General features: G+C 57.3%; 99 protein-coding genes, 1 tRNA gene, 1 pseudogene and 1 riboswitch (2 of these 102 running past the window's edge). Of the genes and pseudogenes, 65 read left to right on the forward strand and 36 right to left on the reverse strand.

Annotated features, from left to right (window positions below; genetic code table 11):
* Positions 1–1,181 carry the 5' portion of a DHA2 family efflux MFS transporter permease subunit gene (locus ACOBR2_RS05065; protein ID WP_420238969.1) on the reverse strand. Its footprint begins 415 nt before the window's first position, so 1,181 of the gene's 1,596 nt are visible here — the first part of the coding sequence; the start codon lies at positions 1,179–1,181; the stop codon falls past the left edge of the window.
* 52 nt (positions 1,182–1,233) lie between these two features.
* Between ACOBR2_RS05065 and ACOBR2_RS05070 the strand changes: the two genes are divergently transcribed.
* Positions 1,234–1,941 carry a TetR/AcrR family transcriptional regulator gene (locus ACOBR2_RS05070; protein WP_420238970.1) on the forward strand — a complete coding sequence of 236 codons (708 nt, stop codon included), beginning with the start codon at positions 1,234–1,236 and terminating at the stop codon, positions 1,939–1,941.
* 120 nt (positions 1,942–2,061) lie between these two features.
* Here ACOBR2_RS05070 and ACOBR2_RS05075 read toward each other — a convergent pair whose 3' ends face one another.
* Both ACOBR2_RS05075 and ACOBR2_RS05080 read right to left on the reverse strand, forming a co-directional pair.
* A complete protein-coding gene (locus ACOBR2_RS05075; RefSeq protein ID WP_420238548.1) occupies positions 2,062–3,021 on the reverse strand; it encodes an IS5 family transposase in 960 nt (319 codons plus the stop codon).
* An 86-nt stretch (positions 3,022–3,107) separates the two neighbouring features.
* On the reverse strand, positions 3,108–4,175 hold the full coding sequence (locus ACOBR2_RS05080) for a LacI family DNA-binding transcriptional regulator (RefSeq protein WP_420238971.1): 1,068 nt from the start codon (positions 4,173–4,175) through the stop codon (positions 3,108–3,110).
* A gap of 139 nt (positions 4,176–4,314) precedes the next feature.
* On the opposite strand from ACOBR2_RS05080, the gene ACOBR2_RS05085 reads away from it, so the two are divergent.
* The 6 genes from ACOBR2_RS05085 to ACOBR2_RS05110 all read left to right on the forward strand — a co-directional run bounded on the left by ACOBR2_RS05085 (position 4,315) and on the right by ACOBR2_RS05110 (position 11,776).
* A complete protein-coding gene (locus ACOBR2_RS05085; protein ID WP_420238972.1) occupies positions 4,315–5,352 on the forward strand; it encodes an aldo/keto reductase in 1,038 nt (345 codons plus the stop codon).
* A 186-nt stretch (positions 5,353–5,538) separates the two neighbouring features.
* Positions 5,539–6,603, forward strand: coding sequence for a zinc-dependent alcohol dehydrogenase family protein (locus tag ACOBR2_RS05090; RefSeq protein ID WP_420238973.1), 1,065 nt, complete (start codon positions 5,539–5,541; stop codon positions 6,601–6,603).
* Positions 6,604–6,623: 20 nt separating this feature from the next.
* On the forward strand, positions 6,624–7,133 hold the full coding sequence (locus ACOBR2_RS05095) for an RbsD/FucU domain-containing protein (protein ID WP_420238974.1): 510 nt from the start codon (positions 6,624–6,626) through the stop codon (positions 7,131–7,133).
* Between the two features lie 69 nt (positions 7,134–7,202).
* Positions 7,203–8,732 carry an alpha-L-fucosidase gene (locus ACOBR2_RS05100; RefSeq protein WP_420238975.1) on the forward strand — a complete coding sequence of 510 codons (1,530 nt, stop codon included), beginning with the start codon at positions 7,203–7,205 and terminating at the stop codon, positions 8,730–8,732.
* A gap of 123 nt (positions 8,733–8,855) precedes the next feature.
* Positions 8,856–11,144: a Tex family protein gene (locus ACOBR2_RS05105; protein WP_420239976.1), complete on the forward strand. Its 2,289-nt coding sequence runs from the start codon at positions 8,856–8,858 to the stop codon at positions 11,142–11,144.
* A 122-nt stretch (positions 11,145–11,266) separates the two neighbouring features.
* On the forward strand, positions 11,267–11,776 hold the full coding sequence (locus ACOBR2_RS05110) for a GNAT family N-acetyltransferase (RefSeq protein ID WP_420238976.1): 510 nt from the start codon (positions 11,267–11,269) through the stop codon (positions 11,774–11,776).
* 151 nt (positions 11,777–11,927) lie between these two features.
* Here the strand turns inward: ACOBR2_RS05110 and ACOBR2_RS05115 are convergent, their stop codons facing one another.
* Together ACOBR2_RS05115 and ACOBR2_RS05120 are read right to left on the reverse strand one after the other, a co-directional pair.
* Positions 11,928–12,956, reverse strand: a complete 1,029-nt coding sequence (locus ACOBR2_RS05115; protein WP_420238977.1) for an ATP-grasp domain-containing protein — start codon at positions 12,954–12,956, stop codon at positions 11,928–11,930.
* Positions 12,957–13,187: 231 nt separating this feature from the next.
* Complete coding sequence (locus ACOBR2_RS05120) at positions 13,188–13,796, reverse strand: TetR/AcrR family transcriptional regulator (protein ID WP_420238978.1); 609 nt, start codon at positions 13,794–13,796, stop codon at positions 13,188–13,190.
* A gap of 195 nt (positions 13,797–13,991) precedes the next feature.
* On the opposite strand from ACOBR2_RS05120, the gene ACOBR2_RS05125 reads away from it, so the two are divergent.
* From ACOBR2_RS05125 to lpxK, 5 genes are all read left to right on the forward strand, one after another.
* Entirely contained in the window at positions 13,992–15,152 is a 1,161-nt protein-coding gene (locus ACOBR2_RS05125) for an efflux RND transporter periplasmic adaptor subunit (protein WP_420239977.1), read from the forward strand.
* Positions 15,149–19,537 carry an efflux RND transporter permease subunit gene (locus tag ACOBR2_RS05130; protein ID WP_420238979.1) on the forward strand — a complete coding sequence of 1,463 codons (4,389 nt, stop codon included), beginning with the start codon at positions 15,149–15,151 and terminating at the stop codon, positions 19,535–19,537. Before ACOBR2_RS05125 ends, ACOBR2_RS05130 begins: the two co-directional genes overlap by 4 nt.
* Before the next feature lie 93 nt (positions 19,538–19,630).
* A complete protein-coding gene (locus ACOBR2_RS05135) occupies positions 19,631–20,266 on the forward strand; it encodes an AAA family ATPase (RefSeq protein WP_420238980.1) in 636 nt (211 codons plus the stop codon).
* 179 nt (positions 20,267–20,445) lie between these two features.
* Entirely contained in the window at positions 20,446–21,789 is a 1,344-nt protein-coding gene (locus ACOBR2_RS05140; protein ID WP_420238981.1) for a 3-deoxy-D-manno-octulosonic acid transferase, read from the forward strand.
* Complete coding sequence (gene lpxK, locus ACOBR2_RS05145; RefSeq protein ID WP_420238982.1) at positions 21,786–22,751, forward strand: tetraacyldisaccharide 4'-kinase; 966 nt, start codon at positions 21,786–21,788, stop codon at positions 22,749–22,751. Before ACOBR2_RS05140 ends, lpxK begins: the two co-directional genes overlap by 4 nt.
* A gap of 31 nt (positions 22,752–22,782) precedes the next feature.
* Here lpxK and ACOBR2_RS05150 read toward each other — a convergent pair whose 3' ends face one another.
* From ACOBR2_RS05150 to ACOBR2_RS05160, 3 genes are all read right to left on the reverse strand, one after another.
* Positions 22,783–23,949: an acyltransferase family protein gene (locus tag ACOBR2_RS05150; RefSeq protein WP_420238983.1), complete on the reverse strand. Its 1,167-nt coding sequence runs from the start codon at positions 23,947–23,949 to the stop codon at positions 22,783–22,785.
* Positions 23,950–24,100: 151 nt separating this feature from the next.
* Positions 24,101–24,865: a lysophospholipid acyltransferase family protein gene (locus ACOBR2_RS05155; protein WP_420238984.1), complete on the reverse strand. Its 765-nt coding sequence runs from the start codon at positions 24,863–24,865 to the stop codon at positions 24,101–24,103.
* Positions 24,862–25,767 (reverse strand): GNAT family N-acetyltransferase, encoded by a 906-nt coding sequence (locus ACOBR2_RS05160; RefSeq protein WP_420239978.1) that lies wholly within the window; start codon positions 25,765–25,767, stop codon positions 24,862–24,864. The genes ACOBR2_RS05155 and ACOBR2_RS05160 overlap by 4 nt, the downstream gene beginning before the upstream one ends.
* Before the next feature lie 576 nt (positions 25,768–26,343).
* Between ACOBR2_RS05160 and ftsY the strand changes: the two genes are divergently transcribed.
* Positions 26,344–27,363, forward strand: a complete 1,020-nt coding sequence (gene ftsY / locus ACOBR2_RS05165) for a signal recognition particle-docking protein FtsY (protein WP_420238985.1) — start codon at positions 26,344–26,346, stop codon at positions 27,361–27,363.
* A 105-nt stretch (positions 27,364–27,468) separates the two neighbouring features.
* On the opposite strand, the gene ACOBR2_RS05170 is transcribed toward ftsY, so the two are convergent.
* Both ACOBR2_RS05170 and ACOBR2_RS05175 read right to left on the reverse strand, forming a co-directional pair.
* Positions 27,469–29,121 (reverse strand): methyl-accepting chemotaxis protein, encoded by a 1,653-nt coding sequence (locus ACOBR2_RS05170; RefSeq protein ID WP_420238986.1) that lies wholly within the window; start codon positions 29,119–29,121, stop codon positions 27,469–27,471.
* Between the two features lie 403 nt (positions 29,122–29,524).
* The gene (locus ACOBR2_RS05175; protein ID WP_420238987.1) at positions 29,525–29,776 is read right to left on the reverse strand and encodes a hypothetical protein; all 252 of its coding nucleotides are present in this window, start codon (positions 29,774–29,776) and stop codon (positions 29,525–29,527) included.
* A 93-nt stretch (positions 29,777–29,869) separates the two neighbouring features.
* Between ACOBR2_RS05175 and ACOBR2_RS05180 the strand changes: the two genes are divergently transcribed.
* Positions 29,870–32,896 (forward strand): diguanylate cyclase, encoded by a 3,027-nt coding sequence (locus ACOBR2_RS05180; RefSeq protein WP_420238988.1) that lies wholly within the window; start codon positions 29,870–29,872, stop codon positions 32,894–32,896.
* Positions 32,897–33,216: 320 nt separating this feature from the next.
* Here the strand turns inward: ACOBR2_RS05180 and ACOBR2_RS05185 are convergent, their stop codons facing one another.
* The 3 genes from ACOBR2_RS05185 to ACOBR2_RS05195 are packed head-to-tail and all read right to left on the reverse strand — an operon-like array spanning position 33,217 to position 35,363.
* Complete coding sequence (locus ACOBR2_RS05185; protein WP_420238989.1) at positions 33,217–34,251, reverse strand: IS630 family transposase; 1,035 nt, start codon at positions 34,249–34,251, stop codon at positions 33,217–33,219.
* 50 nt (positions 34,252–34,301) lie between these two features.
* Positions 34,302–34,463, reverse strand: a complete 162-nt coding sequence (locus ACOBR2_RS05190) for a hypothetical protein (RefSeq protein ID WP_420238990.1) — start codon at positions 34,461–34,463, stop codon at positions 34,302–34,304.
* Positions 34,464–34,469: 6 nt separating this feature from the next.
* Positions 34,470–35,363 carry an SDR family oxidoreductase gene (locus ACOBR2_RS05195; RefSeq protein WP_420238991.1) on the reverse strand — a complete coding sequence of 298 codons (894 nt, stop codon included), beginning with the start codon at positions 35,361–35,363 and terminating at the stop codon, positions 34,470–34,472.
* Between the two features lie 123 nt (positions 35,364–35,486).
* On the opposite strand from ACOBR2_RS05195, the gene ACOBR2_RS05200 reads away from it, so the two are divergent.
* Positions 35,487–36,419, forward strand: a complete 933-nt coding sequence (locus tag ACOBR2_RS05200) for an AraC family transcriptional regulator (RefSeq protein WP_420238992.1) — start codon at positions 35,487–35,489, stop codon at positions 36,417–36,419.
* On the opposite strand, the gene ACOBR2_RS05205 is transcribed toward ACOBR2_RS05200, so the two are convergent.
* Together ACOBR2_RS05205 and ACOBR2_RS05210 are read right to left on the reverse strand one after the other, a co-directional pair.
* Positions 36,416–37,672 carry an MFS transporter gene (locus tag ACOBR2_RS05205; RefSeq protein ID WP_420238993.1) on the reverse strand — a complete coding sequence of 419 codons (1,257 nt, stop codon included), beginning with the start codon at positions 37,670–37,672 and terminating at the stop codon, positions 36,416–36,418. The genes ACOBR2_RS05200 and ACOBR2_RS05205 overlap by 4 nt on opposite strands.
* A 34-nt stretch (positions 37,673–37,706) precedes the next feature.
* The gene (locus tag ACOBR2_RS05210; protein WP_420238994.1) at positions 37,707–38,792 is read right to left on the reverse strand and encodes an alkene reductase; all 1,086 of its coding nucleotides are present in this window, start codon (positions 38,790–38,792) and stop codon (positions 37,707–37,709) included.
* 167 nt (positions 38,793–38,959) lie between these two features.
* On the opposite strand from ACOBR2_RS05210, the gene ACOBR2_RS05215 reads away from it, so the two are divergent.
* Positions 38,960–39,886, forward strand: a complete 927-nt coding sequence (locus tag ACOBR2_RS05215; RefSeq protein WP_420238995.1) for a LysR family transcriptional regulator — start codon at positions 38,960–38,962, stop codon at positions 39,884–39,886.
* A 131-nt stretch (positions 39,887–40,017) separates the two neighbouring features.
* Here the strand turns inward: ACOBR2_RS05215 and ACOBR2_RS05220 are convergent, their stop codons facing one another.
* Positions 40,018–41,415, reverse strand: a complete 1,398-nt coding sequence (locus ACOBR2_RS05220; RefSeq protein WP_420236173.1) for an IS1182 family transposase — start codon at positions 41,413–41,415, stop codon at positions 40,018–40,020.
* 616 nt (positions 41,416–42,031) lie between these two features.
* Between ACOBR2_RS05220 and ACOBR2_RS05225 the strand changes: the two genes are divergently transcribed.
* From ACOBR2_RS05225 to ACOBR2_RS05270, 10 genes are all read left to right on the forward strand, one after another.
* Positions 42,032–42,277 (forward strand): hypothetical protein, encoded by a 246-nt coding sequence (locus ACOBR2_RS05225; protein WP_420238996.1) that lies wholly within the window; start codon positions 42,032–42,034, stop codon positions 42,275–42,277.
* A 387-nt stretch (positions 42,278–42,664) separates the two neighbouring features.
* Positions 42,665–42,976: a c-type cytochrome gene (locus ACOBR2_RS05230; protein WP_420238997.1), complete on the forward strand. Its 312-nt coding sequence runs from the start codon at positions 42,665–42,667 to the stop codon at positions 42,974–42,976.
* Positions 42,977–43,150: 174 nt separating this feature from the next.
* Positions 43,151–44,434 carry a NapC/NirT family cytochrome c gene (locus ACOBR2_RS05235; RefSeq protein ID WP_420238998.1) on the forward strand — a complete coding sequence of 428 codons (1,284 nt, stop codon included), beginning with the start codon at positions 43,151–43,153 and terminating at the stop codon, positions 44,432–44,434.
* A 234-nt stretch (positions 44,435–44,668) separates the two neighbouring features.
* On the forward strand, positions 44,669–45,796 hold the full coding sequence (locus ACOBR2_RS05240; RefSeq protein WP_420238999.1) for a hydrogenase small subunit: 1,128 nt from the start codon (positions 44,669–44,671) through the stop codon (positions 45,794–45,796).
* 3 nt (positions 45,797–45,799) lie between these two features.
* Positions 45,800–46,771, forward strand: a complete 972-nt coding sequence (gene hybA, locus ACOBR2_RS05245) for a hydrogenase 2 operon protein HybA (RefSeq protein ID WP_420239000.1) — start codon at positions 45,800–45,802, stop codon at positions 46,769–46,771.
* A 3-nt stretch (positions 46,772–46,774) separates the two neighbouring features.
* Entirely contained in the window at positions 46,775–47,968 is a 1,194-nt protein-coding gene (gene nrfD, locus ACOBR2_RS05250; RefSeq protein ID WP_420239001.1) for an NrfD/PsrC family molybdoenzyme membrane anchor subunit, read from the forward strand.
* 9 nt (positions 47,969–47,977) lie between these two features.
* A complete protein-coding gene (locus ACOBR2_RS05255; protein ID WP_420239002.1) occupies positions 47,978–49,687 on the forward strand; it encodes a nickel-dependent hydrogenase large subunit in 1,710 nt (569 codons plus the stop codon).
* A gap of 50 nt (positions 49,688–49,737) precedes the next feature.
* On the forward strand, positions 49,738–50,223 hold the full coding sequence (locus tag ACOBR2_RS05260) for a HyaD/HybD family hydrogenase maturation endopeptidase (RefSeq protein ID WP_420239003.1): 486 nt from the start codon (positions 49,738–49,740) through the stop codon (positions 50,221–50,223).
* A gap of 13 nt (positions 50,224–50,236) precedes the next feature.
* Entirely contained in the window at positions 50,237–50,479 is a 243-nt protein-coding gene (locus tag ACOBR2_RS05265; RefSeq protein WP_420239004.1) for a HypC/HybG/HupF family hydrogenase formation chaperone, read from the forward strand.
* The gene (locus tag ACOBR2_RS05270) at positions 50,476–51,705 is read left to right on the forward strand and encodes a nickel-dependent hydrogenase large subunit (RefSeq protein WP_420239005.1); all 1,230 of its coding nucleotides are present in this window, start codon (positions 50,476–50,478) and stop codon (positions 51,703–51,705) included. Before ACOBR2_RS05265 ends, ACOBR2_RS05270 begins: the two co-directional genes overlap by 4 nt.
* 31 nt (positions 51,706–51,736) lie before the next feature.
* Here ACOBR2_RS05270 and ACOBR2_RS05275 read toward each other — a convergent pair whose 3' ends face one another.
* Entirely contained in the window at positions 51,737–53,863 is a 2,127-nt protein-coding gene (locus ACOBR2_RS05275; RefSeq protein WP_420239006.1) for a sigma 54-interacting transcriptional regulator, read from the reverse strand.
* Between the two features lie 108 nt (positions 53,864–53,971).
* Entirely contained in the window at positions 53,972–54,343 is a 372-nt protein-coding gene (locus ACOBR2_RS05280; RefSeq protein WP_420239007.1) for a hypothetical protein, read from the reverse strand.
* A 331-nt stretch (positions 54,344–54,674) separates the two neighbouring features.
* Here ACOBR2_RS05280 and ACOBR2_RS05285 point away from each other — a divergent pair, with 331 nt between their 5' ends.
* The 5 genes from ACOBR2_RS05285 (at position 54,675) to ACOBR2_RS05305 (ending at position 61,120) form a co-directional block, all read left to right on the forward strand.
* Complete coding sequence (locus ACOBR2_RS05285) at positions 54,675–55,886, forward strand: carbohydrate porin (RefSeq protein ID WP_420239008.1); 1,212 nt, start codon at positions 54,675–54,677, stop codon at positions 55,884–55,886.
* 61 nt (positions 55,887–55,947) lie between these two features.
* Complete coding sequence (locus ACOBR2_RS05290; protein ID WP_420239009.1) at positions 55,948–57,597, forward strand: FAD-dependent oxidoreductase; 1,650 nt, start codon at positions 55,948–55,950, stop codon at positions 57,595–57,597.
* A 136-nt stretch (positions 57,598–57,733) separates the two neighbouring features.
* Entirely contained in the window at positions 57,734–58,117 is a 384-nt protein-coding gene (locus ACOBR2_RS05295) for a cytochrome c3 family protein (protein ID WP_420239010.1), read from the forward strand.
* A gap of 298 nt (positions 58,118–58,415) precedes the next feature.
* Positions 58,416–59,828: an outer membrane beta-barrel protein gene (locus ACOBR2_RS05300; RefSeq protein ID WP_420239011.1), complete on the forward strand. Its 1,413-nt coding sequence runs from the start codon at positions 58,416–58,418 to the stop codon at positions 59,826–59,828.
* A gap of 65 nt (positions 59,829–59,893) precedes the next feature.
* Positions 59,894–61,120: an MFS transporter gene (locus ACOBR2_RS05305; RefSeq protein ID WP_420239012.1), complete on the forward strand. Its 1,227-nt coding sequence runs from the start codon at positions 59,894–59,896 to the stop codon at positions 61,118–61,120.
* A 591-nt stretch (positions 61,121–61,711) separates the two neighbouring features.
* On the opposite strand, the gene ACOBR2_RS05310 is transcribed toward ACOBR2_RS05305, so the two are convergent.
* From ACOBR2_RS05310 to ACOBR2_RS05350, 9 genes and pseudogenes are all read right to left on the reverse strand, one after another.
* The gene (locus ACOBR2_RS05310) at positions 61,712–61,837 is read right to left on the reverse strand and encodes a hypothetical protein (RefSeq protein WP_420239013.1); all 126 of its coding nucleotides are present in this window, start codon (positions 61,835–61,837) and stop codon (positions 61,712–61,714) included.
* Positions 61,838–62,103: 266 nt separating this feature from the next.
* Positions 62,104–62,202: pseudogene (locus ACOBR2_RS05315) on the reverse strand (hypothetical protein); the annotation flags it as partial.
* Between the two features lie 175 nt (positions 62,203–62,377).
* Positions 62,378–62,953 (reverse strand): YceI family protein, encoded by a 576-nt coding sequence (locus tag ACOBR2_RS05320; protein ID WP_420239014.1) that lies wholly within the window; start codon positions 62,951–62,953, stop codon positions 62,378–62,380.
* A gap of 4 nt (positions 62,954–62,957) precedes the next feature.
* Complete coding sequence (locus tag ACOBR2_RS05325) at positions 62,958–64,871, reverse strand: cbb3-type cytochrome c oxidase subunit II (RefSeq protein ID WP_420239015.1); 1,914 nt, start codon at positions 64,869–64,871, stop codon at positions 62,958–62,960.
* On the reverse strand, positions 64,858–65,268 hold the full coding sequence (locus tag ACOBR2_RS05330) for a hypothetical protein (RefSeq protein ID WP_420239016.1): 411 nt from the start codon (positions 65,266–65,268) through the stop codon (positions 64,858–64,860). Before ACOBR2_RS05330 ends, ACOBR2_RS05325 begins: the two co-directional genes overlap by 14 nt.
* The gene (locus tag ACOBR2_RS05335; protein WP_420239017.1) at positions 65,265–66,599 is read right to left on the reverse strand and encodes a hypothetical protein; all 1,335 of its coding nucleotides are present in this window, start codon (positions 66,597–66,599) and stop codon (positions 65,265–65,267) included. Before ACOBR2_RS05335 ends, ACOBR2_RS05330 begins: the two co-directional genes overlap by 4 nt.
* Positions 66,586–67,302 (reverse strand): ABC transporter ATP-binding protein, encoded by a 717-nt coding sequence (locus ACOBR2_RS05340; RefSeq protein WP_420239018.1) that lies wholly within the window; start codon positions 67,300–67,302, stop codon positions 66,586–66,588. Before ACOBR2_RS05340 ends, ACOBR2_RS05335 begins: the two co-directional genes overlap by 14 nt.
* Positions 67,299–68,408, reverse strand: a complete 1,110-nt coding sequence (locus ACOBR2_RS05345) for an ABC transporter permease (protein ID WP_420239019.1) — start codon at positions 68,406–68,408, stop codon at positions 67,299–67,301. The genes ACOBR2_RS05340 and ACOBR2_RS05345 overlap by 4 nt, the downstream gene beginning before the upstream one ends.
* On the reverse strand, positions 68,405–69,409 hold the full coding sequence (locus tag ACOBR2_RS05350) for a polyprenyl synthetase family protein (RefSeq protein ID WP_420239020.1): 1,005 nt from the start codon (positions 69,407–69,409) through the stop codon (positions 68,405–68,407). Before ACOBR2_RS05350 ends, ACOBR2_RS05345 begins: the two co-directional genes overlap by 4 nt.
* Positions 69,410–69,554: 145 nt before the next feature.
* Between ACOBR2_RS05350 and ACOBR2_RS05355 the strand changes: the two genes are divergently transcribed.
* The 3 genes from ACOBR2_RS05355 to ACOBR2_RS05365 all read left to right on the forward strand — a co-directional run bounded on the left by ACOBR2_RS05355 (position 69,555) and on the right by ACOBR2_RS05365 (position 71,940).
* The gene (locus ACOBR2_RS05355; RefSeq protein ID WP_420239021.1) at positions 69,555–70,238 is read left to right on the forward strand and encodes a winged helix-turn-helix domain-containing protein; all 684 of its coding nucleotides are present in this window, start codon (positions 69,555–69,557) and stop codon (positions 70,236–70,238) included.
* Entirely contained in the window at positions 70,219–71,649 is a 1,431-nt protein-coding gene (locus ACOBR2_RS05360; protein ID WP_420239022.1) for a HAMP domain-containing sensor histidine kinase, read from the forward strand. Before ACOBR2_RS05355 ends, ACOBR2_RS05360 begins: the two co-directional genes overlap by 20 nt.
* Positions 71,650–71,772: 123 nt before the next feature.
* On the forward strand, positions 71,773–71,940 hold the full coding sequence (locus ACOBR2_RS05365) for a DapH/DapD/GlmU-related protein (RefSeq protein WP_420239023.1): 168 nt from the start codon (positions 71,773–71,775) through the stop codon (positions 71,938–71,940).
* A 364-nt stretch (positions 71,941–72,304) separates the two neighbouring features.
* On the opposite strand, the gene ACOBR2_RS05370 is transcribed toward ACOBR2_RS05365, so the two are convergent.
* Positions 72,305–72,610 (reverse strand): hypothetical protein, encoded by a 306-nt coding sequence (locus ACOBR2_RS05370; protein ID WP_420239024.1) that lies wholly within the window; start codon positions 72,608–72,610, stop codon positions 72,305–72,307.
* A gap of 195 nt (positions 72,611–72,805) precedes the next feature.
* On the opposite strand from ACOBR2_RS05370, the gene ACOBR2_RS05375 reads away from it, so the two are divergent.
* From ACOBR2_RS05375 to ACOBR2_RS05415, 9 genes are all read left to right on the forward strand, one after another.
* Positions 72,806–73,186: a reverse transcriptase domain-containing protein gene (locus tag ACOBR2_RS05375; RefSeq protein ID WP_420239979.1), complete on the forward strand. Its 381-nt coding sequence runs from the start codon at positions 72,806–72,808 to the stop codon at positions 73,184–73,186.
* Between the two features lie 391 nt (positions 73,187–73,577).
* Complete coding sequence (locus ACOBR2_RS05380; RefSeq protein WP_420239980.1) at positions 73,578–73,877, forward strand: reverse transcriptase domain-containing protein; 300 nt, start codon at positions 73,578–73,580, stop codon at positions 73,875–73,877.
* On the forward strand, positions 73,807–74,328 hold the full coding sequence (locus ACOBR2_RS05385) for an IS630 family transposase (protein ID WP_420236105.1): 522 nt from the start codon (positions 73,807–73,809) through the stop codon (positions 74,326–74,328). The genes ACOBR2_RS05380 and ACOBR2_RS05385 overlap by 71 nt, the downstream gene beginning before the upstream one ends.
* Entirely contained in the window at positions 74,328–74,834 is a 507-nt protein-coding gene (locus ACOBR2_RS05390; protein WP_420239962.1) for an IS630 family transposase, read from the forward strand. Before ACOBR2_RS05385 ends, ACOBR2_RS05390 begins: the two co-directional genes overlap by 1 nt.
* Before the next feature lie 89 nt (positions 74,835–74,923).
* Complete coding sequence (locus ACOBR2_RS05395; RefSeq protein ID WP_420239025.1) at positions 74,924–75,412, forward strand: group II intron maturase-specific domain-containing protein; 489 nt, start codon at positions 74,924–74,926, stop codon at positions 75,410–75,412.
* 256 nt (positions 75,413–75,668) lie between these two features.
* On the forward strand, positions 75,669–76,838 hold the full coding sequence (locus tag ACOBR2_RS05400) for an IS4 family transposase (protein ID WP_420236255.1): 1,170 nt from the start codon (positions 75,669–75,671) through the stop codon (positions 76,836–76,838).
* A gap of 10 nt (positions 76,839–76,848) precedes the next feature.
* Positions 76,849–78,798: an RHS repeat-associated core domain-containing protein gene (locus ACOBR2_RS05405; protein ID WP_420239026.1), complete on the forward strand. Its 1,950-nt coding sequence runs from the start codon at positions 76,849–76,851 to the stop codon at positions 78,796–78,798.
* A gap of 43 nt (positions 78,799–78,841) precedes the next feature.
* A complete protein-coding gene (locus ACOBR2_RS05410) occupies positions 78,842–79,270 on the forward strand; it encodes a hypothetical protein (protein ID WP_420239027.1) in 429 nt (142 codons plus the stop codon).
* A 9-nt stretch (positions 79,271–79,279) separates the two neighbouring features.
* Positions 79,280–79,765, forward strand: a complete 486-nt coding sequence (locus ACOBR2_RS05415) for a hypothetical protein (protein WP_420239028.1) — start codon at positions 79,280–79,282, stop codon at positions 79,763–79,765.
* Positions 79,766–79,959: 194 nt separating this feature from the next.
* Here ACOBR2_RS05415 and tnpC read toward each other — a convergent pair whose 3' ends face one another.
* Genes tnpC through ACOBR2_RS05435 form a run of 4 tightly spaced genes read right to left on the reverse strand, consistent with a single transcriptional unit; the run spans position 79,960 to position 82,240 of the window.
* Positions 79,960–81,570 carry an IS66 family transposase gene (gene tnpC / locus ACOBR2_RS05420; RefSeq protein ID WP_420239029.1) on the reverse strand — a complete coding sequence of 537 codons (1,611 nt, stop codon included), beginning with the start codon at positions 81,568–81,570 and terminating at the stop codon, positions 79,960–79,962.
* Between the two features lie 54 nt (positions 81,571–81,624).
* Positions 81,625–81,750 (reverse strand): hypothetical protein, encoded by a 126-nt coding sequence (locus ACOBR2_RS05425; RefSeq protein ID WP_420239030.1) that lies wholly within the window; start codon positions 81,748–81,750, stop codon positions 81,625–81,627.
* On the reverse strand, positions 81,741–82,004 hold the full coding sequence (tnpB, locus tag ACOBR2_RS05430; protein WP_420239031.1) for an IS66 family insertion sequence element accessory protein TnpB: 264 nt from the start codon (positions 82,002–82,004) through the stop codon (positions 81,741–81,743). Before tnpB ends, ACOBR2_RS05425 begins: the two co-directional genes overlap by 10 nt.
* 5 nt (positions 82,005–82,009) lie before the next feature.
* Positions 82,010–82,240, reverse strand: a complete 231-nt coding sequence (locus ACOBR2_RS05435) for a hypothetical protein (protein ID WP_420239032.1) — start codon at positions 82,238–82,240, stop codon at positions 82,010–82,012.
* Between ACOBR2_RS05435 and ACOBR2_RS05440 the strand changes: the two genes are divergently transcribed.
* Positions 82,232–82,498 (forward strand): helix-turn-helix domain-containing protein, encoded by a 267-nt coding sequence (locus ACOBR2_RS05440; protein WP_420239033.1) that lies wholly within the window; start codon positions 82,232–82,234, stop codon positions 82,496–82,498. The genes ACOBR2_RS05435 and ACOBR2_RS05440 overlap by 9 nt on opposite strands.
* 142 nt (positions 82,499–82,640) lie before the next feature.
* Positions 82,641–83,798, forward strand: a complete 1,158-nt coding sequence (locus ACOBR2_RS05445) for a tyrosine-type recombinase/integrase (RefSeq protein ID WP_420239034.1) — start codon at positions 82,641–82,643, stop codon at positions 83,796–83,798.
* Positions 83,799–83,827: 29 nt separating this feature from the next.
* Here the strand turns inward: ACOBR2_RS05445 and ACOBR2_RS05450 are convergent.
* Positions 83,828–83,904, reverse strand: a tRNA-Pro gene (locus ACOBR2_RS05450).
* Between the two features lie 144 nt (positions 83,905–84,048).
* Here ACOBR2_RS05450 and purU point away from each other — a divergent pair.
* The 6 genes from purU to ACOBR2_RS05480 all read left to right on the forward strand — a co-directional run bounded on the left by purU (position 84,049) and on the right by ACOBR2_RS05480 (position 91,797).
* A complete protein-coding gene (purU, locus tag ACOBR2_RS05455) occupies positions 84,049–84,936 on the forward strand; it encodes a formyltetrahydrofolate deformylase (protein WP_420239035.1) in 888 nt (295 codons plus the stop codon).
* A gap of 86 nt (positions 84,937–85,022) precedes the next feature.
* Positions 85,023–86,687, forward strand: coding sequence for an NAD(P)H-hydrate dehydratase (locus ACOBR2_RS05460; RefSeq protein WP_420239036.1), 1,665 nt, complete (start codon positions 85,023–85,025; stop codon positions 86,685–86,687).
* Between the two features lie 51 nt (positions 86,688–86,738).
* Positions 86,739–87,212 (forward strand): tRNA (adenosine(37)-N6)-threonylcarbamoyltransferase complex ATPase subunit type 1 TsaE, encoded by a 474-nt coding sequence (gene tsaE, locus ACOBR2_RS05465; protein ID WP_420239037.1) that lies wholly within the window; start codon positions 86,739–86,741, stop codon positions 87,210–87,212.
* Between the two features lie 416 nt (positions 87,213–87,628).
* Complete coding sequence (locus ACOBR2_RS05470) at positions 87,629–88,939, forward strand: O-acetylhomoserine aminocarboxypropyltransferase/cysteine synthase family protein (RefSeq protein WP_420239038.1); 1,311 nt, start codon at positions 87,629–87,631, stop codon at positions 88,937–88,939.
* Positions 88,940–88,964: 25 nt separating this feature from the next.
* On the forward strand, positions 88,965–90,092 hold the full coding sequence (metX, locus tag ACOBR2_RS05475; RefSeq protein ID WP_420239039.1) for a homoserine O-acetyltransferase MetX: 1,128 nt from the start codon (positions 88,965–88,967) through the stop codon (positions 90,090–90,092).
* A gap of 382 nt (positions 90,093–90,474) precedes the next feature.
* Positions 90,475–91,797, forward strand: a complete 1,323-nt coding sequence (locus ACOBR2_RS05480; RefSeq protein WP_420239040.1) for a hypothetical protein — start codon at positions 90,475–90,477, stop codon at positions 91,795–91,797.
* A 377-nt stretch (positions 91,798–92,174) separates the two neighbouring features.
* Here the strand turns inward: ACOBR2_RS05480 and ACOBR2_RS05485 are convergent, their stop codons facing one another.
* A complete protein-coding gene (locus ACOBR2_RS05485; protein WP_420239041.1) occupies positions 92,175–92,972 on the reverse strand; it encodes a TIGR00282 family metallophosphoesterase in 798 nt (265 codons plus the stop codon).
* Between the two features lie 77 nt (positions 92,973–93,049).
* Positions 93,050–94,723: a lysine--tRNA ligase gene (locus ACOBR2_RS05490; RefSeq protein WP_420239042.1), complete on the reverse strand. Its 1,674-nt coding sequence runs from the start codon at positions 94,721–94,723 to the stop codon at positions 93,050–93,052.
* Between the two features lie 279 nt (positions 94,724–95,002).
* Between ACOBR2_RS05490 and ppk1 the strand changes: the two genes are divergently transcribed.
* Positions 95,003–97,174, forward strand: coding sequence for a polyphosphate kinase 1 (gene ppk1 / locus ACOBR2_RS05495; protein WP_420239043.1), 2,172 nt, complete (start codon positions 95,003–95,005; stop codon positions 97,172–97,174).
* A gap of 494 nt (positions 97,175–97,668) precedes the next feature.
* Here ppk1 and ACOBR2_RS05500 read toward each other — a convergent pair whose 3' ends face one another.
* Positions 97,669–99,249, reverse strand: coding sequence for a DHA2 family efflux MFS transporter permease subunit (locus tag ACOBR2_RS05500; RefSeq protein WP_420239044.1), 1,581 nt, complete (start codon positions 99,247–99,249; stop codon positions 97,669–97,671).
* A gap of 210 nt (positions 99,250–99,459) precedes the next feature.
* On the opposite strand from ACOBR2_RS05500, the gene dnaK reads away from it, so the two are divergent.
* The 13 genes from dnaK to uvrC form a co-directional block, all read left to right on the forward strand.
* Complete coding sequence (dnaK, locus tag ACOBR2_RS05505) at positions 99,460–101,397, forward strand: molecular chaperone DnaK (protein ID WP_420239045.1); 1,938 nt, start codon at positions 99,460–99,462, stop codon at positions 101,395–101,397.
* Positions 101,398–101,636: 239 nt separating this feature from the next.
* Positions 101,637–102,443 (forward strand): hypothetical protein, encoded by an 807-nt coding sequence (locus tag ACOBR2_RS05510; RefSeq protein WP_420239046.1) that lies wholly within the window; start codon positions 101,637–101,639, stop codon positions 102,441–102,443.
* A 43-nt stretch (positions 102,444–102,486) separates the two neighbouring features.
* Positions 102,487–102,765 carry a type II toxin-antitoxin system RelE/ParE family toxin gene (locus tag ACOBR2_RS05515; RefSeq protein ID WP_420239047.1) on the forward strand — a complete coding sequence of 93 codons (279 nt, stop codon included), beginning with the start codon at positions 102,487–102,489 and terminating at the stop codon, positions 102,763–102,765.
* Positions 102,766–102,774: 9 nt separating this feature from the next.
* Positions 102,775–103,056: a HigA family addiction module antitoxin gene (locus ACOBR2_RS05520; RefSeq protein WP_420239048.1), complete on the forward strand. Its 282-nt coding sequence runs from the start codon at positions 102,775–102,777 to the stop codon at positions 103,054–103,056.
* A gap of 136 nt (positions 103,057–103,192) precedes the next feature.
* On the forward strand, positions 103,193–104,383 hold the full coding sequence (locus ACOBR2_RS05525; RefSeq protein WP_420239049.1) for a DnaJ C-terminal domain-containing protein: 1,191 nt from the start codon (positions 103,193–103,195) through the stop codon (positions 104,381–104,383).
* A gap of 96 nt (positions 104,384–104,479) precedes the next feature.
* Positions 104,480–105,004: a MerR family transcriptional regulator gene (locus ACOBR2_RS05530; protein ID WP_420239050.1), complete on the forward strand. Its 525-nt coding sequence runs from the start codon at positions 104,480–104,482 to the stop codon at positions 105,002–105,004.
* A gap of 135 nt (positions 105,005–105,139) precedes the next feature.
* Positions 105,140–105,373, forward strand: coding sequence for a ribbon-helix-helix domain-containing protein (locus ACOBR2_RS05535; RefSeq protein ID WP_420239051.1), 234 nt, complete (start codon positions 105,140–105,142; stop codon positions 105,371–105,373).
* Entirely contained in the window at positions 105,358–105,690 is a 333-nt protein-coding gene (locus ACOBR2_RS05540; protein ID WP_420239052.1) for a type II toxin-antitoxin system PemK/MazF family toxin, read from the forward strand. The genes ACOBR2_RS05535 and ACOBR2_RS05540 overlap by 16 nt, the downstream gene beginning before the upstream one ends.
* Before the next feature lie 74 nt (positions 105,691–105,764).
* Entirely contained in the window at positions 105,765–106,943 is a 1,179-nt protein-coding gene (locus tag ACOBR2_RS05545) for a glycosyltransferase (protein ID WP_420239053.1), read from the forward strand.
* Positions 106,943–107,701: a TlyA family RNA methyltransferase gene (locus ACOBR2_RS05550; protein WP_420239054.1), complete on the forward strand. Its 759-nt coding sequence runs from the start codon at positions 106,943–106,945 to the stop codon at positions 107,699–107,701. Before ACOBR2_RS05545 ends, ACOBR2_RS05550 begins: the two co-directional genes overlap by 1 nt.
* A gap of 175 nt (positions 107,702–107,876) precedes the next feature.
* Positions 107,877–108,122: riboswitch (cobalamin riboswitch) on the forward strand.
* Between the two features lie 31 nt (positions 108,123–108,153).
* Positions 108,154–110,652: a TonB-dependent receptor plug domain-containing protein gene (locus tag ACOBR2_RS05555; protein ID WP_420239055.1), complete on the forward strand. Its 2,499-nt coding sequence runs from the start codon at positions 108,154–108,156 to the stop codon at positions 110,650–110,652.
* Positions 110,653–111,252: 600 nt separating this feature from the next.
* Positions 111,253–114,687: a TonB-dependent receptor domain-containing protein gene (locus tag ACOBR2_RS05560; protein ID WP_420239056.1), complete on the forward strand. Its 3,435-nt coding sequence runs from the start codon at positions 111,253–111,255 to the stop codon at positions 114,685–114,687.
* 185 nt (positions 114,688–114,872) lie between these two features.
* Positions 114,873–115,343, forward strand: partial view of an excinuclease ABC subunit UvrC gene (gene uvrC, locus ACOBR2_RS05565; RefSeq protein ID WP_420239057.1) — the 5' portion only. It continues 1,422 nt past the right edge of the window; only the first 471 of its 1,893 coding nucleotides appear in the window; its start codon is at positions 114,873–114,875; its stop codon lies beyond the right edge, outside the window.

Below are 115,343 nucleotides of genomic sequence, written 5' to 3' on the forward strand. Positions count from 1 at the left end.
GTGAGCGGCACAAAGATGAAGCCGCCGGCAAAGCCGTTGATGAAGTTTGGAATGGCAACGGTCCACATGGAGATGGTCAGGTTGATGTGGCTGAGCATGAGCGTGGAGCAGCCGAAACCGAAGAAGCCGAAGGCCAGCAGTAGGCGCACATCAATGTAGTTGACCAGCACGCCGACGATCATCATGGCAACCAGTGAGCCGAGGCCGCGCGGGCTGACGGCGAGGCCGCTATCGAGAGCCGGATAGCCGAGCAGCGTTTGCAGAAACAGGGGAAGCAACGCCGTGACGCCGTAGAGCGTGAAGCCGAAGACGGTGGTGATTACCGTGCTGACGGCGAAGTTGCGGTCGCGCAGCACGTGCAGCCGCACGATGGGCTCGGCACAGGTGAGTTCGCGCGCAATAAAGCCGATAAGTGCCGCAACGGAGATGGCGCTGGTCCATGCCACCCACGACGTGGAGAACCAGTCGGCCTCCTGGCCCTTGTCGAGCACGAGCTGCAAGGTGCCGAGCCACAGAGCCATCAGGCTAAAGCCCATGTAGTCGATGGCACCTTTGAAGTGCTGACGTAGATAGGGCGGATCTTCGACAAAAAGATTGGCCATGAACATAGCCAGCAGGCCAACGGGCAGATTGATGTAGAAGATCCAGTGCCAACTGTAGCTGTCAGTGATCCAGCCGCCCAGCGTGGGGCCGATGACCGGAGCAACCACGATGCCCATGCCGTAAAAGGCCATGGCCTGACCGTGCTTGTGGGGCGGAAAACTTTCCAACAGAATGGACTGCGCCAGCGGCTGCATGCCGCCGCCGCCAATGCCCTGCAGTACGCGCGCCACAATCAGCATGGGCATGTTCACGGCCAGTCCGCAGAAGAGCGAGGCAATGGTGAAGAGCAGAATGGAGAGCATCAGCAGGCGCTTGCGGCCGATGCGGCGCGCGATCCAGCCCGAGGCTGGCAGCATGATGGCGTTGGCCACGATGTAGCTGGTGAGCACCCAGGTGGATTCGTCGGTGGAGGCCGAGAGCGTGCCCGCGATGTGGGGCAGGGCGACGTTGGCCACTGAAGAATCCAGCACCACCATGAAGGTGGCTAGCATGACCGAAACGGCCACCAGCCAAGGATTTACCGACGGTTGCCATTCGGCGGGAGATGCAGAAACGGCCGTGTTTGATTCACTGACCATGAAGTCATTTTAATATACTGTTTAGTCATAAGGCGAGGAGGCCCGAAGCGGAATGAAACAATCCGAGCGAAAAAAGCCCCGCACCAAGCAGCAGGTGGTGAGTGAATTCCGTCGTGAAGAAATTCTGAATGCCGCGCGCAAGGTGTTTGCCCGCAAGGGATTCGTGCTGGGCATCATGGATGAAATCGCGCGCGAGGCTGGTATTGCCAAAGGCACTATTTATTTGTATTTTCGATCCAAAACCGAGGTCTATCAGGCGCTGCTGGCACATGACATGAAGATCTTGCAGGCCAGCACGCTCCAGCGCATCGACGCGCAGCCAACGCTGGCGGGCAAGATGCGCGCCTTCATTCTGGCTCGCATAGAGAATGCCGAGCAGCAGAAGGAAATCTTCCGCATCATGGATTCCGAGGGCGTGAATCTGACGATTACCCGGCGGCAGTATCGCGATTTTCTTGGTGCGCCAGTATTGCGTCTGGCGGAGGCTATCGAGGTCGAGAGCCGGAGTGGGCGCATTCGACAATTGGACGCTGAACGTGTGGCCTGGCTGATTGCAGATATGACGCGGGGTACGATTCAGCGCCGCTTGCTGGGGCAGAGCGAGAGCACACCGGCTGAAGAAGTAGAGTTCCTGATGGATGTGCTGAGCCACGCTCTGGTGCTAGAGCAAATTGCTCTAGGGTCTGTTGATGTTCCGCCGCCTGAGGAACGTCAACAGACCCTAGGGAGCCTCTGCACAACCCGCGATTTTGCGGTGTAATTATAATGCAATGGGTTCGGAAGCAGTTATAGCCAGAATTGCGGGTTCAGTTGCATCCAGGCGCGGGCTCTACGTGGTTGTTTTTTGTCTCTGGAGGCCGTTTTCCGGCCTCCAGAGACACTACGCCCCCAGCGCGACCAGCCGTTTGCGATTTTGGTAAAGGTTAACCAGGGCAAAGGCCGCGCAAAGCCACTCGTGGTTCTTCCTTAAGCCACGATAGCGCACCTTGGTAAATCCAAAAACGCGCTTCAGAATGCGGAAACACCACTCCACCTTCGATCTAACTCTGGCCTTGGTCGTATTTTTGCGCTTGGCTTCTTCGTCTACATAATTTTTGAACTTGGTGCGGCGGCTGGTCATATCTTGCGCCCCGGGCGCGGCCGCATGAATTGCCTCGGTTTGTCCTTGATAGTCTGCGTCTCCCCAGACTTTCTTCTCTGCGCCGTGCAGTAAGTCAGGCAGCATATGTTTGTCCGCCACGCTGGCCGCAGAGGTGCAGACTGAGTGCACAATGCCCGACTTGCTATCAACGCCAAGGTGCGCTTTCGCGCCGAAGTACCATTGCTGTCCCTTCCTGGTCTGGTGCATCTGAGGATCGCGCTTGCCGGTCGAGTTCTTCGTCGAACTCGGAGCGTTGATAATCGTTGCATCCACGATGGTTCCCGTGCCGATGCGAATGCCCCGGCTGGCTAGAAAGTGGTTCACCGTATCGAGTATCTGGCCGCATAACTCATGTTCTTCGAGCAGGTGGCGGAAGCGCAGAATGGTGCTTTCATCGGGCGCGGAGGCACGGCCCAGATCAACTCCGGCGAAGCGCCGCAACGCGGGCGAATCATAGAAAGCTTCTTCCATTCCGGGGTCTGAAAAACCAAACCACTGCTGCAAGAAGTACGTGCGGAGCATGATCGACAAGCCTGCTGGTTGGCGGCCGTTGCCAGCCTTGGGATAATGAGGCTCAACCAGCGCCAATAACTCCGCCCACGGCACCACTTGCTCCATCTGATCCAGAAAAAGCTCCCGCTTGCCCTTGCGACCATACTGCTCAAAACTCGCTTGTGACGCCAGTGTTCGTTGCCGCATCGCCCTTGCCCTCTACTTATCATTTTATCCAAGCAGAATGCAGTATTGGGACTTGTGCAGAGTCTCCCTAGCACCAGAGTGATAGCTTAATGAGGCAGGCGCTGCGATGAGGCGCGTACGATGAGGCGTGGTTTTACCCGCTCCACACGCGGTCGGTGCATGGAGTCCTCGGTGAGCAGGTCGAGGGTCATGCGCGCGGCCAACTGGCCGATCTGTACGTTGTCCTGATCGACGGAAGTGAGCGGCACGCGCAGGAAATCGGAATAGAGAAGGTTGCCGCAACCCACCACGGCAATGTCGTCGGGAATCTTCAGTCCGGCTTCCAGAATGGCGCGCATGGCGCCGAGCGCGATGGGATCGTTGAAGCAGAAGATGCCGTCGGGGCGGGGGGTGGAGTGCAAGAGTTTGCATGTGGCCTCATAGCCGCCCTGCTCGCCACGGTCGTCGGCAGAGTTTCCGATGGAAACGATGTGGCCGCGTAGTGGTGCGAGGCGGCGTGCGGAAAGAGCACTACGGTAGCCCTCCAGACGGCCCTGCGCGGTGCTGATTTCGGGGCCTCGGATGTGCGCGATACGGTTGCAGCCTTGCTCAATCAGATGCGTTGTTGCCAACTCGCCGATGGCCACGTCGTCGGCTCCTACAAAGTTGGCGGTCAGGCCGGTAAAGCTGCGATCAATGAGAATGTAGGGCGTGTGTCGTTCTTCAATGTGGCGGAAGCTTTGCACGCTCCACTGCGCGGAGGCCACCAGAATTGCATCGACGCGGCGGGCGAGCAGTTGCTCAATCTCCTGCCGCTCCAGTTCCGGATCTTCTTCCGACGAGGCCAGAATCAGGCTGTATCCGTGGGCGCGAATGCTGGCCGAGATGGATTTGGCCATCTGCGCGAAGAAGGGGTGCAGCAGATCGGGCACAACCAGGCCAATGGTCCAGGTGCGGCCGGTGATGAGGGTGCGCGCCGCCAGATTGGGCTGATAGTTCAGCTCCTTGACGCGCTTGAGCACGCGGCGGCGGGTCTCTTCGCCAATGTCGGGATGATCGCGTAGCACCTTGCTGACGGTGACGGTGCTGATGCCGAGGTCGTGCGCAATGTCTTTCATGCGCACGGGCGTGCTTGCCGGGGAGAGGCTACGGGAACTGTTTTTTGAACGCTTCATCGTGGTTGCGAACCGTCTGGAAAGATTCCTTTAGCGATAACTATAAATCCAAGCGCAGAAAAGAGTCCATTGACAGGTTTGGATGGACGTATTTATTCTGCGTGCGTTGCAGTTACCGATAACTTTAAGGCGGAAAATCATGAATCTGAATCGCCCCAACGCGCCCAACGTGTTTGCCCCGATTGATCCTGCGCGAGTGCCCGTGCGCACTCTGGCCAGCGGAGCAAAGATGCCCGCCGTGGGCCTGGGAACCTTTGGTAGCGACCACGTAAGCGCCACGGCCATTGCCGAGGCCGTGCAGGGCGCGGCACGGATCGGCTACCGGCACTTTGATTGTGCCTCGGTCTACGGCAATGAAGCCGAGATCGGTACGGCCTTTGCGGAGATCCTGCGGAGCGGCGTGCGGCGCGAGGAACTCTGGATCACTTCCAAGCTGTGGAATGACCGGCATGGCGAAGACGATGTGATTGCCGCGTGCAAAAAGTCTCTGGCCGATCTGCGGCTGGAGTATCTGGATCTGTACCTTGTGCATTGGCCGTTCCCCAACTTCCATGCGCCGGGTTGCGATGTGAGTTCGCGCTCGGCCGCAGCCCGGTCTTACATCCATGAGAACTTCATGAAGACCTGGCGCAGGATGGAAGAGTTGGTGCAGAGTGGGTTGGTGCGGCACATCGGCACATCGAATGTGACCGTGCCCAAGCTGAAGCTGATCCTGCGTGATGCGCAGATCAAACCGGCGGTGAATGAGATGGAGTTGCATCCCCACTTCCAACAGCTGGAATTGTTCGACTACGTGGTGGCCAATGGCATTGCGCCCATCGGCTATTGTCCGCTTGGCTCGCCGGGCAGGCCGGAGCGCGACCGCACATCCGAAGACACTGCGCCCACCGAAGATCCGGTGATTCGCGCGATTGCGGCGAAACACAATACGCATCCCGCAGCTATTTGTTTGAAGTGGGCGGTGCAGCGCGGGCAGACGCCAATTCCGTTTTCAGTGAATCACTACCGGGACAATCTGCTTGCGGTCACAGAGGATCCGCTGACAGAAGAAGAGATGAAGGCGATTGCGGCGCTGGATCGCAACTGCCGTCTGATAAAGGGGCAGGTGTTTTTGTGGAAGGCGAATCAGAGTTGGGAAGACCTGTGGGATGTGAACGGCGAGATTACGCCGGAGTAGAGCAAATTCAGAATTGCTGTAGAGGGAGTTGATGGATCAAAGTGTCGTTTTCCTCAAGAAAACGGCACCCTGCACACTCTTTCAGACTGCACGGTCATTCTGAATTTGCTCTAAAAGCAGCTATCAGCTATTAGCTGTCAGCTTTCAGTCTTTGTTGTAGCGCACTGTGTTTTGGAGAAGATGGAAATGAGCAAAACGATGTTGGCGGCGTTCCTGCCGGGCGATTCCACTGTAGAGATGCGCACTGTGCCGGTGCCCACGCCGGGCCACGGTGAGGTTCTGTTGCGGGTGAAGGCCTCCACTATTTGCGGCAGCGATATTCGCTGCATCTATCACGAACATCTGGGCAAGGGGCCGGAGGGCTATCAGGGCGTGATTGCAGGCCATGAGCCGTGTGGGCAGATTGTGTCGGCGGGGCCGGGCTGTCGCCGCTTCAAAGAGGGTGACCGGGTGATTGTTTACCACATTTCCGGTTGCGGCGTATGCAACGATTGCAGGCGTGGTTACATGATCAGCTGTACGAGCGAGAAGTATCGCCGCGCCTATGGATGGCAGCGCGATGGCGGCATGGCCGAGTACATGATTGCCGAAGAAAAGGATCTGATTGCGTTGCCCGACGCGCTGAGCTACGCCGATGGTGCCCAGGTGGCCTGCGGCTTTGGCACGGTTTACGAGGGGTTGATGAAGATCGGCATCGATGGCTCGCACGCTGTGTTGATCACGGGGCTTGGTCCGGTGGGACTAGCGACCGGAGCGCTCTGCCGCAAGCTGGGAGCGGAGAAGATCATCGGCATTGATGTGGTGCCGGAGCGCATGCAGATTGCCAAGGATCTTGGCTTGTGTGATGCGGTGCTGGCCTCTGGTGCTGACAATGTGGCCGAGGTGAAAGCGCTGACCGGCGGGCAGGGCGTGGAGCGGGCCGTGGATTGCTCGGCGCATCCTGCAGCGCGTGCCACTGCGATTCGCGCCACGCGCAAGTGGGGTCGTATCGTTTTCATTGGTGAGGGGGGTAAGGTCGAGATCAATCCTTCGCCTGACATGATCCACGATCAGAAGACGGTCTATGGATCGTGGGTGACGTCAACCTGGCTGATGGAAGAACTGGTGGAGAGGCTGGTACGCTGGAATCTGCATCCGGCGGAGATCATCACGCACCGCTTCCCGCTCACCAAGGCGGACGAGGCCTATGCGCTGATGGCCTCGGGCAAGTGCGGCAAGGTGGCAGTCTGCCAGGATGAAGAGCTGAAATGATTTTAGCGCGGAGAAAAGCGATGATACAGAAAGCTCCCCGCTCGTGGGAGAGAAGACTTAATGAGCTGCTTCCGCTTTATGGCCATCGCAACTGGATTGTGGTGGCCGATGCAGCGTATCCCGCGCAGTCGAAGGCAGGCATTGAGACGCTGGTGATTGAAGCCGGGCAACTGGAATCGGTTCGCATTGTCTACGACGCCATTCAGGCACAGAAGCATCTGCGCTCCAAGATCTATGTGGATGCGGAGCTGAAGCACCTGACGGAAGAGGATGCGCGCGGCGTGGCGGGCTATCGTTCGGTGTTGACAGAGCTGCTGGGGGCGGAATGCACGGAGTTGGAGCATGAGCAGATCATCTCCAAACTCGACCATGCGGCCGAGAGTTTCCGGATTCTGATTCTGAAGACCAGTCTGACCATTCCGTATACTTCTGTCTTTTTCGAACTGGATTGCGGTTACTGGAGCGCAGGAGCCGAACAAAGGTTGCGTTCGAGAATTGCCACAATCAAAAAAACAGGAGAAAATCGCTGAAACAGGCGGACGCATCGTCGCCCGCCTGTTTTTTGCGGGAAAGTTTTTTTGCTGGAAGGAGCCTTAGAGATGCCCATGAATCGGCGAGAGATGATGAAGACAGTTGGCGGAGCAGTTGCACTGAGCCGCTTGGCTGGCGCGCGGGGTTTTGCGCAACCCGCATTTACTGCAACCCGTGCGTCGCTCAAGAGCTACCAGATTCCCGACTGGTTCCGCGATGCCAAATTCGGCATCTGGGCGCACTGGGGTCCACAGTCGGCCATTGAAGCCGGCGACTGGTATGCGCGCAATATGTACATGCAGGGCAGCGACCAGTATGACTACCATGTGCAGACCTATGGCCATCCGTCGAAGGTGGGCTACAAGGATCTGGTGAACGACTGGAAGGCTGCCCGGTGGGATCCTGATCACTTGATTGGCCTGTACAAGCGGGCCGGTGCAAAGTACTTCGTCTCGATGGGTGTGCATCATGACAACTTCGATCTGTGGAACTCCAAGCACAATCGTTGGAACTCGGTGGCGATGGGGCCGAAGAAGGACGTGGTGGGAATTTGGCGCGAGGCGGCCCGCAAGCAGGGCCTGCGCTTTGGCGTGAGTGAGCATCTGTGGATCAGCTACAAGTGGTGGGCCACGAGCCATCAGTCGGATAAGAGCGGACTGTATGCGGGCGTGCCTTACGATGGCGTTGATGCGAAGTTTGCTGACCTGTATCACGATGCCGACAGCGCGCGTTTTGGCGATACGCTTGATTGGAACAGCGACGGCATTCCTGATAGTTGGCGCAAGCACTACCTGGATCGCATTACCGATCTGATTGATCAGCATGAGCCGGACCTGTTGTATACCGATGGCTATCTGCCCTTTGAGGAGTACGGCCTGCAGATGGTTTCGCATCTGTACAACGTGAGCGCGGCGCGGCATGGTGGCGTGGTGGAGGCGGTGTACAACAGCAAGTTGGACAGCGACTGCGCGGTGGGCACCTGCGCGCTGGATCATGAGCGTGGCGTGGCGGATGCAATCAGTGTTCATCCGTGGCAAACCGACACCTGCATTGGCCAGTGGCACTACAAGCGCGGGCAGAAGTACAAGACGGCCAAAAAGGTAATCGATCTGCTGACCGACATTGTGAGCAAGAACGGTAATCTGCTGCTGAGCGTGCCGCTGCCGAACTCTGGCGAACCCGATTGCCAGGAGCTTGAGGTTCTGGACGGCATTACGAAGTGGATGGCCGTGAACGGCGAGGGAATCTTTGGCTCGCGGCCGTGGAAGATTTACGGCGAGGGACCATCGACCAAGGCCGAAATCAAATCAGGCGGCTTCAACGAAGATAAGCGTGGAGATTTTACGGCCGAGGATGTGCGCTTTACCACCAAAGGCAAAACGCTCTATGCCTTTGTGCAGGGCTGGCCGCAACATCAGGCCGAGGTGAAGGCGCTGGGCCTTGAAAGCGATCAGCAGCCCGGTCGCATTGCTCAGGTGAGTCTGCTGGGGGCAGAGGGTAAGGTGCAGTGGACGCAGACCGCAGAGGCGCTCAAGGTGCAGCTGCCGAAAGAAAAAATCTCTTCGATTGGCTTGGCGCTGAAGGTGGAATTCGCCTAGATAAGAGGTGGCGAAACAGCATAAACAAGGGGCTTGCGCGCGGTGGCGTGCAGGCCCTGTTTTTTTGCACACGCGCTGCGGACAGGGGTGGGTCTGCGCATGTACTATGGACGTTGGAACCCCATGAAGGAAGCTAAAACCCTCTCTCCTGAAATTCTTCTGCACATCGCCCAAACGCTGAACCTGCCCATGCGCGGTCTGGTGGCCGTCATCGAACTGTTGGACGACGGCGGCACGGTTCCGTTCATTGCCCGCTACCGCAAAGAGGTGACCGGCAATCTGGACGAAGTGCAGATCCGCGCCATCGAAGAAAAGCTCACCTACTACCGCGATCTTGCCGACCGCCGCGAGACGATTCTGGCTTCGATTGCCGAACAGGGCAAGCTGACCGACGAGCTGAAGGCCAGGATCGAGGCTACGCTCGACAAGAGTGAGCTGGAAGATCTGTACCTGCCCTACAAGCCCAAGCGCCGCACCAAGGCGACCATTGCGCGCGAAAAGGGTCTGGAGCCGCTGGCCCAGTACCTGTGGGCGCAGCAGACCACGGAGCAGCCGCTGGAGGCTTTTGCGCCCACCTTTGTGAACGCCGAGCTGGGCGTGGCCAACGTGGACGAAGCGCTGGAAGGCGCGCGGCACATTGTGGCTGAGTGGGTCAGCGAAGCCGCTGACCTGCGCAAGGCTCTGCGTACGATGGTCTTTGACGAGGGCGTGGTGGTTAGCCGCAAGGTGACCGATGCCGTCGACGAGCAGGAAAAGTTCAAGATGTACTACGAGTACTCGGAACCGGTGAAGACGATTCCGTCGCATCGCATGCTGGCCATTCGCCGCGGCGAGAGCGAGAATGTGCTCTACTTCCTGATTGAGGTTGAGAACGAACGTGCGCTGGCTCTGATTCGCCGCCATGTGCTGCGCTTTGAGGGCGACTGGAGCAGACAGCTCAATCTGGCGATTGAGGATGCGTGGAAGCGTCTGCTGAACTCGTCGATTCAGGGCGAGATTCGTGTGGAGTTGAAGCATCGCTCCGACACGGACGCGATCCAGGTCTTCCGCGACAATCTTTACAACATTCTGCTGGCGCCACCGGCTGGACCGATCTCGGTGCTGGGCATTGACCCGGGTCTGCGTACCGGCTGCAAGGTTGCGGTGGTGGACGAGACCGGCAAGATGCTGGCCCACGATGTGTTCTATCTGCACACGTCGAAGAATGGCAACGCCGAGGCTTCGCCCAAGATGGCAGCGCTTCTGAGCCGCCACAACGTGCGCGCCATTGCCATTGGCAACGGTACGGCCTCGCGTGAGACCGACGCGTTTGTGCGCGAGTTCCTCAGCGAGTACAAGATTGATTCCATCTTTTCGGTGACGGTGAGCGAAGCCGGAGCCAGCGTCTACTCCGCCTCGGACATTGCGCGGCAGGAGTTCCCGGATCTGGATCTGACGGTGCGTGGCGCGATCTCGATTGCACGTCGTCTGCAGGATCCGCTCTCGGAACTGGTGAAGGTCGATCCGAAGTCGATTGGCGTGGGCCAGTATCAGCACGATGTGGACCAGCGCCAACTGCAGGAATCGCTGAATGCAGTGATTGAGAGCTGCGTGAACAAGGTGGGCGTGGACCTGAATACCTCGTCGTGGACGCTGCTGCGTTACGTGGCCGGCTTCACCGAGCGCACCGCGATCAACCTTGTGAACCATCGCAACGAGAAGGGCGCGTTCCGCTCCCGGCAGCAGGTGCTGGAAGTCTCCGGCATCGGCCCCAAGAGCTTTGAGCAGGCGGCTGGCTTCCTGCGGATTCGCAATGGAGAAAATCCGCTGGATATGACGGCGGTTCACCCTGAATCGTATCCGCTGGTGGAGAAGATTGCCGAGCTTGCGAATGCTACGGTGAGCGACATTATTCGCCAGCCGCAGCTACTGGAAAAGGTGGACAGCAGCAAGCTGCAGGCGGGTTCCTACACGCTCAATGACATCATGGCCGAACTGCGCAAGCCGGGCCGTGATCCGCGCGATACTTTTGTCGCTCCCAGCTTCAAGGAGGGCGTGAAGGAGATTCGCGACGTTGAGGTGGGCATGGTGCTGGAAGGCGTGGTGACCAACGTGACCCGCTTTGGCGCATTTGTTGACGTGGGTGTGCATCAGGATGGTCTGGTACACATCAGCGAGCTTTCCAACAAGTTCATCAAGGATCCTTCGGACGCAGTGAAGACCGGCCAGATTGTGAAGGTGAAGGTGACGGCGGTGGATGCGAAGAACAAGCGCATCGGTCTGTCGATCAAAGCGCTGCAGCCTCCGACGGGCCGTGGGCCGGTGCGTCCGCAGCAGCAGTCTGCCAGGCCTGCCGCCAAGCCGGTGGCCAAGCCGCAGTTGAGCATGGAAGACAAGCTGGCGTTGCTCTCGAACAAGTGGAAGACGCGGTAAAGCAGCGCAGCCCAAAACATGACCCCATTCTGGCGTGCAACACGCGTCGGGATGGGGTTTTCGTTTAGGATCGATTTTGCCCACGAAGGATTTGTGGAGATGGAATTTTCCCGAGGGTTTGAATGATGCTGATTCGCCGCGCTACCGAAGCTGATCTGGAGGTTGTTCTGCAATTGATTCGCCGTGTGGTGCCGCAGATGCAGGCCAGTGGCAATCCGCAGTGGAACGAGCAGTACCCCAACCGGCAGTTTTTTGAGCACGACGTGCGCCTGCAGCAGCTTTGGGTGGCGGAAGATTCAGGCGCGATTGCTGGCGTGGTGGCGCTGACGCTCGATCAGACGCCGGAGTACGCAAACGTGGGTTGGGATCTTCAGCAAGAGGCGATTGTGGCGCACCGTTTGGCGGTTGATCCTGAGGTGCGCGGCAAGGGCGTGGCGATGGCGCTCATGCAGCAGGCGGAGGTGATTGCCGCAGAGCGTGGCACACGCCTGCTGCGCGCCGACACCAATTCGACGAACAAGGCCATGCAGGAATTGTTCGTGAAGTTGGGCTATTTATACGCTGGTGAGACGGAATTCGCGGGCCGACCCGGGCTCAGTTTTTATTGCTATGAGAAGCAACTGGCGGAGTAGGCCGTATATTTCAATGCCAAGCCAGAGAAGTTTCCGGGCCTGAAGGCCTCGGCGTAGAGGAGGTTTCAGATTCAGGGGCATGAATGCCCCTGCTCCCTCCGTTCTGATTCTTTTCGCGTTTGCATGATTGGAACAACCAAACAAGGTACGTCTATTTTTTCTTCCTTGCCAAGCCAGCCGTTTTTTTCTTCGCGGGGTTGCTCTTCTTAGTCGTGGTCTTTTTCTTGGCCGCTGTTTTAGCCGAGGATTCCTTGGAGCCGAAGAGAGCGGCGGTGTTCAGCCTGGGTGCGTGAGACGGGGCGAGGGCGCGGGCAATGGCCAGGTCGGCTACCTGCTCGACGAACCACTGTGCGTTCTTTTGGCCCACTGAATTGGCATCGGCATCGGGAACGGGATTCATGAAGTCGATGGCGTAGGGTATGCCATTGGCCACGGCGAACTCCACGGTGTTGAACTCGTAGCCGAGCGCTTTGCAGATCTGGATGGCGTCGCGCTCCATGCGATGGATCAGCATCTTTGGCACGGGCGGAAGTTCGCTGAGGTAGCGTTCAGCATGGGGGTGGCGAGGATCGTAGCCCATCACGCGCACGCGCTTGGCTCCCACCACGTAGCAGCGGAAGTAGTGCTCGTAGTTGATGGTTTTTTGATAGACCATGCACTGGTTGCTGGTCTGGTCGTAGGCGTGGAAGAACTCGTCGCGCGAGTGGACTTCGAAGACGTCGCGCCAGCCGCCGCCATCGACTGGCTTGAGGAATCCGTGTTCGCCAATGGTGGCAAAGATGCTCTCCCAGTCGAGCGGAAATTCGAGGTTGCGCAGTGTCTGGTCGCTGACGCCAGCCGGTTTTTCCTTGTGGGGCAGCAGCATGGTGGGCGGCACGGCAATGCCCAGTTGGGCCGCCAGCGAGTAGTTCAAAAATTTATCGTCTGCCGATTGCCAGAAGGGGTTGTTGAGCACCACCGTGCCACGGAGCGCGGCCTGTTTGAGCCAGCTGCGATAGAAGGGGACAAGATGGCTGATGCGGTCGATAATGACCGCATAGGATGCATCCGCCGTGCCAGAGATTGCGCCCACACGGACGAACTCGGCTGTGACTTCGTCCACCTGCCGCAGGTTGATTTCTTCTGCAAGTGCGCCGGGAAAGCTGTTTTCAATGCCGAACAGAATGCCGATCCGCTTCATGCCGCCGTTCTCCATTTGGAAATAAGGTCGCACAAATGCCTTGCGCAATTTCTGCACCAGTGTAGCGGGAATACGTATGAACGCCGCATGAATCCTGTGCGGCAGTGCATGATGGGTAAACCGGAGAGGTGTGAATCAGGTGCAAGGTGAGGGCTGGCGATAGGGCGTAGCTTGCTTTGTAGCTTTCGCAGTTCCCCAAGGCGAGACCTGCGAAAGCTGGCTTATTTTCAGCTAGCGCTTAAGCAGGGCGCGGGTGTTGTAGTCGGCCACGTAGCGGGCTACGTCGTGTACCGGCAGGCGCTGCGCTTCAGGCTGTTCGAGCCAGCTGCACAGTGCTTCATAGACGGCTCCCACCAGACAGCGCGCGGCCACCAGTGCGTCGTAAACAAAAAAGACGTCGGGCGCGCTGGAGATGGTGTGGCGGGTCTGCTCGGCCTGAGCCTGCAGAATGGTACGGCGGATCTTTTCGAGCCGCGCACTCAGGCCTGATGACTCTACGATCACAATGCGTGCTTCGCGGGGGTTTTCGGCGAGGAAGAGGAAGAGGGATTCCACGGCCTGACTGATACGTTTGACCGGATCGGACTGCGTGGTGCGTACTTCGCGGAGCAGGTCGGAGATGCGTTCGCCCAAGCCCACCAGCACGGCGGCAAAGATGTCTTCCTTGTTCCTGAAGTGCATGTAAAAACTGCCGACAGAGCTATTGGCCTCGGCCACAATCATGGGAACTGTGGCACCATGGTATCCGTAGTCGCCGAACATGCGGGTGGCGGCGTCGAGTAAGAGTTTGCGGCGTGCGTCTTTGCGTGCTTCGGTAGCGGCAGTTTTACGATAAACCATGGTTGGAGTTCTCTCCCGAAAGATGATACTCCCCTTGCGAAATTTAGAATGAAGTGTCATTCTTGTTTTGTCAAGTTGGATAGGTGGATCATGATGGGTTTCTTGTCTGTCCTTGTTTTTTTTCGGCCGAATAGGGGTGCAGACCCTGCTTTGAGTCTGCGTGTGGCGCTGCCGTTGGCAGCGCTTTTGTCGTTTATGCTCCCGGTGGCGGGTTGCGGGCCGAAGGCGAAGAATGCTGCCGATGAGCCGGTTCCAGTGCAGGTGCGTGTGCCGCAGCAGGTGCATGAGCCTGCTGCGGTTGTGGCTAGCGGCGAAGTCGAGGCCAACGTGACCTCGCTCTGCGCTTTTCAGCAGGCAGGCCGTGTGGCGCGCGTGCTCGTGGAAGAGGGGCAGGCCGTGCGGCAGGGGCAGGTGTTGGCGGAGCTGGACGCGGCCGATTACAAGAACGCCTTTGATGCGGCCACCGGGCAGGCGCAGGCAGCGCAGGCCGTGGATCGCAAGGCGCAGGTTGGTCTGCGTGCGCAGGAGCTGGAGCAGGCACGCATTGACTACACGCAGCAGCTTGACCAATACAAGCGCATGAAGTTTCTGTACGAACATCAGAGCCTGCCGGCCAACGACTTCAACAAGGTGGAGGCTTCGTTCAAGGCTGCGGAACAGCGCTATGAAATGGCGAAGCAGGGCACGCGCGTGGAAGACAAGGAGTCGGCCACCGGGCAGGCGCGAGCTGCGACGGCGCAGGAGCATGAAGCGAAGAAGCGCCTTGCTGACACGCGGCTGCTAGCCCCCATTGCCGGCTTTGTGGGGATGAAGAAAGTTGAGGTGGGCAACACGGTGGCAGCGGGTGCGCCGGTCTTCTCGGTGCTTGATCTGGAGCCGGTGAAGGTGCAGGTGGGCATTCCCGAGTCGCAGATCGGCAAGGTGAAGCTGGGCGGCCGCGCCATCGTCACGATTCCTTCGCTCGACGGGCGGCAGTTCGAGGGCAAGGTGGAGGCGGTGGGTGTGGCGGCAGATCCGGCGGCACGCACGTATACCGTGAAGATCGCGGTGCCCAATCATGAGCATGTGTTGAAGGCGGGAATGGTGGCCGAGGCACGCATTCTGAGCGACCAGCAAGTGAATGCGCTCACGCTGCCGGGCGATGCGATTGTGCGTGATGCGCATGGTGTTTCGCTGGTCTATGTGCTCGACGCTAGCCGAGGCCGCGTCTATGGCCGTCGCGTGGAGTTGGGGTTGCCCATCGGCAATGAGGTCGAGATCAAGAGCGGATTGCAGCCACAGGAGCAGGTGGTGATTGCCGGAGAGCAGAATGTGCGCGAGGGATCGATTGCCAAAATTGTGGGAGGCGCGCGATGAATCCGGTGCGCGCATCCCTGCGCTACCCGCAGGTGACGCTGGTGCTGGCCGTCATGCTGTTTTTGGCCGGCGTCTGGGCGCTCGTCACCATGCCGCGCCGCGAAGATCCAAAGATTACGATTCACACCGGACTGGTGATTGCGGTCTATCCCGGCGCCACCGCTGAGCAGGTGGAAGACCGCGTAACCCGCAAGATTGAGGAGCGGCTCTTCAAGTTTGAGGAAGTGCGCCGCGCAAAGACATTTTCCACTTCGCGCAACGGCATCGTGGTTGTGAATGTGGAACTGAACAAGTCCGTGACAGATGCGGATGAGTTCTGGTCCAAGCTGCGGCTGGACATGGCGCAGCTCAAGCAGACCGGACTGCCAGCCGAGGTGCGTGGGCCCATGGTGGACTCCGACTTTGGCGATACGGTTGCCGTGCTGATTGCGATTCACGGCCCGGGCTATGGGCCGCGCGAGTTGACCGACTACGCGAAGACGGTGGAGGCGCGGTTGCGCACCATTGAGGCGGTGTCGAAGATCCGTCGCATTGGCGATCAGCAGGAGCGCATCGAGATTGCCACGTCCAGCGAGCGACTGGCGCAGTATGGGGTGAATCCGCAGCATGTGGTGCAGGCGCTCGCGGGGCGCAACACGATTGATTATGGCGGCGGCGTGCCGACTGGTCAGAACAAGGTCCCCATTGAATCCACCGGGCAGATGAAGACCGAGGATGAGATCCGGCAGGCGATGGTGGATGTGCCGCCGGGTGGCCAGCCGGTGCATGTGGGCGATCTGGCTACGGTGAGCCGCGTCTACGCTGACCCTACGCAGTACGCGCGCATTTCGGGCGAGCAGACGATCCTGCTTTCGGTGGAAATGCACGAGGGCAACAACATTGTCTTCTTTGGCCGCGATCTGAACAAGGTGCTCGATGAGTTGCGAACCCAACTGCCGCCGGGAGTGACGCTGGATCTGGTGGCCGATCAGCCGAAGGTGGTCAGCGAGCGGGTGCTGGACTTCTTCCGTGAGTTTGGCATCGCCATTCTTTCGGTGATTCTGGTGACTATGCTGCTGCTGCCGATGCGCGTGGCGCTGGTCTCGGCAGTGGCGATTCCGGTCACGGTATCCACCACCTTTGCACTGCTGAATGTGTGCGGCGTGGAGTTGCAGCAGGTTTCGATTGCGGCGTTGATTACGGTGCTGGGCATGGTGGTGGACGACGCCATCGTGATAGCCGACAACTACGTGGAACTGCTGGATCGCAAGCTGCCACGCGAAGAGGCCTCGTGGCGCTGCGCCACCGAGATGGCTATTCCAGTGTTGACAGCGACGCTGACCATCATTGCCAGCTTTGCACCCATGCTCATGCTCTCAGGCGCGGTGGGCGAGTTCATTCGCGCACTGCCGATTGCCGTGGCCATTGCGCTGGGCACATCCTACGTGGTGGCCATGACGCTTACGCCGCTGACGGCGCGCTTTTTCATCCGTCAGGGCCTGCTGGACCATGCCAATGGAGGCGCATCGACGCAGCCGAAATTTTCTCCGCTGGAAAAAATGCAGTTGCTTTATAACCGCGCCATCACGCACGCCATGCGCAACAAAAAAACAGTACTCGTGGGCGGCGTGGCGATCTTTGTGCTGGGCGTGTTGCTGTTGCAGCTGGTGCCGCAGCAGTTCTTTCCGCTAGCCGAGCGCAATCAGTTCGTGATGGACGTATGGCTGCCGGAGGGCGCCAAGATTGAAGCGACCGATGCGGTGGTTAAGCGCATTGAAAGCGAGTTGCGCAGCGAGCCTCTGGTGCGGGACGAGGCCAGTTTTTTGGGCTTCAGCGCGCCCCGCTTCTACTACAACGTGAACCCCCAGCCACCTGCGACAAACTATGCGCAGATCTTGGTGAATACGCGCAAGGTGAAGGGGACGCCGGAGCTGGTGGAGAGCCTGCGCCAGCGTTTGCCCGAGCTTGCCCCCGGAGCGCGCATCTTTGTGAAGGAGTTGCAGCAGGGGCAGGTAATGGAGGCTCCGGTGGAGGTGCGCATTGTGGGCGACGATGCGCAGCAACTGCGTGCGCTGGGCGATCAGGTGGAGGACACACTGCGTCACACCAAAGGCGCAACCTACATTCACACCGACTGGCATGAAGACGAGTGGCAGTTGAAAGTGAATCTGCGCGAAGAGGTGGCCAACCGCATGGGTCTGACCGATGCGGGCGTGGCGCAGCAGTTGGGCGGCATGTTTGAGGGCGCGCCCATCACGCAGCTCTGGGAAGGCGACCGCGCCGTGGATGTGGCGCTGCGCCTTGACGAACCAAACCGGCAGAGCACGCAGGATGTGGCTGACACGTATGTGATGTCGCCGGTCAGTGGTGTGCGTGTGCCGCTCTCTGCCGTGGCCACGCTTGCGCCTGGCTGGCAGCCGGGTCGCATTGTGCGGCGCAACGGCGTGCGCACGCTGACGGTGCGTGCCTTTCCCTCCGACGGAAGGCTGGCCAGCCAGATTCTTGACGACATTCGTAAACAGACCGACAAACTGCAGCTGCCACCGGGCTATCGCATTGAGTATGGCGGGGAGTATGAGAACCAAAAGGAGACCTTTGGCGAATTGCAGCAGGCGTTGCTGGTCAGTCTGGTGCTGATCTTCCTGATCCTGCTTTTCCAGTTCCGTTCGTTCATCGATCCGCTGATTGTGATGACGGCATTTCCTCTGGCACTGCCCGGCGCGGCGTTGGGACTGCTGCTTACAGGCAACAATTTTGGCTTTACGGCCTTCATCGGCATCGTAAGTTTGGGAGGTCTGGTGGTGCGCAATTCGATCATCCTGATCGACTACATTCATGTGCGCATGAACGAGGGCGTGGACATTGAGCAGGCCGCGCTGGAGGCGGGCGAGCGCCGTCTGCGGCCCATCTTTTTAACCTCGATGGCCGCGGCGGTGGGTGTAACGCCGATGATTCTGTCACGCTCCAGTTTGTGGTCGCCGCTGGCCAGTGTGATCGCCTTTGGCCTGTTGGGGTCCATGTTCTTCACGCTGGTGGTGATTCCGGTGCTGTTCGTGGAGGCGCATAAACGCTGGGGTAAAGCCAGACCGAGCGCGGCGCTGGCGGGAGTGCTGCTCTTTGCTGTGGCTGCGATGAGCGCACAGGCTGAAGCGCGCAAGCTCACGCTTGATGAAGCGCTGGAGCAGGCCGCGCAAAACAACCCCACGGTGCGCATGGCACGCTTCAAGGCCAGGGCCGCGCAGGCTGAAGTTACGCAGGCAAGGGCTAATTATTTTCCGCAACTCTCGACCATTGGTGAGGCCACCCATGCCGGACGCACCGAGTCGCTGACCATTCCCATGGGTGCGTTAGGTGTGTATTCGGGCACAGGCGCGGTGCCGGGCAAGGACATCAAGATCGACCTCGGCAACCGTAACTTCCTTCTGGATACCGCGATTCTGGCGCAACCCATCTCGCAGCTCTACAAAATTCATGCGGGAGTGGGGGTGGCCAAGGCGGACGCCGCCGAGTCACGTGCCGATGTGCGCAAGGCCGAGGACGAAGTGGGCCTGCAGGTGCGCGAACTCTACCTGAACCTGCTGGCCACCGAGAAGAAGAAGCAGGCTGCCGAACTGCACATTGCCGCCGGTGAGGCCAAGCTGGAAGAGGCGCATCATGGCGTGGAAACCGGCACGGTACTAGAGCTGAAAGAACTGGAGGGCAAGGCGCAACTGGCCGAGGCAAAGCATCAGTTGGGCGAGCTCAATGACGCGATGGCCGATCTGCAGGTGGAGTTCGACAATCTACTGGGTTTGCCGCTGGACACAACGCTGCAGCTTGAAGAACCGAAGCTGGAGACTGCGCCCGTCAGTGTGGCCGATCTGGAAACCGAGGCTGTGGAGCATAATCCTGACGTGCTGGCGGCGCGCGCGCTGTTGGACAAATCGCGCAATGCGGTGGCGGCGGCGCGGGCCGAGTTTATTCCTGACGTGAGTGCCGTGGGGCAGTACGTTTACCAGTCGGGTGTGCCGCTGCTGGCGGAAAACAATGGAACCATCGGCGTTGAGGTGAAGTGGACGCTCTCGGAGTTTGGCAAGCGCACCGGCATGGTAAAGGAGCGCGTGAATGAGCGGGCCGAGGCCGCAGTGAATCTGGATGCGGCACGCAATCGGGCGCGTGTGGACGTGCAGAAAGAGGCGCGCAAGCTGCAGCGAACCGCAACTGGACTGGAGGCCGCGCGTGAAAGCGTGGCAGCGCGTTCCGAGATGCGGCGCATCGTGGCCAATCAGGTGGCGGCGGCTACCGCCAATCCATCCGCGCTTCAGGAGGCCGAGGCGGCGCTGGCTGAAGCTCAGGCCGTGCTCTTCCAAACCGAAGTGGATCAGCTGGTGGCTGAGGCCGAATTGAACCGCACCGCGGGACGTTGAGGCATGTTGTGTGATGCAGGTAACTTGCCAGTTGTTAGGTAAACGCAGTAAGTTGAAACGTTCATCCTCGTTTGCAGGGAAGGGAGGCTTCGGATGAAGTATCGTGTGCTTACTGTCAACCGCGAGTTCGGCAGTGGAGGTGGGCGTATTGCCCAGCAGGTGGCTGAGCGGTTGGGCTGGAAGCTGCTGGATCGAGACATCATTGATGCCATCGCCTACGAGGCCCATGTAGACGCCAAAATAGTGGGCCGCTACGATGAGCATGTGGCGTCGTGGCTGAGCCGGCTGAATCAGCAGGCCATGCGTGGTGCGGCACTGGCTGCGGGTATCGAGTTGGCCGCCAATTCCGTCTTCGATGCCGAGGAGATGGTCAAGATCAGCCAGAAGATCATCGAACAGGCCTGGAAGGATGGCAACTGCGTGATTGTGGGCCGTGGTTCGCAGTGCGTGTTGCAGCACAAACCCGACGTTTTTCATGGCTTTATCTATTCGCCGCTCAAGGAGCGGATTGCACGGCTGACCGAGCGTCTGGAAAAGGGCTCGAACATTGAGCAGCGCATTCGTACCGTGGATGGTGAGCGGGCCCGCTATCTGCAGCAGTTTTACGGCAAAAACTGGTGCAATATGCACTTGTATGACCTGATGCTGTGCTCACACGACAACGAAAATGAAGCTGCACGCACTATTTTGATGGCCATGCGCAGCGATCTTGCCTGCCAGCAGTTTTGAAGCAGCTATGGTTCCCAGCTCCTAAAGCCGGAGCTGGGAACCATAGCTTCCAGCTCCAAGCTCCCAGCTTTCAGCTAGTTCTCTGACCTCTGTTCTCTCGAATCGCCAATGAGACTCACCGCCGCATCGCCCTCCCCTGTATCATCTTCTATGGGACTGGATTCATAACGCCCCACTTTATGTCAGGAATAATCCTCTTTTTTTACAATCTCGCTCTCGGCCTGGCGCTTGTGGTGAGCGCTCCCTGGTGGCTATGGAAGATGGCCACCACCCACAAATATCGCCGGGGTATGGGCGAGCGGCTGGGCTTTACTCGGGAACTTACAGGGCGCAACGGGCGGCCGCTTCTGTGGCTGCATGCGGTTTCGGTGGGTGAAGTGCTGGCTGTCAGCCGCCTCATTCGCGATCTGGAAGCCCTTTTCCCTGAGCACTTTATCGCCATTTCCACGACCACCCGCACGGGGCAGGATCTGGCTGCCAAAATGTTTGGCGCGGAGCGTGTCTTTTATTGCCCGCTGGACCTGCCGTGGGCCGTGCGGGCGTGGCTTGATCGCCTGCAGCCGAGCCTGCTGATTCTGGCTGAAACCGAGTTCTGGCCCAACCTGCTTTCGGCCTGTTTTCGCCGAGGCGTTCCCGTGGCGGTGGTGAATGCCCGCATCAGCGACCGCAGCTGGCCGCGCTATCGCAAGCTGAGCGCGTTGTGGAAGCCGTTTTTGAGCCGCCTGAGCGCGGTGCTGGCGCAAAGTCCTGTGGATGCCGAGCGTTTGTGCGCGATTGGCTGCACTGCGGAGCGGGTTATGGTCGGTGGCAATCTGAAGTTTGACGTGCGCGCTGCGAGCGAGGCAGAGGCTACCCGCCAGTTGCGGGCGCTGGCCCCACGACCGCGCTTTATTGTGGCTGGCAGCACGCTGGAGGGTGAGGAAGAGGCATTTCTAAAGGCCATGGAGCCGCTCTGCCGCGTGCACAGCCGCATGATTAAGGTGATTGCCCCCCGCCATCCGGAGCGTTTTGAGGCCGTGGCGGCCATGCTGGAGCGTTCGGGGCAGCGCTGGGTGCGGCGTTCGGCCTGGAAGGGCAAGCCGCTCGAAGAGTTGCAGACGCTGGAGGGTGGCGAGGTCGTGCTGCTGGATACGATTGGCGAACTGGCCTCGGTGTATTCACTGGCCACCATTGCCTTTGTGGGCGGCAGCTTGATTCCGGCCGGTGGTCACAATCCGCTGGAGCCTGCGCAATTTGCCGTGCCTATTGTGATGGGGCCAAATTACCAGAACTTCCGCGCCATTACCGAGGAACTGCGCTCCCATCATGCGCTGCGCATTACCACGCGGGAGGATTTTTCCTCTACCCTTACGGACCTGCTGCATCATCGCAGTTCAGCGGAGGCCATGGGCAAACGCGCCCGCGCCGTGTTTGATGCGCAGTCCGGAGCTACGGGCCGCACTATCGACGCGATTGCCACTCTGCTGCCCAAGGAGCAAACTGCTGTTGAGCCAGCCAGAGAAGCTGTGGGAGCCGCGCAGTGAGCTTCCGTCCGCTACTCTGGCCGCTGGTGCCGCTCTACCGGCTGGCGGTTAGGCTGCGCGAATTCCGTCTGCGGCGCGGATGGGAGCCGGTGCGCCAGCTTGACTGGCCGGTTGTCAGCATTGGCAATTTGTCGGCGGGCGGAGCAGGGAAGACACCGCTGGCCATTGCTCTGGTGCGCGCCCTGCAAAAGCAGGGCGTGGCCGTGGATGTGCTTTCCCGTGGCTATGGTCGCAAGAGCACGGCAGCGGTACAGGTGGACGCGCAGGGACCGGCTGAGGAGTTTGGCGACGAGCCTTTGCTGATTGCTCGCGCTACCGCAGCGCCGGTTTTTGTGGCGGGGCAGCGCTACGAGGCTGGATTGCTTGCGGAACTCGACCAGAACCAGAAAAAAATTCACCTGCTGGACGATGGCTTCCAGCACCGGCAGTTGCATCGGGCCGTGGATCTTCTTCTGGTGAGTGGGCGCGATCTGGCCGACTCGCTGCTGCCGGCCGGCAATCTGCGTGAGCCGCTTTCTGCCCTTCATCGTGCCAGTGTGCTGGTGATTCCCGTCGAGGAACCAGAGACGGCTGCGGCTCTGCGCTCTCGCGGCTGGCAGGGGCCAATCTGGCGCATTCGCCGCCGCATGCAGGTTCCGGCAATCAAAGGGCCGGTGGTGGCCTTCTGTGGCATTGCCCGTCCGGAGCAGTTTTTCTCTGGTCTGGTGCAGGCCGGTGTACAACTTGCCGTTCACCGGGCCTATGCGGATCACCATTGCTACACGGAGAGCGACGGAGCCGCCCTGGCCACGCTTGCCGCCAAGCACAAGGCCACGCTGCTGACCACGGAAAAGGACGCCGCCCGGCTGGGCGTGTTGACCGACGCTTTGCACGGACTGAAGACCGCGCCTCTTGTTACGGAGATCGAGGGCGAGGCTGCCTGCGTAGAGTGGCTAATCGCGTGCCTGGGCGTAGAGCTTTAACAGCTAACGGCAGAGAGCTGAGAGCTGCTCTTCATATCTTCCAGAAAATTTTCTTCCGGTACATCCAGCAGACAGGCAGGAAGCAGAGCAACATGGTGGAGAAGGAAAAGCTGAAGGCGTGCCAGCCGGGGTTGGTGATCCAGCCGGTCACGTGCTGGTTGTACCAGGTGTAGGTGTTGATGTCGTGGCCGGGGGTATCCATCCAGCGGGTCTCGCCCAAAATGTTCATGCCGAGTTCGCTGATGAGGTAGGCGGCAATGGCATTAGAGCCGAAGACGAGCCACGGCCAGACCAGCCAGCGCGCACGTCCTTCACGGCACAAGAGTTTGACGTCCAGCACCCAGTAGATGAGGGCGAAGATCCCGAGCGCATAGCCGGCGGCCACCAGCACATAAGAACTGGTCCAGAGTTTTTTGTTCAGTGGGAACCAGAGGGACCAGAGGTAGCCAAGGGCGAGGCAGGCGACGGAGCCAGCCAGCAGGCCCAGTGCTTTGCGGCGGGCCTCGCGCTCCGAGCGCAGCCAGAGCGCGGTCAGCAGGCCCAGCAGCGTGGTGCCGAGGGCTGGCAATGTGCTCAGCAGGCCTTCAGGATCGCGCGTGTTGTGGTCGTTCCAGCTCTCGTAAAGGTGGCCGGGCATCAACTGGCGATCCACCCAGGCAACAATATTCTGATCCTTGTCGAGCAGTTTGACGTCACGACCGGGCAGGCCCGCGCCGGGCACGGGAACCAGCGTCATCAGTGCCCAGTAGCCCAGCAGCGAGACGGCCAGGGCGATGATCTTGGTCCACAGGCGGCGATCGAAGAGGTAAAACAGGCTCACTAGCAGATAGCAGAGAGCAATGCGCTGCAGTACGCCATAAAAGCGCAGATGATCCATCTCAAAAGAGGGGAAGGTGTTTACTAGAATGCCGAAAAAAGAGAGCAGAACGGCTCGCTGCAGGGTGTGACGGGCCAGCTTGAGTGGCGCTTCGCCCCGGGCAAGTCGTGCCTGATAAGCAAAGACGATCGAGACGCCTACGACGAACAAAAAGGTGGGAAAAACAAGATCGGTTGCGGTCATGCCATTCCACACGGCATGGTGCATGGGAGCCCAGGCCTCGCTGCCGCCGTTGTTGTTCACCATGATCATGAAAGCAATCGTCAGTCCACGCAGAACATCCAGCGAGAACAGGCGGCGGGGCAGATCCGGGATTGTCATCCGTCTCTCCGTGCGGGTATTTACAGTTAAAAATTGTTGTTCTTTACCTTACGCGCCCGAGTGGCGTGCAGCCAACCCTGATTTGAAATAAAGAAGAAAGGCAGGGCTGGGTTGGTCGCCGACTCTGCTTGCAGACAATGCAAATCGATTGCTACTTGAGTTCGGCAACGCTCTCCGAGGCACTGGCGGCCCGCAAGGCCACAATTTCGTTGTGGGTGGCGTCGGCTGCTTGGCGACGGTCTTGATAAATCTGAGTGGAACCAAAGCGGACGTCGGCCCAGAAGTCAGCTACGCCCAGCACCTTCCACAGGTGGATGACGAAGGTCATATCGTCGTACCAGCAAAGCTCGATCTCGGGTGTTCCGTCGCCAATCACGTAGCGGATGGCTGCCGTGGTGATCGGCACGCCCAACACTACGGCCGGGTCAATCAGCCGCGAGTGAAAACGCAATACCTGCTTGCCGTCGCTGCTGGTGCCTTCCGGGAACATCAGTACTGGAATATCGAGGGGCAGTTGCATGCGCTCGGTCATCTGCCGGGCTACCGAGATGGCGCTTTTCAGATTTCCACGATCCACAAAAATGGTGCCGCCCATGCGTGCCGCCCGACCGAAGAAAGGCCAGCCGCCAATCTCGACCTTGGCCACAAAAAAGCAGGGCGTGGCAGCCGAGAGCACCAGAATGTCTAGATAGCTGAGGTGGTTGGCCACCACCAGACCACGCACGCCCGGTGTACCCTGCACATGGATATGAATGCCCATGCTGGAAAGAATGTGCCTGGAGGCCTGCTGCACCCAGCGGGCGCGCCACTTCAGGCTGACCGGACCAGTAAGCCGCTTCAGCCCAAAGCGAATCATGCACCAGCCGAGAGCTATCGCCAGCGCCACAGCGCGCCACAGGCGACGAAAAAAGATCACTGAGTCAATGGTGCCAGGAAGCGGTTCCGCGCCGATGGCGAAATCTGCCGCAGATCGAGCAGGGTAAGAAAGTCGATGGTGCCGAACTCGCGATCCCAGGCGGGCGGCGCTGCAATGCGCGCACCTATGGTCAGATAGGTCTTTAAAAGCTTGGGGACCTTCACTGTGCTCTGGTTTTCGTTCGCCAACGGCTGACTCTCTTCAGGACCGGCGTTCTGTGTCACCAGGTCTACGTGCTCGGTAGGACAGGCGAACTCTGTCGTGGTCTCGGTCTCGAACTCCGGAGAGCACCGGTAAACCCCCAACTGGTCGTACATGGCCAAGCCTTCAGAGGGGTTCTTGGAGTTCAGAGAAGAGCAGCCAATCAGATAGCGCAATCCCTTGTCGGTAGCATACTGTGCGATGCCCCTCCACAACAAGGTCAGTACTTCCGGGGTGCGATGCTCGCGGTCAATCGAGGCGCGGCCCAGTTCCAGCACTTCAGGGCGCAGCGGCTCGTAGGGGGTAAAGCAGAACTCGCGGGCAGAATAATAGCCGTGATTGCGGCCTGCGGTTGTGCCCGATTGCATGCGATAGGTGCCGACGGCGCGGTGGTTTTCCTTGTCTTCAACAATCAGATGCTCGCAGCAGGAGTCGAATTCGTCGGTGTCCAGGCCGGTCTGGTAGCTGCTTTCAAGCCCCTCGCCCAGTTCGATGTTGAAGACCTTGAAGCGCAGTCTGCAGACGGCTTCGCGGTCTTCCGCTGTTTCGGCCAGACGTAGCCGGTAGCGGCCCACTTCAGCATGGATGCGCGGCCTGACTGCAGGCGCAAGCAGGGAGGGCAGGTGAGAACAGGAGACTTCTGCCAGCGGCACGGCAGGGGTGGGCATCGGCGCAGGATAAGCAGGCTCTGTCTGGATCATCACCCCCGCAGTATCGTCTGGCGTTGGTGAGAGGAGTGTCAAACGAAAGTGAATACCGCGCGAAAAGTTTGCCTGGTTTTTCCCCGCTGTTGATGCAGTATTGATGGTTGGCGTCGCGCCTGTTACACGGAGGTGAAAATCACGTACGCTTCATCGGACGTTCGCAAAAAGGAGGGTGGGGGTGAAGGCCGCAGAAGAAGGGAGGCGCTCAGTGTGGCGGGCCAGAAGAAAGATCCTGGAGAAAAATCGAACGGCCGGAAGTGCAATGTCGCCGTATCTGCGCCCCGGCCGTTCGAGGAGGCCACACATGTTCTCTGATTACCTGAGCAAACTTTGCCACAGATGGAGATTATTTTCGGCAAAGAGTTTTTGGAGAGTGGGAGAGACTTCCCGGAACGAGATGGAAGGCGGGTGGCAAGACCAACTCGGTTTGAGCCTCTGAAGAATTCATCCAAGGGTGTTTCGGCTGCAACAAAGGTCAGTCTGTGGAGTGTGCAAAGCGGTGAAGCGGGAAAAGCGCGGGCGGAGCCGCATACTTTGTGCCCGGTGCAATACACTGAAGGTTGGATAGCACTCATGATCTTCTTCGGTAAGAAAAAAGACCCTGCGGCCTCTGCTGCCGCTCCGCACGAAACATCTGAAACCGTTGCTTCAACCGTACAGTCCACCGGAGAACAGCCCCGGCTCGGGCTTTTCGAGCGCATGAAGCAGGCCGTCACGCGCACCCGCGAGTCGCTCTCGGAGCGTGTTGAAACGCTGGTGGCCATGACCCGTACGGTCAGCGAGCAGGATCTGGAGGAGCTGGAAACGGCTCTGTTGACCAGCGATCTTGGCTTTCAGACCACCAACGCAATTCTGGAAGCCTTGCGCGAGCGCGCCAAACGTCAGGCCATCGAGGGCGGCGCTGAGCTGCGCACCCTTCTGCGCGAGCAGCTGCTGGCCATTCTGACCGCGCCGCAAAAGCCGCTGGTTACGCCCGACGCTCCACCCCGCGTCACTTTTCTGGTGGGTGTGAACGGCACCGGAAAAACCACCACCAGCGGCAAGCTAGCTGCCTGGCAGCGTGCTCAGGGGCGCAGCGTTCTGTTGTGCGCCGCCGATACCTTCCGGGCTGCCGCCATTGAGCAGCTTGAGGTCTGGGCCCAGCGTGCCGGGGTTGAGATGATCAAAACCAAACAGGGCGGCGACCCGGCTGCCGTGCTCTATGACGCTGTCTCCTCGGCCAAGGCCAAGCAGATCGACGAGCTTTATGTGGACACTGCTGGCCGCCTGCACACCAAAAGCGGCTTGATGGACGAGCTGGACAAGATGCGCCGCACGGCCGAGAAGCTGATTCCAGGCGCACCCCACGAGGTGTTGCTGGTGATGGACGCAACTACCGGCCAGAACGGTCTGCAGCAGGCCCGCCAGTTTACCCAGGCCGCTGGCGTCACCGGTATTGTGCTCACCAAGCTGGACGGCACCGCCAAGGGCGGCATTGCCGTGGCCATCGCCAAGGAGATGAATCTGCCGGTACGCTTTGTTGGCGTGGGTGAGCAGATGAATGATCTTTTGGAGTTTTCGCCCGAGGCCTTCGTTGACTCGCTGCTCGGCTAGAGAAAATCAGAGGAAACGTGTCCTGGCTGAGAACATTCATGTAGTCTCACCAAAGCAAACGCGGCAGCCCGAAGGCTGCCGCGTTTGCTTTGGCAGTGGAGGTTTCTACCTGCGATTCAGCTTGAACTCGCCGACAAGATGATCGAGGTTGTTGGCCAAGTCTGCCAGTTGCTTGCAGGCGCTGGCGGTCTGGTCGGAGGAGTGTGCCGTATCGTTGGCGATGCCGGCAATCGAGGAGATCGTCTGGCTGACTTCGCTGCTGGCCGAGCTCTGCTGCTGCGCAGCGGCGGCGATCATCGTCACCATGTTTTCGGTGTTTTCTGCTAGATTGACGATGGCGTCGATGGCGCTGCGCGCTTCAGACATGCGCGCAATGCCATGTTCCACGTCGGAGCGTCCTTCTTCCACCATATTGACTACATCGCTGGTTTCTTTCTGGATGCTCTCGATCATGCCGGCAATTTCGCCCGCCGAGTTGGTGGTGCGCTCGGCCAGGCGGCGTACTTCGCCGGCTACCACGGCAAATCCGCGGCCGTGTTCACCAGCGCGGGCAGCTTCAATGGCGGCGTTGAGCGCCAGCAGGTTGGTCTGTTCGCTGATTTCGCGAATGACGGTAATCACCTTGTCGATAGCGCGGGTCTGCTCACCCAGCACCATGATGCGTTCGCTGACGGCCTGATTCGACTCGGCGATCCGGTTCATCGTCAAGGCGGTTTCATCCATGACCTTGCCACCCTGCTCCGCACCCTTGAAGGCGCTGCGGCTGGCTTCGGCGGCGCGTTCTGCGTTCTGTGAAATCTCGCAGATCGTCGAACTCATCTCCTGGCTGGCAGCAGCTACGTGCTGTACCTGATTGGAGAGCTCCTGTGCGTTTTGCGAGGAGACGTTGGCATTCTGTTGCAGACCACCCGAGGCCTGGGCCAGAGAGTCGGCGTTTTCGGTCACGGTCAACAGCACGGAGTTGATGGCATGGATCGTAGTGTTTACCGAATTTGCCATCGCGCCCAGCTCGTCCTTTGAGTCCAGATCCACGTTGCGGGTCAGATCCTTTTCCGCCACGCGCGAGAGCACCTCAGAGGCTTTTCGCAACGGCACAGAGATCGCCATGGCCAGCAGGCGGCCGATGAGTGCGCAGGCACCCACAATGCAGAGAATCAAAATGACGCAGAAGTTACGTACATTGTTGTAAATGACTTCGGCTTTTTGCGTTGCTGCCGCGGCTCCGCTCTGGTGCAACAGAATGTCGGCTTCCGCCACGGCAACCAGCTTGTCAAAGGCCGGACCGCTGATGTTGCGCATCTGCAGAACAGCTTCGTCGTGCTTGCCCTCGCTTACAAGCTGCATGACCTCTTCGCTGCGTGGCATGTAGTTGGCCAGTTCCTGATCAAACTCACTGTCGAGCGCGCGACTCTCGTCGGTGCCGTATTCAGATGCAATGAGTTGATATTTGTCCCGGGCAGTGTGTAACTCATCCAGTTGCTTCTGGCGGGCATTGACAAAGCGTTGCAGGCAGACTGTATCGCTACACAAGATGGCGTTGAACTCCTGGCGGCGCGCATCGCCCAGCATGATACGTATGCGCGAAAGGTCGGCCACGGCGGGCAGCCAGTTGGAGTCGATATCGTTCGTTGTGTGATTAATCCGAGAAAGACTGGCCAGCGCTACCGCCCCTAGCACAGCGCTCAGCACACAGGCAGTACCAAAAGTCAGCACCATCTTTTGTGCCACATTCAGTCGATGAAGCAGGTTGATCGTCATATTGAGGAGATCCAGTATTTCGTTTCGTTCTCACAAACATATCGGCAGAGTTACGTTAAAAGATCAGATGTAGATGTCTATTTTTCAGTGCGTATTCTGTCCCAAATACAGCGAAGCAGATCTTTTGCTCAAGCAGGAATTTGTGTGCCAGTAATCGCTTTCCCATATCTCCAGAAAGTTGACTTTCCCCCTTGCCCCTGGGCACAGAGTATGTCGACAGTCAGAATTCTATAATAGCTTTCTGGAAAACCATTTCAATCGGCATGGAATCAATTATGTGGCTGTAAGATAAAACATTCGGCAATGTAGCTAGCTCTTAGAAGAAGGTAGAAAATAACTCTGGATAAAGTACGCCGAAAGTCCAAGAAAACGTATAAAGCATCCTTGCTCCAAGCCGTGAGACTTAATTTTCTTTTTCCGGCCAGAATTTGCTCGTACAACTTTGGTACTTACAGGTATTTAAAGAAGCACTTCCAGCAGGAATACGAGAGAGGCCTGGAGCAAAGAAGATTTTAAGCTCTGCGCGAGGGAGGTTTTTACTCCAGGATCTTTCGCGTTTTTTAGCAAGGCACAGGATCCAACGAACTTCATCTAAGCCTTGCCCGAGCGCAGGCAAAGAATCCATTTGCGGAAATCTATGTTCTCTTGATGCCATGTTTCCCCTGCAATTGCACAGGAATAGTTTTTTTCTGGCTATACTGATCGGTTCGCAGCTGCTGGCCGTTGCGCTGCATGGGGGATCTAACTCATGCGGACCAGAAGTCATCTGAAGGCGCTGGTCAGGGGCCTTGCACTGTTCTCCGTCCTATGCAGTGCACAACTTTGCGCGCAACAATACGTCTTTCGTTCGTTTCAGCAGAACGAAGGATTAGGCAATCTGGCCGTCGGGCCCATTGTCGTAGACAACAATGGGTTTCTCTGGGCAGGCACGGAGAATGGCGTTTATCGCTACAGTGAAGAGTCGTTTGAGCGACTGGGCCAGGAGCATGGACTGGCCACCGTCGCTATTGTTGACCTCTATGCCGATGCGTGGGGGCGCATATGGGTTGTTACACAGGACAATCTCTACTTCTGGGAGGGAGAAAGATTTCTTCCTGTAGCCAATCGCCCGATTCTTCCCAGCACAAAATTTCATCTGGCCAGTGAAGACCACGATCACCTTCTTGTCATCGACGGCCATCGCCTGTTGCGCATTACGCTCGATCAAAGAGGTGCGGCACAATCAGTTGTTCCGGCTTTTTCCGCAGCGCTGGAGGCCGCGCATCCAGAGTTGCTGCAGCTTTCCAGCGTGGCATTCTTTGCGGGTTCGCCGGCCAGCCTGTGGGTAGGTAGCGAACACGGATCGCGCATGTTCTCTTTTCCAGCACGGCAATTCCCCATTGCCTCCGACATTCCACTGCAGGTGTGGGATGCCGGCAAAGGGCTTGCGAAGGACTGGTGGCGACAGGCATACCGCGACCATGCGGGCACAATCTGGATGGCGGGCCTGCATCATGTAGCTGCTCTGGCTCCCGGGGCAACAAGCTTTGTGGATCGCCACATCGTGGATGACAATCCAGCCGAAATGGAAGGGCATGTGCCGATGGTTGAAGATGCTGCAGGCAATCTTCTGGTTCCTGTGCATCGTGGACTTGCTGTTTGGGAGCATGAACACTGGCAAATCATTGGTCGTGAAAATGGCCTGACAATTCCCAGCGCAATCATGGGCCTGGCTACGGAGAGTACGGGAGCCATCTGGATTGCCAGCCGTGGCGATGGGATTTTGCGCTGGCCAGGCCATGGACAATGGGAAGCATGGACGGTGCATCAGGGACTGCCCTCGCCTTCGGTGTGGTCCATGCACGCTTTTGCAACAGGCCGGATTCTGGTGGGCACGGAAGGCGGTCTGGTCGGGATAGATCCTCACACCAACCGGGCTCAATCCTTTGGCTATGCTGCGGTCTGGCCCTACGGCATTCCCAACGTGATCGAATCTAGTGGCGATGGTTCGCTGCTGGTGGCCACACTGCCCGGCAAGGTTCTTCGCATTGATTCCTACACGGGCAAGGCGGAGTTTTTGGGGGTGCTTCCTGGCTTCATCCGCAAGGGGATTCGCGATTCTGATGGGAATCTCTATCTGGCCACGGAGCAGGGTATCTATCAGCGTCCGGCCAATGCCTCCAGCAGCTCAATGCCGCAGCCCGTGGCAGAGGTCAGGCAACTGCTTGGCGACTTTCATATGGTGGAAGGCGGATGTTCAACACGCGATGGTGCCACGTGGTTTCTAGGAAACGACCGCATCCTCCGCGTGAGTCATCAGCGATGGAGCCGGGCAAGCGTTACAGGGCTTCCGCGCTTCATGACCCGGTTGATGGCTCTGAGTTGTGCGAGCGATGGAGACCTCTGGGTAGCCGGGCCACAAACTGGAACATGGCGATTGCAGCGCGACGGCGCTGGCTTTCGAGCAATTCAGATCCCTCTTCCCGATGCATTGCATGATGTAACTCCTCTAGCAATTCTGGTGGATCGGCGTGGCTGGCTCTGGTTGGGTACCGATCAGGGATTGGTCGTGTGGAATGGGAAGAGCTGGCGTCATTTGACTACGCTGGATGGACTGATCTGGGAAGACATTAATCAAGGCGTTCTTCAAGAGGCCGAGGATGGTTCCATCTGGATTGGAACCAGTGGCGGAATCGCTCACCTGTTGCATCCGGAAGATCTCTTTCATCCAACCACAATGCAGATCTCCATTGTGGCTTTTCTGCAGGGAAACAGCCCCATGAGCCTACGTGGAGATGCCCGTTTGCCATGGTCCGGCGATCCACTTGAATTTAGCATGGCAACCTCGGCAACGGCTGCGCAGAAAAACCTGATCTATCGCGTGCGGCTGGATGGTGCACAAACGGATTGGAGCGAACAATCGGATAGAGTCCTTTCGTATGCGCATCTGTCTCCTGGCGCATATATGCTGGAGGCTCAGGTCTGCAGTATGGATCGTCAAAACTGTTCTTCGCCTGCCCAACTCTCCTTTTTTATTCTTCCTCCATGGTGGCGCAGAAGCTGGTTTATTCTGCTGTGTGCTGGTATTGTGGCCGGGTTGTTTGTATGGGCGGACAGACTGCGTCAGATGCGCATTCGCAGACAAAATGTCCAGTTGGAAGCATTGGTCAGGGAGCGTACTGCAGAACTGCGTGCCAGCCAAGTGGAACTGGAGCACCGCGCTACGCATGATGCTTTGACAGGTCTGCTGAACCGTCCGGCAATCCTGCATTTGCTGCAGCGCGAAATGGAGCGGGCGCAGCGAGAAGACCGCATCCTGTACGCGGTGCTTGTGGATGTTGATCACTTCAAGGAAGTCAACGATCTTCACGGCCATCTTGTCGGCGATCAGGCATTGTCGCAGTTGGCGCAGCGCATGCAGAGCGCGGTCCGTTCCTACGATGGGCTGGGCCGCTACGGGGGAGAAGAGTTTCTTGTTGTAATCAGTCAATCGGCCAAAGAAATTGAAGCAGACAGAGTAAGGAACTTTCATGCCGCAGTCACCGGCATGAAGCTGCAAGCCAACTCCGGAGTGTTGCAGGTGAACTGCAGCATGGGCGCAACCCTCTACTCGCCTCATCTTGGACTGCGTACGGCAGAAGAGATTCTAGCGGCCAGCGATCAGGCGTTATATGCAGCCAAGAATGCGGGGCGCAACCGGATTTTGTTTGGTTGCCTCTATACATCGCAATGCACACCGCATTGTTCGGATATATCGAGTACGCAGCGACCGTCTTCTGGCCCTTCCGTTCCATAGCATGAACACACTGTGGATCTTGAAGGGAGTTATAAAATACCGCTTTCAGATTGTGTGTACCACGAAAAGGATCGACCTTTCTTGTGTGCAGTTTCCACACAAGAAAGAGATGCGGTACTCGGTTTTCTAAAGAGCATATATACACGAAACATCTGCTTATTTGCCGAGGTCCTACCTGGAAGAAGCAGTACAAACAACGTACGGATGCATAGGTTTTGTACATTTTGGAACGTCAGAAGACGGCTCAACGGTCAGGGTAGAATTGTCGATACTGCTCCATAAGTATAAGATATTATTGATCCGGCCCAGAAGAGTGAAATCTATGCCGCATAGGCGACATCCTTTTGGCGGAAGTATCTTTCGACCCTGTCGGGCCGCTTCTGGATGCTACGCAGGGTACCTATGGCGGTACGGGTCAAGGCGGTCTTGTTCCTGGGTGGTGCGGCTTTGGTCACTTGCTGCTTCAAATCAGCGTTGAGCAGTTCGTCCGGGTTCAGTTCCGGAGAGTAGCTGGGCAAGTAGAAGACCTGGATTTTCTCTTCATTTTCTGCAAGCCATTTCTTCACCGCCTTGGAGTGATGCACGCGCAGGTTGTCTAGGATCAGGAAAACTCTCTTTTCGCGTCCATGCACAAGCCGCTTCATGAAGCCGATCAGTATCTTCGTGTTCAGCGCACCCGCGAAGATCTTCCAACGCATCTGTCCCTTGTTGGTCACCGTTGAAATCACGCTCAGCTTTGATCGATTGGCATTGGCCAGCACCACGGGCGTCTTGCCCTTCGGCGCATAGCCTCGGCCGCGCACATCATCCGAGCGCAACCCCGTTTCATCGCCCCACTGTATCTCCGCGCCCTCTGTCTTCGCGGCTTTGGCAACCTGCGGATACTCCTCTTTGACCCACTTCGCGACCGCCTCTGGCGATTGCTCATAGGCTTTCTTCAAGGGCCGTTGCGGTGTGAATCCCCAACGCTGGAGATACTTGCCCATGTTGCGAACCGTCAGCCGAATGCCGTACACAGCTTCGATCAACTCGCTCACCGCCTGGCGCGTCCACAGCGCATAGGCCAGCTTCAATTGATCCGGCGTGCGGTCCTGAATCAGCTGCTGAATCTTCTTCTCTTGCTCGGCGCTCAACTGACGGCCCGAACCTGATGGCCTACCAACAATCGGAACAGCGACGGCGTGCCAGCCGTCGCGCTGGTAGGCATGCAGCGCGCGGATGACCGCTGATCTACCCAACTCGCACTGCGCAACAGTCTCGGCGATCGTCGCTCCGCTCAAACGCAACTTCACGGCGCGACGGCGACGCTCATTCAACACTACCCGCGGAAGCTTATGAGCCTCGGTCTTCTCCATGAAGATGAGACGTTCCAGCTTAACAAAATGTCTCACTCATTTGGGCCGGATCAGTAAGCGAATTTTGCAATAGTCAGATGGTCGAAGAGCGCAACGAAGGCATCGGACAGCGTGGTCAAACCATGCAGAATGATTCCGGCATTGTTGACGAGGATATCCACGCCACGGAGGCACTTTGAATGGCCTGCGAGTAGTTGATTCTCGCAGGCCATTCCTTACTACGAAGCAAAGTAGCTTGCGTGTTTCATATCCTCCAGAAGACCTGGCTGAGATGGCTTCCAACCCAGCAGTTCGCGCGTTTTCTGTGCAGACGCAGCAGCTTTCATTTCGGCAAATCTGTTGAACCAGGTGAAATGCGCCTCTGCCTCTTCCGGCGATTTGCTCACAACTGGCAACTGCAATTGACGACCGATCTCCGTGGCAACCTCGCGGAAAGTAATATGCTCTTCCGCCACGGCGTGATAGCGCGTTCCTTTTGCAGCTCGCTCAAGAGCCAGGCGGAAGACCACTGCCGCATCTAGCCTGTGTACTGCAGACCAGGGATTCGCGCCTTCGCCGATATAGGCTGAAATGCCCGTCTGCCGTGCGATGTTGATCAGAATCGGCACAAAGGCGTGATCGCCCGCGCCATGCACCGAAGGTGGCAGCCTCACGACCGAGGCGTGAATGCCGCGCTCAACAAGCGCATAGGCCGCGGCTTCCGATGCGCGAGGAAAAGCCGCCGAAACCGGATGCGCTGGATCGTCTTCGGTGACGGCGCGTTCCTTTGTGATCAGGCCTGTTCCTGTTGAAACCACGATGGGCCGCGTGGAGCCAGTGAGTTCTTCCCCCATGGCCTTGATGGCTCGCTGGTCAAGCAAGCAGTTTTCTGCGAAGTGCAAAAAATCATGATTGAAGCCGGTGTGGATCACGCCCTCGGCCCATGCCACGCCACGGCGCAGGCTCGCAGCATCTTCAAGGTTGCCACGATGCACCTTTGCGCCTGCCTTTTCGAGAGCCGCAGCCCCCTTGTCAGAGCGTGCCAACCCCAACACCTCATGCCCTGCGCCAAGCAATTCGGCCACGACAGCCGAGCCAATAAAACCGGTTGCCCCGGTGACAAAAACACGCATGATTGCCTCCTGTTTGTAGAGCCAAAGCACGACACCATCGGCCCTGAAAAGATCCTACGAAGTTGCAGCAAGACAATCTATGCTGTAAAGTCCGAAATATCCTCGCAATCGTCCGGAGCCACCATGGACCCTCTTTCCGATGCACTTTCTCTGCTTAAACCACGCCGCTATATTGCCGGAGGCATTGACCTGGGCAAACAAGTCTCGTTGCACTTTGGAGAACACGATGGCATCAAGTGTTATTCAGTCGTTTCCGGCGATTGCTGGGTCGCGCTCGACGACGATACACAGGAAGTTCATCTCACGGCAGGGGACTGTTTTTTGCTGTTGCATGGCAGGCCCTTTCGACTTGCGACGGATCTCAACGCGGAGTCTATCGATGCAATTTCCAGGCTGAGTATGATTTGCCGGAAAAGTGGTGTGGCATACATCGAGGGTGGTGGGCACTGTTTTATTGTGGGTGGATTTTTTACATTTGCCGAAGGAAGTGCAAAGAGTCTTTTCGCACAACTTCTCCCCATCGTGGCGCTGCAAACCGATGCGGACAAGACTGCCGTGCGCTCGTCGATAGAGCGTATGCAGGAAGAACTACAAAAGCAACAGCCTGGTGTCGATCTGGTTGTCCAAAATCTTGCTTACTTGATGCTGATTCAGGCGTTGCGACTGCATCTTAGCGACCATCAGAAGAAATGCACGGGTTGGCTTTTTGCTCTGAGTGATTCTGCAATGAAACAGGCAATGACTGCCATGCATCAGGAACCAGAGCAAAGCTGGACAGTCGAAAAGCTCGCACGACTCGTAGGCATGTCGCGCTCGGTTTTTGCGCAACGCTTTAAAGAGCGCGTTGGCGTATCTCCCATCGAGTACCTGACCGAATGGCGCATGCGTTTGGCCGAAGATCGTCTGAAAGGCACAAAGGATTCACTCAGTAAGATTGCACTGTCTCTGGGTTATGATTCAGAAAGTGCCTTTAGTACAGCATTCAAGCGCGTGATGGGCCACTCCCCCCGCAGGCGCGGCCCAAACGCTGCAGCTTTTTCCAAAGGGATTTATTAAACAATGCCGCCATTCACATTGCTGCAGCTGCAAAGTGGTATAGCTATTGATGCCTGCTTTGATGAGGCATGGCCCTTCCGCAAGCGGACTACAAACGCACCTGCTGACGTGGCTGTGGCGAATGCCATTACGCCACTCCAGCCCCAGCGTGCTAGCACTATACTGCCCAGCACAGAGCCTGCTGCCATGCCCAAAAACATGCAGGTCACAAGCAGAGCATTGGCGCGGCTGCGCGCCTTCGGGGCAATGCCGAAGACGATTGTTTGATGCGCGACCAGCGAAGACTGCACACCAAAATCGAAACCAATGGCGACCATTGCCAGCAGGACCAACCGCGCCTTGAGCGAAAGCAATACGGAAAAACCTGTTGCAGCAAAGGATACAGCAGCAATTGCGCAGCCCAGACGTGCGACCAGATCTGGAGTGCGGCGGTCGGCCATGCGTCCGGCCAGAGGAGCAGCAATCGCGCCAGCCGCGCCTGCCAGTCCGAAGGCTCCGGCCACGGAACTTTCCAGATGGAATGTGTGATGCAGCATCAACGCTAGTGTGGTCCAAAAAGCGCTGAAACCCATCGACAACAAGCCTTGTGCATACGATGCCTGACGTAGTGCGGAGTGTTCGCGCCAAAGATTTTTCATCGAAGCGAGAAGAGATGCATACGAGAGCTGCGTCGATACGGAAAAGTGAGGCAGGTATTTCCACGCCAAAACTCCGAAGAGCGCGATAGACAGTGCCGCAGCATCATAGACCACACGCCAGCCATATTGCTCTGCGACAACGCCACTCACAACGCGGGAAAGCAGAATCCCCAGCAGTAATCCTGTCATCACCGTTCCCACCACTTTACCCCGGCTCTGTTGCGGCGCAAGGTGAGCTGCGGCTGGAACAACGTCTTGCGCGAGTGTGGCGCTGATGCCCATCAACAGACTTGCGCCCATCATGAATCCAATGCCGCAAGCCATGCCGCAGACCACGAGCGAGATGGCCAGAATCACCGTCTTCATCAAAATAATTTGACGACGATCATGCCGGTCTCCTAGCGGGCTCAGCAGCAGAATGCCCAGCGCATAGCCCAGTTGCGTCAAGGTTGGGATCATGCCCACGGCGCGGTCGCTGGCGCGCAAATCCGCTGCCAGAAGACTCAGGATCGGTTGCGCGTAATAGAGGGATGCGACCGCAAAGCCCGTTCCGCTGGCCATCAGAAAAATCAGAGAGCGCGGCAGTGTGTGCTCTTGCTGTGCTGTGTTATACATCGTGTTCTCTTCTCTTTGTATGCGCTGTTTGCGTTTAGTCTTCCAGCGTTGGGTAGTCGGTATAGCCATGCGCACCACCGCCATAAAAGGTGCTCATATCGCTCGGCTCATTCAAGGGCGCATCCCTGCGGAAGCGCTCAACCAGATCAGGATTGGCAATGAAAGCGCGACCAAAGACCACACCATCGGCGCGGCCCGCAGCAAGAATCGCGTTGCCCGTCTCCTTTGTGAATCCGCCTGCGGCCAGCAATGTTCCGTTGTATTCTTTGCGCAAAAGATCAATGGGATTGAAGTCAGGCCCCGTTCCGCGTGTGTAACCACTTTCATAGCCCACGTGCAGGTATGCCAGTCCCATTGGATTCAATTGCCGGGCCAGATACTGATAGGTAGCCGCGGGATCTTCGTCGTACATGTCATTGACGGTATAACCCGGAGCGATTTTGATACCGACGCGCCCCGCACCCCATGCCTCGCAAAGCGCCTGCAGGATCTCAAGCGTGAAGCGGCTGCGATTTTCAAGCGAGCCGCCATAAGCATCTGTGCGATGATTGGAGCCCGAGGCCTGGAACTGATGCGGCAGATAACCTGTGGCAGCATGAAGCTCGACGCCGTCGAAGCCTGCCGCAACGGCCAGTTCAGTCGCACGGCGATACTCTGCAATCACTCCGGGAATCTCTTCGGTTGCGAGCGCATGCGGGACTTCAAAGGGTACCTTGCCTTCAAAGGTATGAATCAAGCCCGAAACCGCGATGGCCGAAGGAGCAACCGGCAGTGCATGACCGGGCAAAAGCGAGGAGTGCGTCACACGGCCTGCGTGCATCAGTTGAAGGAAGATGTGCCCACCCTCCTCATGCACGGCATCGGTGACTTTGCGCCATGCTGCCGCTTGCTCTGGCGTATGGATCCCCGGAGGATAGGTATAACCACGCCCCATTGGACTGGGATGTGATCCCTCGGTGAGGATGAGTCCCGCCGTGGAACGCTGGCGATAGTATTCCACCATGGCGGGCGAGGCCAAACAGTCTTTGGTAGCCCGCAGGCGCGTCATGGGAGCCATCACCATCCGGTTCTGCAGCGTGATCTCTCCCAGCTTAATCTCTGCAAATAATTCATTTGCCATCGGTTGGTCCTTTCCTGCGCATTCTCTCCGGGACTATTCCTGCAGAACTTTGCATCCCCACTCCGCTTTTGAATGCCGGGTTTGTATTGCGCTGACAGATTCATACTGCCGGTTATTTCTCGGAGATGGTAGTGGTCCGGAGCGCAGAACTGCTATACGCTTTACGTATGAATACGCCCCTACCTCAGGGATCGGACCGGATTGAGCTGATGGCCACCTTTGTCTCCATCGTTGAGGCGGGGTCACTGTCGGCAGCTGCCAACCGGCTTGGCACAACCCAGCCGACCGTCAGCCGTCGCCTGCAGATCCTGGAAAAATGGCTGGGAGTCAGGCTGGTGCAGCGCTCCACCCATGCCATGAACCTCACCGAAGATGGCGAACGCTTTCTGGCTCATTCCCGGCAACTGCTCGAGAATTGGTCCAGCATGGAAGAGGAGTTGCGTGGAGCAACCTCTGATCCCTTCGGCACGCTGCGCATCGTGGTGCCGCACGCTTTCGGGCAAGATCAACTAGTGGCGCCCCTGCTTGCCTTTCTTCGGCGCTATCCCAAACTTTCGGTCGAGTGGCTTCTGCATCGGCATCGTCCGGACTTCATCGCCGAGGGTGTGGACTGCGAGATCCGGCTTGGGGCGGTGGAAGATCCTTCTCTGGTTGCTGTGCTGTTGGCGGAGGTGCCGCGCATCGTGGTGGCAGCACCATCCTTGCTTGCGCAGCAGGCTGATCTCAGCATCGATCATTTGCCGGCGCTTCCATGGATCGCGCTCAACCTTTTTTATTGCGATACAGTGGCATTGACGCACCATACCACGGGCGAAAGCCGAAATCTCGCGATTACTCCGCGCCTGAGCACCGACAGCGTCTACACCACACATCAGGCAGCCCTGGCCGGTTTTGGAGCCACGCTGATTTCTACATGGATGGTGAAAGAGGATCTGGAGCAGGGCCGTCTAGTCCAGCTTATTCCCGAGTGGCATGGAGCATCGTTGCCTGTCTATCTGGTCTATCCCTATGCGCACTTTTATCCAGCGCGCCTGCGTCGCTTTATCGAACTTATGCGAGAAATACTCCCGACTTTAGGAGTCTGTCGCTCATAGCGTTTGCGATTTTTGCAGGAGATGTCGGCCTGGCTGCGCAGTACTGGATTTGTCTGTTGCTGTCAGTTTTTCTCTACCGCACCGTATCTTTGAGGCGCGACTCTGATTCGGATTCTGATCTTTCGTTGTTTTTACGCGTTTTGCAGTGCCCATCCGGAGCGAAAGAGCTTCAACAGATTGCTGACCGCGCACACCAGCCTCCACTCTCCGCTCACATTCTGTTTGCCGCGCATGCTGAAGCGACGAAAACCGCGGCACTCCTTGATTTGTCCAAAGACCGGTTCCACGATCGCCTTGCGTCTTTTGTAGACTGCGCGTCCGGCCTCGGTCTTCAACTTATGTTGCATTTGTTCTCGTGCCGTTGCATCTGACGGGGCTTCACCACAGGCTATCTCCGTTGGATCACTATGTTTGTCGCGGCCTGTGGCGATGTATAAGTCGATTTCAGCTACCGTTGCGTCGGTCACATTTGCTTCGCTGAAGTAGCCGGTATCAGCGCTGACTTTCTCGGGCTTTTGGGCAAGATTCTTTTCGATCTGTGCCACCATCGGCAGTAATTGTTTTTTGTCGTTCGTCTCCTGCGTAACCGCGGCGGCCACGATTACCTGCGCGATGGAATCGACCGCGATCTGCGCATTATAAGCCTGTAAAAAGCTGCCTTTATTGGCGCCATCCGGCATGATGCGGCTCTCCGGATCCGTGAAGTTGCGCTGATCCTTGTCTGCGGGTTTTGCCTTGTCCGGATCAGGGGGATTCGACTTGCGACCACGTTTCTTTTTGCCCGCGCGACGATCTTCTTCCTCGTCAGCCTGTTTCTTTTCTGCTTCAGCAAGTTTCTGCTCAGCCTTCTCGCGGGCCTCGTCTTCGAGTGCCTGCTTCGCTTCGCGAATCTTCTGCAACCGGCTCTCGCGTCGCTGTAACTCGTCGGGAAGTTCTTCGCCGTTCCGATCCTTGCCGTACTGCGCGTCCTCGTCGGCATCCGCTTTTTCCGCAGCAGCCAACAGAGCGTTGATTTCCTGCTTCAGGCGCGCCTCGCTCTCGGTCATGCGCTGGTAGCTCATCGCCTTGTGCTTGCTGGCGTTCGCCCTGATCTTTGTTCCATCGATCGACACATGACCCAGCTTAACCAGACCGGCTTTTGCGCACAGCAACAAGGCCTGCGTGAACAGTTCGGACAGCGCAGCCAGATGCCGTTTGCGAAACTCGGCCAGCGTGGCGTGGTCCGGATGCTGGTCGCCGGAAAGATAGCGAAATGCCACGTCTTCCCAGGTATGCTTCTCAAGCCTGCGTGAGCTGTAAACGCCCGTGGCATAACCGTACAAAAGAAGGCGAACCATCATCTCCGGAGCATAAGCCGACTGGCCGCGACCATCCTTCTCGCGATACGAAGCATAGATCGATTCAAGATCCAATGCCGAAACCACATCCACGACAAAACGAGCCAAATGGCCGTCAGGTAGCCAGTCGTGAAGGCTGGGTGGAAACAGAAGCGTCTGGTTGACCGTGTCTGGAAGGAAGTTCTGGCCCATAACAAAATCGTAATCTGCTGGGCCTGGTCTGGACCAGGACCTCGGGCAATTCTATGGGCGACAGACTCCTAGTCGGAACAAGTCCGGCTCATCACACATAGAGCAGAATTTTACTCCTGGAGCATCATGATCGATAAAGAAGACGCCTCTCGACCATGGCATGAAACTGGCAGCTACCGGACTAGAACATAATGAGAGGGGTAGTCTGGCGGGCGCCCGAGTCTAAATTCTGAGACCTGGGAAAGCAAGAAATCTTCCCAGCGACGGATTACTCCCCGAAAAACGCCCCAGTATTCAGGCACGTAGTGGAAGATGGCCGTGATCTTGGTAATGCTAAGGAATGTGTAAAAACGCCAACTGTGGGGCTAAAGGGTGAGGTGATTCCCGGTTCTGCCGAGTACGCCGACTATCCACTCGCCGTACCTTGGTGTGCGTCCGTCGGAAGAGATTCTGGTTGCCACGATCAGCGCTCTATGCCGCGCAATGCCCGTTGCACTGTTAGGTGCACTCGATTGCGTATTCTTGATTCTCTCCTTATGTCCGAGGAATGCAGTGCCTGCGCGCTCTGGTGGAGCGCAAAACACTCCACGCGCAGAATCCATGGCGGGCACGATGAATGGCGCGTTTTGCCTCCAAAATGCGTCTTGGGCATGACCGTAGAGAAACCATACAGAAGAACTACGTTTTTCAGCGTGATCGATACGCTCGGAAGGCCACGGGAATTCCTGGCTCTGCCGAGGCAGCAGAAAATGGATTTTTATTGAAGTCCATCGAGGAAATTCCAGAAGCGAGCAGCCAGGCATATGCGGGGAGAAACAGGATGGACCTCTTCGAGCGTTTGAGCTACTCCGTCTGTGCATAATTTGCCGAGAAAGCGTCGGCGTGTTCGTTATTTTCGGCATTTTTTCGACACATGGGCAGTAAGGAATCACAATTAAGTAATTTTCATCTTTTTATATTTATGAATATAAACGACTTAATCTTTTATGGCAAAAGCATTCCTTTGGCACGCAGCTTGCCTTATCAATCAGCGCTGAGAGCAAAACCAATTGGGTTTGTTTGTAGGGTAGGCGTGCCGCCGGGCGTATGTCGGAGGTTCTGTTTTTGTCTCCTACAACCGAGACAACCTGCTGCCAGTTGATTGGCTTATTCCTCGGCGTTTCTTGATGGGGCGGAGCAGGTTTACGGGGATGACGCGAGCAATTGCGCACAGCGAGTAAAGGTTTATTTCACAGGGGAGGAAGAAGCAATGCAGAAGTGGATGAATCGTTTGATGGTGGGCGTCCTGGCTGGGCTGATTGCCACGCCCATGTTTGCGCAGAGTTCGGGCGCAGACACGTACAAGGCAAAATGTGCCATGTGTCATGGGGTCGATGGACAGGCAAATACGCCGAGCGGCAAGGCCATGAAGGCGACACCATTCAGTGCCAAAATGCCTGCGGCCGAACTTGCAAGCATCACCAAAAATGGCAAGGGCAAGATGCCTGCATATGCCAACAAGCTTACCAGTGAGCAAATCGACCAGGTTGTAGCTTACATCCACACAATGCAGAAGAAATAAGGACGAGGCAGGGGACGCATGACGGGGTCTGATCAATCACAGAAGACATGGTTTCGGTCTTTCATCTTTTTTGGAAATAACCTTTTGAGTCTAATTGGAGGCGCTCTCACGACGGCTTCCGCACTCGTATTGGTTGGCTTTTGGACAGTCGATATCTTAGGGCATGGCGGATCGATGAACCCTTATCTGGGTATCATTCTCGATTTTCTTCTGCCGGCTTTGTTTTTGTTTGGACTGGTTCTGATTCCGATCGGAATTTTTCTGCGCAGGCGTCATCTGAAGTCGGTTGGGCAATTACCGTCGATCTATCCGAAGGTTGATTTCGCCAATCCGGCATTTCGTAGTGGAGTTATTTGGGCGGCGGCATTTACGCTGATCAATTTCATCATCCTTGGTACGGCAAGCTATCGTGGCGTTGCATATATGGATACGCCAGAGTTTTGCGGTCAGCTTTGCCATGTGATGAAGCCTGAATTTACTGCTTATCAGGTGTCAGCGCACGCGCATGTGGATTGTGCTTCCTGCCACATTGGCAGCGGTATTTCTTCGTTTGTTGCCGCCAAGGTAAATGGTACCAAACAGCTGTACGATGTGATGTTCAATCGTTATCCGCGCCCGGTTGAGTCACCGGTGTCGAATCTTCGTCCTGCCCGTGAGATCTGCGAAGGATGTCATACACCGGCCAAGTACATTGGCGAAAAGATGCTGGTGAAGACGAGCTTTGCCGACGATGAGCAGAACACATCCACCAAAACCGTGGTTTTGTTGCATCTTGGCGGTCGCGATTCACTCTCCAATCTGAGCGGTATTCATGGCGCTCATCTTGGGCATATCGAATACGTTGCTACCGACTCCGCGCGCAGTACGATTCCCTGGGTGCAGAAGCGCAACAGCGATGGATCCACGACCGAGTTCGCTTCATCGACGGCGGGCAATGGCATTCCCAAGGGTGAACGGCGTGTGATGGATTGCATTGACTGCCATAATCGCGCAGCGCACTCGATGGACACTCCGGAAGTGGCGCTGAGTCGTGCGATGGTCGAGGGTGCCGTGAGTCCTTCTCTTCCCTATGTACACAAGAAGGGGATGGAACTGCTGAAGGTCAGCTATCGCAGCGAAGCCGAGGCACGTGCGCAGATCCCTGCACAGCTGATGGCGTTCTATCGCAGCAGTTATCCGGCAGTGGCTCACGATCATGCGGATACGATCCGAGCGGCGGCAGAAGGACTGGTGTCGATCTATACACATAACGTCTTCCCGGAGATGAAGGTTGATTGGGGCACACACCCGAACAACATCGGCCACACCAGTTATCCCGGCTGCTTCCGTTGCCACGATGGCGATCATACGTCCAAAGGTGGAAAGACCATCACGCAGGATTGTTCGGTATGCCACAACCTTCTGGCTGTGGATGAGGCAAAACCAAAACTGCTGACGGATCTTGGTGTACAGCAATAGTGCTTTTTCGGAATGCACGTAGCATTTTGAAGCGCTCTTTCGGGTGCCTTTTTCTTGATGAAAAAGGCACTGGAGAGCATGCCTTCGGTCTACGGCAATTCCGAAAATACTTTAATTCCCCAAACTCGCAAGCGAACCAGGCAGAACTGCAATAAGCTGTCTGCCGTCCGGTCTGGTTTGCGTAGCGAAGGTAGAAAAATTTCGTAACGGTGTTGACATGTGGAGGTCAAATCAATGAGCGATGAGATGTTGTCTGTAGCCGGGGTGCGCGATGGACTGTCTCGGCGCAGCTTCCTGCAATTCTGTGCCGGTGTGGCCGCCACACTGGGGCTTGCCGCAGGAGAAGAGAAGGCTATCGCCCAGGCCATTGTTACCAAACATCGCCCCCCGGTGATCTGGTTGCATTTTGCCGAGTGTACAGGTTGTACAGAATCGATGCTGCGTTCCGATCATCCGGCTATCGACAAGCTAATTCTGGAAATGGTCTCGCTGGACTATCATGAAACGCTTTTCGCCGGTGCGGGGCATCAGGCGGAAGAGGCGCGCAGAGCGTCGATGGCGGCGAACAAGGGCAAGTATGTTTTGGTTGTAGAGGGTGCGATTCCGGTAAAGGATAATGGCATCTACTGCAAGGTCGGTGGACAGACGGCAGTGCAAATCCTCAATGAATGCGCGCAGGATGCAGCAGCGGTGATTGCGCTTGGCTCCTGTGCGGCATGGGGAGGAATGCCATCGACTGGACCGAATCCGACCGGCTGTGTTGGCGTTGGCCAGGTGTGGAACAAGCCGGTGGTGAATATTCCAGGCTGTCCTCCGAATCCCTATAACTTCCTTTCGACGGTGGTTCATTACATTACGTATGGCAAAATGCCCGCGCTCGATCATCAGGGGCGGCCGAAGTTTGCCTATGGCCGTCTGATTCACGAGAACTGCGAACGGCGTCCACACTTTGATGCGGGAAGATTCGCGCAGGAGTTTGGCGACAGCGGTCATCGCTCCGGATGGTGCCTGTATAAGCTGGGCTGCAAGGGACCGGAGACATACGCGAACTGCTCTTCGATTCTCTTTGGCGATTGCGGCAGTGGCAGCTGGCCGGTGGGTACCGGGCATCCCTGCATTGGCTGCACGGAGAAGGGAATTGGATTTGAAAAGCCGATCTTCTCGCTGGCGGAACTAAAGAACGTGACGCCTCCGGCTTCTTATCCAGGCATTGTCGAGCAACAGGGACACGGTGCGAGCATTGCGGCAGTCGCCGTGGCTGCGGCCGCTGTTGGCGCTGCGGTTGGAGCTTCGGTTGCCATGGCCAACAACCTTGGCAAGGGAAGCAAGGCGGAAGATGCGCCGGATGATAGGGAGGACTAATCCATGTCCTTGACGAGAAGAAAATTCCTGACGCAGGCTGCGCTTGGTGGTACAGTCTGCGCGGCTTCCGGAGTGGCAAAAGCCGAGGAGCAGGGAGAAAATCCTCTGCCTCCCAAGGCCGTGGGCCTGCTCTTCGATTCAACTCTGTGTGTTGGTTGCAAGGCCTGCGTAGTTGCCTGCCGCGAGGCCAACAATACGCATGCGGAGTTCAGCACCAAAGACAAGCTGTGGGACACGCCGCTGGATCTGGACGCAGACACGCTGACCGTCATCAAGGCCTACAGCGATGGAACGGGCGTAACGAAGGATCAGGAGAAGGATGGCTATGCCTTCATGAAGAAGTCCTGCCTTCATTGCGTTGAGCCATCGTGCGTTTCGGTTTGTCCGGTTACGGCGATGACGAAGGATCCTGTTTCGGGTATCGTCAGCTACAACCCCAATAAATGTATCGGTTGCCGGTACTGCGTTGCGGCTTGTCCTTTTGGTGTGCCCCGTTTTGAATACGACAAGGCCCTGGCACGGCTGCGTAAATGCGAGTTGTGCAAGACGCGTCTGGCAGAAGGAAAGATTACGGCTTGTTCTGAGGCGTGCCCCACCGGAGCCACGTTGTTTGGTCCGGTTCCCACGCTGCGGGAGGAAGCCGAGCGCCGTCACAAAATGGTTCCCGGCGAGCGCGCATTCTTTCCCCGCAAAACAGCGGATTCAACCGATGTGTATGAAAAGCCCGCACCGCACTATGTGGATGAAATCTACGGCTTGACCGAGGTTGGCGGCACACAGATGCTGTTGCTCTCTGGTGTTCCATTCGAAAAAATGGGCATGCCGGCGCTTCCGAAAAAGCCATTTGTGGCTACTTCTGAATCGATTCAGCACACGTTGTACAAGGGGATGATCGCGCCGGCGGTATTGTTCGGCAGCCTGATGTTCCTGGTCCGCCGCTCTCTGAAGAGTGAGAAGCACGAGGAGGAGGAATAGGGCATGCAGATGAAAGCTCTGGGCGGTTCTCTTGTAACTCGAACAAGCGTGATGGCAGCCAGTCTGGTGGCCATCATGGGCATCCTTGTTCTGTTGCGCTTTTGCTTCGGTCTTGCTCTGGTCACGAATCTCAACGACGGTTATCCGTGGGGATTGTGGCTGGCTTATGACATGGTGGCAGGCTCGGCGATTGGTTGCGGTGGTTACGCCGTGGCGCTGGTTGTTTATGCGCTGAATCGTGGGCAGTATCATTCCTTGGTTCGATCCGCGGTGCTGACCAGTATGTTTGGTTATGCGCTGGGTGGTGCCTCAGTGATGATCGATATCAGCCGCTGGTGGAATGGCTGGCACATCGTATGGCCAACCTTTTTCAACTTCACCTCCGTGATGATTGAAGTGGCTCTGTGCGTCAGTGTTTACACCACGATTCTGATTCTGGAATTTGCGCCGGTACTGATGGAGAAGGCGGTTGAATGGACGGGCCGGGGCGGAGGCAATTTGCATCAGATGACGCTGTCTGTGCAGAAGCTGCTCAACCGGGTGACGTTCATTCTGATCGCGCTCGGTATGACTCTGCCTTCGATGCATCAATCGTCACTGGGCACAATGTTGATTCCGTTTGGGCCACTACTCAATCCGCTGTGGCAGACGCCGGTTCTTCCTGCGCTGTTTTTGCTGACGGCATTGTGCATGGGGTATGGGGTTGTCATTCTGGAAGCGACGCTGGTTTCAGATCGTTTCTCGCGGCCTTCAGAGGCGCATGTGCTGGGCCATCTGGCGCGCTACCTGATCGGCGTACTCATCGCCTTCCTTTGCCTGCGCTGGTCCGCGCTGATCATCCAGGGGCATCTGCATTACATCTTCACGTCAGGATGGTTGAGCCTTTTCTTCCTGCTGGAGAATGTGTTGTATTTGGCTCCGATTGTGTTGTTGTGGCGTCGGTCGCGCCGCATGAACGCACAGTTTCAGTTCATTGCAGCGGTTTGCATGTTGGCGGGTGGCATTCTGTACCGCATGGATAGCTATCTGATTGCTTACCATCGCGCCGGATGGCACTACTTCCCCTCGGTTCCGGAACTGTTGATCACCTTCGGCATGATTGCGGTTGAGGTGCTTGGTTATAACCTCATCGTCAAAATTTTCCCTGTTCTTCCATCCGTTGAACACGCCCGTAAAGCGGCGATGGCAACCAGGTAGGAGCGTCGTATGAAGCAAAGAATTACCATCGATCCGATTACGCGTATTGAAGGCCATCTTCGCATTGACGTCGAAGTTGAAAATGGCAGAGTGGCGAAGTCCTGGGCTTCCGGCCAGATGTGGCGCGGGATTGAGAAGATTGTTCTGGATCGTGATCCTCGCGATGCCTGGGCGATTGTGCAGCGTATCTGCGGCGTCTGCACTACGGTGCATGCCATGGCCTCGGTGCGTGCGGTTGAGAATGCGCTGAATCTTGAAGTTCCAATGAACGCGCAATACATTCGCAACATGATGTTGAGCGCGCATTCGCTACAGGATCATATTGTGCACTTCTATCAGCTCTCGGCGCTCGACTGGGTGGACGTTGTTTCGGCAACCAAGGCTAACCCGGCAAAAGCCGCGCAGTTCGCAGAGAAGATCTCCGACTGGGACGGCAACAGTACGGCAACGATGGCCGAGACGCAGAATCGTCTGAAGGAGTTTATCGGTTCGGGGCAGCTTGGCGTCTTTGCCAATGGCTATTGGGGACATCCGGCAATGCGTCTTTCGCCGGAAGGGAACTTGATGGCTGTCTCGCACTATTTGCAGGCTCTTGAAGCGCAGCGTTGGGCTAACAAAATTGTGGGTACGCTGGGCTCGAAGACGCCGCATATTCAGAATCTGGCTGTGGGCGGTGTCTCCAATCCGATTGCCACCGACAGCGAAGGCGTGCTCACCATTGAACGCCTGATGCAGGTCAAAGAGTACATCGATAAGCTTGGCGCGTTTATTCACAACTGTTATTTTGTCGATGTTGCGGCGATTGCCGGATCGTACCCCGAATGGTTGTCGATTGGCGCGGGCGTGAACGACTTTCTGTCGACGCCGGATCTGCCGCTCGACACACGTGGCACGCGCTTCATGATGCCGGGTGGATACATTCCCGGGGGCAATCTGAGGGCCTTTAAACCGATCTCGCATTTCGGCGATCCATACTTCACGGAGGGCGTTGCGGAGTCGGTGAAGCACTCCTGGTACACCTACAAGGATGGCAATGCAGCGTTGCATCCGTGGAAGGGTGAAACAACGCCTTCGTACACGGATTTTCAGGACGAGGGAAAATACAGTTGGGTGAAGTCGCCAACGTTTGAAGGGCGTCCGGCACAGGTTGGTCCGCTCGCTTCGGTGATGGCGGGCATGGCCATGGGAGACAAGACGACACAGGGCTATGTCAATCGCATGGGAGAAAAGGTTCACGCCATCTCTGGCCATACGATGACTCCGTCGGCATTGAACTCGACGATGGGCCGTCATGCGGCGCGCGTAATTCGCGCCTGTGTGATGTATGAGGCATTGCAGGCTAACTGGCAAATGTTGATGGATAACATCGGCAGAGGCGATATGACCACCTTCAACAAGCCCGAATTTCCCAGTGGAGAGATTATGGGTGTGGGCCAGCATGAAGCTCCGCGTGGATTGCTGTCGCATTGGGTGGTGATCAAAAAAGGCCGTATTGCAAACTATCAGGCGGTGGTTCCTTCCACCTGGCTGGCTGCGCCAAAGAATGACAATGGGCAACCGTCCAGCTATGAAGTTGCTCTGATGGGCTCACCGGTGGCGGATCCGCAACGGCCTCTTGAGCCCCTGCGCACGATTCACTCCTTCGATCCATGCCTCGCCTGTGCGGTGCATTTGACTGATATGGAAAACAAAGACTCTGTCACTGTGCAGGCGCTGTAATGGGCGCAGTGGTTCATGCTGATTTGCAGGGCGCGTGCGGGGGCAGTGCAATGCCCTCGCGCGTGGTGGTGCTGGGCATTGGCAACACCCTGATGGGCGACGAAGGTGTGGGGGTACATGCCATCGAGGCGCTTGTCCAGAGCTATGATTTGGCCGAGGCAGTTGAGGTTATCGATGGCGGGACGGCCGTCATGGAACTTCTTCCGGATCTGGAAAACGTCGATCACCTCATCGTGATTGATGCAGTGCGTTGCGGCCAGCCGCCTGCCAGCGTTGTGTGCATGGTGGGAGATCAGGTTCCGGTTTTCTTCAAAACCAAACTGTCGCCCCATCAAGTCGGGTTATGCGATGTTTTGGCGGCGTTGCGCTTCAAAGGTGCTGCTCCTGGGCGTATTGTGCTGATCGGCGTACAGCCGCAGAGTATGGAACTCGGGATGGAACTTTCTCCCGAGGTGCAAACCGCGTTGAAAAAAGTGCTTACTTTGGTGGTGGAAGAACTGGACACATGTGGCCAGTCTGCACGGCTGCGGAGCTGAGAGGAGATTTGCGATGTGTGTAGCGATTCCATCCCGCGTCATTTTTATTGAGGGTCAACTGGCCACCGTTGAATGTTTCGGCGTGCATCGTATGGTCAGCACGATGTTACTGCCGGAGCCGGCGGAGTTGGGAGATTATGTAACCGTGCTGGCCGGTTCCTATGCGGTGGAAAAAGTTACTCCGGAGATGGCTGCGGAATCACTGCGCATTTTTAAAAGTGTGGTGGATGACTTTGCGCTGGTGGCTGCGGGATGAATTACTCGATTATAGGCGGGGGAAGTATTCACGTCCTGTTGCAGGTGAAAAACGCCTGTATTGCAGATGTGGCAGTCGTCAACCATCGTCCACTTTTGCTGCCCAATCAACTCACTGGCCTAACTGCGGAGAATGCGGTCCAGAGTGTCTCCATGCTGTATTCCGTTTGCCGCATGGCGCAGGGGCTGGCTGCTTGCACCGCGATTGAGCAGGCTGGGGGAGTGGAAGTTGCGCCGGCGCAGAAGGCTGCGCGGGCATTGTTGTTGCACGGCGAAACAATCCTAGAGCATGCCACCAGTGCGTTGTTGAACTGGCCTGTTCTGCTTGGAAAAAGACCGTCGGCTATCGCGGAATTGAAGATGATTCGTGCGCACCTTGCGGAACTCTGGCGAAGCCTCTACCCCGATGGCGATTGGTGCAGACCGGGCGGTGGACGTCTGGTCCCCAATCCTGTTGCGCTGACGGATACGCTAAATGCGGTGGAAGCTGCGTTGCGCCAAGCCAGGTTTCTCCTTTCGCTTGAGCCGGGAGGTTGGCGCGCATCTTTTAGCGAAAATCCTGGACCTTTCGCAGAGATGCTACATCGTCTGATGGAAAAAGGCTGGGAGCGTTGTGGGGCAAGTTGCACCGCGTTTCTGAATCCAGAAGATGTGGCCACATTAGAGCGGCGGATGGCAGAAACAGGCGATGCTTTTATCGCGCAGCCAGAATGGCAGGGAGAGCCTGCAGAGACGGGGGCGCTGGCGCGTCGGCGTGCAGAGCCAGTGCTGCAGGAAGCGATTGCAGAGTATGGCGAAGGGCTACTGGTACATTTTCTGGCACAGTGTGTGGACACACTATGCTGCCTGCGAGAGATGCGCAAGCTGGTAGAGGAATTGCGCGTGGACGATGGCATACGGATGAGCGTTACAGAAGGGGTTGGCCTTGGCGTTGTTGAGGCGGCACGGGGCGTTCTGGCTCATCGTGTAGAGATTGCGGAGGGACTTGTGCGGCGCTACCAGATTCTGGCGCCGACAGAATGGAACTTTCATCCACGCGGTGCTTTTGTACGTGGTCTTCACGGGATGAGCGGCACATCGATGGAAACTTTTGCGCAGTTGATGGTGGCAGCATTTGATCCCTGCGTGAGCTGTCAGATTGAGATGTGCGGAGCCTCTCACGTCTCACCTGCATTTGTCCTAGCAGAAGGCAACGATAGAGCCTGTTCCGCACACGCATGGAAATAGTTTCTGTGACAACGATTTTGGAGACAGAATGCTAGCGAGGCTGATCTTTTCCTTGAAGATAATTGGTGGTACGGCTGGACAGCCGAATTGTTTTTGGAGAAAGACCAAGACGCTGCATGCGAGAGAGCAGAGTAGAACGTTTGATGTCCAGTCGAGCGGCAGCTCCATTGGGGCCTGCCACAATGCCGCGGCTGTCTTTCATGGCGCGTAGAATCTGCTCACGTTCCATTTCGTCAAAATCGGCGCGGGGCTGGAATTCGACGTGGGACGGTTTGACATCTTTTGAATGCTGGATCAGTTCCGTCAATTGTACTTGCAGTGCGGGACCGGAACTCACAATTACGGCACGTTCGATAACGTTTTCCAACTCGCGAATGTTACCTGGCCAGGGAAGACGGCTGAGCGCGCTCAATGTGTCGGATGGAATATATTCGATGTTGCGATTCATCTTGCGGGCATGCTTCTGCGCAAAATGACGGGCCAGCAGAGGAATGTCTTCGGCGCGCTCCCGCAGCGGTGGAATCACAATGGGAAAGACATTGATGCGATAAAAGAGGTCACGGCGAAACTTGCCTTCCGCAATGCTCTGTTCAAGATTGACGTTAGTGGCTGCAATGATGCGTACGTCGGTCGAAATGGAAGTCGTCGAGCCTACGCGTTCAAAGTAATGTTCCTGCAAAACGCGCAACAGCTTGGGTTGTAGCTCCATCGGGAAGTCACCAATTTCGTCCAGCAGAAGCGTGCCGTTGTCGGCGACCTCAAATCTTCCGATCTTGCGGGCCACAGCTCCGGTGAATGCGCCGCGCTCATGGCCGAAGAGGTCGCTTTCCAAAAGGTTGGCTGGAATGGCCGCACAATTGACCTTGATCATTGTGTGCGCTTTGCGCTTGCTGAGGTCATGAATGGCGCGTGCGATCAGTTCCTTGCCGGTTCCGGTTTCACCCAGAAGCAATACGGTGGAATCGCTTTCCGCAACCATTTCAGCTTGCTGGAGTACTTTCCGCAAGGCATCACTGTTGCCGATGATCTCTTTAAAGTTGCTGTGGTCCTTGAGCTCTTCTTCCAGATAAATCTTTTCGCTGGCCAGACGGTCTTTTAACTGAGTGATTTCTTCATAGGCCAGGGAGTTATCAACGGCGATTGCCAGTTGCCCGGATATTTCCTGAAGCAGTTTTGCCTGCGCAGGCGGAAATTCATCGCATTTGCTCGCCACATTGAGTACGGCGACTATGCGTCCACGATTGATCAGCGGAATCGAGCAGCTGGAGCGAAGACCGTCCTTGAGCATCAGGGGAATGATGTTTGCATGGTCCTCCATTTCCTTCAACTGCCGGTATCCTATGATATAGGGGGAGGACATCCGATAAGCTATGCTACCCGGAGAGTTATCAATTGTTTCTTTTCTTCCTGCCCGAATGGAACTGCTTCCCTGCGGTGTGTGGAAGGCCCGGTATTCCATCTGATTGTTTTCCAGATCGTAGAACACCAGACTCCAGTGTTCATTTCCCGTCAGAAGCTCAGTGCTGATAACGACGAGAAGCTCCTGCATGTCGAGCTTCGACGCAATCGCACTGGTCACGCCAAGCAGCATGCGAAGATGGTTGCTCTCTTCTGCGAGGTTTTTTCTGAATTCGCGTTCCCGTTCGTTGGAGAGGTAGGCATCCACATACAGGGCAATTTGATCGGCAACCAGACGTAGAAAACCTGGTTCGATTGCGTCGTAAGTATTTTTTTCGCGACTGATCAGTTCAAGGGCACCAATTCTGCGTGCCGCCGTGGTCAGCGGGAGAACGCAACAGGACTGAAATACATCGCGCTTCCAAAGATCCCAGAGTCTTGGAAATTCATCCTCGATCTTTTCCGTGTTGGCAACATAGATGTTCTGGTGTTTCCAGGTCCATCCCGCAGGGCCATCATAAAAACAAAGTCCCTGCGAGGCAACGTTCAGGCCAACTTCGTTCCCGGGAAAATAGGCGATGGTGGTCTGCGTCAATTCGTCATGAACCACGATGTCGAGCTGGTCAAAAACAATGACGTCATGCAGGATGTTTTCAATGGCATGCAGCAGTTCTCCAGCTTGACTGTGAGAGGCAACGGCGTGGATGATCCGGAGCAAAAGGTTAATCGCCTTTGTGTTGTCATTTGCCGTCTGATCCACTGTTTACACTCCCCATGTCTATGTCCTGCATGCGTTACGCGGACCCATACCAATTTACATTTTATACATGAGGAGTGTCACTCTCTCCGGGCGCAGCGGTGCACTGAGCTACCGGCTTGGTGAAAATTTGTGCAGCCAACAGTAATGTATAAACACTCTGGCACAAATCTGAGAATTTCTAAGATAGCAGCGTTTATGTTGAACGGGATCCGTTTTTAAATACTTTGTTTTGTCTGTAATTGTCACATAAGCAATAGGATGAGAAGTTTTGCTGCACAATTCTGGAATTTGGTCAGGAGTAGGATGTAGTACCGAAAGTGCCGAAGCAGCTCCGTCATTTTCGGCGATTTGGGCGAAATTATATGGGTAAGTTCCTTTAAGAATAGCGCAAAAAGCTATTAACTCCTTTGTTTTTAATTCTATTCCTTTTTTTGCACTCCTCCTGCAAGTTTGGCATTTGATCTGCTTTAAACCATTCAAGGTTGGGGTATTCTCGCTGTGAATATGTGCGGGAGGAGTCTTCGGACAGATGCTGCCTGACATTGAGAAGGCTGTACGGAAGTAAACCAGACTGCTTTAGGCAGCTGGTTTTGGACTTGAGGAGGAACAGGTGTTCGATATCCACGGAGTTAGCGGCAAGTGTCGTACAACTACGCTTGCTATTATGGCTGGAGTTCTTTCGCTGAGTGGCTGTCTGGTTTATGGACAGGAACCAGCAGCAACAGGACAAACAAAAAACGAGTTTCAACCCCCTGTCAACAAAACGGTTAGCGAAGTGTCGATAGTGCCGGCCTCAGCTTCGGCTTCCCGAATGGAATTTTTGGCCCCCGTCGGCAAGGCGCTCGCCAGTCACGGCATTCAGCCCGAAGTTAACCTGGTTCAGTTCTTGCTCGGCAACCCGAGTTTGGGACAGAAGACCGGGGAAGAAGAAGCGCTCACATTGTTCACCGTTGGCGCCGACTTCAACATGAACAAGATCGCCAAAGTGCCGGGCGCTACGCTTCATTTTGAACAGATGTTTGTACCGACGACTTCCAATCAGGATTATGGCGCTTATGTCGGCGATGACATCGGAGGGCAGCCGCCACCGTTTATTCCCTACATCTATCACCTGACCCGCTTTACCTGGGAACAGGATCTGGGTTCTAAGCACCTGAATGTGGAAGTGGGCAAGGAAAACATGGGCCGTTATGTCGTCAAGACGGTCTGTAACCAGGACTTTACCTGCCAGAGCCCGCTGACGCAGTATTCCGGCGGCGCTGGTCTGGACCCTGCGCCCTACGCAAACTGGATGTGGCGCGCAACGGTGAATGTGACGCCGAAGCTGCACGTCACCGGCGCGGAATGGCGCTCCTCGATCGCGTTCCCCTTCGCCGAAGGCTGGGGATTGCATCGTACCAACACCAAAGGCGGCGACTACAATATCGCAGGTTTCGACGCGTTGTATGCTTCGCCCAATCCGCATGATCCGCATGCCTACAGCTACGAGGCTCTGTTTGTCCGCAACACGGCAACCCAGTCGGATCCGAGCACGGGTGCCACAGTGCATGGTGCAAAGATGCTCTATCTGGGCGGCAAGCAGTCGTTCTGGGCAGGTGGAGCGCGCAAGGCTCCGGTGCCGGCTTCTGTGAATGCCTTTGCCAGCACTAACATCTCGTTTACACCGGAGAACAATACCGGTCTGACGGCCTCGGCAAATTGGGGTGTGCAGGCCAACGGACCGTTTGCAAAGCGTCCTTTTGATAGCTATTCACTGAAGATGACGTGGATGCGCGAGACGCAGGATGAGTACATCTATCAGGTTGCCAAGAACCTGCAGAAGACCGGCCGCGACGAATTCGGTATTGGCCCCGACGCAAACTTCGTGGTGAACAAGAGCCTGATTATCTGCCCCTATGTGACACGCGTCTTCAACGCCGACAACATCATGGCAACCACACAGGTTGGCAAGATGCAGGATGGCTGGGCTGGTGGCGTTGTGTTTGTGGTTCTGCTGGACAAGGCTACAGGTCTGGTTCGGTAATCACCCAGGGGAAGGCGAAGAACGCCTTCCCCTGCCAAAAATCGACTCGAGGAGAGTAGAGATGAAGAACAATCAGGAAATGAAGAACAGCCGCCGCAGTTTTTTGAAGGGCTCTCTGGTTGCAGGCGCGGCCGCTGCTGCAGGTACAGTTGCTCTGGGTGTACCCCAGGCGCTGGCAGCGCAGGATGCTTCCGGCGACGCAGCAACGCAGCCCAAACATAGCTGGGAAGCTGTGCCCGATCCAATTCCGGCTAGCAAGATTACCGCAACTGTTGACGTGGACGTTGTGGTTGTGGGCGCAGGCGTGGCCGGTATTTTTGCCGCCAATTCTGCGGTAGAAGGCGGCCTGAAGGTTGCCCTGCTGGAAAAGTTCAAGACCTACAGCGTGCGCGCCAAGGATAACGGCGCGGTGAACACCAAGGTTCAGAAGCGCCTCGGCATGCACATCGACGAAAATGAGATGGCAGCTCGCCTGATCCAGTTCTCGCAGAACCGCGTTCACCACAAGCTGGTTCGCGACTTTGTCTTCCAGAGCGGTCGCGTGTTCGATCACTACATCGACATGTGCGAAGCCAATGGCGTCAGCGTTGATGTTCTGCCCGAGTACAAGGTCAATGCCGTTACCCCCAGCTATCCCACCGCCCACAACTTCTTCCTGAAGAATCAGGCCCACAGCACCGGTTCCGAGTACGTTCCGACGCAGGTTTACCTGGTGCGCGTCGTTGAGAAGGCCTGTAAGGACAAGGGTGTTGACTTCCACTACAACACCGCTGCCAAGCAGCTCATCAAGGACAAGGACGGCCGCATTACCGGCGTGATAGCCAAGGTCAAGGGTGGCGGCTACACCCAGTTCAACGCCAAGAAGGCCGTGATTCTGGCCGTTGGCGGTTACACCGAGAATCAGGAAATGCTGGATACCTGGGCGCCCTGGGCCAAGTATGCTGAGATTCCCTGCTACACGCCCATTGGCGGCAATCAGGGTGAAGGTATTGCCATGGCTCTGTGGGCCGGAGCTTCGCTGATGAAGCCGCCCTTTCCCATCATGATCCACACCATTCCTGCGCCGCCGCTCGGCAATGATTCGATGGCTGCGAACCAGACCTTCCTGCACGTGAACAAGAACGGTGAGCGCTACGAGGACGAGAACCAGCCCGATCCGTTCCAGTGCAATACGCGTTTCATGCAGCCGGACGGCAAGGCTTGGGCGATCTTCAGCTCCAGCTACTTTAAGGATCAGGCCCCGATCAAGACCTCGATGGGCGGCCCGGTCAATGAGCCTGCGGAAGCGCTTGAAGATTCGATCAGCAAGGGAATGGCCTTCAAGGCAGCTACCCTTTCCGAACTCGCAGGCAAGATCGGCATTCCCGCTGACAAGCTGGCCAAGACTGTTGCCCGCTACTCCGAACTGGCCAAGAAGGGTAAGGATGAGGACTTCGGCAAGCAGGCAGATCGCATGTTCCCGATCGAGCAGGCTCCCTTCTTCGCAGTGCCCATCAAGTCGCATCTGTTGGTCACTGTTGGCAGCTTGAACGTCAATCCTGAAATGCAGTGCCTTGACACCAACTCCGTCGCAATCCCTGGTCTGTTCGCGGTGGGCAACACCATGGGTAACTTCTTTGGCGTTGACTACCCGCTGATGGCTCCTGGCATCAGCAGCGGTCGTTGCATTGTGATGAGCCACTTGCTTGGTGAGCGTCTGGCCAAAGCCTAGCGTGTCTTTCTGACACTTCCGCGGCTTCCCCAAAAAACCGGAGCGGTGCAAATACGCCGCTTCGGCTTCCACACTGTCCAGGCAACAACCAACGCAAGAGAGACCCTCCCCCTTCTCTATGCCAAATGGAGTTTTTATGAAGACCAGGTTTTATTTGTTGATCGCGGCAGCTTCGGTCCTGCTGTTTAGCGCCATCGTCTTCGCGCAGGATGCTGCTCCGACGATGATGGTCAACGGCAAGCCGACTACTGCGAAAAAACACATCGATAGCGGACTGGAGTGCTCAGCCTGTCATGGCGAAGGCAAGAAGACCGCGGTCGAATCTGACAAGTGTCTGGAGTGCCACGAGTCGTTCAAAGCCGTCTCGGAGCGCACTACGGACATGAAGCCCAACCCGCATGCCAACCATCTGGTGAATGACGATGGTGTTGAGTGTACGCAGTGCCACCACGGCCACAAGGCCAATACGGTTGTCTGCCTGCGGTGCCACACCAACTTCAACTTCGATCGCCACAAATAGTCCCTGTACCTTCTTGTTTCAACAAGGTCTGGCTGGATTGTCTATGGAACTTGTCGAAGCATTTTCGCGGAGCGACCAGGTAACAGGCCATTTGGTCGCTCTTTTTTGTCTGATTTGTTTGATCAGAGGCCGCTGGATTTGTTGCCATTTCAGCGTTGACCATCTTCCCCTTCCCAGGCTTTTCAACCGCATGCCTGCTGCGTACAGTGGCAGTGCAGCCTGTCGCATGGGTTTCGGAACTGACCGATGAAGTGAGTTCTTCCTCCAACACCTGTTTTGCCCGAAGGAAATTTGCAGTATGCACAATCTGAAGTACACCTCGCGTCTTCTCCCGTCCGTTCTGGCAATGGGATTTCTGACGGCCAGTATCCCGCTTGTCGCGCAATCATCCGCTGCCCCCAGTACGCCCGCTGCAGCACCGGCCAGCAAACCCGCCGCAGAGAATCTTCCTGGCGAAGGAACCTTGTTCCGTGGCTTCATTAAGCCCAATAAATGGGTTGAGGTCGATGGCGACATGATGATCGACTTCTCCGAGAACAATCGTTCCGATGCGCTTGACCGCACCTATGGAGAAGGGAATCTGCCTATGGTTCCTACGGATGAGGGCATTTACATCAACACCATCGAACTGAACGTGCATCGTGAGGCCAAATCAGATTCGATGCTCGGCTTTGGTCCGCTTCCAGGTATCAAGCCTTCCAAACCGGACTTTGGTTACATGATGCAGTTGATTTATGGCCGTTGTTCGAGTGGCCTGGTTGGCGGATGGGATCGTGGCTGGAGCGTGAATACCGAGGCTGTGAACAACCCCAGCAGCCTCTATTACAACCGCGCCAATACGCTGATCCTGCCTCTGTTTTACGCCTATGCCTATCTGCCTGTTTTGAATGGTACGAACATTTACGGCGGCATTCTCGGCTCGGGCATTGGCCATGAAATTCACCCCAACACGCGCCCCACTCCGAACCTGTTTGCTTCGCACAGCTATTCGTTCATGGATGAACCGGATCAGGTGATCGGCGTGCAAGTGACGGGCAATCTTTATCGCAGCTCGAAGCATCTGATCGGGTACGAGGTTGGCATCAACAACGGTATTGAGACGACGGTTTCTGCCAATGGCCGTCCGAACTATGTTGCTTCCTTGCACTACAAGTCGGCCAACATGCGCACTGCCGTTGACTACACCGCATTTCTTGGCGATTCCGAGGTTGCACCGAACAAGAGTGCGGCTGACTTTCCTTCCACGTGGCATGGCGTCATCTCGCCGCGCGGACAGTACTATCAGTACCACGACTTCAATGCTTCGCAGGTCTTCACGCCCCACTGGAGCAGCTACACGGAAATCGTAGTTGCGCGCCAGGCAGGCGACGGCAAAAGTGACACGATCAATCGCACTACTTCCACCGGAAACTTTCGTGGTGCGCAGTGGGGCGGTGTAACTGTGGGTACAAGTTACAAGGTCAATCCGAAGCTCTCCTATAACGTGCGTGCGGAGCACTTCCGTGATGGCAACGGTTACGCATTGCCTGCCGGTGTTGCCTCCGGTTACAACGAAACCACGCTGGGTGCGATGTATGACTTCAGCAAGAATCTTGTGATTCGTCCGGAAGTCCGCTATGACTGGCAGAATGCCTACACCAGCCGTGCCTATAACAACGCAAGCAATAGCTCACAGTTCAGTGGCAGCGTGAGCATGATTCTCTACTTCTAGAGAAGCACGGAAAGAACGGGATGATGGCAGGCGGAACGAACACTTTGGAAACCGGTTCAGTTGTATTGAAAAAACCTGACACGCGCTGTGGGTTTGGCGCAAAAGGCTGGACACTGATCGCACTGGAAGCTGTATTGATGTGGATCTCCAGCGGATCGGTTGCCCATGGGTTGAATGTAATTCTGCCTGCCATCGCATCTACATATCATCTGGACTACGCGCGTTTGCTGGCGCTGGCTACACCTGCCTCATGGACTTCGGTTCTGTCAGGCTACTTTGGTGCCAAGCTTTGCCAACGCAAGGGTGCAAAATTTTTGATCGTGGCCGGGTTGCTTCTTGGCGCGCTCAGCTTTGGTCTGATGGGGAACTGCGGAAGCCTTCTCGGTTTTGCCGTTCTTTTTTCATTCGTATGCATTTTCGACACCACCTTCGCATTTATTGGTGGTCCGGCAATGCTGGCCAACTGGTTCCCACGCAAGAGCACTCTTGCCATGGGATGGGCCACCATGGGCCAGTCCATTTCCACTGCCACCTACGTCCCGCTTTTGGCAATGCTCTTCGGCGTCTTCGGCGTGCGCGCGGGCTTCTGGGGTGTGCCCGCATTGATGGTTGTTGTCGCCATCCTCTTTGCGTTTTTTGTCACCGAGATGCCTGCCAATGCGCATGGCCCCGCCGATGCGTCGCTGCGGCGTACGGAAGATGTTTCCAGGCGCCTGACCACACGGCAACTGCTCGGCATGAAGGACGTCTGGCTGATGGGCCTTTCCTTCGGCTGTGTCTTCATTATGGTGGTTGGCCTGGTAAGTCAGATGGTTCCACGGCTGATTTCACTGGGCGTTTCGCAGCCGGTTGCCATTCGCGCATTATCGTTGGCGGCGCTGGCCGGTATGCCTGGCGCATGGGCTTGGGGATGGCTGGGGCAGCGTTACGGGGTCAAGAAGGCATCGATCATCTACGCGTTCTGGAATGCCTGCGCAATTCTGTTGAATATCGTTGGTCCCGGCAGTGTTCTACTCTGGGTTTCGTTGATGATGATCGGTTTTGGGCTGAGTGGTGCAACCAATCTTTCCATGTCGATTGTTGCGACCAAATTTCCTGGAGAACAATTTGTTGCCGCATGGAGCGTGATCAATCCCATTCAGTCAATTCTGCGATGCTGTGCTTTTGCCATCATCGCTTTTGGCCTGACCTATCTGGGTGGTTTTACCGGTGCATATATGATGTTGGGCCTCATCTCCTTGATCGCCATTGTTCTGGTCTCATTCATCAATACTGAACCTTTTCAGGTCTGAAATTCTGGCGGGAAACAACATGACCATTCTGTAAAAAATAAAGCTGGCAGCTGGACAAGGAATATCTTGTCTGGCTGCCAGCTTTTCTGTCTTTTCGCCGATTGCGAGTGTCCAGACTTCCTCCAAAAAACATCGTAAGGGGAAACGTCCGCACATCAGTGCCGATGCTGGTTACAACAAAATCAGGCGGTAGAGAGGAAGGGGGTAGGTCCAACATTGAGACTGGTGGCAAATTCAAAGTTCGGTTATTTATGCCAGCAAACGCCCGATGCCAAGAATGGCATTTCCTTCTTTTTGGCCAGTTGCTCCAATCCCGCTACCCTCAAATTTCCTGCGAAATGAATTCGCCACCAGTGTCAACATTGCTGTCACCAAGGTTGCTGGACATAGCGAAGCTGGAGTTGAGTTCCGACGGATTGAGGGCCAAATCGTGGAGGATCGATGGGGAGCCGAGGGTGAAGGTTGAGAGGAAAGTTGCTATAGAGATTGACGCTTCCATCCACTTCACACACGCAGGTGCTGCAACAGAGCGCCGGATCATACACCTGAATCTTCGTCATTCTGTCTCTCCTTGTCTGATGGCAGCCGAAGTTAAGGAAGCTGCGTGCAGATGCGGTCCAGTTCTGCCTTCAATTTGGTACTGTCCCGCTGCAACTCATCCAGCGGCAGGGCCAGAAACGCCTCGATCTGGATACGCAGAATGCGATAGACGGTCATGAACGATGCGTTGATCTCTTTTTTCGTGCCGGTAACGTGGGCGGGATCTTCAACTCCCCAATGAGTGCGCAGAACATTACCGAGGTCGGTCGGACAAAACTATCCTGCCGCATTCGAACAGACGGTAATGACAATATTGGGCGTGACAGGCAGGTTGTCCCAGGTCTTGCTGTGGTAGCCCTCAGCCGAGATGCCTTGCTGAACCACAACAGTGCCAGCGAAAGGGGATGCACCTGACCGGTAGGATTGCTGCCTGCGCTCATGGCCATCCAGCCAGCGGGAGCGAGGTGGTTGAAAGTGACTTCGCCCAGAATCGAGCGGCAGGAATTTCCGGTACACAGGAAAAGAACATTCATGAGGTTCATCTAGCATTGGGGTTGGGAATGGGTAGCAATACGGCTTCTGAACAGGAGGATGCCGCGCGAATGCTGACGCACTGTTCAGGGGCCCGAGCAGCATTCTTCGGTGAGATATGCAATCAGATCGAGCATCAAAGGAATGTTGGCCCGGTAGCGTGTATGAAGCATATGGAGGTCAGATTTACAACTGGCCCTCCAGCTTCAGATCAATTCCAACTTCCTTGGCCACTTTAAGCACAAAGATCGATGGATCCTTCAAGCCCCATTGCACGTAGGGAACGGTGAAATGTGTCTTTGCAGTAAGTTGGTTGCCTTCCACGTGAATCTGCATGGGGATGGTCAGATCGTGGGCTGTGCCGTGCAGCGTGAAGATGCCCGTGACCTGAATCGTAGAATCGCCGTTTGCCGCCAGATCGCCAGCGAAGCTCTTTGGCTCGAAGGTGATCTCGGCAAAGCGACCCACTTCGAGTACTTCGTTTTTCATCTTCTGGTCGCGGCCGCTGCTGCCGCTGTCGCCCGACAGGGGATCGACAACAATCAGGCCGGAGATCTTCCTGGTCTCGCGGTCGAAGTTGACCACGCCGCTCTTCACATGGAAAGTTCCGTGAACGGCGTGGGTGTTGCCGCCCAGCTGAAACGTCACGTTACTGGCCGCTGGATTCACGGTGAACTTCTGCTGTTGGGCAATGGCAGAGGGCGCCAGGGGCGCAAAAATAAGAATCATTCCTAGGAACGCGACAACGGTAAGTTTGTGCATGAGTTCACTCCTCGTGGGATGGATGAGAAAGGTTGGGCAACTGCGCAATCTTCTGCGTCAGCCACAGGCTGATGGAAGCAATTTTCTGATCGTCGAGTACCTCGTGGCCCGGCATATCGGTTCCCGGCAAACCGAATTTCACAATGCGCGCCACCTCACTGGGGTTGACCGTTTGCGGCTGCAATACGCGCAGTACACCTCTGCCCGCTGCAAAGTCCACGGGCTGGCGTCTGAACCGGTTTTTCCAAGCCTGATGCAGCGGTGCCTGTTCATTGTGGCAAGCCGCGCAGAAGCGCTGATAGAGGGCATCCCCTTGGTACGCGTTGGCGTGGGCTACTGCCTCAACTGAAGGTGTCCATTGCCGCCGCTGAACGTCAAGCGCAGCATCCTCCGCGCGCAGGCTTGCCAGATACGCTACCAGATCATCTCCACGCTCATCGCAAAACAGAACGGCATAAGACGGCATGATAGAGACTCCACTCACGGCTTGCGGTTCGATCATGTGCATCTTCAACCACAGGGGCGAGCGACGCGCTCCCACTTCGGCAAGATCGGGCCCCTGGCGGCGATTACCGATCAGGGGCGGCATCTCACGATGCACCGCAGCCACGCTCTTCACCGGTCCCCACAGCAGCACATCTGTGGTTCCGGGGCGCACATACTGCGAATGGCAGTGGATGCAGCCTTCAGAAACATAGACCGCACGGCCGCGCTCCACCGCGCTCAATTCTGGCTTTGCAGTGCTACCTTGCCAGCGCGCCAGCAATCCGCACAACAAGCCCAGCGTACCGAGCAAAGCCAGCTCGCGCGTCCTTGTGCGCGCCAATCCAATCAATGCAGGAGCGAGAATTACAGCACCAGCAGAGGCCACAAAACCGAGCGGAACATGATGAAGATGTTCTGCCATGCCGATGCCGAGTCCGGAGCCAATCCATCCGGCAATGGCGTAAATCCAACCCGCCATTCGTGCTCTGGCGGCGGTGGAACCGGCACCGGAAAGCATGGATGGAAACGCGACCAGCACCACGGAGTAAAGCGAAACCCCGCAGGGATAAAAGATGGAAGCGGCTGCGGTCAGATATGGAACTTGCAGCAAAACGCAGGCCACCGCCAGCAGAAAAAATGCGGCACACAGCGTCCAGTAACTTCTGTAGCGTGCTAGCAGCCATCCGCTTGTCACAGCAGCCAGCAGATGCAGCGCGCCATTCACCCACAAATGCGCATCGCCCTGCCATGTGCCAGCCTTCAGTTGCGCTGAATGCTGAATGATGTAGAAGGCTGCCGAATCCAGCCATACCAGCGCGAAGAAAATCGCGAGTGCCTGCAGCAAAGATGGGATGCTGCCCACGCCCGATGTTCTGTTCTGAAGCTGCTCCTGATCGCCCGCTTCTTCTGGCGCAAAGACCAGCGCCACAATACAGAGCGTGCCCGAAAGCACTGCCTGCACGCTAGCCGAAGCCATGAAGACCAGCGGCAGATTGGAAAACCAGTAGCCCAGGCCCGTGCCAAGGCCAATCTTCACGAGCGCATTACCTTCGCCAAGCCACGCACGCAGTTCGCTGGCCATGGTCACAGTGAGAACGGCGAGGCTTGCGCCAATAGCAAAGCTCAGAAGCATTGCCGTGGAAAGATTCAAGCTGAGCGTAGAAGCAAACGCCGCAGTCGCGGAAACGGCAAGGCTCCATTGCACTCTTCTGCGTGCTGCCCAGCGCAATCCAAGCCGCGGAGTCAGCAGGCTGAAGAGGATTCCGCCCACAGCCATCGCGCCCAACGCCATTTTCAGGCTGGCGTCACTGGTTGTCCAGTTGGACAGCCGTGCCAGAAACGCGAATTGCGCAAAGATCAGGAAATAGAAGTAGGTTGCCGCGATCAGCAGGCAGGCCTTCCATCCCTGCAAAACTGGTCTAGCACGTGCCATCGTTCAACCACTCCTGCCGCAAGCCAATCCCCTGTACCAGTGCGCACACCCCATCGAAAACCGCAACGCCAATCCACCCCGGAGCAAGCGAATGAGAGAGTACTTGCTCCGTCACAAACACCGCCACCGAGCCGCGCACAATGGCTGTCAGTAGCCACACCATCTGCACCCGCGTTCTGTCGCCGCGCAGAATCAGCACCAGTGCGCCGTAACCACACGAGAGGCCGATCCCCAATACAAACGCGCCTATATAGCTGATGTACACCTGAGAGGCGTCATTGATCACAATACCCATTCTGCACAAGGTGAAGGCCGGTGCGATGATCAGGCTCGCGCCGGTCAAGGTATCGGAGCAGGCCACGCCAATCTGATACACGAGCAGAAAAATACGCTTCATACCAACACCTCTCTGAGTGCAGGTTCTGGGTCCGTGGCGGAATTTTTAGTCGGGCTGCGCCACGCCGCCAACAGCCACTCCAGCGATGCTGCCAACATGCCCACCCCTGAAAGCACGCGCAGAATGTAAATGCTGTTGCGCGCGACTCCGGGCACAATCGTGAATCCTGGATTGCCGCCTTCTACCCAGCCGGCAATCAACATCAGTAGTACGTAGAGCAGTACCGAATGATTCCACGCGAGGAAGGAACGGCGATTGCGAAAGATCGGATTCTGAGGTCCAAGAATCTGCTGCATCATCAGAATCAGAAACGCGGTAAGGCAGCCTGCAATGGCCGTCAACGAGTGGCCCACCAGTGCGTCGGTGAATTTGATGCGGTCCAGCACGCCGGGCAGAAAGGCAATCCAGCCAGTCAGCACCAAGCCCATCCACCAGGCGAGAAAGGCCGTCTTCCAGCGGTTCGTCTCCTCATGCCAGCGGAAGCATTGGTAGTAGAGCGGCAGCAGGGGAATCCACACCAGGATCAGGCCGAGCCCCAGATACTGCGCGGGAAGATGATGGCTCTGATCGGAGTGATTGATCAATGCGCAAACGACGCTCTCCACAACCAGAGCCGTCCATGCGACTCCGATCCATTGCCCATTCTTTTTGTTGCGTGACGCGGCAGCAAAGGGAAGCATCAGCAAAATGCTTACAATGCCCAGCGAAGAATCAAGCTGGCTTGCCCCGGTTGGTCCACCTGTATCCGGATTGAAGTGAGGATAGAGGACAGCGCTTGATGCAGCATAGATGGCTACTGGCACTGTCAACAGCACCAGCAATGGCATGGCTCGGCCAGCTATCTGTGTCCAATGGGCCCACCTCTTTGCACGGATGCCGTCAAGGAACGCGATCAGCAGCAGAAACCACAGCACCAGCATGGACAGCGGGAAGAAGATGCGCGCTACGCCCGACCAATCCAGAAATAACTTACCGCTGGTTTCGCCGTTGAGCCAACTCACCGAACCCAGCGCCAGACTGGCCGACCAAAGCCAGACCACGGGCCGCGCCCAGCGCCCAACTACACTGTCATGGGTTCGATAGACGTGGAACAACAGTGCCAGCACGGGCAGGCAACACCACCCATAGAGCCCCAGGTTCATGTGCGCCATCATCCAACGCCCGTAGGTCCACTCCCCCAGCAGTCCATTAGCGGAAGGCGCCATCAGCAGCAGCGACAGCATGACGCCCATCGCATTCATGAGCGCGAGCCAGAACAGGGCGTGCATCATTGCGCTGCGCATGCCGTCGTCAGTCCATGCGCGACATGCGGCCTGCTCACTTACCGGCATTGCGGACCCCTTCCACGATGCGTCCGTCACGCATCTCAACCATGCGGTCACAGCGCGCGGCCAGAGCACGGTCATGCGTGGCCATCAGCAGTGTCAACCCCTCGGAAGAGGCCAGTTCCAGCAGCAGGCGGAAGACAGTTTCCGCCGTCTTTTCGTCGAGCGATCCGGTCGGTTCGTCGGCCAGTAGAATACGCGGGCTGTTCATCAGTGCGCGGCAAATTGCAGTGCGCTGCCGTTCGCCGCCGGAGAGCTTTTGAATGCGTGCATTCAGTCTGTGGCCAAGCCCCATACGTTCGGCCAGTTCACTGAGTCGCTTTTCAGCCACGGTCCGTTTTGTTCCAGCAGCCACGGTCGGAATCAGACAGTTTTCTGTCAGCGTCAGGTCGGGCAGCAGGTTGTGCAATTGAAAGACAAACCCCACTTCGTGCCGTAGCAGATCCAGTGCGCGATTGCCGCTCGCCAGTTCCTTTCTTGCAACTGCAATCTTCCCGCTGTCAGGTGTATCCAGCCCGCCAATCAAGTGCAGCAGAGTGCTTTTGCCGCAGCCTGAAGGACCGCAAAGCGCAACGGTTTCTCCCCTGGCCACAGTCAGACTCACGCCGCGCAGCACCTGAATAGCTCCGTCTTCGTAGCTTTTGGATATATCCAGAGCTTCGATCATGCCATCGTCCTTTAACTCTCCGCTTTGTGCTTTCAGACTCATTCGAATCGCAGCGCCTCCACAGCGCGGATGCGCATGGCGTAGAAAGCTGGATAGAGTGCTCCGAGGATGCCCGTCAACTCAGCCAGTACCAGCACCAGAGCTATGACGGAGAGCCGGAGCGAAGCATCCACATAGCCATGCAGTGCCGGCACGTACTTCATCACCACCAACAAGCTGCTTCCGCCTGCAACCCCAAACCCCGCGCCCAGCAGCGAGATCAACGATGCCTCGGTCAGCACCATCGTTGCCACCTGCATTTGCGAAAAGCCATTCACGCGCAGAATCGCAAACTCGCGGACGCGGGTAAAAACCGACATGATCATGGTGTTGGCCACGCCAAAACCACCCAGCAGCAGGCCGCATCCACCCACCGCCCATGCCGTTGCTTTGAGGATGCGGAATTGCGAGTAGGTGCGGTTGAATTCCGCGTTTTCAAGCGCGGTAAGATTCGGATACTGGGTCTGCACTCGCGCCTTGAAGCCTGCAAGTTCTTCGGCATTGCGTAGTTTCACAGTGATCACCGACGAACCTTCCTTGTGGAAGAATGACTGCGCAGCTTTGAGCGGCATGAAGACGCCGCCATCTTCAAAACCATTGGAGGTGCGGATGACGCCAACCACTTCGAACGATCCGTGCCCCACGGGCACGGTGTCACCCCGGTGCGCATGAAGAAATTCCGCCGCACGCTCGCCCAACACGATGCCCTGCCCATCGGCTCTGAATCCTGCCGCCGAGCCCTCGATCCAGATTGCCTTGCGCAACCGCGCGTCCTTGTTCGTGATGCCAAAGCAGGTAATGATGGGCTGATCGTGGCTGGAAACAATACCGAAGACTACGGCATCGGCATGTTCCACCATGGGCCACTTTGTCAGTTCGTCAAGCGCGCTCTGCGGCACTTCGCTGAAGAACAAATCGGAAACGTTCTTCTCAAAGACGATGGTCTCGCTGTCGCTTGAAAGCAATCCGGAGAACATGCCCACCGCACCCTGCAATACGGTAACTACCGTGAGCATGGCTGCCACACTGAAGGCGATCCCCGCCGTGCTCATCAGCGTGCGGATGCGATGGCGCAGAAGATTGGTAAGGATCAGACGTAGAAAGATCATGCGCCAACTCCCAGCTGAGATTCCAAAGCACTGCTGCGCAATTCGGCCACCTCTGCATCCAGCCCATAGCGCAGTTGCTCCAAGAAGCCAAGCGAGGAGTGGCGGCGCAACAGCGTCTGAAAGGATTCATCGCCCAACATGAGCAACCGCTCAAGGCGCGCGAAGGTTGCCCGCGTACCCAGTTCGATGGCCAGATTGGGTCGCTCCAGCAGCGCATCGCGAGCAACTGTTTTGCCGCTGGCCAGAGCGTTGCCGAGCACATCCTTTAGATCGTCAGCGGCTTGGTAGGCAAGCCCCCAAAAGAGAGAGATGCGCTCCAGCAGTTGCAGCTCACGCGGCTTTGCGCCGGCCACCAGCGCCGGCCAGACCAGCGACAGGCGGATCAGCGAGACCGTCTTGCCCCGTGCTACAAGCGTTGTCGACTCAGGCGTAGCCGCACTGCGGCTGAAGTTCAGGTCACGGCTTTGTCCGCTGAGTAGCCCGCCCAGTCCCAGCAGACGTTCGACATACTCCATCGCCTCTGCTTGCTTCAGGGAAGAGCTGAAAACCAGCGCTTTCCAGGCCAGCGCATAGGCGCGGTTGACCAGCGCCAGCGCAGCCAGAATTGCCTCATGCTCGCCATAAGCCCTATGCACACAGATCGCGCCGCGCCGCTGGCTGGCGTCGTCCATGCAGGGCAGATCATCAAAGATTAGGGAGGCTGTATGGAAGTACTCGATGGCTGTGGCTGCGTCGAGTGCAGCTTGCGGCTCCATTCCGAAGCTCATCGCCATCGGGTAGGCCACGCGCATGCGGATGAGGCTGCCCGGAGTGTCTAGTACATGGCGTAGCGCGGCAGCCAGCACGGGGCACGCTTCTGTAGGCAGGGGAAGGTTCTGCCTGTAGGCGGCCAGTATTGGATCGTCGTGGACCAGGTTCAGAGTCGATCGAACCGGGGTCCCGTTCGCATCCGCTTCATGCCGTTGATCGAAGGAGAATACACTCGTACACGCCAACCGCACACCTCTCGTTGCATCTTGGTCTGTCCTCTATCTGACGCCAGAATCGGGTCCTTATGAGCTACTTTCTGCATGACGTTTTGTTCATCTTTCCCATGCTTCGTTCTGAGCTTGTCATGGTCAGGCCCGTCTGGGCTACCATTCTGCTATGCGTATCCTGCTGGTAGAAGATGACATCCCAATTCAGGAGTTCCTCCGGCCGGCCCTGGAAGAGGCTGGCTATGAGGTGGATTTGGCCGGGGATGGAAAAACAGCAGCCAAGTTTAGCGCCGCGAACGCCTACGGTGTCCTGATTGTCGATCTAGGACTACCCGACGCGGACGGTCTCGACGTCCTTGAACAGCTTCGCCGCGCGGGCCAACTGGCTCCAGTTCTCATTCTTTCGGCCAGACGCTCGGTGGATGATCGCGTGCGCGGTCTGGAACAAGGGGGCGATGATTATCTGACCAAACCTTTCGCACTGGCCGAGTTACTGGCGAGGCTGCGGAATCTGCTGCGGCGAGGAAAAACTACTTCGGTAGCCGCAGAGCCTACTCGGCTCCAGGTGGACGACTTGGAACTGGACCTGCTGCGTAGGCAGGCGACACGCTCCGGCGAGTTGTTGCAGTTGACCCAGCAGGAGTTCGTGCTGCTTGAGTTTCTGTGCCGCAACCGCGGCCGAGTGGTTACCCGCTCCATGATTCTTGAGCAGGTGTGGGGCATGCGCTTTCAGCCCGACACCAACGTCGTCGACGTACACATCTACCGGTTGCGCGGCAAGGTGGACGGCAAGAGTCAGCCGCCGTTGATCCGCACCCTGCGAGGAGTAGGCTATGTCCTCGGCGGAAGCTAGGCCTCTGTTGCACAGCGCGGCCTGGCGCATTTCCGCCTGGGCTACGCTGGCCTATGCCTGCGGAACACTGGCGGTTTTCCTCTCGCTACACCTCTATGTTGCCCGCGATATCGAACGGCGTAACGATGCTTGGTTGGCGGGCGAAGTGGAAGTGCTGGGCGACGTAGCCGAGCGAACCCCACGCGATTCACTCTACCAGCGCGTAGTTGAAGAGGTGGCAGAGCTGGCCTCGCGCGAGGTGCCGAATCGGCAACCAAATGAGAGCCCTGCGCAGGATTCTGTCTTCTTTCTTGAAACAGATCCAGCCAGCCATCAACTCATCTGGGTTGGTCCTGGGAGCGGTGCGCCATTTCTGGACGCCCTGCACAGGGTTTCAGCCAGCAACGATCAGCCTTTCACCCTCAACGCTCACGGATACAAGATTCCCTATCGTGTAGTCATGACTCATATCGATGACGGCAGCAGCATCTTTCTTGGCCTCTCCGACCGCGACCAGTTGCGCGTACTACGCCAATTTCGCCTGCGCTTTGCCATGCTGTGGGGCCTGCTCGTCCTCTTCGGTACAACCATTGTTTTTTACACTACGCGGCGCATGCTCAATCGCGTTCGCGACATTACCGAAGCCGCCAAGCACATCGATCAGAGTGACCTGAGTGCGCGAGTACCGGCCTCGCAGCGCAAAGACGAAATCGGCCAACTGGCGCGTACCCTCAATCGCATGCTCGACCGCATTCAGGCCGCCATGCATCAGCTTCACACCATTACCGGCTCCCTGTCACACGACCTGCGCAGCCCGCTCACCGCCATGCGCGGCAACCTGGAACTCTCGCTTACCGCAGCCAACGAAACCAGCCGCCAAGAGGCGATCATCGTTTGCATCGAGGAACTCGATCGGCTCAATGACTTCCTCAACACTTCGCTCGACGTTGCCGAAGCCCGAGCCGATGCTCTTCGACTCGATATCGAGCTGATTGACATGGATGCCATGCTGCGCTCCATGATCGAACTCTACGAGCCTTCGATGGCTGAACACGGATTGACGTTGCGCTTCGACTGTGCTGAATCCGTGCGCATCGCGGGCGATCTGGCCTTGCTGCATCGGCTCTTCGCCAACCTGTTCAACAATGAGATAGTGCATCTGCCTGCCGGTTGCACTGTCCTTGTCAGCCTTCGGCAAGCTCCGGAAGTGGTTCAGTTTCACCTGGAAGATAATGGCCCAGGATTTCCGCAAGAGGTGCTCGATCGAATCTTCGGGCAGAGAGTGAAAGGCACAGGATCGAAAGGTCACGGCCTCGGCCTGGCCTTTGTGGATGCGGTTATCCGAGCCCATGGCGGTACCGCCCAGGTATCGAACGGACCACTGGGCGGCGCCAGAATCCTTCTCTCGATTCCCACACATAGCTCACTGTAAAGTGGCCTGCCACGCTACTGGCACATTTGGGGCTACACTCAGAAAGTCTCGGTGCGGCCTTCGTGTGCCGAAACGCACGCTCAACCTCAACCCGAGGAAAATTACGAATTCGGAAAGCCCATCGTGATTGAGAAAGGCGTGTGGATTGCAGCAGGTGCGACCATCATCGGCGGCGTGGCCGTAGAAGAAAATTCGGTCGTCGCGGCGGGTTCGGTGGTCACCAGGGACGTTCCTTCCAACATCGTTGTAGGAGGAAATCCGGCAAGAGTTATTCGTTCGATTAGCGACTGAGGGAACGTCCGCAAGGGGGCGAAACTGAAATTTCAAACGCCCCCTTACCAATTGACTGGAAACGCGGATGCTGGGCGACTTTCCGGGGGGGAATCCGTGATGGATGGAGATCTTGAGCTTTCTCAGATCTAAGTCTGTACTTTCCCAGGTGCCCTACCGCTAGGTGGCACCCATCTTTATTGGTTGCTCTCGCTTTTCCCATAACCTCGGCTGCTCGTCAGGAGTGTGGGATCGAACCAGGAGTTTCGGCGACAATTGAAGTTGGTTCTATCCCATGTCTGAAGATCCAGGCATAGGCCAACCGCCATGCAAGCCGCTCTGCATACCGAGTGCTCCAACATTACGGTCGAGACGGTGCCGCTAATCAAAGCCAGTCGCGATAAGGAATAGAAGAAACGCTTACAGCAACGCTTCGATCCAGTCCATCAAACATAGTATCCAGCACTTCTTTGGAGAGGTCGCCGTTTGGGTTCGGGCCAATCATCACTTCCTGAATGAAGAATGGAGAATAGCGTCTTTGCGAAGCACCTCGTAAGTGTCCATAACAGTCGTCAAAGTTCAGAAAGTCTTCAGGGTCAGAGAGTACGACTGCAACGTAGGGAACAACAGAAGACTTGGCGGCCCGGTACCGGAGAATCTTCTTCGTTGTGTCGCTTGCCGTTACAATCACGCGATATTCAGCCTCCGCGACAAAGGCTAGGGTGTACATCCCCAAGGCCGACGGGCGGTTGCGACCGCTGGGAGTTACTGCGCTGGAAGATAAGATCGTTCAGCGCGCGGCGGTCGAGGCGATGAACGCTATCTACGAAACGGACTTCCTCGGGTTTTCGTTGGGTTCCGTCCAAAGCGAAGCCAGCATAAAGCGCTGGATGCGCTTTACACGGGACTGTTGACGAAGAAGGTGGACTGGGTGCTCGACCTGGACGTGCGCAGCTTTTTCGATGCGATTTTGCACGAATGGCTTGTCAAGTTCATCGAGCATCGCATCGTTGACCGGCGCGTCGTGCGGCTCATCCAGAAATGGTTGAACGCGGGCGTGCTGGAGGATGGGAAACGAATACGCATGGAGGAAGGGACGCCTCAAGGCGGCAGTGCATCGCCGCTGCTGGCGAATATCTATCTCCATGACGTCTTCGATCTGTGGGCTCAGGCATGGCGTCGAAAGCAGGCGCACGGCGATGTGATCGTCGTGCGTTTTGCGGACGACAGTGCGCCACGAAGGCGCGAAGGAGGATACATGAACTGAGAAAGCTTCTTCGAGCCGTGCTGCACGAGAGATGAGAGACGGCCTCTCGAACTCGCATTACAGGATGCGGGTTCAAACCACCGGAAGCTGCTTCGGCACAATGGCCGAGGTGGTGAGCATTTCGGTAAAAGGCAGGACTTGATCCTGTCAGGTGAGGGCTGAGGAGACGAGCGCAAGCGAACCGCTGATGACCTGTCGAAAGCGTAGGGATGACGTCAGAACCAGAAGGGTGTCGTTAATCTGGGATAAGTCTGGGGGGCACCTGTCTACTGCCCAGTCGGCGTCCGGCACGAAGGCGGCGTGAACTCGGTTCAGGCTCTTGTGTGGAACGTGGGAACACACCGACTGTCCGTGGGTGTTGCTCTATATTGAGCGGTGGCTCAAAGCTCCCGTGCAATTGGAGGATGGCACCCTCGAACCCAGAGAGAAAGGGACGCCGCAAGGTTCTGTGATTTCACCCTTGTTGTCCAACCTTTTTCTTCATTACACGTTCGATCACTGGATGACCAAACATTACCGGCTCATCCCGTTTGAGCGATTCGCCGATGACGCCGTCTGCCACTGCGTTATTGACTACTGCATAAATAATGCAATAATACTTTCAGAGGTACGGTACCCCTATGCCCAGACTGAAGGCAAGTGCCGAGCTTTTGGAAGACCGTCGCCGTCGTGCTTTAGCGCTGTTGGATGAAGGCTGCTCGCTCAACGAAGTCGGACGACAGATAGGATGTAACGCGAGTTCAGTGATGCGCTGGCGCGATGCTCGACGGCAGCGCGGAGACGATGCTTTGCAGGTCCGTTTTTCTCCTGGACGCCCCCTGAAGTTGGGTGCTACTGAGCGCAAGAAGCTTGTTCGGCTGTTGCTCAAGGGGCCGATGGCTCAGGGTTATCGCACCAATCTGTGGACCACCGCACGCATTGCCGCGTTGATCGAGAGCGAGTTCGGCGTGAGCTACCACCCGGATCACATAGGCCGGTTGATGCACGATCTCGGTTGGACTCCGCAGAAGCCGGAACGACGCGCTCTGGAGCGCAACGAAGAAGAGATCGAGCGTTGGAAACAAAAAGAGTGGCCGCGTATAAAAAAAACGCCACAAGGCTGGGCGCCCACATCGTCTTTGCCGATGAATCGGGCTTCTTGATGATTCCCAACGTGGTCAGAACCTGGGCGCCACAAGGGGAAACACCTATCCACCGCCATCGCCAAGGACAGCGCGACAAGATCTCGGTGATCTCGGGAATTTCCGTCAGCCCTGGACGACATCATCTCGGTCTCTACTATCTTCTTTTTTACGACAACATCGGGCAGGAGGAGGTCTGTCTGTATTTGCGCGAACTGACGCGCCTCCTGCGCGGCCCGATCATTCTGCTCCTCGACAACTCATCGACGCACAAGGGAAAGCCTATCGAGCAATTTCTCGAAAAGCATCCCCGGCTGCGCATCGAGCACTTTCCGTCCTATGCCCCGCAACTGAATCCAGACGAAGGCGTCTGGTCATTGGCCAAGCGGGAACTGGCCAACAGCTGCCCAAAGGATGTGGACGAACTGATGGAAGACATACTTGGCTCCATTGACGGAATTCGGAACTCGCAGGCAAAACTGCGCGGCTGCATCGCCCAATCCGAGTTGTCCATTTCTTTGCGCTGAATCATTGCATTATTTATGCAGGAATCAATAGTGAAGAGCAGGCGAGGGAACTCAGAGATGCGCTTGAGAAGCGCTTTGCCGAGTGCGGATTGCAGCTTCATCCTGAGAAGACGAAGATCGTCTACTGCAAGGATGATGACCGGCACGAAAATTTCCTGCACGAAAAATTCGATTTTCTGGGGTACAGCTTTCAAGCCCGGAGATCGAAGAACCGCTGGGGAAAATTCTTCGTCAACTTCAGTCCGGGCGTAAGCAACAAGGCAACACAAGCCATCCGAGAGGAAGTTCGCAACTGGCAGTTGCGCTGTCGCGTTGACAAGTGGATCGACGATTTGGCGCGGATGTTCAACCCCATCATCCGGGGTTGGATGACGTACTATGGTCGCTTCTACAAATCGGCGCTTTATCCCGCATTGCGCTATCTGGACCAATGCTTGGCGCATTGGGCGATGGCGAAATACAAACGTCTGAGACGGCACCGCCGGAGGGCTGAGCAATGGGTTTGCAAGACAGCCTTGCGGGATCCACGGCTGTTTGCTCACTGGCCGCTGTTGCATCATGCGCCGACTGGACGATAAGAGCCGGATGAGCGGAGACGTTCACGTCCGGATTCTGTGAGCGCCTGGGGGTGAAATTCCCCCGGGCGACTCGACTCTTTGTTTTCACTAACAGAGAAGACGATGCAAAATTGATCTACCAGATCACTGCTGTCCGGTTGACGACTAACTTGCTGCCTGCAACCGTCTGATGGGCCGAGGGTTGCGGACGTTTTGGGGTGGTGTCGATTTGAAAATGCCGCGATGCTGATTCCAGAGATGCTTTCTGGAGGCGGCTGTGAACGCTGGCAAGTTGCTGTTCGCGCAGTTGATGGACTTCCTTCCGTGGACTTCGTTTGCCCGCAGTGTGGCCCGTTATGGCGGCGACCGCCGGGTGCGCAACCTCAGTTGTACCGAGCAGTTCCGTGCTATGGCCTTTGCTCAGTTGACCTATCGCGAGAGCCTGCGTGACATCGAAGCCTGCCTGTGCGCACAGCCTGCCAAGCTGTATGCCATGGGATTCCGCTCTCCGGTGCGTCGTTCGACATTGGCTGAGGCCAACGAGAGCCGCGATTGGCGCATCTATGCTGAACTCGCGCAACGACTGATGGTCCAGGCCCGCAAGCTCTACGCCACGGAAGACCTCGGCATGGACCTTGATGCCGCTGCGTACGCCTTGGACTCTACAACCATCGATCTGTGCCTGACCTTGTTTCCGTGGGCGCATTTTCGCTCCACCAAGTCCGCCGTCAAGATGCATACCCTGCTCGATCTACGCGGCAACATACCCACATTTATCCGTGTCACCACGGGCGATCTGCACGACGTCAACATGCTCGACGAGATCATTCCTCAGGCTGGCGCTTACTATGTCATGGATCGTGGCTATCTCGACTACGCCCGGTTGTATCGCCTCCACTTGGCCGGAGCATTCTTTGTCACCCGCGCCAAGAACAACTTGGATGCCCGACGTATCTACTCCCAACAGGTGGACAAGCAGACCGGCATTTTGGCAGACCAGTCCATCGCCCTTAACGGGTATCACAGCCGCAAGGATTATCCTAGCCACCTGCGCCGCATTCGCTTTCATGATCCAGAGACCGGCAAGGATCTACTCTTCTTGACCAATCAGTTCACACTACCTGCCGTCACCATCTGCGCTCTCTACAAAAGCCGATGGCAAGTGGAACTGTTCTTCAAATGGATCAAGCAGCATCTGCGCATCAAGGTCTTCTTCGGCACCAGCGAAAACGCCGTCAAGACCCAAATATGGATAGCTGTCTCGGTCTACCTCCTGGTCGCCATCGTCAAGAAGAGACTCGAACTGTCCGGCTCACTCTACACTTTGCTGCAAGTGCTCTCGGTAACTCTGTTCGAGAAAATGCCCATCTCACAGGCACTTCAGCAGAAGGACTACACAAACTCACTAACTGCCGATCCCAACCAACTGATTCTGTTCGACTTTTAACCGGACAGCAGTGAGCGCACAGTTAGCAGCCACTGGCGGTTCGGGAAGTTACAGCTGGGCGATAGCTTCTGGATCGCTTCCCGCCGGTCTTTCGCTGAGCACGTCGGGCATCATTTCGGGTACGCCCAGTTCATCTGCGAACACGACAGACGTCACGGTTCGAGTTACAGATACAAGCTCACCACAGCAACAGGATGTTGCTACGTTAAGTATTGGAGTCGAGGCACAGGGAGAAGGCACATCGAGTGCCGCGCTCTATAGCTATTCGATTCAGACCACAAGTGGCGGCAAGGGTTATGATGCAGCGGGCAATGTTATTGCCGACGCCGATTCAGTAAATGGTAGCTGGTCATTTGCCTATGATAGCCTGAACCGTTTGGCAACAGCTTCCGGAAGCCAGGCAGATAATCCGTATCCCAACTACTGCTGGCAGTACGACAGCTTCGGCAACCGCTTGGCGCAGACCAGCGCCAGCTCGGCCTACGATTCGACGCAATATGGCGGTGCGAACAGTTGCCCAGCCTCCACGGGAACCAGCTCCTGGGCATTGTACAATTCCAGTAACCAGATGACGTCCACGAGCCAGAATTTGAGTCAGGGTCAGTACTACGACGCTGCGGGCAATGTCACCTTCGACGGCGTCAATAGCTATCTGTACGATGGTGAAGGCCACATCTGCGCGGTGGCCAACACGCCAATCGCTGGCCTGACGACCATGACACAGTACCTCTACGATGCCGAGGGAAATCGCGTCGCCAAGGGGACGATCAGTTCGTTCAGTTGCGACACGACCACGAACGGCTTTACGGTGGCGACGGTCTACGTGCTGGGCCCCGGCAACGAGCAGTTATCAGAGATCGCCAACAACGCGGGCACCTGGCAGTGGGCGCACACCAATGTGTACGCGGCGGGCCAGCTGATGGCCACCTACGACGCTGACCTGTCAGGCCATACCGACGGTGCACTCCACTTCCACCTCTCGGACTGGCTGGGCACACGCCGCCAGCAGACTGATTACACCGGCAATCCGGTGCTGAACTTCCTCAGCCAGCCCTACGGTGACGGCCTGACCACCATCCCTGTTTCCACTACGGATGCCGCTGATGCGACCGAGCACCACTTCACCGGCAAAGAACGAGACACAGAATCAGGAAACGACTACTTCGAAGCGCGATACTACGGATCAAATTTTGGGCGCTTTCTGACACCGGATTGGAGTGCAAAGGTCGAGCCTGTGCCTTACGCCAAGATGGATAATCCACAGAGCTTGAACCTGTATGTGTATGTGCTGAATAATCCATTGCGCAGCTTTGATGCGGATGGGCATGAGGGCGCGGACGGCCAAAATGGAAGCGGTTTGAATGGTGGATCCTCCTGCCCTGATCCCCAAAACAACCCCTGCAATGTCGATCAGAAAAAACAAAGCGATCTGCAGAAAAGCACAGATTTGTCTGCGGCCCAACAGCAGGATGGAAGCGCCACAGCTCGGGCTACGGAAGCTGCGGAATCTGTGACAAACTTCGCTATGGCCAAGGTTAAATTTGATGCTGCGATTGCAGCAGGCTCGGCATCGGAAACGGGCGTTGGAGCCGTCGGAGCTGCATATTTGGCAATCTCCGCAGCGGGAAGTGGTACAGCGGCTACTGTGCAGGCGCTTGGGGCCGCAACTGGGTGGACAAAGACTACTGAAACTGGCGCGGAAGCTGTGGCGACAATAACCAGTGTCTCAGGCGCGGGTACGTTGCTTGTAACTGGCAATATGAACAAGGCCGCAACAGCCGCAGCATGGGAGGGGATCGTCACTTCAAACCCGAAAGACTTAGCGACAGGTGGAACCTTGTCTCGCGCAGCCCATGCAGCCGATCTATTGCAAAATATCCACACGGTTCAGAATAGTGTGGTCAACGCCGCTAAAAGTGCATTCAACTCTTACGTTAACTTTGCGCAACAGTATTTCTAACAGGTGCCAATTTGCAAGACCGCCTCGGGGCAGGAGCGAACGCATGGAACGACGAAAGGAAATACGATCTACAATGTTCAAAATAGTCGCTTGGGATGTTGCTCTGCTTTTACTTTTCATGGTAGCCTTCTTGCCCGCGCATCTAAAGATTGCGGCAGCGACGTACCTTCCGACTGTTTTGATTTTCAATGTAGTGATGCTGCGTCGCAACCAGAAAACTGCTGGGACACCTACGGCTCGCGCCGGAGATGGCGCCCGCTCCGGCAGGTCTTCGCTCTACATCTGTTCAGGGATGTTCTTTGCTGGTACGCTCTATGGGCTACTGACGATCTCTCAAGGAGAACTTCCTCGAACGACTCTGCCCTTGCTGTTAGTCCCGCTGTTGCTCGCAGTCTATTGCTTGAAAATGGCGCGGCGAATCACTAACCGTACCCCCAAGTCTGATGCCACGATAACCGATCATTCCCGTTAGAGCTTTTCGTTGAAGGCCCAACAGCAGAACGCCTCTTCAAGCGGCGGCGGCTTTTGGCATCGCCTAGGGCAACATCTGGGTAACATTTTTAGTGGACATTCTTGGAACTACATGATGCGCGAGTCGGTGACGACGAGAATCCTACCTGCAGAGCCAAATGGGTACGTTACAGCTGCTACGAACGCTGCGGGGCTAATCGCTCCTGCTGCCGGGAAAGCAGGAAAAGTTCTGGGACCAGTTGGCTCGATCATTAATTTCGCAAATGATCCAAGTCCGAAAAGCGCAGTAATGAATGGGTTACCGTTTCTGGTTCCTGAAACAGGGGTACCGCTAGCCATTTATGGAGCTGCCGAAGATGGCAGCGGTTTCGTGGCGAATCACGTGATTATTCCTGTTTTCACTCCAGATGCGTCACAGGCAAGAACGATAGACGATGGGAATGGTCACTCCATACCAAATCCCGCCATGATGGATGGGTCAGAGCTTATCCCCTAATAGCTGGGGCTTTCGTGCGAAATGAGAAACGTTCACTATGGGGGAAAGGAAGATCATCATGCTTGACTTGTATTCGCTTCTTAAACCACCAAATATTTATTTGCTGATCGGGTGCATTTTGTTTTCTTTGGCAGTGTATTCGTATCACTCCGGCGAAGCCCATGGTAGACCGGTCTGGGAGCGCTGGGGTAGGCTTACTTTGCCAGATTGGCCTCGTAAGCGGCAGGAGTCAGAGCAGGCAGGGACTGTATGGAGCGGTCTGCCAGACCAGGTAGCACGTCGGCCATGTACTGACGGATGGGGACACCCAGTTTGCGGCAGCTTTCGATGATCGAGAAGATTGCGGCGATTTTTAGCCCTGCTTCCTTGCTGCCGATCTGCAGCCAGTTACGCCTTCCGAGTGCTATTGGCCTCATCGAATTCTCCGCCCAGTTCGTCGAGAGTTCAATAACCGGATGCGCGAGGAAGCAGGTCAGTTTCTCCCAACGCTTCAACGTATAGTCGATGGCTTGCCCAGCAATAGATTTCTTCAGGTACGCGCGTGATGCCTTCATCTTCAGAAGCAGAGCATGCAACTCCGCCAGCAGGGCCGGCGCGCGTTCTTGCCGCAGCGCATGGCGGTCGTCCAGTGAGAGGTTTTGTTCGCGCGCCTCACGATCAATGGCAAACAACTCGTCCATGAGCACGACGGTGCGTTCCAGTCCGCGGTCCGCGGCATGGCTTTTGGTCTGCACTTTGAGGGCGTCGATAAAGCGTCTGCGCGCGTGCGCCCAGCAGCAAGCACGCATCACATCTTTTGTGCCGACATCCTTTTCATATGCGGCATAGCCGTCGGTGTGAAGGATGCCGCCATAATCCTTGAAAAACTCTCGCGGCACTTCGCGTGCGCGCGTCATTTCGAAGTCAAAGATCACGCCTTTTGCTGGTGCCGAGTACTGCCAGAACCAGGCGCGGTGATTTTCGCCTTTTTTATCCGGCGTCTGCACACCGCAGTAGGTTTCATCGGCCTGGATGTATCCGCCGGTCAGCAGGTCGCGCTTCATCGCGCCAACGATGGGGATGAGCAACTCGCCTGTACGCAGCACCGCGTCGTTGATGGTGCTCAGCGCCACGTCGATGCCGGCGTCGCGCCGCAGAATGGCCTGTTGACGAAACAATGGGAGGCTGTCTGCGTATTTACGGATGATGAATTCGATGATGGTCTCATCGGCGAAGATCGACTTCGGCGCAATGCGCGCAGGAACTGTAGCCGTGGCCACGCCTTCTTCTTTGCATGTAGCGCAAGCGCGCTTCTCGCGCATCAGCACGGTCACAAAATACTCAACCGGCTTCATGGACAACAGCTCGGTCCGTTCGTAGCCGATGACCTTGGTCTCTTTGCCGCACCGACCACAGGTACATTGTTCGGGTGCGCAGGCGATGATCTTCTCCACCCGCTTCAGATGGGATGGTAGATCATTGCGTCCAGGATGATTCCTGCGCGCGTTCTGCTGTTTTGTTGCAGAAGATTTGCTCTCTTCATCGTTTGCTGGTGCATCCGGCAGAGGACCACGCTCAACTTCTCCCGCGATTTCTTCGCTGGAGAGAGCGGGCTCACCCGAGAGCAACTCCAACTGCAAGTCGCTCAACTTCTCGCTCTGCTTGCCAAATCTCTTGATGCGCTCCAGCCGCAGCGCTTCGCGGAGTTCCTGAATGATCGCTTCGGCGGCAAACAGGGCCTGATCCTTGCGCGCCAACTGTTGCCGCAGTTGCAGAATATCGGAGGCGGTATCAACCAGCGGAGAGGTTTTCAGTAAGGGATTCACCCTGCTTACATTTTCTCAAAATGCGCTGTGGATATGTCCGTGAATCGCCTGTATTCATGCGGACTTTTGAGATATTTCTACGGTGTCGATCAATGGCTGGCGCAGCCATTTGCGCGGCGTGGTTCTACTCAGATCGATGCCGCCGACCAACAGCGCAAACTGCGCCTGCGTCAGTTGCACATGTCCATCATCGGAAACTGGCCAGTGCAGGCGCCCTGCTCCATACGCCGCGCACAAACCCACGCGCTTGATCCATCGTAGTAGTAGATCTTCATGCGGTCCCGCCGTTTGTTAGCGAACAGGAAGAGATGGCCGCTCTGCGGAGATTGCTGAATGCGGCCAATCACAAGACTGTAAAGACCATCAAACGAGAGCCGCATGTCGGTGGCTCCGGTAGCGACATACACGCGCGTCGCCGCGCCCAGACCGAGCATCGCGCTTACGCCGATTGCGGCAAGCTGCCGCGCGGCGAAACGTTGTCAAGTGCCGCAATCAACCGTCGCAACTCCGCTGCGTCGAAGCCTGCTTCGACCTCAATGCGAAGCCCCTCCGCGAGTACGATCCGAAACTGCCCGCCGCGCCTCGCGCTGGTTATCAGCGTCGAACCTCTGCCTCTTGCGGCATCGTTGGAGGATGCAAACTCAGCGTCTGGAGAGACTGGATGACACATACACGAAGTTCCTCAATCTCCACACTTCTCAATAGGCACATCGAGGTCGAGGTCGACGACGCAGAATTCAGACCTGGAAAGCTATTGGCGGAGCCACTGATTGATTCAGTGAAAGCAGCAGCCATTGTCGGCATTCATCCCAAGACACTTCAGAGATATGCTCGCTGCAGTGTGATACCGGGTATTCAGATTGGTGGCCGGTGGCGATTTCGCGCTTCTGTGATCGATGCGTGGATCTCCCGAAAATACCCAAATTGACACAGATTGTACGTCTCACAGAGCAGAGAAGCTGTCGAAACATCTGCTAGAAATGCAGCATTTGCGAAACCTCCTGACGATGCCACTATCGCATGGACTGGCCATTCACAGTGAGGTATTCTCCAGACAGCCAATCGCTCCCGTGAACGGAGGATTCATGAAGTTCACGAGAGATCATTATCAGTATGGTTCTCTGCGTCGGGTTCCGCGTGCCAAGGGGCCGGATGTTTGGGAATTTCGATTCAGTACGTATGAGAATGGCGCGCGTCAGCAGCGCCAGATAACCCTCAGCACAAGAAAGTATCCCACTGAGGCTGCAGTGAGAAGGAAGGTTGAGGCCCTGCTTCTGAAGCTAAACGAGGATAATACACCGCAAGCGCTCGGAGAACCGACCTTGGGGGCTGTGATCGATGTCTATCTTCGCGAGGAGATGCCGGAACGACCGAAGAGCCAGCAAAACTACCGGTTGTTGATGGAACGGCACATTCGCCCCAATTGGGGAGAGAAAGTGCTTTCGGACGTTCAGCCGTATGGTGTTGAAATCTGGCTTCGGGAGTTACCGCATTCTCCTGAGACCAAACGTCACATCAAGAGCATGATGTACAGGTTGTTCGAATTAGCCATGAAGCGGAGTTGGATTGAGGTCCAGAGGAATCCCATGAGCCTTGTGCATGTAAAAGGCAGGAAACGAGTGGTTGAGAAGGTAGTACTCACGCCGGATCAGATGCAGATCGTTCGAGAGAACCTCAAAGACCCCTATCTGCTGATGGCCGAGTTGGCTTGCTATCTTGGACTGCGAATCTGCGAAGTGCTGGGGCTAAAGTGGGAGGACTATGACCCGGTTGCAAAGACTCTGTCGATTCAGCGCTCTGCCGTAGACGGGGTGGTTGGAGATGTGAAAAGTGAGGCGTCAAGGGATGTGATTCCTCTCTCGGATAACTTCGCCGTCTTGCTGAATCGCTGGCAAAAGGACGCGCCGCCCTCAGGGGAGGGTTGGGTGTTTCCCAGCGTTGTCACCGGGCGTCCCTACCATGCCGGCGCACTTCTTCGCCGTCATCTTCGACCGCTGGCGAAGATGGTCGGGGTTCCGCGGCTGGGTTGGCATACCTTCCGGCACACGTTTCGCAGTTGGCTCGATGCCGTTGGAACTGCGGTCGGCGTGCAGCAGAGAATGATGCGGCACGCGGATGTGGCCACAACCATGAATGTGTATGGAAAAGCGATGATGGACAGCAAGCTCAATGCCCACACAAAATTGCTGGAATACGCTGGTGTGGGGTTTTGTGGGGTTGTGAACTAACCGATCGATAGATAAGTTATTGATTCTAATGGTCGGGGCGGAGGGATTCGAACCCCCGGCCCTCTGCTCCCAAAGCAGATGCGCTACCAGGCTGCGCTACGCCCCGACGGGCAATTTTGATTGTAACGCGAATCTGTCATTTTTGTGCAGCTTGCCCCTTCCACAGGGGGGGGGGCTGTCTGGCAAAATACGTCACAAGGCCCCGGAAGCTATTCCCTGATCCCTGCCGAGACATTAATCTAGTAAAAACATGAACAACTCTGCGGTGTTGTTGATCGATTGCCCCGACCAGCGTGGTCTGGTGGCGCGGGTTTCCAATCTGCTCTACGAAATGGGAGCAAACATTCTTCACGCTGACCAGCATCAGGACCATGCAGCTGGCCTCTTCTTCATGCGCGTCGAGTGGGCTCTGGACTCGGTGGGAAGCAACTCTTCGGGCGAGGGCAGTGGCACGGCGTTTGATCTGGCCACGTTTACTGAAAAGTTTGCTCCGCTGGCTGTCAGCCTGCAGATGCGTTGGAAGCTCTCCACCAGTCAGCATCCCCAGCGTGTGGCGCTTTTCTGCTCGCAGTATTTGCACTGCATGGCCGATCTGCTGCACCGTTGGCGTACGGGCGAGCTGCGTTGCGAGATTCCGGTGATTGTTTCCAATCATCGTTCGGTCGAGAATCTGGCTGCTTTTTACAACGTCCCCTTCGAGTACGTGCCCGTGACCGCCGCCAGCAAGGCTGGGGCCGAGGCTCGTCAGCGGGAGATCGTCGCCCGCCACAAGATTGACCTGATCGTGCTGGCGCGTTACATGCAGATCCTCTCGCCCAAGTTCGTGGAGAGCCATCCGCGCAGCATCATCAATGTGCACCACTCGTTTTTGCCAGCCTTTACTGGCGCCAAGCCCTACCACGCGGCCTATGAGCGCGGCGTCAAGCTGATTGGCGCCACCAGCCACTATGTCACCGAGGTGCTGGACGATGGCCCGATCATCGAGCAGGACGTGGCCCGCATCTCCCACCGTGATCAGGTGGAGGATCTGGTGGAGCGTGGCCGCGATCTGGAGCGCATCGTGCTTTCTCGCGCGGTCCGCTGGCATTTGGACCGCCGCATTCTCTGCTACGGCAACAAGACGGTTGTCTTCGACTAATTCACCGAGGGGGCGCTCTGCAGTGTCCCTTTTTCGGCTGTACCATAATTACGGATTGCGGGCAGAGTTCTGCTCAGGGGATTGCGATGAAGGTTTTTTCTGCTGCCGAGATGCAGGCCTGCGACCGGGCAACCGCCGAGCGCTTTGGCGTTCCTACGCTGGAACTGATGCGGGCGGCGGCGCGGGCCGTGGCCGGGGCGGTGCAGGAGCAGTTTCCGCAGGCGCAGCGCATTACGGTGCTCTGCGGTCGGGGCAATAACGGTGGCGACGGCATGATGGCGGCGCGACTGCTGGCCGAGGCCGGGCGGGAAGTGACGACCATCCTGCTGGGCAGCGCGGAAAATTTTGCTGCGGATGCCGGGGTGGCGTGGCAAGAGTTGCTGGTTGCGGCAAAGCCGGATACGGTCAAAATTGCCGCGACGGAAGAGGATCTGCAGAAGCTCGCACCGTGTTTTGAAGCCGATCTGATCGTGGATGCGGTGTTGGGAACCGGTTTCCGTCCGCCGCTACGAGGGCTGGCTTTGTGCGCCCTGAAGCTCCTCCAAAACCAAAAGAAAATTCTGGCGGTCGATTTGCCCTCGGGTTGGGTGGCCGACGCGACCGCAGCGTCGGCGGAGCAGGCGGTCTATCCTGCCGATGCGGTGGTGACCTTTACCGCGCCCAAGCCAGCGCACCTCTTCGGGCAGTTGACGCGCTCCTGGCGCGATGCCGTGGTGGTTGCGTCCATCGGTTCGCCCGAGGCTGCCGTGGTTTCGCAGCTCGACCTGCACTGGACCGGCTCGGCAGCGGCGCTGGTGCGGGCTCCGCGTCCGATAGCGGCCAACAAGGGCAGCTTCGGCCATGTGCTGGTGGTGGGCGGCAGCTTTGGCACACTGGGCGGCAAGGCGGGCGCTCCGGCAATGGCGGCGCTGGCCGCATTGCGCGCCGGGGCAGGCTTGGTGACGGCGGCTGTGCCCTCTGCGGCGATGAGCCTGGTAGGCCAAATTGCCCCGGAACTGATGGTCTGGCCGCTGGAGTGCTCGACGCAGGGTGGGATCAACGCAGAGAATCTTGCCCCGGAAAGGCTGGAGCCGCTGCTCAAGGGCAAGACCGTGCTGGCCGTGGGGCCTGGACTGGGGCAGGCCGACGAGACAGCCCGCTTTTTCTCCGGTCTGCTGCAGGTTTCAAGAATTTCCGCCGTGATTGACGCCGACGGACTGAATTTGTTGGCCGGGCGGCCTGAGTTCTTGCAGGAATTGGCGAGGGAGCGCACACTGGTGCTCACGCCGCATCCGGGCGAGATGGCGCGGCTGGTGAACACGACCGTGGCTGAGGTGCAGGCCAACCGATTGGAGGTTGCTCGCAGCTTTGCCCGGCAGATGGGTGTGACACTGGTTCTGAAGGGAGCACGCACCGTGGTGGCGCATCCCGATGGCCGCGTGGCCGTGAATACCAGCGGCAATCCCGGCATGGCCAAGGGCGGCAGCGGCGATGTTTTATGTGGGCTGATCGTCGGTTTGCTGGCGCAATTTCCGCACAATGTGGAGCAGGCCGTGGAGGCTGCCGTCTATTTGCATGGACTTTCCGCCGACCTGGCCGTTGAGCGCGTGGGCGAGCGGGCATTGCTGGCGACCGACGCACTCCATGATGTGGGACGAGCGGCAGGGATCGATCCACTGCACACGGTTGCGTCTTATGGTCAGACCAGCTATGTTTTCCTGCAGGGCCTGCCGCATTGTGAGGCAGAACACAGCCTCTACCGGAAGGCGTGACCGAGAGTAAGCAAGGCAGGGCCAGAGCAGTTTTTTTGAGGGGGAACAAACATGAGTCAGATCATCGCGCCTACTGCGGGCCGCGTTTTTCAGTTCACCACGGCAAGCGGAGCCGACACCATTGAGGTAGGCCGCAAGCTGGTTGAGCTGCTTGCGCCGCCGCATCTGCTCATTCTGCGCGGCGACCTTGGCGCAGGCAAAACCACTCTGGTCAAGGGCATTGCCGAGGCGCTCGATGCTGCCGAGGCCGACGAGGTGACCAGTCCCACCTTCACCCTGCTGCATGAGTACGATGGCACACGGCAGGATAAGCCCATCAAGCTTTTCCATCTGGATGTGTACCGGCTGGAAGGTGAGCGGCAGCTAGAAACCCTCGGATTGGACGATCTGCTCACCTCCGATGCTCTGGTGCTGATCGAGTGGGGCGAGAAGTTCAAGAGCATTCAGAAGAAGTCTACCGGCGAGATCGTCATTGTGAACACCGGCGGCGATGCCCGCCAGATTACGGTCACCCTGAAGGGGTAAAACAGCTGTCAGCTCTCAGCTTTCAGCTTTTTCTTGCGGGGACGACAATCTTTGGTTTAGCCCAAGTCCTCTCACTGGCACGATGGGCTGAAAGCTGAGGGCTGTAAGCTGTACTTCCAGTTGACAGGCGGTCCTGTTGCCGCCCATACTTCCTACCATGCGGATTGCAAATCATTACGGAGCGGGAGCAATGGCCATGTGCATGTGTGCGTGCTGTGCCATGGGACCCGTCCGTGAGGCTGACAATCGGCTCTAGCGCCAAGGCGCAACCAAGATTGAAGTCAAAACGGCCCGGGTCCCGCAGAGGATCCGGGCCGTTCTTTGTTTTCCGCAGTGGCCCGCCGAATTTGCGGGAGCTGTTTGCCGGTGCAGGGAAGCGAAAAAATTAACCGGAACAGAGATTGAAGGAGAGAACGATGTCTGAAACGAAGCAGAAGCTTGCCACTCTTGCCGTACACGCCGGTCAGGTGCCGGACCCAACCACCGGAGCGCGGGCCGTGCCCATCTACCAGACCTCGTCGTACCTGTTTCAGGACGCCGATCATGCCGCCCGGCTCTTCGGCCTGCAGGAGTCCGGCAACATCTACACGCGCCTGATGAATCCGACCAACGACGTCTTTGAAAAGCGTGTGGCGGCCCTTGAAGGCGGTGTGGCAGCGCTGGCCACGGCTTCGGGCATGGCGGCGGAAACCCTGGCCATTCTCACGCTGGCGGCGGCTGGCGATGAGGTGATTTCCACCACCTCGCTTTACGGCGGCACCTTTACGCTCTTCAGCCACACGCTCAAGCGGCTGGGTATTACGGTGCGCTTTGCCGATGCCGATGATTTCGACGGCATTCGTTCCCTGATCAACGACAAAACCAAGGCCATCTACACCGAGACGCTTGGTAATCCCAAGCTGGACGTGAGCGACATCGAGACGCTGGCCAAGATCGCGCACCAGCACAAGCTGCCGCTGATCGTGGACAACACGGCGGCTTCACCGGCGCTGGTGAGGCCCATCGAGTGGGGAGCGGACATTGTGGTGAACTCCGCCACCAAGTTTCTGGGCGGCCACGGCACCACGCTGGGCGGCGTAATTGTAGATTCGGGCAAGTTCGACTGGGCGGCTTCTGGTCGCTTCCCGGAGTTTACCGAGCCGGATCCCTCGTACCACGGTTTGGTCTACAGTCAGGCATTCGGACCGCTGGCCTTCATCCTGAAGGCGCGTGTGCAGGGGATGCGCGACACGGGTGCGACGCTTTCGCCGCACAGCGCCTTTCTGCTGCTGCAGGGTATTGAGACGTTGCACCTGCGCATGGAGCGGCACAGTCAGAATGCTCTGGCCGTGGCCAAACATCTGCAGCAGCATCCCGGCGTGGAATGGGTGAATTATCCCGGCCTGGAGTCGAGCAAGTACCATGCGCGGGCCAAAAAGTATCTGCCCGAAGGACAGAGCGGTCTGGTGACCTTTGGCATCAAGGGCGGCTATGAGGCGGGCAAAAAGGCGCTGAATGCCTTCAAGCTCTTCAGCTTGCTGGCCAACATCGGCGATGCCAAGTCGCTGGCCATTCATCCGGCTTCCACCACCCATCAGCAGCTTTCGGTGGAGGAGCAGGCCGCAGCTGGCGTAACGCCTGAACTGGTGCGTCTTTCGGTGGGTATTGAGGACGTGCGCGACATCCTTGCCGATCTCAATTTGGCCATCGAAGCGGCCAACGGGCAGGCATTTCCCGGCACAAAGTAGGGGGAATGCGGCACAATAGGAAACAATGACCGACTCATTCAACCGGAGCGGCGGTTCTCCGCCGCCCGGATCCAAGACAATTGAACCTACCTACGAGGGCGATTTCGTAATCAATGGTCGCTTTCCGCTTGAGTGTGGCCTCAGCCTTTCCCAACCCACGCTGCATTACGCCGTTTACGGACGGTTGAACGCGGCGCGAGACAACGCGGTGCTGGTTTGTCACGCGCTGACCGGATCGGCTCTGGTGGGCTCCTGGTGGCCAGAGATCTTCGCCCCCGGCGCGGTTCTCTCGCTCGAACACGACTTTGTCATCTGCATCAACCTGCTGGGCTCCTGCTACGGCTCGACCGGCCCCGGCTCGACCAACCCGGAAACGGGACAGGCCTACGGGCCCGACTTTCCGCTCATCTCGATTCGCGATAACGTGCGCGCGCAGTCGCTTCTGATGGACTCGCTAGGCATTCGCAGGCTCAGGATGGTGGTGGGCGGCTCGATTGGCGGCATGCAGGCCATCGAGTGGACGATCGTCAACCCTGACCGCGTAGGACGCGGCCTGGTGGTGGGCGTGGCGCCGCTGACGGCCATGGGCATTGCGCTGAACCATCTGCAACGGCAGGCCATCCTGAACGATCCGGAGTGGCTGGGCGGGCATTACCTGCCTACTTTGCCGCCGCGCAAGGGACTGGCGCTGGCCCGACAGGTCGGCATGATCAGCTACAAATCCACAAAATTGTTCGACGAACGCTTCGGGCGCAAGCCCAACCGCAGCGGCGAAGACCCCTATGCGGCCGATGGAGGCTTCTGCAGTCTGGCGGGTGGCAAGTTCGATATTGCCGGCTACCTGGACTATCAGGGCAAGCGCTTTATCGAACGCTTCGACGCCAACTCCTACCTGGCGATTCTGCGCACCATGGACACATGGGATCCGTTGCGTGGCTACGATTCTCCGCAGCAGGCTTACGGGCGGATCAAGGCGCAGATCAGCTTTGTGGGCATTAGCACGGACTGGCTTTTCCCGGCCGACTCGGTGCGCGATTTTGCCCACCAGGTGCGTTCGGCCGGGGCCGATGCCGACTATCGCGAGATGGTCAGCGACCATGGCCACGACGCTTTTCTGGCCGAGCAGGCGGAACTTGTGCGGCTGCTGCAATAAACTTTTGTGCCGCCATGAATCAGCCCGCAATTTCGCACCTGAAATCGCGGGCTGAGATTTTTTGAGGGAGGAGGCGGATGGATCGTCTTTTTCCTTCAAACGAAAATTGCGGAGGTACGTCCAACCTCAATGAGCGGATTGTAGGCATTTCGGATTCGAAATCCATCTGGGCTAAAGCACACCATGCAGGGGGGCGGTTGTTTTTTCACCTGCATTGCGCTTGTCACAGACGGCCCGGCTTTCTATAATCCATCCAACACCGTCTTGGAAGCCGCGGACCTGATTTCTGCCTTTGCACCACCGTGCCGGAACGAATTTGGTTGCAGTTTCCCCTGTCGGATGAGAGAGTTTTTCTGATCATTGCAATTCCCAGGAGCACTGAATGAAGAAGCTAGTCTTTGCATCGGCCATGGTTCTGGCAGGTATGTCGCTTGCCACCGCTGCGCAGCTCAAGGCCCAAGACAAGGTCACCATCAAGGATCCGGCCGAGTTCAACGCCTATCAGATGGCCTCGAGCCAGTCCGATCCCAAGGCCAAGGCCTCGGCTATCGAAGGCTTTCTGACCGCCTATCCGCAGAGCGTAGTCAAGACGATGGTTCTCGGCGATCTGCTTGACGCTTACACGCAGTCCGGCGATCAGGTGCATGAGCTGAGCGCTGCCAAGCGTCTGCTGGAAGTCGATCCGGCCAACCTGAAGGCTCTCTACTGGGCCGTGGTTCTGGAAAAAGCTCAGTGCGCCAAGACAAGCGATGCCTCGGCCTGTAGTGAGCTGGCCGCTCTGGCCCAGAAGGGTCTGGCAGTCAACAAGCCGGCCGATGTGGCCGATGCTGACTGGAAGAATCAGTCGGTTACGCTCTTCACCACCTTCCATTCGGCTCTGGCCGTGGCCGACATCGTCGGCAAGAAGGACGTGAAGGCTGCGATTGGCGAGTATCGCGCCGAGCTGGCCCTGTATCCGGTGGAAAAGACCACCTCGGGTCCGGCCCTGTCGGATACGCTGATGCTGGCCGAAGCCTACGCCAAGCCTGACGCCCGCGACATGGTTCTGGCCGTCTGGTTCTATGCCCGCGCCTGGAACTTTGCTCCGCCGGCCTACAAGGCTCAGATTGAGCCCAAGATGGAGTATTGGTACAAGCGCTACCACGGCAAAATGGATGGTGGTCTGGACGACATCAAGGCTGCTGCAGCCAAGAGCCTCTTCAAGCCCGATGATCTGGTCGTGAAGGCTGCTCCGACGCCGGCGGAAATCGCCCACGACGCTCTGACCAGCGGCGATCCTGCCAAGCTCGGCCTTGAAGACCGTGAGTACATTCTGGCCAACGGTGTGCAGGCCGATGTGGATGCCATCTGGAACCTGATGAAGGGCCAGACCACGGCTATCCCGGGCATCGTGATCGAAGCCTCGGCTTCTGTGATCAAGGTTGCCGTGACCCAGGATGCCAAGGACAACAAGACGGCTGACTTCATCGTCAACCTGAAGGCTTCGCTGGCCGACAAGGACGTTCCTGCCGTGGGCAGCGAGTTCAAGACGCAGCCCGCTGCTGAGCTGGATGGCACCATTGACTCGTTCACCCCGGTTGCAGCCACTGCCACCCGTGTAGCCACCGCACAGATCGTCGTGAACGCTGGCTTCATCCAGGAAGAGAAGAAGAAGGCCGCTCCCGCCGCGCACAAGCCGGCTGCCGCTCATCACACGGCCAAGTAACGACAACATGGTGGGATTCGCGCAAAAGTCGCGACCCCCAAACCACTCGGAGAATCCCTCTCCTGGGACTGAAGGGGGCAGCCTGAAAAGGCTGCCCCCTTTTTGTTTGCTAGAAGCGTTCCGGCGGACGGAATGGTGGTGGCTAGCCTGTCTTGCAGTGCTGCAGCCGCAGTATTTTTACTCTTTATCTATTGGTTCCTGTGATTTTTGCTTTGCACATTAAAGGGAATGCCCGGCCTGAAGACAAGTCAGGTCGGGCGGTAAAGTATTTTCGGAATTGCTGTAGACCGAAAGCAGGTTGCAAGTCCCTTAAAAAGTCTACGTGTATTCCGAAAATGCTTTACCGCAGTTCTACAGTTCTGAGAGGAAGAGGGAAACTATTCGCCCAACATGATGCGCTGAATGTGGTAAGCGTGGCCGGTGGCCGGATCGCAGCTGACCAGAGTCGCGCACATCTTCGGATTGCCCTTGGCGGCTTCGAACTTGCCCGGCAGGCCGGTCAGAAAGCGGTGCAGCACCAGATCCTTTTCCACGCCAATTACGCTGTCGTAGGGGCCGCTCATGCCCACGTCGGTCTGGTAGGCAGTGCCTTCCGGCAGAATGCGCTCATCGGCGGTGGGAATGTGGGTATGCGTGCCCAGAACAGCGGTTACGCGGCCGTCCAGGTGCCAGCCCATGGCCACCTTCTCGCTGGTGGCTTCGGCGTGGAAGTCCACCACGACAACCTTGGCCTTGACTTCGGCCAGTGCAGCGTCCAGTGGGTGGAAGGGATCGTTGGTGCCATTCATGAAGACGCGTCCCATAGCCTGCGCCACGGCAAAGGGAATTCCCGAGCGGGTTTCGCCTTCATAAACTCCGTAGCCGGGCAGGTTAGGCTGCAGGTTCAGAGGACGCAGCACGCGGCGGGGCCGTTCGTGACTTTCTGCCGGAACCGACTTCATGTAGTCGGCCAGATCGCGCTTGTCCCACACATGGTTGCCGGTGGTCAGCACGTCTGCGCCCAGGTCAAAGAACTCTTCGGCAATTTGCGGCGTAAGCCCAAAGCCGCCGGCGGCGTTCTCAGCGTTGATGATGAGCAGTTCAACCTGGTGCGCCTCGCACAGGTATTCCAGATGCTCGCGGACGATGCGGCGGCCAGCACTGCCAAAGACGTCGCCGATGAAGAGGATGTTCAATGTGGCTCCGAAGGGGCAGGGATCAGGGACCAGAACTTCTTGCGGTTGCGAAGTCCTAATCCCTGATCCCTTTCTTTTTATGCTTTGTCTTCTGCTGGGGCTTCAGGTGTTTCTGACCCCTGTTCTCTGTTTTCTGCTCCCTGCTCTTTTCTCATCATCGGGAACAGAATTACGTCGCGGATGGACTTGGAGCCGGTCAGCAGCATGGTCAGGCGATCAATGCCCATCCCTTCGCCGCCGGTCGGGGGCAGGCCGTAGCTGAGGGCGCGCACGTAGTCCTCGTCCATCTCGTGGGCTTCGTCGTCGCCCGCAGCGCGTTCTTTCAGCTGATCCTCAAAGCGCTTGTGCTGTTCTTCGGGGTCGTTCAGCTCACTGAAGGCGTTGCCCAGCTCAAAGCCGCCTACGAAGAACTCGAAGCGCTCTACGTGCTCCGGATCGTCGGGCTTGGCCTTTGAAAGCGGCGAAACCACGGTCGGGTAGTCGTAGATGATGGTCGGCTGGATCAGGAACGGCTCAACCACCGCCTCAAAGAGGTGATAGACGCTCTTGCCGAGCGGCACATGATTGCCGCCTTCCTTGATCGAGTCGTAGTAGATGGCGCTGATGGCGGCCAGCATGGTCTTCAGTTCGCTGATGCGCTCAGGCGTGTGGTGGGCCGTCTCGCAGATCGACTTTTCCAGCGTGCTCATGGCCGCATGCAGGCGGGCCTGCAGCACCGGAGTCGCCTCAAAGGCGGTGAGCGCGGGCTTGCTGCCGGCTTCCGCCGGCCAGTACTCGCGGATGGCCTCACGCATGGTCAGGCGTGTCCACTTGGCCAGGTCAATGGTGTTGCCGTTGAACTCGACGACCGTGGTGCCGTTGACTTCCCGCGCCACAAACTCAATCAGCTCTTCGGTGAGCATCATCAGGTCCTGATAATTCGCATAGGCCTGATAGAACTCGAGCATGGTGAACTCGGGATTGTGGCGGGTGCTGAAGCCCTCGTTGCGGAAGTTGCGGTTGATCTCGTACACACGATCAAGACCGCCAACCACCAGACGCTTCAGGTAAAGCTCGGGCGCAATGCGCAAAAAGAGCGGCATATCCAGCGCGTTGTGATGCGTCTTGAAGGGCTTGGCCGCCGCACCGCCCGCAATGGGCTGCATCATGGGCGTTTCCACTTCCAGGTAGCCGCGCTCGTCAAAGAACTTGCGCAGGGCGCGCAGGATCTTGCTGCGCTTCACAAAAACTTCGCGGGCATCGAGATTGCTGAACAGGTCCACGTAGCGCTGGCGGTAGCGGGCTTCCAGATCGGCCAGGCCGTGGAACTTCTCCGGCATGGCCAGCATGGCCTTGGCCAGGAAGGTCAGCCGTTCCACGTGGATGGTCAGCTCACCGGTGCGGGTGCGGAAGAGGTAGCCGGTGACGCCGATGTGGTCGCCCAGATCGAGCAGTTTGTAGAGCGCGAAGCCGTCGTCGCCCACCGCGTCCTTGCGGACGTAGAGCTGCAGGCGCTGGCCCTCCTGCTGCAGGGTGCAGAAGCCCGCTTTGCCCTGGGCGCGGATGGCCATGATGCGGCCCGCGACAGCCACGGTTACACGTTTGGCTTCCAGTTCCTCGGTCGTCGTTTCACCAAACTCGGCGCGGATTGCGCCCAGCGTCCGGGTGAAGGGGAACTGATTCGGGTAGGCAGCCTGCCCCAGCTTTTCGATCTCTGCCAGCTTCGACTTGCGCAACTCGAAGAGATTACGCTCAAACTCCGATTCAAACACGCCTGTTTCCTTCCGTTTAAGCCCAAAGGCCCAAGGGAAAGTATACCTTTTTGCGGCTTCGAGCGGTAGAGCAGGTGCAGGATTGCCTGGGGGGAAGTCATTTGGCATGGGAATCTGAAAAAAGGACCGTGGGGTACACATATTTGCACGGTGTTCATCGTGGTGGAACGAAGTTCCTGTATCTCTAAACCATTGAACACTTTGCTACGTCTTGAGCGGTTCTTTGCGCCGTTTCAGGGCAAAACGCTGTAGACTTCTGTACACGGCGCACCCGACCCTATGTCAAGAAATACGAATAAGACTCAGCTCTTTAACGGCCGCGATCACTCCTGGATGCAGTTCAACCGGCGCGTGCTGGAAGAGGCTGAAGACGGCACCAATCCGCTCCTAGAGCGGGTGAAGTTTCTGGCCATTACAGCCTCGAATCTGGATGAGTACGTTGAGATTCGGCAGGCCGGCCTGCTGCAGCGCATTGAAGATGGCTATCGCGAACCGGGCTACGACGGCCTGCGTCCCGACCAGTCGCTGGAGACGCTGACCCAGGAAATCCACACCTTTGTGAAGGGCCAGTATGCCTGCTGGAATCGCCATCTGCTGCCCGAACTGGAAAAGCAGGGCATCCGCCTGCTGGACTGGAAAGAGCTCAGCGAAGAGGCCAAGGCCTTTGCCCGCGATTACTTCCAGCGCGAAGTCGATCCGCTGCTGACGCCCATTGCGATTGATCCGGCGCACCCTTTTCCGCGCGTGCTGAACAAGGCTCTGTGTCTGGCGTTGCTGTTGCGCGCCAAGCGGCGCAGCTCCGGGCCGCAGGTGTTGGGTGTGGTCACGGTGCCGCGCGCCCTGCCGCGCTTTGTGCGCCTGCCCGCGGCCGAAGGCTCCTACGACTATCTGTTGCTGCAGGATCTGATCGCGCAGCACCTCGGCGGCATGTACCGTGGCTATGAGGTGCTTTCCCGCGCCAGCTTCCGCGTCACGCGCAACTCCAACCTCTACTTTGAGGAGGAAGAGGCGCGTTCGCTGCTGGAGACCATCCGCGTGGAGCTGCACAACCGCCGCAAGGGCGATGCGGTGCGGCTGGAGATTGAAACCGGAGCCGACTCCGAGATCGTCGAGCGGCTCAGGGTGAACTTCGAGCTGGATCCCGAGCAGGTTTTTGAGAGCGATGGCCCGGTGAACCTTTCGCGGCTCTTCTTCTTATGTGACGATGTGAAGCGTCCCGACCTCAAGTTCCCGTCTTTCACGCCCAAGCCGCTGGTGCTCAGCCGCAAGTCGGAGGGGATCTTCGACGAGCTGCGTCAGCGCGACATTCTGCTGCATCATCCCTACGACTCCTATGATCCGGTGGTGGAGTTCATTGAGCAGGGGGCGCATGATCCAGCCGTGCTGACGATGAAGCAGACGCTTTACCGCACCAGCAACGATTCGCCCGTCTTCAAGTCGCTGATCGACGCCGCCGCCAGCAAAGAGGCCACACTGGTGGTCGAGTTGATGGCCCGCTTTGACGAGGCTTCGAACATCCGCTGGGCGCGCTCGATGGAAGACGCAGGGGTGCAGGTTTTTCACGGCGTGGTGGGCCTGAAGACCCACTGCAAGCTGGCTATGATGGTGCGCCGCGACGAAGACGGCGTCACCCGCCGCTACTGCCATCTGGGCACGGGCAACTACAACCCGGTGACGGCCCGCTTTTATACCGACGTGAGCCTGCTGACCACCAATCCGCAGATTACCGAGCGCGTGCATATGGTCTTCAACTACCTGACGGCGCACGCCGAAATCAACGACTACAGTCCTCTGCTGGTGGCTCCGCTGACCATGGCGGAGAGTTTTCTGGGGCTGATCCGCCGCGAGACGGATCACGCCAAGGCGGGCCGCCCGGCGCACATTGTGGCCAAGATGAATGCGCTGCTGGAGCCCTCGGTGATTGAGGCGCTCTACGCTGCCTCGCAGGCCGGGGTTGAGGTGGACCTGATCATCCGTGGGCTCTCCATTCTGAAGCCCGGCGTGAAGGGGCTGAGCGAGCGCATTCGCGTGCGCTCCATCGTGGGCCGCTTTCTGGAGCACTCGCGCATCTTCCACTTTGCCAACGGCGGCAACGACGAAATCTACCTGGGGTCGGCTGACTGGATGCCGCGCAACCTCTTCGAGCGCTGTGAGGTGGTCTTTCCGGTGCGGGATCCGGTGGCTCTCAGCCGCCTGCACAACGAGATTCTGCCTGCCTACCTGGCCGACACCACCAAGGCTCGCCTGCAGCAGGCTGATGGCAGCTACGTGCGTGCCAGCCGCCTGCTCAAGGGCGCGGCCACTTTCAGCGCGCAGGATTTTCTGATGAAGCTGGCTGAAGGCAAGACCAGTCTGGATGCGATTCCGGTGCCAGCAGCAGCCAAGCCAGCCACCCAGCCCGCTACGCCTCGCCGTGCTCCGGCAAAACGGGCAGTGAAGACCGCAAAGTAGGCGCGGGCAGCTCGTTTTTTGAAAGGCAAGGCCGGGGTTCGCTCCCCGGCCTTGCCTTTTGAATGGGTTTGTTCAGGCTGCGGAAAAACTCATTACGGAGGGAGGCAAGGGTTTCAACCCTCGCAAAAGTCCATTCACACATGTGAGGGCTTCAGCCCTGGGGGAGAATTCAGGTCAACTTTGCATGAATTATTTTTTTATCGCCTGTGTGCGTCGGAAAAATACCCGCGCCTGAAGGCACGTTCTTTGGCTTGACTGCTTCGGGGCATGAATGCCCCCCGCTCCCTCTGCTCAAAACAGGTTCACGTTTAAAGCGAAACCAGAGTAACTGTGCCCTGTTGAACTTTGTGCAGGGTTGCCGCTCTCTGATGGTCGCGTCAACTTGAGCGCTGTGGTTTCGGGATACATCAACTCTGGTTTCGCTATAGGCTTCTTCACAAACGAATCGCTATAAGTCGAGAGCTGAAAGCTGAAAGCTGGAAGCTGTTTCACTCTTAGTGCACGCCCTCGGGCATTTTGGCGTTCTTGGGTGGCTTTTTGAAGAACCAGCTACAGCCTGCGCAGAAAAACGCCAGCAGCGCCGTCCAGCGGAAGACGTCCACATAGGCCAGCAGTGCCGATTGCTGCACCATCGAGCCGTAAATCTGGCCAAATGCGCCGCCGGTGCTCGATGCGGACGCAATATGGTGGTTCAAGAAGAGCGACATCATCCTGACCTTTTGTTGCAGCACGGGGTTCGACGGGTCCATGTGCGCGCCCAGATCGTTCTGGTGCAGCGCCGAGCGGCGAATGACGGCGGTGGTGGCCATCGAAATGCCAATCGAGCCGCCGATGTTGCGCAGCATGTTCGAGAGCCCCGTGGCGTTGCCCATCTCCTGGCGGGGAATCGTGGCCATGGCCATGGTGGCCATCGGTACAAAGACAAAGCTCAGCGCCAGGCCGGTCAACATAATTGGGATCAGCAGCGTGTAGGGGCCAATCTCCAGATCGACCGTGCCAAAGATCAGCGCGCAAATGCCAAAACCGCAGAAGCCCGCCGTCAGCAGCTTGCGGCCGTCGATCCGTGAGCCCAGTATGCCGATGATCGGTGAGCCGATGAAGGAGCCAATGCCACGCGGACCCACCACCATGCCGGCCGTGAAGGCCGTGTAGCCCATGATCTCCTGATAGTAGAGCGGAAGAATGGAGATGGTGATGTAGATGCACATGCCCAGCAGCGCCATCAGGGCGCAGCCGGTGCGGAAGTTGCGGTCCTTGAGCACGTGCAGGTCCACCAGACCGTCTTTTTTGGTCCATGAGTGCCAGATCCAGCCGACCAGCGAAATCACCAGCAGGGCCGTGGCCCAGCGTACCCAGACCGCGCCAAACCAGTCGTCTTCCTGGCCTTTGTCGAGCACAATTTGCAGGGCTCCGGTCCAGAGCATGAGCAGACCAAAGCCGATGTTGTCGAAGGGCCCGACCTTGGCGTTCTTGATGTAGGGCGGATCGTGGACAAAGCGGGTGACCATGAAGATGGCCAGCAAACCCACGGGAATGTTGATGTAAAAGGCGTAGCGCCAACTGAAGGTGTCGGTGAGCCAGCCGCCCAGCGTGGGCCCCAGCACCGGCGCCAGCACAATGCCCAGACCATAGGCGGCCATGGACATGGAGCGTTTTTCGATGGGGAAGCTCTCCAACAGAATCGACTGCGAAAGCGGCTGCAATGCGCCACCACCCGCGCCCTGCATGATGCGGGCAAACAGAATCACGCCTAGCGAGGGCGCTGCGCCGCAAAAGAAGCTGGCAATGGTGAACAGGATGATGCAACTGAGCAGAAAGCGTTTGCGGCCAAAGCGGCGGGCAAACCAGTTAGAGGCCGGCAAAATGACGGCGTTGGCCACCAGATAGCTGGTCAGAACCCACGTTGCTTCATCATTTGAAGCCGAAAGCGACCCGGCAATGTAAGGCAAAGCCACCGAGGCGATGGCCGTGTCCAGCACCTCCATGAAGGTGGGCAGCATGACAGAACAGGTCACCAGCCAGGGATTCACTCCCTGAGTCAGCGGGTAACGGGCGCGTTGAGCGGCAGTCGTCATCTGAAATACCTACGAGAGTAACGGATTACGCGAACTCTGGCCAGTGACGGAGCCCCTTGTGGGGAAAGAAAAATAGGCGTCCGTATTCGCGGCGGGCAGAAAATATTTGCCTATGTTTATAGAAGTACGATCAAAAATACTTGACAGTAAGTCACTCAATGCTGCATCTTAAAACTGACAGGATTTTTCCTAAGAAGGCGGAGTACGGTTATGGCAAAAATTATCGGTATTGATCTGGGAACCACCAACTCGTGCGTGGCAGTAATGGAGGGCGGCGAGCCCAAAGTTATTCCGAATGAAGAGGGTGCGCGCACTACCCCCTCCATCGTCGGCTTCTCCAAGTCGGGCGAGCGTCTGGTGGGCCAGGTAGCCAAGCGCCAGGCCATCACCAACCCTGAAAACACCATTTTCTCCATCAAGCGCTTCATGGGCCGTCGTTTCAATGAAGTCAATGACGAGATGAAGATGGTTCCCTACAAGGTCTCCCAGCAGGGCGATCATGTGGGCATTGTCGCTCAGGGTAAGGAATACACTCCGCCTGAAGTTTCGGCCATGATTCTGCAGAAGCTGAAGAACGCCGCCGAAGCCTATCTGGGCGAGACGGTCACCGAAGCCGTCATCACGGTTCCGGCCTACTTCAACGATGCTCAGCGTCAGGCCACCAAGGACGCGGGCAAGATCGCCGGCCTGGACGTCAAGCGCATTGTGAACGAGCCGACTGCGGCTGCTTTGGCCTACGGTCTGGACAAGAAGAAGGACGAGACCATCGCCGTGTATGACTTTGGCGGCGGTACCTTCGACGTTTCGATTCTGGAAGTGGGCGAAGGCGTTATCGAAGTGAAGTCGACCAATGGTGATACCCACCTGGGTGGCGACAACCTTGACCAGCGCATCGTCGATTGGTTGATCAGCGAGTTCAAGGCCGAAGAAGGTCTGGACCTGACCGCCAAGGGCAACGAAATGGCTCTGCAGCGTCTGAAGGACGCCGCGGAAAAGGCCAAGATCGAGCTTTCCACCACCATGGAAACCGAGATCAACCTGCCCTTTATTACGGCCGATGCCACTGGACCGAAGCACCTGGTGCGCAAGCTGACCCGCGCCAAGTTCGAGCAGATGGTTGAAGACCTGCTGCAGCGTTCGCTTGAGCCCTGCAAGAAGGCCATCGAAGACGCCGGCGTCAAGCCGAGCGAGATTGACGAAGTGGTGCTGGTGGGCGGCCAGACCCGTATGCCGCGCATGCAGCAGATCGTCAAGGAGATGTTCGGCAAGGAGCCGCATCGCGGCGTAAACCCGGACGAAGTGGTTGCCATCGGCGCTGCCGTGCAGGCAGGCGTTCTGGCCGGCGAGGTCAAGGACCTTCTGCTGCTCGACGTAACGCCTCTGACCCTCTCGATCGAGACGCTGGGCGGCGTGGCTACGCCGATGATCCCGCGCAACACGACCATCCCCACCAAGAAGAGCGAAACCTTCTCGACGGCGGCCGACAACCAGACCGAGGTTGAAGTGCATGTGCTGCAGGGCGAGCGCCCCATGGCCGGGCAGAACCGCACCCTCGGCAAGTTCAAGCTGGCTGGCATCATGCCTGCTCCGCGCGGCGTGCCGCAGATCGAGGTCACCTTTGACATCGACGCCAATGGCATTCTGAACGTGCTGGCCAAGGACAACGCCACCGGCAAGGATACCCGCATCACCATCACTTCCAGCTCGGGTTTGAGCAAGGAAGAAGTGGAGAAGATGGCCAAGGAAGCCGAGTCCCATGCCAACGAGGACAAGGAAAAGCGCGACGAGATCGAAGCCCGCAACCACCTCGACGGTCTGGTCTACAACATCGAAAAGATGCTGAAGGACTCGGGCGAAAAGGTGCAGGCTGCCGACAAGACCGAAGTAGAAGCGGCTTTGGCCGAGTCGAAGAAGGTTTTGGAAGGCACGCCCTCCGCGCAGGAACTGAAGGACAGCTACGAGAAGCTGACCGCAGCCAGCCACAAGCTCGCTGAGGTTCTCTACAAGGCCAACGCAGCGGCTCCGGCAGCGGGCGCTCCTGAAGCGGCCGCTGGTGCGGCTCCCGAAGCGGCTCCTGCTGAAGAAGCCAAGAAGGAAGGCGATGTCATCGACGCCGAGTACGTAGACGTCGAAGACAAGAAGAACTAGCCGTTCAGGCAAGCACCTGCGGTGCGGCTAACTCGCCCTGCGGGCGGACCTTGCGATGTGGCAAGTGTGTGCTTCGGGCGGAAAGACTTCGGGGTGGGCAGCAAATGCTGTCCACCCCGTGGTGCATCCACATCTTTCGTGGCTGTCATCCTGAGCGACCGCAGGCGCAGCCGGAGGGAGTCGAAGGATCTGCGGCTGCTTTTGGGGATGAGTGAGTGCCAGGAAACGAGGCAAAGCCAATGGGGCAATTCGATTCAAGTACAGATGCAGCACTCTCGCAACTGAATTTCGAAGAGCTTGCCAAAACTCCGGGCGGCGAGTTTGCCGAAATTATTGGTTCTCTCCTTGCTCTTTGTGCTGTTAATGGACCCATCTCTGCGGCTAGTTTATCCATCAACATCTTGCAGAAGATTCGTGCTCTGGCAGGTGCGAGCTATACGAGCAATCTGATTTTTGTGGTTACGGCAATCCGCGACGATCTGAAAGATCTGTACGAATCTCATCAGGAACTTCGTGAACGCATCGAGAATCTTCCAAAGGATCCGAGATTTGCGGAGGCTGTTGCTTCTGCAGCGCTTCGCGCTATGCACACATCTGTAAAAGATCGACTGAAAAGATTGGCGCGCATTCTAGTGAATGGCGTAAAGGAAGACGACCTTGAAGCCGAAAGCCTCGACGACATGATGCGGGCTGCGGTGGAACTGAAAAAACGCGATGTCGAAGTGCTTGCTCATATCTGCAAAATGCAGATTACGCTATTCGAACCAAAAGAGCTAAAAAGACAAAGGAATGAACGAACAAATCATATTCAACGAATTTGGCAAGTTTGGTGGAACGAGAATAGTCAGAGATATGCAGGACAGGATGGCGTTGTTTTTAACGGCAGTTGCGTAAGGCTTCATTCTCTGGGGTTGATCGTACCGCTTGAAGGACGATCTCATGCTGCACAACCAACTTCCTCAAACTATGAATTGCTTTATGAAGGCAAAAAGTTCTACGAGCGCTTGCAGGAAATAGCGGTGGAAGGTACTGAGAACGCCATGTAGGAAAAGGATTGTTCTGTGATGCGTGACGCGCTACACTTAACGCGTGATCAGAAGCTTTCGGTACCCCGGGATAGAGCGGTTCTTCCGGACGGGAAGCAAGGCTGGAATCATCCCCGCCCATGCCGAAAAGCTGGCCTATCGGTTGCAGGTGCTCGACTTTGCCAAATCGCCGGAGGACATGAACATGCCCGGCTGGTCGTTGCACAAGCTCACAGGCGATTTGCAGGGCCATTGGTCGGTAAAAGTGAGTGGCAACTGGAGGTTGATTTTTACGTTTGCAGAGCAGGACGCGATTCTGGTCGACTATCAGGATTATCACTAGGAGTTTGGCATGGCACGCATGCACAATCCGCCGCATCCGGGAAAGATTCTGCGCGATGCGCTCGGCGAAATGGACGTAACGACGGCGGCCAAGAAGTTGCACGTATCGCGCACCACGCTTTCGCGCATTTTGAATGGCGCGGCAGGGATTTCTGCCGATATGTCGCTTAGGCTTTCGGCGGCGCTTGGCACGCACGACAGTCTTTGGTACGAATTGCAGATGAGCTACGACATCGCACAGGCGGCGCAGAAGAAGCGGCCCAAAATCGAGCGATTTGACTTTGCGGCCTGAGCACTGGTTGGCGATGAAAATTTGCTAGAGTGCAAACATTAGGAGTTTCTGTTTCCGCAAACTCCGCTAGAGCAATTGAATTGCAATGGATGAGTCTGCCGGGAGACAATCGGCTGAGTCCAGACAAAGAAAAAACATGCCCACAACGACAAACAAGGATTATTACGCGACGCTTGGCGTCAAGAAGTCAGCGACCTCCGACGAGATTCGGAAGGCTTTCCGCAAGCAGGCCCGCCGTTATCATCCGGATGTGAACCCCGGCGATAAAAAGGCCGAGGAGCAGTTCAAGGAGATCAGCGAGGCCAACGACGTACTGAGCGACGACAAGAAGCGCAAGGTTTATGACCAGCTGGGCTTCTACTCGGATCAGATTGACCCGGCGCAGGCCGAGGCCTACGCGCGGCAGCAGAACCAGAGCCAGCATCCGCCGGTGGACTTTGGCGGTTTTGATTTCTCCGGCTTTGGCGGTGGCGCGGGAACGCAGCCCAACCCAGGCCAGAACCAGTCCAACTGGGGCAGCTTCAAGGATATTTTTTCGAATATCTTTACCGGTTCGCAGCAGGACGCAGCGGGACGCGGTCCGCAGGCGGGCTCTGATCTGGAATATCAGGCGACGGTCGACTTCTGGACGGCGATTCGCGGCGGGCAGGCTCGCATTGCAGTGAATCGCCAGGACAGTTGTCCGACCTGCCATGGCCAGACCTTTTCCGGTGGTGTAACCACCTGTGCCGAGTGCAATGGCTCGGGCCAGGTGACGCAGATGGGCGGCCGGATGAAGTTCAACATCTCTTGCCCGCGTTGCAACGGCACGGGCCGCACCTCCAACCGCTGCCAGACCTGCCACGGCGAGGGCACTATGGCGCGCACTGAGCAGGTGGAGTTCCGCATCAAGGCGGGTACCCGCGACGGCCAGCGTATTCGCCTGGGCGGCAAGGGCAACGCCGGTATCAACGGCGGCGCCCCTGGCGATCTTTTCCTGATCGTGCGCACCGGACAGCATCCGGTTTTTACCCGCATTGGCGACGACGTTGTGCTGGTGGTGCCGGTGACGGTGCCCGAGGCCTCGCTGGGCGCCAAGGTAGATGTGCCGACCATCGATGGCCGCGCGCAGTTGAAGATTCCCCCCGGCACGCAGAGCGGCCAGAAGTTGAGGATGCGCGAGCGTGGCGTGGAGAATGCGCAGCATCCCGGTCAGCGCGGCGACCAGATCGTGCAGATCGAGGTGGTGATTCCGCAGTTGCAGGATGAGCGTAGCCGCGAGATCATGCGTGAGCTGGCCAAGCTGAACAATCAGGACCCGCGGGTCAGGCTGTTTGAGAGGGTGTAAAAGCAGCTTCCAGCCTCTAGTTGCTAGCTTCCAGCCCCTCAGTTCCTTGAGCTGGAAGCTGGAGGCTAGCAGCTAGAAGCTAGCAGGTGAGATCGCATGGCAACAAAGAAAAAAGCAAAAGGCGTGTACATGATCTCGGCGGTGGCCGAGATGTATGAGATTCATCCGCAGACGCTGCGGCTCTACGAGCGCGAAGGATTGCTGAAGCCGTCGCGTTCCGAAGGCAATACGCGCTATTACACCGATGAAGATCTGGAGCGGTTGGAGTTCATCCTGAATCTGGCTCGCGATCTGGGCGTGAACATCGCCGGCATCGCCATCATTTTGCAGATGCGCGAACGCATGGAAGAGATGAACCGCCAGATGCAGAGTTTTGTGGAGTATGTGCGTTCCGAGATGCTCTCGCGCTTCCAGAATGCAGCGTCCAGTTCGGCCAGCGCCATTGTGCCGCTGCGCCGGGGCGGGCTGGTCAGGAGCGAGATCAAGCCAGAAATCAAGCCTGTGATCAAGACCGTGATCAAGGCCGCGGCCAAATCCGCTGCCAAATCTGCGGCGAAGGCCTCGGCCAAGCCGGTGATTGAGGAACGGGCTACGCCTGCCAGGGCTTCAAAACGCTCATAAATCAAGCGCAATCCGATGGAACAAGATGCCGGGCAGTGGTATGCTGCCCGGCATCTTTTGTCTGCGGGTCAGAGAAGACAAAAGAGTGTTTTGTGGAGAAAGATGTGGAGTAAACTGTGGAGTGAGGTCCACATCATGGAAACAGTCCAGGTGGTTCTTGATCGTCCACTACTGGAAGCAACCGACAGGGCAGCGAAACGATTGAAGCAAAATCGCTCGGCTCTTGTACGCGAAGCTCTTCAGGCTTATCTCCACGGGCTGGAAGTCCGTCAGATGGAAGACCGGGATCGCGCGGGTTACATGCGTTCCGGGCAGTTGGGAACGGAGCTGACGGGCTGGGAGGCGGAGGCCGTATGGCCAGCCGAGTAGTCCGGGGCGAAGTGCGGCTTTACCGGTTTCGAGCGCCAGATAAAAGCAGGCCGGTGCTGGTTTTAACCCGCGCCAGCGCGCTCGAATACCTGACCAGCGCGACGGTTGCACCCATTACATCGACGATACGCGGCGTTCCATCCGAAGTGATTCTTGACGAAACCGATGGAATGAAAGCCTCCTGTGCGGTGAATCTACACAATCTGGTCACTGTTTCCCAGGAGCGGTTGGGTAAGCGGATTGCTTTGCTGAGCAAAGAGCGCATGCAGCAGGTCTGCTCCGCTCTGCAGTTTTCCATTGGTTGCGACCGAGGTTAAGCCGGGAAGAGAATGGATCTTTTCCGCCCTTCCCCCTGTTCCTGTCCGCCCCATCCCGGTATTCTGTAGCCTGCATGTTTTTCTGGATATTGGTTCTAGCCTTCTTCGGTCTGGTGACATCGACGGTTTCAGCGGGATTGACGCTGTGGGCGGTTCCCGCGTACCTCCGCGAACGGCGACGCGCAATGGGCGTCGAGCAGCAACGTCCCGGCTTTACCCCTCCGCTTTCGCTTCTCAAGCCTCTGCATGGCGACGAGCCCGGCCTCGAAGGCTGGCTTGAGAGCTTTTACCTGCAAGATTATCCGCAGTACGAGATTCTCTTCTGCGCCCGTTCCGCTGAGGACGCCGGCTTGGCCGTGGCCCGGCTGGTGGCGGCGCGGCACCCGGAGATTCCTACGCAGTTTCTGGTCACCGGCGGCCAGCCCGACTACATCAACGCCAAGGTTGCTTCCATGGAGCTGATGGAGGCTGCCGCATCTTATGAAATTCTGGTGGTGAGCGACAGCGACGCCCGCGTGGAGCCCAATTATCTGCGTGCCGTGGCCCTGCCATTTGCCGAGCAGAAGGTGGGCGCCATGTGCTGCCTGTATCGCGGTGTGGCGGCCGAGGGCGGCCTGTGGGCGCGGCTTGAGGCCGTGGGCATGACGGTGGAGATGAGCGCCGGCGTGCTGGCCGCAAATCTGCTTGAAGGCATGCAGTTCGTGCTGGGGCCCACCATGGCTTTCCGCCGTGAGACGATCCGCAAGATGGGCGGCTTCAAGGTGACGGCCGACTACTGCGCCGATGATTTTGTGCTGGGCAATGAGACCTACAAGCTGGGCGAGAAGGTTGCGCTCAGCCATCACACCATTGACCACATGGTGATCAATTCCAGCTTCTTGTCTTCGATGAAGCATCAGGTGCGCTGGATGAAGTCCACGCGTTTTTCGCGGCCCAAGGGGCACTTTGGCACCTCGCTCACCTTCAGCATGCCGTTTGGTCTGCTGGGGCTGGCCGTGGCGTTGGTTTTGCACAATCCCTTGCTGGGGTTGGGGTTGCTGGCCTGGGCTGTGGCCACGCGCTGGGCTCTGGCGCTGGCAGTGGGCCGGGGCGTGGTGGGTGATCGCCACTGGCTGCAGTTGCTGATTCTTTTTCCCGTCCGCGACCTGATGGGCTTCTGCTTCTGGGCGGCCAGTTATTGCGGACAGAACGTCTTGTGGCGGGGGCGCATCTTTGAACTGCTGCCGGGCGGCAGAATGCGGGCGGTCAAGTAATGGCAAAGATAAGACTGGATGTGTTGGTGACCGAGCGCGGCATTGCGCCCAGCCGTGAGCGGGCGCGTGCTTACATCATCGCTGGCCGCATGATGGTGAATGAGCAAAAGATCGACAAGCCGGGCGCGGCGGTGGATCCGGAGGCCGTCTTGCGGCTGCTCGGCGATGAGTTGCGCTACGTAAGCCGCGGCGGTTTGAAGCTGGAAGGCGCGCTGAAGCTCTGGCAGATCGACGTGACGGAGCGCTGGGGGCTGGACGTGGGCGCTTCCACCGGCGGCTTTACCGACTGTTTGTTGCAGCACGGGGCCGCGCGAGTGACGGCGGTGGATACGGGTTTTGGGCAGATTGCCATGAAGCTGCGCCAGGATGAGCGGGTGCGGCTGATGGAGCGCTGCAACGCCAGACTGCTGGAACCGGGCGCATTGCTCGATCCCGAGGGAAACGGCCCGACGATCATGGCGATGGATGTGTCGTTCATTTCAGCCACCCTGATTTTGCCGGCGATCTTTGCTGCCGCGCCTACGCTTACCGAGGCGGTGGTGCTGGTCAAGCCGCAGTTCGAGGCGGGCCGTGAGCATGTGGGCCGGGGCGGCATTGTGCGCGACCCCAAGGCGCACAAACTGGCCGTCGACAAGGTGGCGGCGTGCGTCAAGGAGCAGGGCTGGCGGGTGGCCGCCTCGGCGGAGTCTCCCATTACCGGGGCCGAGGGCAATCACGAGTTCCTGCTGTGGGCGCGCAAGGCGGAGAGCGAGACGTAGTCTTTCGCGGACAGGCGTCAGAGGTGGTTTTTCAGGCTTTATTTTGCAGATTGCCGTTCCTGGATCTCGGCTCTCTGACCCTTGATTTCTCTTCTCTGTCTTTGACTTCATGCCAGAGCGCAACTATAAATAATTGATAGGATGGAAAAATTTTCATCCCATCCCTTTCGCCCGACAGAGGGCGGCAACCTACGACAAACCTCGCTCAGGATGTTCGGGAAGGCGGTGCAAATCCGCCACTGCCCCGCAACTGTGAGCGCCCTTGGCCATGTTTTCGTCGTTCGATCAGGCGAAGAATGTTCTCAAGGTCTGATCCATGTTTTTCCTGCGGAAAAACAACCACTGAAGAAGCGTAGATTCTTTGGGAAGGTGGACAGGCTGGGCGCAAGTCAGGAGACCGGTCCTTCGAGCGCACCCACCGCTTACGTTCCGAGGGGAACGAAGGAGCCAGAATGCGTTTCATCTCCAGCTTTTTAACTAGAAATCTTCTTACCAGGGCCAGCCAGATGCTGGCGCTGCTGCTGTTGGGCGCTGTGGCCACGGCGGCCAGCGCGGCATCGATTCACGGCACAGTCACGGACGCAACCGGCGCACGGCTCAAAAGTGTACACGTGCTGCTGGTGTGCAAGGGGAAGGTGGTCGGTCAGTCTGAGACGGCCTCCGACGGCAGCTTTCAGATTCTGACCGGCACGCAAGGCCATCTGTTCCTGCTGCTCTCGGCCGACAACTTCCGGCAGTTGCAGACGCCGGATTTTTACGCTGGCCGCAGTGATGTGGTGGAAAAGACGCTGGTGATGGAACCGGCCTGGGTGCATGAGTCAGTCGTGGTGACGGCCACCGGCACTCCAACGCCACAGGCGCAGACCAGCGCCACCACCACCGTGCTGAGCCAGGCCGATTTTGCCCTGAGCACGGATCTGGTAAGCGCCATGCGCATGATGCCGGGTGTTTCGGTGGTGCAGACCGAGGGCCGCGGCTCGTGGACCTCGCTGTTTGTGCGCGGCGGTGTATCGACGGACAATCTGGTGCTGATGGATGGCATCGATGTTGATGATCTGGGCAGCCAGTTCGACTTTGGCGCACTTTCGACCAACAACCTGGAGAGCGTGGAGGTCTATCGCGGACCGAACTCCAACCTATTTGGAGCTGGCGCCATGACCAGCGTGGTGAGCCTGACCACGGCCCACGGTACAACCAACTTTCCTTCGGTGATTCTGGAGGCCGAAGGCGGCAGCCTGTACACCACCCGTGAGAGTCTGACTGTGGCTGGAACCCATGGCAAGCTGGACTATCTGGGTGCCTATGGCTGGTTGCAGACAAGCAATGATCTGCCCCGCGACGAGCATCATCTGGCCTCCACTGTGGCCAATCTCGGCTGGCAGCCGACGGCCAGCACGGTGGTGCGCGGTACATTGCACTATAACGTGGCTGCCACCGGCGTTCCCAATGCCTGGGACTTCTATCATGTGGCCGACGACTCCACCCAGAAGGATCAGGATCTGTACCTGAGCAGCTCCATCTCCAACCAGACGACGGAGAGCTTTCACAACACGGTGCGCTACGGCCTGACGCGCAAGCGCGAGCAGCTGAATCTGTGGTCCATGCAGGGCACGCCCGTCAGCTACAGCTATGCCTGCTATAGCGCGGGCTCACTGGGCCAGACGGTGACGATCACCGGCGCCAACGGCTACTCGGCTACGGGACAGGCCACGCTGGACTGCGGAACCTATGGCGACCAGTTTGTTTCCAACCGCGATGCCCTGACCTACAACGGCGATGTAAAGCTTACCCCCCATCTGGCGGCCATGGTTGGCTTCCAGTATGAAGATGAGCGCGGCGCAGAGCCGGGCAGCGCCTACTATGGTCCGGTGGAGCGTTCCAACTACAACTACATTGCCAACGTGCATGGCGACTACAAGAACCGCTTCTTCTACACGTTGGGCGGAAACCTGGAGCACTACTCGCTCTTCGGCACCCAGACCTCACCCCGCGCCGGATTTTCCTGGTACGCGTTCAAGCCCCGCAAGGGCGTATTTAGCAGTACGCGCATTCTGTTCAACTACGGCGACGCCGTGCGCGAACCGAAGCTGACCGATCAGGACTACTCGCTGTACAACCTGCTGCAGGAGAATGGTGCGCAGTCGTCCATTGCGGCGCTGCACATTTCGCCGCTGACCGCACCCTCTGCCCGCACCTATGAGGGTGGTCTGGCGCAGTCGTTCCTGGGCGACCACATCAACTTCCGCGTCTCTTACTTTCACAACCAGTTCGGACGGGAGTTGGAGTACGTTGGCTCGGGACTGCTTTCCGAGGTACTGACGGGGATGACGGCAAGCCAGAAACAGGAACTTCTGGTTGAGTTGAATACGGACGGCATTTATGGTGCCGAGGTAAACTCGCAGGCCTTCCGCGCCCAGGGCATCGAGAGTTCGATTGAAAGCGGCATTGGACGCAATCTGAGCCTGCGCGGTGGCTACACCTATCTGGATGCGGTGGTCGAGCGCTCGTTTGACAGCGACAATGAGGCGCTGCTCGAAGGCTATGCGCCAACGTATAACGGTATTTCCATCGGTAGCGATACGCCGCTGGTGGGTGCGCGTCCCTTCCGTCGTCCGCCCCACACCGGCTACTTTACGGCCATCTATGCTTCTCACAAGCTGACCGGCGTCTTCGCTTCGTCGTATGCCAGCCGCAGCGACGACTCCACCATGTTGGGGTATATGGATGCCAGCGGCGGCAACAGCCTGCTGCTGCCCAACCGTGACCTGGACCACGGCTTCGCCAAGCTCGATCTGGGCGGAAGCTACCAGCTCATCAAGGGTCTCTCGGTGTATGCGCAGGGAGAAAACCTGTTGAATCAGGAGCATATCGCTCCGATCGGTTACCGTAGTCTGCCGTTCACGCTTCGCGTTGGCGTCAAGCTGAGCTGGGGACCGGGAAGCGGTCGGTAAATTGTTTTGAAGCGATGCTTTATGGCCGGTTCCCTAAGGGGCCGGCCATTCTGTTTTTTGCCCCGGCAGGTAGGAGGGAAGATGCTTTTCCAGAAATGAAAATATGTTCTTGTTTTCCACAAAAACCGATATTTTTCACGCATAAAATCATGGATTTACCTCTTTTATTACAATCAGAACTGGACCATACTCTATAGGTTGCTTCCTGGCTTGTGGACCTGTCGTGGCGTTTTCCCCGGAACGATCCGAACGCCAGGCAGATTCAAGCCATGAAGGCTTATGTCAGCCAAAGACGGAACAGAAGATCCGTATTCTGTGCTTTCCGGTTGGTTGGCAGTCCAGAAAATCCTGCAAGCCGCGCAGTATTCTTCCCACGGGCGCTGGCGGTATTTACCGGATTTTCATGCGGGTTCCGTACGATATGGGATTGGCAGGGGAATGCTGCCCAATCTACCTCTTTAACTCCCCGAATCCCGGATTTATAGGGGAGAAAAAGAGAATAAATCTGCAGGACACATTCTCATTGCTTTTGATCAAGTCCCCATTCTGTAAACACTTAACCCGTGCAACTTGGTAAAAAACTCCTTTGGAGGGCCTAGAATGACGAAACAACGAATCCGCCTGGGGCTGTTATGTCCGGCGATTTTCTCTCTGATGCTCTGTATGGGCGGATTGGCTGCTCGTGCGCAGTCGACGACCCAAGGATCGATCGCCGGAACCGTGGAGGATCCGTCGGGCGCCGTAGTGAATGCAGCTACGATCACAATCCAGAACGCCAGCACTGGCTTCAAAGTCACGCTCACGAGCGACGCCAGCGGCTTCTTCAAGGCTCCTCTGTTGGAACCCGGCACCTATACGGTGACGGTGGCCGCGCAGAACTTTGCCAGCTACAAGGCTACGAGTGTGACGGTTCAGGTGGCCCAGGTGACCAGCCTGACGCCGCACCTTGCCCTGGCCGGTAGCGCTACGGAAGTAGTGGTCAGCGATACCACTCCGGTGATGAACACCGAATCGCCTGACTTTTCCGACACGCTGAACACCGTGGCGATGCAGAACATCCCGATCAACAACCGCCGCTGGTCGAGCCTCGCCATGACCACGCCCGGTGTGGTTTCTGACGGAAACGGCTACGGCATGGTGAGTGTGCGCGGCATCAGCACCCTGCTGAATAACGTGGAAATCGACGGCGCCGACGACAATCAGGCCTTCTTTGCCGAAGAGCGTGGTCGTACCCGTGAGGCGTATTCGACCTCCGGCAGCGCGATCCGTGAGTTTGCCGTGAACAGCGGTGTGTACTCGGCTGAATTTGGTCGCGCCGCCGGCGGCGTCATCACCTCGGTGACCAAGAGCGGCACCAACCAGTTGCACGGCGAAGCCTACTTCTATGACAAGGAAAGCAACTGGAACGCCTATAACGACTACACCACGCTGACCACGTTTGCGAACAACACGACGACCACCAAGCACATCAAGCCCGAAGACATCCGCAAGATCTACGGCTTTACGGTGGGCGGCGCGCTGATCAAGGACAAGCTGTTCTGGATGTACACCTACGATCAGCACACCCACGTCTTCCCGGTGGTGGGCGTGCCGAGCAATCCGCAGTATTTCTACACGCTGCCTTCGGTCTCAAACGCCAACTGCGCCGTGGCGACAGGCCTGCTTTCTGGCACGGCCACAAACGTCAATGATGCAGCGACCTGCGCTCTGGCGGCTCGCCAGAAGATCACCTTTGCCCAGGCATCGTATGACTGGGCCGCCATGGTCTATGGCAGCACCAACATCAGCGCAAGCAACTACAACGGTGTTTCCACGATCAACGATCTTGGCCTGAACAGCGACATCGGCACGGTCAGCCGCTTTGGCTACCAGGAGATCAACACGCCGAAGATCGACTGGCAGATCACACCGCGTGAACACCTGAGCGTGCTAGAACATCGCCTGCGCTGGGATTCGCCGGGTGGCGTGCAGACCACGGCCTCTGACAACTACTCGCGGGATGCCCAGGGTAACGACTTCGTCAAGCTGGATTACGGCGTAGCCAAGCTGACCAGCCTGATCAGCAACAACATCAGCAACGAAGCCCTCTACCAGTACAGCCGCGAGCTGGATGATGAAACCCAGCAGGCCTACACCAGCTATACCAACTCCGATCTGACGGCCAGCACCGGAAATGTGCCGTATGTGGCAGCCAGCTCAAAGTACGGCTTTAACGCCGGTTCGCCTTACTACTCGCATCGCACGGCCTATCCCTATGAGACCAAGTGGCAGATCGGCGATGTGCTTTACGTTGCCAAGGGTAACCACAGCATGAAGTTCGGCGTTGACGTGGTCCACAACTACGACCTGATGAACAACACCTACGAGAGCAACGGCTACTTCAGCTACGCATACGTGGGCAACATGGTCAACGACCTGCTGAACAAGAAGAATGGCGTAACGCCGTCGGGCACCAGCTATGGTTGCGATTCGGGTGGTTCGGCCTCTTATTCGAGCAGCTCGATTCTGGGTTCTTACCCCTGTTACTCAACGTTCGCACAGGGCTTCGGCAATCCGGCCTACCAAATTAACACGATGGATCTTGGCGTCTTCGCTCAGGATAACTGGAAAGTTTCGCCCCGCCTGACTTTGGAACTCGGTCTGCGTTGGGATCACGAAACGATGCCGGATGCAGATCTGAATCTGACCTCGGCCACCGGCAGCTTTGCTCCCTACCTTGGCCTGACCAACAACCCTACCGACAACACTGACTTCGGTCCGCGCGTCGGCTTTTCGTATGACCTTTTCGGCGGTGGCAAGACTGTTCTGCGTGGCGGTTACGGCATCTATTATGGCCGCATCACCAACGGCAATATCGAGAACGTGCGTCTTGGAACTGGCAGCCCCAATGGCCAGTTAACCAGCTCATGGAAGGGCAAGACCTCGGGCGCTCCGACCTTTCCGAACATCGAAGCTTCATCGTTGGCCTGCGCGGCGTACAGCACATCGTGTCCCACCTCTTACTTCATGGCGCCGAATCTGAAGCTGCCCGAGGTGCAGGAGTTCGATCTGCAGTTGCAGCAGGATCTGGGTAAGGGTACGGTCCTGTCGTTGAGCTATCTGGGTGGTCTGGGCCGTCGTCTGCCTAACTTCCTTGACGTGAACCTGAATCCGACTACCACCAATCAGACGTTGACGGTTACCGCCGATGCAAACGGCAAGGGTCCGTTGGGTCCGACTGGCACGCAGTTTGTGGTGCCCACCTACACGGGTTACGGCAACACCGCGCGGCTCGGTGCCAATGCAGCGTACTTCAGCTCGATCACCGAGTTCATTTCCAACGTGAACTCCAACTACCACGCTCTGGCCATCGAACTGTTGAATCGCTCGATGAAGAGCGTTACCTTTGACGTGAATTACACCTGGTCGCATGCTCTGGACTTTGCCCAGAACACCAACACCCAGGGTGCGGCCAACTCTTGGTACGATCCTTATGGCAACACCCACGTCAACTACGGCAATTCGGCCTTCAACGTGCCGCAGCGCTTCGTGGCCTATGCCATCTATAACCTGCCGAACCTCAAGACCAGCAACCCGGTCAAGTGGCTGACCAACGACTGGAGCTTCGACGACAGCTTCCAGATGCAGAATGGACTTCCGTTCACGGCCGGAACCAGTAACTACACCACCAACGGCGTGGGCAACTACTGGAACGGTTCGGGTGGTCTGTCGGCAATTCCGCAGATCGGCTACAACACCTACAAGTATCCCCGCCGCATCGTCGACGATGTGCGTCTGCAGAAGTCGGTGAACCTGGATGCCACGAAGTATGTGAAGAGCGTCGACCTGATACTCAACGTCTTCAATATCGCCAACCATCAGAACATCACCGGTTACAAGAGCACCTACCTGTACTATCTGACGGGCACAAACGTTCAGTACGAAGGTGTGAACGGAACGGGTGACCAGAGCTTCATGGTGCCGAACAACTCCAACAGCAGCGCGTTCCTTTACACGCCGCGTCAGGTGGAGATTGCGGCCCGCATCAACTTCTAACGCAAACTCAACCCAAAGACGCGGTGGCTTCGGCTGCCGCGTTTTTGTTTGTGGAACAGCTTCCAGTCCCCAGTCCCCAGTTCCCAATTGCTGAAAGCTGACGACTCACTCCCCCCCACAAAAAAGCTGGAAGCTGGAGGCTAGCAGCTGGAAGCTATATTCTTTCTGTAGCTGTCTGCTTCCCCATGGATCTAGTCGAAAAAATCCGTTTGTTGCCCACCGAACCCGGCGTCTATCTGTACAAAAACGCCGAGGGTGAGGTGATCTATGTGGGCAAGGCCAAGAACCTGCGGTCGCGGGTGCGCAGCTACCTGCTGGCCGCCAGTCAGGCCAACGCCAAAACCGGCTCACTGATGCGCGAGGCCGTCGATCTTGAGTACATCCTGGTGGGCAATGAGCAGGAGGCGCTGGCGCTTGAGAACAACCTGATCAAGCAGCGCCAGCCGCGCTTCAACATCCTGCTGCGCGACGACAAGACCTACCCCTATGTGAAGCTCACACTCACCGATCGCCATCCCAAGGTCTTTGTCACGCGCAAACTGCGCAAAGACGGCGCTGCCTACTTCGGTCCCTATCTGCCGTCGAGCCTCGCCTATCGCGCTGTGGAGCTGATCCACAAATGTTTTCAGATTCCCAGCTGCAAGGTGGACCTGAAC

It is taken from the genome of Telmatobacter bradus (assembly GCF_048629425.1).
In the GTDB taxonomy this organism is placed as follows: Bacteria; Acidobacteriota; Terriglobia; order Terriglobales; family Acidobacteriaceae; genus Telmatobacter; species Telmatobacter bradus.

Bases quoted from the DNA above. Each gene is read 5' to 3' on its own strand.
- ACOBR2_RS05070 (WP_420238970.1), top strand. From the start codon at position 1,234: ATGAAACAATCCGAGCGAAAAAAGCCCCGCACCAAGCAGCAGGTGGTG.
- ACOBR2_RS05075 (WP_420238548.1), bottom strand. From the start codon at position 3,021: ATGCGGCAACGAACACTGGCGTCACAAGCGAGTTTTGAGCAGTATGGT.
- ACOBR2_RS05080 (WP_420238971.1), bottom strand. From the start codon at position 4,175: ATGAAGCGTTCAAAAAACAGTTCCCGTAGCCTCTCCCCGGCAAGCACG.
- ACOBR2_RS05085 (WP_420238972.1), top strand. From the start codon at position 4,315: ATGAATCTGAATCGCCCCAACGCGCCCAACGTGTTTGCCCCGATTGAT.
- ACOBR2_RS05090 (WP_420238973.1), top strand. From the start codon at position 5,539: ATGAGCAAAACGATGTTGGCGGCGTTCCTGCCGGGCGATTCCACTGTA.
- ACOBR2_RS05095 (WP_420238974.1), top strand. From the start codon at position 6,624: ATGATACAGAAAGCTCCCCGCTCGTGGGAGAGAAGACTTAATGAGCTG.
- ACOBR2_RS05100 (WP_420238975.1), top strand. From the start codon at position 7,203: ATGCCCATGAATCGGCGAGAGATGATGAAGACAGTTGGCGGAGCAGTT.
- ACOBR2_RS05105 (WP_420239976.1), top strand. From the start codon at position 8,856: ATGAAGGAAGCTAAAACCCTCTCTCCTGAAATTCTTCTGCACATCGCC.
- ACOBR2_RS05110 (WP_420238976.1), top strand. From the start codon at position 11,267: ATGATGCTGATTCGCCGCGCTACCGAAGCTGATCTGGAGGTTGTTCTG.
- ACOBR2_RS05115 (WP_420238977.1), bottom strand. From the start codon at position 12,956: ATGAAGCGGATCGGCATTCTGTTCGGCATTGAAAACAGCTTTCCCGGC.
- ACOBR2_RS05120 (WP_420238978.1), bottom strand. From the start codon at position 13,796: ATGGTTTATCGTAAAACTGCCGCTACCGAAGCACGCAAAGACGCACGC.
- ACOBR2_RS05125 (WP_420239977.1), top strand. From the start codon at position 13,992: ATGCTCCCGGTGGCGGGTTGCGGGCCGAAGGCGAAGAATGCTGCCGAT.
- ACOBR2_RS05130 (WP_420238979.1), top strand. From the start codon at position 15,149: ATGAATCCGGTGCGCGCATCCCTGCGCTACCCGCAGGTGACGCTGGTG.
- ACOBR2_RS05135 (WP_420238980.1), top strand. From the start codon at position 19,631: ATGAAGTATCGTGTGCTTACTGTCAACCGCGAGTTCGGCAGTGGAGGT.
- ACOBR2_RS05140 (WP_420238981.1), top strand. From the start codon at position 20,446: ATGTCAGGAATAATCCTCTTTTTTTACAATCTCGCTCTCGGCCTGGCG.
- ACOBR2_RS05150 (WP_420238983.1), bottom strand. From the start codon at position 23,949: ATGACAATCCCGGATCTGCCCCGCCGCCTGTTCTCGCTGGATGTTCTG.
- ACOBR2_RS05160 (WP_420239978.1), bottom strand. From the start codon at position 25,767: ATGATCCAGACAGAGCCTGCTTATCCTGCGCCGATGCCCACCCCTGCC.
- ftsY (WP_420238985.1), top strand. From the start codon at position 26,344: ATGATCTTCTTCGGTAAGAAAAAAGACCCTGCGGCCTCTGCTGCCGCT.
- ACOBR2_RS05170 (WP_420238986.1), bottom strand. From the start codon at position 29,121: ATGACGATCAACCTGCTTCATCGACTGAATGTGGCACAAAAGATGGTG.
- ACOBR2_RS05175 (WP_420238987.1), bottom strand. From the start codon at position 29,776: ATGGCATCAAGAGAACATAGATTTCCGCAAATGGATTCTTTGCCTGCG.
- ACOBR2_RS05180 (WP_420238988.1), top strand. From the start codon at position 29,870: ATGCGGACCAGAAGTCATCTGAAGGCGCTGGTCAGGGGCCTTGCACTG.
- ACOBR2_RS05185 (WP_420238989.1), bottom strand. From the start codon at position 34,251: ATGGAGAAGACCGAGGCTCATAAGCTTCCGCGGGTAGTGTTGAATGAG.
- ACOBR2_RS05190 (WP_420238990.1), bottom strand. From the start codon at position 34,463: ATGGCCTGCGAGAATCAACTACTCGCAGGCCATTCAAAGTGCCTCCGT.
- ACOBR2_RS05195 (WP_420238991.1), bottom strand. From the start codon at position 35,363: ATGCGTGTTTTTGTCACCGGGGCAACCGGTTTTATTGGCTCGGCTGTC.
- ACOBR2_RS05200 (WP_420238992.1), top strand. From the start codon at position 35,487: ATGGACCCTCTTTCCGATGCACTTTCTCTGCTTAAACCACGCCGCTAT.
- ACOBR2_RS05205 (WP_420238993.1), bottom strand. From the start codon at position 37,672: ATGTATAACACAGCACAGCAAGAGCACACACTGCCGCGCTCTCTGATT.
- ACOBR2_RS05210 (WP_420238994.1), bottom strand. From the start codon at position 38,792: ATGGCAAATGAATTATTTGCAGAGATTAAGCTGGGAGAGATCACGCTG.
- ACOBR2_RS05215 (WP_420238995.1), top strand. From the start codon at position 38,960: ATGAATACGCCCCTACCTCAGGGATCGGACCGGATTGAGCTGATGGCC.
- ACOBR2_RS05220 (WP_420236173.1), bottom strand. From the start codon at position 41,415: ATGGGCCAGAACTTCCTTCCAGACACGGTCAACCAGACGCTTCTGTTT.
- ACOBR2_RS05225 (WP_420238996.1), top strand. From the start codon at position 42,032: ATGGCGCGTTTTGCCTCCAAAATGCGTCTTGGGCATGACCGTAGAGAA.
- ACOBR2_RS05230 (WP_420238997.1), top strand. From the start codon at position 42,665: ATGCAGAAGTGGATGAATCGTTTGATGGTGGGCGTCCTGGCTGGGCTG.
- ACOBR2_RS05235 (WP_420238998.1), top strand. From the start codon at position 43,151: ATGAACCCTTATCTGGGTATCATTCTCGATTTTCTTCTGCCGGCTTTG.
- ACOBR2_RS05240 (WP_420238999.1), top strand. From the start codon at position 44,669: ATGAGCGATGAGATGTTGTCTGTAGCCGGGGTGCGCGATGGACTGTCT.
- hybA (WP_420239000.1), top strand. From the start codon at position 45,800: ATGTCCTTGACGAGAAGAAAATTCCTGACGCAGGCTGCGCTTGGTGGT.
- nrfD (WP_420239001.1), top strand. From the start codon at position 46,775: ATGCAGATGAAAGCTCTGGGCGGTTCTCTTGTAACTCGAACAAGCGTG.
- ACOBR2_RS05255 (WP_420239002.1), top strand. From the start codon at position 47,978: ATGAAGCAAAGAATTACCATCGATCCGATTACGCGTATTGAAGGCCAT.
- ACOBR2_RS05260 (WP_420239003.1), top strand. From the start codon at position 49,738: ATGCCCTCGCGCGTGGTGGTGCTGGGCATTGGCAACACCCTGATGGGC.
- ACOBR2_RS05265 (WP_420239004.1), top strand. From the start codon at position 50,237: ATGTGTGTAGCGATTCCATCCCGCGTCATTTTTATTGAGGGTCAACTG.
- ACOBR2_RS05270 (WP_420239005.1), top strand. From the start codon at position 50,476: ATGAATTACTCGATTATAGGCGGGGGAAGTATTCACGTCCTGTTGCAG.
- ACOBR2_RS05285 (WP_420239008.1), top strand. From the start codon at position 54,675: ATGGAATTTTTGGCCCCCGTCGGCAAGGCGCTCGCCAGTCACGGCATT.
- ACOBR2_RS05290 (WP_420239009.1), top strand. From the start codon at position 55,948: ATGAAGAACAATCAGGAAATGAAGAACAGCCGCCGCAGTTTTTTGAAG.
- ACOBR2_RS05295 (WP_420239010.1), top strand. From the start codon at position 57,734: ATGAAGACCAGGTTTTATTTGTTGATCGCGGCAGCTTCGGTCCTGCTG.
- ACOBR2_RS05300 (WP_420239011.1), top strand. From the start codon at position 58,416: ATGCACAATCTGAAGTACACCTCGCGTCTTCTCCCGTCCGTTCTGGCA.
- ACOBR2_RS05310 (WP_420239013.1), bottom strand. From the start codon at position 61,837: ATGACCGTCTATCGCATTCTGCGTATCCAGATCGAGGCGTTTCTGGCC.
- ACOBR2_RS05320 (WP_420239014.1), bottom strand. From the start codon at position 62,953: ATGCACAAACTTACCGTTGTCGCGTTCCTAGGAATGATTCTTATTTTT.
- ACOBR2_RS05325 (WP_420239015.1), bottom strand. From the start codon at position 64,871: ATGGCACGTGCTAGACCAGTTTTGCAGGGATGGAAGGCCTGCCTGCTG.
- ACOBR2_RS05330 (WP_420239016.1), bottom strand. From the start codon at position 65,268: ATGAAGCGTATTTTTCTGCTCGTGTATCAGATTGGCGTGGCCTGCTCC.
- ACOBR2_RS05335 (WP_420239017.1), bottom strand. From the start codon at position 66,599: ATGCCGGTAAGTGAGCAGGCCGCATGTCGCGCATGGACTGACGACGGC.
- ACOBR2_RS05340 (WP_420239018.1), bottom strand. From the start codon at position 67,302: ATGAGTCTGAAAGCACAAAGCGGAGAGTTAAAGGACGATGGCATGATC.
- ACOBR2_RS05345 (WP_420239019.1), bottom strand. From the start codon at position 68,408: ATGATCTTTCTACGTCTGATCCTTACCAATCTTCTGCGCCATCGCATC.
- ACOBR2_RS05355 (WP_420239021.1), top strand. From the start codon at position 69,555: ATGCGTATCCTGCTGGTAGAAGATGACATCCCAATTCAGGAGTTCCTC.
- ACOBR2_RS05360 (WP_420239022.1), top strand. From the start codon at position 70,219: ATGTCCTCGGCGGAAGCTAGGCCTCTGTTGCACAGCGCGGCCTGGCGC.
- ACOBR2_RS05385 (WP_420236105.1), top strand. From the start codon at position 73,807: ATGCCCAGACTGAAGGCAAGTGCCGAGCTTTTGGAAGACCGTCGCCGT.
- ACOBR2_RS05390 (WP_420239962.1), top strand. From the start codon at position 74,328: ATGATTCCCAACGTGGTCAGAACCTGGGCGCCACAAGGGGAAACACCT.
- ACOBR2_RS05410 (WP_420239027.1), top strand. From the start codon at position 78,842: ATGGAACGACGAAAGGAAATACGATCTACAATGTTCAAAATAGTCGCT.
- tnpB (WP_420239031.1), bottom strand. From the start codon at position 82,004: ATGCTCGGTCTGGGCGCGGCGACGCGCGTGTATGTCGCTACCGGAGCC.
- ACOBR2_RS05440 (WP_420239033.1), top strand. From the start codon at position 82,232: ATGACACATACACGAAGTTCCTCAATCTCCACACTTCTCAATAGGCAC.
- ACOBR2_RS05435 (WP_420239032.1), bottom strand. From the start codon at position 82,240: ATGTGTCATCCAGTCTCTCCAGACGCTGAGTTTGCATCCTCCAACGAT.
- purU (WP_420239035.1), top strand. From the start codon at position 84,049: ATGAACAACTCTGCGGTGTTGTTGATCGATTGCCCCGACCAGCGTGGT.
- ACOBR2_RS05460 (WP_420239036.1), top strand. From the start codon at position 85,023: ATGAAGGTTTTTTCTGCTGCCGAGATGCAGGCCTGCGACCGGGCAACC.
- tsaE (WP_420239037.1), top strand. From the start codon at position 86,739: ATGAGTCAGATCATCGCGCCTACTGCGGGCCGCGTTTTTCAGTTCACC.
- ACOBR2_RS05470 (WP_420239038.1), top strand. From the start codon at position 87,629: ATGTCTGAAACGAAGCAGAAGCTTGCCACTCTTGCCGTACACGCCGGT.
- metX (WP_420239039.1), top strand. From the start codon at position 88,965: ATGACCGACTCATTCAACCGGAGCGGCGGTTCTCCGCCGCCCGGATCC.
- ACOBR2_RS05480 (WP_420239040.1), top strand. From the start codon at position 90,475: ATGAAGAAGCTAGTCTTTGCATCGGCCATGGTTCTGGCAGGTATGTCG.
- ppk1 (WP_420239043.1), top strand. From the start codon at position 95,003: ATGTCAAGAAATACGAATAAGACTCAGCTCTTTAACGGCCGCGATCAC.
- ACOBR2_RS05500 (WP_420239044.1), bottom strand. From the start codon at position 99,249: ATGACGACTGCCGCTCAACGCGCCCGTTACCCGCTGACTCAGGGAGTG.
- dnaK (WP_420239045.1), top strand. From the start codon at position 99,460: ATGGCAAAAATTATCGGTATTGATCTGGGAACCACCAACTCGTGCGTG.
- ACOBR2_RS05510 (WP_420239046.1), top strand. From the start codon at position 101,637: ATGGGGCAATTCGATTCAAGTACAGATGCAGCACTCTCGCAACTGAAT.
- ACOBR2_RS05520 (WP_420239048.1), top strand. From the start codon at position 102,775: ATGGCACGCATGCACAATCCGCCGCATCCGGGAAAGATTCTGCGCGAT.
- ACOBR2_RS05525 (WP_420239049.1), top strand. From the start codon at position 103,193: ATGCCCACAACGACAAACAAGGATTATTACGCGACGCTTGGCGTCAAG.
- ACOBR2_RS05530 (WP_420239050.1), top strand. From the start codon at position 104,480: ATGGCAACAAAGAAAAAAGCAAAAGGCGTGTACATGATCTCGGCGGTG.
- ACOBR2_RS05535 (WP_420239051.1), top strand. From the start codon at position 105,140: ATGGAAACAGTCCAGGTGGTTCTTGATCGTCCACTACTGGAAGCAACC.
- ACOBR2_RS05540 (WP_420239052.1), top strand. From the start codon at position 105,358: ATGGCCAGCCGAGTAGTCCGGGGCGAAGTGCGGCTTTACCGGTTTCGA.
- ACOBR2_RS05545 (WP_420239053.1), top strand. From the start codon at position 105,765: ATGTTTTTCTGGATATTGGTTCTAGCCTTCTTCGGTCTGGTGACATCG.
- ACOBR2_RS05550 (WP_420239054.1), top strand. From the start codon at position 106,943: ATGGCAAAGATAAGACTGGATGTGTTGGTGACCGAGCGCGGCATTGCG.
- ACOBR2_RS05555 (WP_420239055.1), top strand. From the start codon at position 108,154: ATGCGTTTCATCTCCAGCTTTTTAACTAGAAATCTTCTTACCAGGGCC.
- ACOBR2_RS05560 (WP_420239056.1), top strand. From the start codon at position 111,253: ATGACGAAACAACGAATCCGCCTGGGGCTGTTATGTCCGGCGATTTTC.